92 protein-coding genes and 1 tRNA gene (1 of these 93 running past the window's edge) are annotated in these 115343 nt (G+C 40.3%); 59 read left to right on the plus strand and 34 right to left on the minus strand.

The genetic code is table 11. The features are described from left to right. Window positions 1–118: 118 nt before the first annotated feature. Complete coding sequence (gene rbsK, locus M3O96_RS04660) at window positions 119–1027, minus strand: ribokinase (protein WP_249719138.1); 909 nt, start codon at window positions 1025–1027, stop codon at window positions 119–121. A gap of 192 nt (window positions 1028–1219) precedes the next feature. Here rbsK and M3O96_RS04665 point away from each other — a divergent pair, with 192 nt between their 5' ends. The 4 genes from M3O96_RS04665 to M3O96_RS04680 all read left to right on the plus strand — a co-directional run bounded on the left by M3O96_RS04665 (window position 1220) and on the right by M3O96_RS04680 (window position 5353). After that, window positions 1220–2527 (plus strand): Gfo/Idh/MocA family protein, encoded by a 1308-nt coding sequence (locus M3O96_RS04665; RefSeq protein WP_249719139.1) that lies wholly within the window; start codon window positions 1220–1222, stop codon window positions 2525–2527. A gap of 12 nt (window positions 2528–2539) precedes the next feature. Beyond that, window positions 2540–3400 (plus strand): sugar phosphate isomerase/epimerase family protein, encoded by an 861-nt coding sequence (locus tag M3O96_RS04670; protein ID WP_249719140.1) that lies wholly within the window; start codon window positions 2540–2542, stop codon window positions 3398–3400. Window positions 3401–3471: 71 nt separating this feature from the next. Then, window positions 3472–4677, plus strand: a complete 1206-nt coding sequence (locus tag M3O96_RS04675; protein ID WP_249719141.1) for a redoxin domain-containing protein — start codon at window positions 3472–3474, stop codon at window positions 4675–4677. 256 nt (window positions 4678–4933) lie between these two features. Beyond that, the gene (locus M3O96_RS04680) at window positions 4934–5353 is read left to right on the plus strand and encodes an Ohr family peroxiredoxin (RefSeq protein ID WP_241124929.1); all 420 of its coding nucleotides are present in this window, start codon (window positions 4934–4936) and stop codon (window positions 5351–5353) included. A gap of 290 nt (window positions 5354–5643) precedes the next feature. On the opposite strand, the gene M3O96_RS04685 is transcribed toward M3O96_RS04680, so the two are convergent. From M3O96_RS04685 to M3O96_RS04720, 8 genes are all read right to left on the minus strand, one after another. Continuing rightward, window positions 5644–6108 (minus strand): nuclear transport factor 2 family protein, encoded by a 465-nt coding sequence (locus tag M3O96_RS04685; RefSeq protein ID WP_241124930.1) that lies wholly within the window; start codon window positions 6106–6108, stop codon window positions 5644–5646. 389 nt (window positions 6109–6497) lie between these two features. Then, complete coding sequence (locus M3O96_RS04690) at window positions 6498–7631, minus strand: metallophosphoesterase (protein WP_249719142.1); 1134 nt, start codon at window positions 7629–7631, stop codon at window positions 6498–6500. A 1371-nt stretch (window positions 7632–9002) separates the two neighbouring features. Continuing rightward, complete coding sequence (locus M3O96_RS04695; protein ID WP_249719143.1) at window positions 9003–9875, minus strand: HIT family protein; 873 nt, start codon at window positions 9873–9875, stop codon at window positions 9003–9005. Further along, window positions 9857–10975 (minus strand): DUF8808 domain-containing protein, encoded by a 1119-nt coding sequence (locus tag M3O96_RS04700; protein WP_249719144.1) that lies wholly within the window; start codon window positions 10973–10975, stop codon window positions 9857–9859. The genes M3O96_RS04695 and M3O96_RS04700 overlap by 19 nt, the downstream gene beginning before the upstream one ends. Window positions 10976–11029: 54 nt before the next feature. After that, the gene (gene drmB / locus M3O96_RS04705; protein ID WP_249719145.1) at window positions 11030–13024 is read right to left on the minus strand and encodes an MrfA Zn-binding domain-containing protein; all 1995 of its coding nucleotides are present in this window, start codon (window positions 13022–13024) and stop codon (window positions 11030–11032) included. Further along, on the minus strand, window positions 13024–16722 hold the full coding sequence (locus M3O96_RS04710; RefSeq protein ID WP_249719146.1) for a helicase-related protein: 3699 nt from the start codon (window positions 16720–16722) through the stop codon (window positions 13024–13026). The genes drmB and M3O96_RS04710 overlap by 1 nt, the downstream gene beginning before the upstream one ends. Continuing rightward, complete coding sequence (locus M3O96_RS04715) at window positions 16709–19087, minus strand: DISARM anti-phage system protein DrmE domain-containing protein (RefSeq protein ID WP_249719147.1); 2379 nt, start codon at window positions 19085–19087, stop codon at window positions 16709–16711. The genes M3O96_RS04710 and M3O96_RS04715 overlap by 14 nt, the downstream gene beginning before the upstream one ends. Window positions 19088–19325: 238 nt before the next feature. Continuing rightward, window positions 19326–20846, minus strand: coding sequence for a sulfatase family protein (locus M3O96_RS04720; RefSeq protein ID WP_249719148.1), 1521 nt, complete (start codon window positions 20844–20846; stop codon window positions 19326–19328). A 396-nt stretch (window positions 20847–21242) separates the two neighbouring features. Here M3O96_RS04720 and M3O96_RS04725 point away from each other — a divergent pair, with 396 nt between their 5' ends. Then, complete coding sequence (locus tag M3O96_RS04725; RefSeq protein WP_249719149.1) at window positions 21243–22247, plus strand: SMP-30/gluconolactonase/LRE family protein; 1005 nt, start codon at window positions 21243–21245, stop codon at window positions 22245–22247. A 1516-nt stretch (window positions 22248–23763) separates the two neighbouring features. Here M3O96_RS04725 and M3O96_RS04730 read toward each other — a convergent pair. The 3 genes from M3O96_RS04730 to mfd all read right to left on the minus strand — a co-directional run bounded on the left by M3O96_RS04730 (window position 23764) and on the right by mfd (window position 31150). Further along, the gene (locus tag M3O96_RS04730) at window positions 23764–26169 is read right to left on the minus strand and encodes an alpha/beta hydrolase family protein (protein ID WP_249719150.1); all 2406 of its coding nucleotides are present in this window, start codon (window positions 26167–26169) and stop codon (window positions 23764–23766) included. A 225-nt stretch (window positions 26170–26394) separates the two neighbouring features. After that, window positions 26395–27618, minus strand: coding sequence for a gliding motility lipoprotein GldJ (gene gldJ, locus M3O96_RS04735; RefSeq protein WP_249719151.1), 1224 nt, complete (start codon window positions 27616–27618; stop codon window positions 26395–26397). Between the two features lie 178 nt (window positions 27619–27796). Continuing rightward, window positions 27797–31150, minus strand: coding sequence for a transcription-repair coupling factor (gene mfd, locus M3O96_RS04740; RefSeq protein WP_249719152.1), 3354 nt, complete (start codon window positions 31148–31150; stop codon window positions 27797–27799). 140 nt (window positions 31151–31290) lie between these two features. Here mfd and M3O96_RS04745 point away from each other — a divergent pair, with 140 nt between their 5' ends. The 4 genes from M3O96_RS04745 (at window position 31291) to M3O96_RS04760 (ending at window position 34445) form a co-directional block, all read left to right on the plus strand. Further along, window positions 31291–31899, plus strand: a complete 609-nt coding sequence (locus tag M3O96_RS04745; protein ID WP_249719153.1) for a cytochrome c oxidase subunit 3 — start codon at window positions 31291–31293, stop codon at window positions 31897–31899. Window positions 31900–32036: 137 nt separating this feature from the next. Next, on the plus strand, window positions 32037–33014 hold the full coding sequence (gene hflK, locus M3O96_RS04750; RefSeq protein WP_249719154.1) for an FtsH protease activity modulator HflK: 978 nt from the start codon (window positions 32037–32039) through the stop codon (window positions 33012–33014). Continuing rightward, window positions 33011–33949: a protease modulator HflC gene (gene hflC / locus M3O96_RS04755; RefSeq protein WP_249719155.1), complete on the plus strand. Its 939-nt coding sequence runs from the start codon at window positions 33011–33013 to the stop codon at window positions 33947–33949. Before hflK ends, hflC begins: the two co-directional genes overlap by 4 nt. Window positions 33950–34001: 52 nt before the next feature. Continuing rightward, complete coding sequence (locus M3O96_RS04760; protein ID WP_249719156.1) at window positions 34002–34445, plus strand: SRPBCC family protein; 444 nt, start codon at window positions 34002–34004, stop codon at window positions 34443–34445. Here M3O96_RS04760 and M3O96_RS04765 read toward each other — a convergent pair. Next, window positions 34442–34912, minus strand: coding sequence for a Fur family transcriptional regulator (locus M3O96_RS04765; protein WP_249719157.1), 471 nt, complete (start codon window positions 34910–34912; stop codon window positions 34442–34444). The two genes, M3O96_RS04760 and M3O96_RS04765, sit on opposite strands and share 4 nt — an antisense overlap. A gap of 215 nt (window positions 34913–35127) precedes the next feature. Here M3O96_RS04765 and M3O96_RS04770 point away from each other — a divergent pair, with 215 nt between their 5' ends. From M3O96_RS04770 to M3O96_RS04790, 5 genes are all read left to right on the plus strand, one after another. Next, on the plus strand, window positions 35128–36378 hold the full coding sequence (locus M3O96_RS04770; RefSeq protein ID WP_249719158.1) for an aspartyl protease family protein: 1251 nt from the start codon (window positions 35128–35130) through the stop codon (window positions 36376–36378). Window positions 36379–36510: 132 nt separating this feature from the next. After that, window positions 36511–39810 carry a PAS domain-containing protein gene (locus M3O96_RS04775; RefSeq protein WP_249719159.1) on the plus strand — a complete coding sequence of 1100 codons (3300 nt, stop codon included), beginning with the start codon at window positions 36511–36513 and terminating at the stop codon, window positions 39808–39810. Window positions 39811–40038: 228 nt separating this feature from the next. After that, window positions 40039–40629 (plus strand): LemA family protein, encoded by a 591-nt coding sequence (locus M3O96_RS04780; protein WP_249719160.1) that lies wholly within the window; start codon window positions 40039–40041, stop codon window positions 40627–40629. Window positions 40630–40634: 5 nt separating this feature from the next. After that, window positions 40635–41069, plus strand: coding sequence for a TPM domain-containing protein (locus tag M3O96_RS04785; RefSeq protein ID WP_249719161.1), 435 nt, complete (start codon window positions 40635–40637; stop codon window positions 41067–41069). Beyond that, window positions 41050–41877: a TPM domain-containing protein gene (locus tag M3O96_RS04790; RefSeq protein WP_249719162.1), complete on the plus strand. Its 828-nt coding sequence runs from the start codon at window positions 41050–41052 to the stop codon at window positions 41875–41877. The genes M3O96_RS04785 and M3O96_RS04790 overlap by 20 nt, the downstream gene beginning before the upstream one ends. Here M3O96_RS04790 and M3O96_RS04795 read toward each other — a convergent pair whose 3' ends face one another. Beyond that, window positions 41878–43035 carry a glycoside hydrolase family 5 protein gene (locus M3O96_RS04795; RefSeq protein WP_249719163.1) on the minus strand — a complete coding sequence of 386 codons (1158 nt, stop codon included), beginning with the start codon at window positions 43033–43035 and terminating at the stop codon, window positions 41878–41880. It lies immediately after the preceding gene. 102 nt (window positions 43036–43137) lie between these two features. Next, window positions 43138–43842 (minus strand): ComF family protein, encoded by a 705-nt coding sequence (locus M3O96_RS04800; protein WP_249719164.1) that lies wholly within the window; start codon window positions 43840–43842, stop codon window positions 43138–43140. 71 nt (window positions 43843–43913) lie between these two features. On the opposite strand from M3O96_RS04800, the gene M3O96_RS04805 reads away from it, so the two are divergent. The 16 genes from M3O96_RS04805 to M3O96_RS04880 all read left to right on the plus strand — a co-directional run bounded on the left by M3O96_RS04805 (window position 43914) and on the right by M3O96_RS04880 (window position 61468). Next, window positions 43914–44270 (plus strand): carboxymuconolactone decarboxylase family protein, encoded by a 357-nt coding sequence (locus M3O96_RS04805; RefSeq protein WP_249719165.1) that lies wholly within the window; start codon window positions 43914–43916, stop codon window positions 44268–44270. Further along, complete coding sequence (locus M3O96_RS04810) at window positions 44263–44625, plus strand: hypothetical protein (protein WP_249719166.1); 363 nt, start codon at window positions 44263–44265, stop codon at window positions 44623–44625. The genes M3O96_RS04805 and M3O96_RS04810 overlap by 8 nt, the downstream gene beginning before the upstream one ends. 32 nt (window positions 44626–44657) lie before the next feature. Then, window positions 44658–45425, plus strand: coding sequence for an exodeoxyribonuclease III (locus M3O96_RS04815; RefSeq protein WP_249719167.1), 768 nt, complete (start codon window positions 44658–44660; stop codon window positions 45423–45425). A 28-nt stretch (window positions 45426–45453) separates the two neighbouring features. Then, window positions 45454–45852 carry an ATP-binding protein gene (locus tag M3O96_RS04820; protein WP_249719168.1) on the plus strand — a complete coding sequence of 133 codons (399 nt, stop codon included), beginning with the start codon at window positions 45454–45456 and terminating at the stop codon, window positions 45850–45852. Window position 45853: 1 nt separating this feature from the next. Further along, window positions 45854–46312 carry an rRNA maturation RNase YbeY gene (gene ybeY / locus M3O96_RS04825; protein ID WP_249719169.1) on the plus strand — a complete coding sequence of 153 codons (459 nt, stop codon included), beginning with the start codon at window positions 45854–45856 and terminating at the stop codon, window positions 46310–46312. 47 nt (window positions 46313–46359) lie between these two features. Next, on the plus strand, window positions 46360–48225 hold the full coding sequence (gene mnmG, locus M3O96_RS04830) for a tRNA uridine-5-carboxymethylaminomethyl(34) synthesis enzyme MnmG (protein WP_249719170.1): 1866 nt from the start codon (window positions 46360–46362) through the stop codon (window positions 48223–48225). Continuing rightward, on the plus strand, window positions 48225–49124 hold the full coding sequence (locus M3O96_RS04835; RefSeq protein ID WP_249719171.1) for a methyltransferase domain-containing protein: 900 nt from the start codon (window positions 48225–48227) through the stop codon (window positions 49122–49124). The genes mnmG and M3O96_RS04835 overlap by 1 nt, the downstream gene beginning before the upstream one ends. Beyond that, on the plus strand, window positions 49121–50797 hold the full coding sequence (locus M3O96_RS04840) for an Ig-like domain-containing protein (RefSeq protein WP_249719172.1): 1677 nt from the start codon (window positions 49121–49123) through the stop codon (window positions 50795–50797). Before M3O96_RS04835 ends, M3O96_RS04840 begins: the two co-directional genes overlap by 4 nt. A gap of 469 nt (window positions 50798–51266) precedes the next feature. Further along, window positions 51267–53024 carry an AMP-dependent synthetase/ligase gene (locus tag M3O96_RS04845; RefSeq protein WP_249719173.1) on the plus strand — a complete coding sequence of 586 codons (1758 nt, stop codon included), beginning with the start codon at window positions 51267–51269 and terminating at the stop codon, window positions 53022–53024. 211 nt (window positions 53025–53235) lie between these two features. Beyond that, window positions 53236–53712 carry a MarR family winged helix-turn-helix transcriptional regulator gene (locus tag M3O96_RS04850; RefSeq protein WP_249719174.1) on the plus strand — a complete coding sequence of 159 codons (477 nt, stop codon included), beginning with the start codon at window positions 53236–53238 and terminating at the stop codon, window positions 53710–53712. Between the two features lie 14 nt (window positions 53713–53726). Next, the gene (locus tag M3O96_RS04855; RefSeq protein ID WP_249719175.1) at window positions 53727–56132 is read left to right on the plus strand and encodes a 3-hydroxyacyl-CoA dehydrogenase/enoyl-CoA hydratase family protein; all 2406 of its coding nucleotides are present in this window, start codon (window positions 53727–53729) and stop codon (window positions 56130–56132) included. Window positions 56133–56264: 132 nt separating this feature from the next. Continuing rightward, a complete protein-coding gene (locus tag M3O96_RS04860; RefSeq protein WP_249719176.1) occupies window positions 56265–57440 on the plus strand; it encodes a thiolase family protein in 1176 nt (391 codons plus the stop codon). Between the two features lie 116 nt (window positions 57441–57556). Further along, window positions 57557–57910, plus strand: coding sequence for a four helix bundle protein (locus M3O96_RS04865; RefSeq protein ID WP_249719177.1), 354 nt, complete (start codon window positions 57557–57559; stop codon window positions 57908–57910). A 50-nt stretch (window positions 57911–57960) separates the two neighbouring features. Further along, window positions 57961–59760, plus strand: coding sequence for an acyl-CoA dehydrogenase FadE (locus M3O96_RS04870; RefSeq protein ID WP_249719178.1), 1800 nt, complete (start codon window positions 57961–57963; stop codon window positions 59758–59760). Window positions 59761–60053: 293 nt separating this feature from the next. After that, window positions 60054–60311, plus strand: coding sequence for a hypothetical protein (locus tag M3O96_RS04875; RefSeq protein ID WP_249719179.1), 258 nt, complete (start codon window positions 60054–60056; stop codon window positions 60309–60311). Between the two features lie 254 nt (window positions 60312–60565). Continuing rightward, window positions 60566–61468, plus strand: a complete 903-nt coding sequence (locus M3O96_RS04880) for an NAD-dependent epimerase/dehydratase family protein (RefSeq protein WP_249719180.1) — start codon at window positions 60566–60568, stop codon at window positions 61466–61468. Window positions 61469–61526: 58 nt separating this feature from the next. On the opposite strand, the gene M3O96_RS04885 is transcribed toward M3O96_RS04880, so the two are convergent. Continuing rightward, window positions 61527–62594, minus strand: coding sequence for a DUF748 domain-containing protein (locus tag M3O96_RS04885; protein ID WP_249719181.1), 1068 nt, complete (start codon window positions 62592–62594; stop codon window positions 61527–61529). 504 nt (window positions 62595–63098) lie between these two features. On the opposite strand from M3O96_RS04885, the gene M3O96_RS04890 reads away from it, so the two are divergent. Beyond that, complete coding sequence (locus tag M3O96_RS04890; RefSeq protein WP_249719182.1) at window positions 63099–63302, plus strand: hypothetical protein; 204 nt, start codon at window positions 63099–63101, stop codon at window positions 63300–63302. Here the strand turns inward: M3O96_RS04890 and M3O96_RS04895 are convergent, their stop codons facing one another. From M3O96_RS04895 to M3O96_RS04910, 4 genes are all read right to left on the minus strand, one after another. Continuing rightward, window positions 63303–64508: a family 1 glycosylhydrolase gene (locus M3O96_RS04895; RefSeq protein ID WP_249719183.1), complete on the minus strand. Its 1206-nt coding sequence runs from the start codon at window positions 64506–64508 to the stop codon at window positions 63303–63305. A gap of 16 nt (window positions 64509–64524) precedes the next feature. After that, complete coding sequence (locus M3O96_RS04900; protein ID WP_249719184.1) at window positions 64525–66663, minus strand: family 1 glycosylhydrolase; 2139 nt, start codon at window positions 66661–66663, stop codon at window positions 64525–64527. 84 nt (window positions 66664–66747) lie between these two features. Next, window positions 66748–67881 carry a UDP-galactopyranose mutase gene (gene glf, locus M3O96_RS04905; RefSeq protein WP_249719185.1) on the minus strand — a complete coding sequence of 378 codons (1134 nt, stop codon included), beginning with the start codon at window positions 67879–67881 and terminating at the stop codon, window positions 66748–66750. Continuing rightward, window positions 67805–69028 (minus strand): glycosyltransferase family 1 protein, encoded by a 1224-nt coding sequence (locus tag M3O96_RS04910; RefSeq protein WP_249719186.1) that lies wholly within the window; start codon window positions 69026–69028, stop codon window positions 67805–67807. Before M3O96_RS04910 ends, glf begins: the two co-directional genes overlap by 77 nt. A gap of 437 nt (window positions 69029–69465) precedes the next feature. Here M3O96_RS04910 and gloA2 point away from each other — a divergent pair, with 437 nt between their 5' ends. The 5 genes from gloA2 (at window position 69466) to M3O96_RS04935 (ending at window position 73324) form a co-directional block, all read left to right on the plus strand. Beyond that, the gene (gene gloA2, locus M3O96_RS04915) at window positions 69466–69858 is read left to right on the plus strand and encodes an SMU1112c/YaeR family gloxylase I-like metalloprotein (RefSeq protein ID WP_249719187.1); all 393 of its coding nucleotides are present in this window, start codon (window positions 69466–69468) and stop codon (window positions 69856–69858) included. 91 nt (window positions 69859–69949) lie between these two features. Beyond that, the gene (locus M3O96_RS04920; protein WP_249719188.1) at window positions 69950–70402 is read left to right on the plus strand and encodes a DUF8479 domain-containing protein; all 453 of its coding nucleotides are present in this window, start codon (window positions 69950–69952) and stop codon (window positions 70400–70402) included. Window positions 70403–70496: 94 nt separating this feature from the next. Beyond that, on the plus strand, window positions 70497–71324 hold the full coding sequence (locus M3O96_RS04925) for a DUF4349 domain-containing protein (protein ID WP_249719189.1): 828 nt from the start codon (window positions 70497–70499) through the stop codon (window positions 71322–71324). Beyond that, window positions 71321–72316 (plus strand): hypothetical protein, encoded by a 996-nt coding sequence (locus M3O96_RS04930; RefSeq protein ID WP_249719190.1) that lies wholly within the window; start codon window positions 71321–71323, stop codon window positions 72314–72316. Before M3O96_RS04925 ends, M3O96_RS04930 begins: the two co-directional genes overlap by 4 nt. Before the next feature lie 213 nt (window positions 72317–72529). Then, window positions 72530–73324 (plus strand): hypothetical protein, encoded by a 795-nt coding sequence (locus tag M3O96_RS04935; RefSeq protein ID WP_249719191.1) that lies wholly within the window; start codon window positions 72530–72532, stop codon window positions 73322–73324. Window positions 73325–73343: 19 nt separating this feature from the next. Here M3O96_RS04935 and alr read toward each other — a convergent pair whose 3' ends face one another. After that, a complete protein-coding gene (alr, locus tag M3O96_RS04940; RefSeq protein ID WP_249719192.1) occupies window positions 73344–74498 on the minus strand; it encodes an alanine racemase in 1155 nt (384 codons plus the stop codon). Between the two features lie 247 nt (window positions 74499–74745). Here alr and M3O96_RS04945 point away from each other — a divergent pair, with 247 nt between their 5' ends. Next, entirely contained in the window at window positions 74746–76797 is a 2052-nt protein-coding gene (locus tag M3O96_RS04945; RefSeq protein WP_249719297.1) for an alpha-L-fucosidase, read from the plus strand. Between the two features lie 395 nt (window positions 76798–77192). On the opposite strand, the gene tnpA is transcribed toward M3O96_RS04945, so the two are convergent. Next, a complete protein-coding gene (tnpA, locus tag M3O96_RS04950; protein ID WP_249719193.1) occupies window positions 77193–77627 on the minus strand; it encodes an IS200/IS605 family transposase in 435 nt (144 codons plus the stop codon). A 300-nt stretch (window positions 77628–77927) separates the two neighbouring features. Between tnpA and M3O96_RS04955 the strand changes: the two genes are divergently transcribed. Further along, window positions 77928–78503, plus strand: a complete 576-nt coding sequence (locus tag M3O96_RS04955) for a gluconate 2-dehydrogenase subunit 3 family protein (protein WP_249719194.1) — start codon at window positions 77928–77930, stop codon at window positions 78501–78503. Then, window positions 78496–80202, plus strand: coding sequence for a GMC oxidoreductase (locus M3O96_RS04960; RefSeq protein WP_249719195.1), 1707 nt, complete (start codon window positions 78496–78498; stop codon window positions 80200–80202). Before M3O96_RS04955 ends, M3O96_RS04960 begins: the two co-directional genes overlap by 8 nt. 90 nt (window positions 80203–80292) lie before the next feature. Here M3O96_RS04960 and M3O96_RS04965 read toward each other — a convergent pair whose 3' ends face one another. The 3 genes from M3O96_RS04965 to M3O96_RS04975 form a co-directional block, all read right to left on the minus strand. Next, the gene (locus M3O96_RS04965) at window positions 80293–81411 is read right to left on the minus strand and encodes a fatty acid desaturase family protein (protein WP_249719196.1); all 1119 of its coding nucleotides are present in this window, start codon (window positions 81409–81411) and stop codon (window positions 80293–80295) included. Between the two features lie 211 nt (window positions 81412–81622). Further along, window positions 81623–82087, minus strand: coding sequence for a pyrophosphohydrolase domain-containing protein (locus M3O96_RS04970; RefSeq protein WP_249719197.1), 465 nt, complete (start codon window positions 82085–82087; stop codon window positions 81623–81625). An 83-nt stretch (window positions 82088–82170) separates the two neighbouring features. Then, window positions 82171–82953, minus strand: coding sequence for a superoxide dismutase (locus M3O96_RS04975; RefSeq protein ID WP_249719198.1), 783 nt, complete (start codon window positions 82951–82953; stop codon window positions 82171–82173). 189 nt (window positions 82954–83142) lie between these two features. Between M3O96_RS04975 and dapF the strand changes: the two genes are divergently transcribed. From dapF to M3O96_RS05005, 6 genes are all read left to right on the plus strand, one after another. Next, the gene (dapF, locus tag M3O96_RS04980) at window positions 83143–83916 is read left to right on the plus strand and encodes a diaminopimelate epimerase (protein WP_249719199.1); all 774 of its coding nucleotides are present in this window, start codon (window positions 83143–83145) and stop codon (window positions 83914–83916) included. Window positions 83917–84061: 145 nt separating this feature from the next. Beyond that, a complete protein-coding gene (gene secA, locus M3O96_RS04985) occupies window positions 84062–87442 on the plus strand; it encodes a preprotein translocase subunit SecA (RefSeq protein ID WP_249719200.1) in 3381 nt (1126 codons plus the stop codon). A 10-nt stretch (window positions 87443–87452) separates the two neighbouring features. Then, complete coding sequence (locus tag M3O96_RS04990; protein WP_249719201.1) at window positions 87453–88001, plus strand: hypothetical protein; 549 nt, start codon at window positions 87453–87455, stop codon at window positions 87999–88001. Next, window positions 87982–89169, plus strand: coding sequence for a M20 metallopeptidase family protein (locus M3O96_RS04995; protein WP_249719202.1), 1188 nt, complete (start codon window positions 87982–87984; stop codon window positions 89167–89169). The genes M3O96_RS04990 and M3O96_RS04995 overlap by 20 nt, the downstream gene beginning before the upstream one ends. Window positions 89170–89349: 180 nt before the next feature. Continuing rightward, window positions 89350–90126 carry a S1/P1 nuclease gene (locus tag M3O96_RS05000; protein WP_249719203.1) on the plus strand — a complete coding sequence of 259 codons (777 nt, stop codon included), beginning with the start codon at window positions 89350–89352 and terminating at the stop codon, window positions 90124–90126. A 269-nt stretch (window positions 90127–90395) separates the two neighbouring features. After that, window positions 90396–90830, plus strand: coding sequence for a DUF4348 domain-containing protein (locus M3O96_RS05005; RefSeq protein WP_249719204.1), 435 nt, complete (start codon window positions 90396–90398; stop codon window positions 90828–90830). 53 nt (window positions 90831–90883) lie between these two features. Here the strand turns inward: M3O96_RS05005 and M3O96_RS05010 are convergent, their stop codons facing one another. Then, window positions 90884–92692, minus strand: coding sequence for a serine hydrolase (locus M3O96_RS05010; RefSeq protein WP_249719205.1), 1809 nt, complete (start codon window positions 92690–92692; stop codon window positions 90884–90886). Window positions 92693–92859: 167 nt separating this feature from the next. Between M3O96_RS05010 and recG the strand changes: the two genes are divergently transcribed. Then, window positions 92860–94953, plus strand: coding sequence for an ATP-dependent DNA helicase RecG (gene recG / locus M3O96_RS05015; RefSeq protein WP_249719206.1), 2094 nt, complete (start codon window positions 92860–92862; stop codon window positions 94951–94953). 94 nt (window positions 94954–95047) lie between these two features. Here recG and M3O96_RS05020 read toward each other — a convergent pair whose 3' ends face one another. Further along, window positions 95048–96151, minus strand: a complete 1104-nt coding sequence (locus M3O96_RS05020) for a Gfo/Idh/MocA family protein (RefSeq protein WP_249719207.1) — start codon at window positions 96149–96151, stop codon at window positions 95048–95050. A 131-nt stretch (window positions 96152–96282) separates the two neighbouring features. Between M3O96_RS05020 and M3O96_RS05025 the strand changes: the two genes are divergently transcribed. Next, window positions 96283–96738, plus strand: coding sequence for a GlcG/HbpS family heme-binding protein (locus M3O96_RS05025; RefSeq protein ID WP_249719208.1), 456 nt, complete (start codon window positions 96283–96285; stop codon window positions 96736–96738). A gap of 69 nt (window positions 96739–96807) precedes the next feature. Next, a complete protein-coding gene (locus M3O96_RS05030) occupies window positions 96808–97041 on the plus strand; it encodes a hypothetical protein (RefSeq protein WP_249719209.1) in 234 nt (77 codons plus the stop codon). Between the two features lie 51 nt (window positions 97042–97092). Here M3O96_RS05030 and M3O96_RS05035 read toward each other — a convergent pair whose 3' ends face one another. Beyond that, a complete protein-coding gene (locus M3O96_RS05035; protein WP_249719210.1) occupies window positions 97093–98727 on the minus strand; it encodes a carboxylesterase/lipase family protein in 1635 nt (544 codons plus the stop codon). A gap of 95 nt (window positions 98728–98822) precedes the next feature. Between M3O96_RS05035 and M3O96_RS05040 the strand changes: the two genes are divergently transcribed. The 6 genes from M3O96_RS05040 (at window position 98823) to M3O96_RS05065 (ending at window position 107700) form a co-directional block, all read left to right on the plus strand. After that, on the plus strand, window positions 98823–99527 hold the full coding sequence (locus M3O96_RS05040) for an NUDIX hydrolase (RefSeq protein WP_249719211.1): 705 nt from the start codon (window positions 98823–98825) through the stop codon (window positions 99525–99527). A gap of 207 nt (window positions 99528–99734) precedes the next feature. Then, on the plus strand, window positions 99735–102881 hold the full coding sequence (locus tag M3O96_RS05045) for a VPS10 domain-containing protein (protein ID WP_249719212.1): 3147 nt from the start codon (window positions 99735–99737) through the stop codon (window positions 102879–102881). Between the two features lie 114 nt (window positions 102882–102995). Then, complete coding sequence (locus tag M3O96_RS05050) at window positions 102996–103580, plus strand: YceI family protein (RefSeq protein ID WP_249719213.1); 585 nt, start codon at window positions 102996–102998, stop codon at window positions 103578–103580. 138 nt (window positions 103581–103718) lie between these two features. After that, a complete protein-coding gene (gene recJ / locus M3O96_RS05055; protein ID WP_249719214.1) occupies window positions 103719–105443 on the plus strand; it encodes a single-stranded-DNA-specific exonuclease RecJ in 1725 nt (574 codons plus the stop codon). A gap of 2 nt (window positions 105444–105445) precedes the next feature. Continuing rightward, complete coding sequence (lptB, locus tag M3O96_RS05060) at window positions 105446–106183, plus strand: LPS export ABC transporter ATP-binding protein (RefSeq protein ID WP_249719298.1); 738 nt, start codon at window positions 105446–105448, stop codon at window positions 106181–106183. Then, window positions 106183–107700 (plus strand): GH3 auxin-responsive promoter family protein, encoded by a 1518-nt coding sequence (locus M3O96_RS05065; RefSeq protein WP_249719215.1) that lies wholly within the window; start codon window positions 106183–106185, stop codon window positions 107698–107700. The genes lptB and M3O96_RS05065 overlap by 1 nt, the downstream gene beginning before the upstream one ends. Before the next feature lie 25 nt (window positions 107701–107725). Here M3O96_RS05065 and dinD read toward each other — a convergent pair whose 3' ends face one another. From dinD to M3O96_RS05085, 4 genes are all read right to left on the minus strand, one after another. Further along, window positions 107726–108565: a DNA damage-inducible protein D gene (dinD, locus tag M3O96_RS05070; protein ID WP_249719216.1), complete on the minus strand. Its 840-nt coding sequence runs from the start codon at window positions 108563–108565 to the stop codon at window positions 107726–107728. Between the two features lie 144 nt (window positions 108566–108709). Further along, window positions 108710–109405 carry a monofunctional biosynthetic peptidoglycan transglycosylase gene (gene mtgA, locus M3O96_RS05075; RefSeq protein WP_249719217.1) on the minus strand — a complete coding sequence of 232 codons (696 nt, stop codon included), beginning with the start codon at window positions 109403–109405 and terminating at the stop codon, window positions 108710–108712. Window positions 109406–109411: 6 nt separating this feature from the next. Further along, window positions 109412–110230, minus strand: coding sequence for a class I SAM-dependent methyltransferase (locus M3O96_RS05080; protein WP_249719218.1), 819 nt, complete (start codon window positions 110228–110230; stop codon window positions 109412–109414). Window positions 110231–110293: 63 nt separating this feature from the next. After that, window positions 110294–110461 carry a hypothetical protein gene (locus tag M3O96_RS05085; RefSeq protein WP_249719219.1) on the minus strand — a complete coding sequence of 56 codons (168 nt, stop codon included), beginning with the start codon at window positions 110459–110461 and terminating at the stop codon, window positions 110294–110296. 48 nt (window positions 110462–110509) lie between these two features. On the opposite strand from M3O96_RS05085, the gene M3O96_RS05090 reads away from it, so the two are divergent. Further along, entirely contained in the window at window positions 110510–110974 is a 465-nt protein-coding gene (locus M3O96_RS05090) for a MaoC family dehydratase (protein WP_249719220.1), read from the plus strand. 577 nt (window positions 110975–111551) lie between these two features. Here M3O96_RS05090 and M3O96_RS05095 read toward each other — a convergent pair. Further along, window positions 111552–111624: transfer RNA gene (locus tag M3O96_RS05095), tRNA-Met, on the minus strand. Between the two features lie 116 nt (window positions 111625–111740). On the opposite strand from M3O96_RS05095, the gene era reads away from it, so the two are divergent. From era to M3O96_RS05115, 4 genes are all read left to right on the plus strand, one after another. Then, window positions 111741–112631 carry a GTPase Era gene (gene era, locus M3O96_RS05100; protein WP_249719221.1) on the plus strand — a complete coding sequence of 297 codons (891 nt, stop codon included), beginning with the start codon at window positions 111741–111743 and terminating at the stop codon, window positions 112629–112631. Window positions 112632–112642: 11 nt separating this feature from the next. Further along, window positions 112643–113956 carry a ribosome biogenesis GTPase Der gene (gene der / locus M3O96_RS05105; protein ID WP_249719222.1) on the plus strand — a complete coding sequence of 438 codons (1314 nt, stop codon included), beginning with the start codon at window positions 112643–112645 and terminating at the stop codon, window positions 113954–113956. An 83-nt stretch (window positions 113957–114039) separates the two neighbouring features. Then, window positions 114040–114255 carry a hypothetical protein gene (locus M3O96_RS05110; RefSeq protein WP_249719223.1) on the plus strand — a complete coding sequence of 72 codons (216 nt, stop codon included), beginning with the start codon at window positions 114040–114042 and terminating at the stop codon, window positions 114253–114255. A 32-nt stretch (window positions 114256–114287) separates the two neighbouring features. Further along, the gene (locus tag M3O96_RS05115) at window positions 114288–114953 is read left to right on the plus strand and encodes a SprT-like domain-containing protein (protein WP_249719224.1); all 666 of its coding nucleotides are present in this window, start codon (window positions 114288–114290) and stop codon (window positions 114951–114953) included. Here the strand turns inward: M3O96_RS05115 and scpB are convergent. Continuing rightward, window positions 114950–115343, minus strand: the 3' portion of a protein-coding gene (gene scpB, locus M3O96_RS05120; RefSeq protein WP_249719225.1) for an SMC-Scp complex subunit ScpB. The gene runs 167 nt beyond the window's last position; only the last 394 of its 561 coding nucleotides appear in the window; the start codon falls outside the window, past its right edge — the gene reads right to left on this strand; the stop codon is at window positions 114950–114952. The two genes, M3O96_RS05115 and scpB, sit on opposite strands and share 4 nt — an antisense overlap.

Genomic DNA, 115343 nt, shown 5'->3' on the forward strand with positions numbered 1-115343 from the left:
ATCTGCTTCGCGTTGTCAGGATGGACAGTTATCAAGTTGGAGAGTCGCTTAGTGAATAAGATTAGCTTAAATTATAAATTAGTCCTGTTTTCTCGATTCTAGTCTCTCGCTTCTCGCCTCACATTTCCTCCAAATACGGTATCGACGTCTGTGCACCAAATCTCTGCACGGAGAGCGTAGCGGCTTTTAGGGCAAAGGCAACAGCCTCTTGGATATTTTTTCCATTACCCAAAGCCACTGCCAAAGCTCCACAAAAGGTATCCCCGGCAGCAGTTGTATCCTTTACCTCCACTTTGGTAGTGGGAATGATTCCCTGAAAGGTATCAGTAAATAGAAATGCACCGACAGCTCCCATAGTAATGATGACGCGTTGCATTCCTTTATTCCTCAATCTTGAAGCAGCTTGATAAGCCGAAGCTTCTCCTATCACTTTGATTCCGGTCAAATACTCGGCTTCGGTTTCATTAGGACAAATTAAGTAAAGAAGAGGAAATATACTGTCAGGCAAATCCGATGCGGGTGCAGGGTTGAGGATGATCCTTTTGCCCAAACCATAGGCTTTTTGGCAAGATTCCATCACCACAGCAATTGGCACCTCTAGTTGGACAAGCAAAATATCCGCTCGCTGAAATGGTTCTGAAGCTGCTGCTATATCTGCTACTGAAAGGCTGTGATTGGCACCGGGAGCGACGATAATGGTATTTTCACCTGACTTATCCACGGTGATCAAAGCTACACCGGAAGGTTGGTCAAGGTTCTGTTTTATAAAAGAGGTGTCTATTCCCTCCTTTTTATAATTCTCGAGGTTTTGATCTCCAAAAAGATCCTTTCCCAATTGGGTAATAAAGCAGACATCCCCTCCTAATCTGGCAGCAGCCACTGCTTGGTTGGCACCTTTTCCTCCCGGAATCAAAGAAAAATCTCCTCCAATGATCGTTTCACCGGGAACAGGAAAATGATCAGACCGGATTACCATGTCCATATTGGCGGATCCGATGACAAGTATATTGGGTTTATTTTTGTCCATCACCTTACAAATAAGAAATAGTGGGTTTCATCAAACTAACCTATTCCAAGACTGATTTTCGGTTGTCTAAACTTTTATGAAAGCCCGATTTAAAGTAATATTATGCTGTGCTAATCTAAAAATAGCAATTTACCCTGAGATAATCCAAATTTACCTTGAAGGGGTATTTATTAACAACAAACCCGAAAGACAATGAAAAAATACTTACCCCAAGTTTCCAGAAGGAAATTTTTAGGAACCTCTCTACTGAGTGCTGCAGGACTATCTTTTTTACCCGGAATTAGTTTTGCCTCCAACCAAATCCAACCCGGTGACGTCCATCAAATCAGGTTGGGATTCATTGGGGTGGGGCGTCAATCAATGGGGCTTCTCAATGGCATGATGCGAATTCCCGGTGTGGAAATAATGGCATGTGCAGATGTCTATGAAATCAAAAGGGAGAGGTTTAAGCTTAGAGTAAACAAAATCAGCGCTGAGTTGGGAAAACCCACTCCGACTATTGGTGCTTATAAAGATTACAAGGAACTTCTGGCAAGGCAAGACATCGATGCCGTTGTAATTGCCTCACCGGACCATTGGCATGCCCTCATGGCGATAGATGCCTGCAAAGCCGGAAAGGATATCTACCTCGAAAAACCGCTTACCCTGACCATCAAGGAAGGTCAAGAACTAGTCAAAGCTGTAAGGTCGCATGGCACGATTCTAGCCGTTGGCAGTCAGCAGCGCTCCGATGTCAACTTCCAACATGCTGCGCGCATGGTGTTGAAAGGGAGAATCGGAAAAGTAAAACAGGTGCTCGTGCATGTCGGTCAACCTGAACACCCGGTTCCCTATGACCTTGAAAAGCAGGAAATCCCTGAAGGCTTAGACTGGAAAACATGGCTCGGTCCTTTGCCGGAATTACACTTCAATGAAAAACTAAATCCATCCATTTCGCTCCAACCTGAACAAAATGAAAAACTTTGGGGCGCATGGCGATCCTATAAGGAAACAGGCGGTGGCTATATGACCGATTGGGGCGCACACATGTTTGACATCGCACAGTGGGGCTTGGGTATGGACAGAAGCGCTCCTGTCAAAGTCATTCCCGCCAAAGACGGAAAACCTTTGACCTACCTTTATGCCAATGGGGTAGAAATGATCGTCGGTCCTTTTGACGGGAACAGGCAAGGCGTTCAGTTTATTGGTGAGGATGGTTGGATCAAAGTATCGAGGGGCAATTTTGATTCCTCGGACAAAAGTCTCCAACCTGTTATGGAGTTGCCAAAATTACGTTATCCACAACATCATTGGGATTTTATAGATTCTGTCATCAAAAGGAAGGATCCTATCGTCCCTGTGGAAGTCGGCCACAGTACATGCGTAGTCTGCACAATTGGAAATATTGCCGCGGAATTGGGACGTCCATTGAATTGGGATCCCGTGGCCCAAAAATTCATCAAAGACAAAAAGGCAAACGCCAGATTGCATTACAATTACGAAAACGGATATAAGCTTTAAACCCATCATATTATGAATAAAAGAAGAGATTTCTTAAAAATATCTGGCGCATTGGCATTGGGAAGTATCCTTGCCCCCCCAGATTTATTTGCAGCACCATTTGCCAAAAAGCCAATAGGGTTACAGTTATATTCGGTCAGAAAAGACATGACGGATGATCCCCAAGGCACATTGCGGCTTGTTTCTTCTATCGGTTATAAACACCTTGAAAATGCAAATTATGAAGATGGCTTGGTATATGGTATGGAGCCAGTATTTTATCGAAAATACATAGAAGATTTGGGGCTGAAGTTGCAGAGTGCCCATGTCGGTGGGCCCCAATACGATCCTGCCAAAAAGCAAGAGGCATTGGAGTGGTGGAAAAAAGCTGCCGATGACCATAAAAGGATGGGCGCCAAATACCTGATCAAACCTTCTATGCCTATCCCAAAAACATTGGCAGAATTGGATGTATGGTGTGATTATTACAATTCGGTGGGAGAAGTGACCAAGAAATCAGGTTTGATGTTTGGATTTCATAACCATGCCAGGGAGTTTGAAAAAATCGAAGGAACTATCATGATGGACCATATGATCAAAAACACTGACCCGAAACTTGTCTGCTTCGAACTCGATGTGTATTGGTCTCAAAAAGGTGGATATCCTGCTGTGGATTACCTTAATAAATATGCGGGAAGGTTCCCTCTTCTCCATATCAAAGATGAAGAGGAAATCGGGGCAAGTGGTACCATGGACTTCAAACCGATCTTTGAGGCAGCCTATGCCCAAGGCATGAAGGATTTCTATGTAGAAGTAGAAAGGTATAATTTTGAACCTATCGAAAGTGTTCTAAAAAGTTTTGAATATTTGAATAAAGCTTCTTACGTAAAATAAGCTGAAACCAAGTAAGTAAGACAGGCTGTTAAATAATCATTTAATAGCCTGTCAAATAAACCCGGAAACTTATGAAAAAACAACACTTATCCACATTTCTGATTTTGCTCAGCACGGCTATTTTATGGTCATGTGGCAATCAAGGAACTTCCGAAAATAAGGAGACTTCACAGGATTTGACAGGGCTGTTTACTCCTAATCCGCAGGAAATGACAGAACAGCCTGTTGGCAAATTGGCCATTGGTGATCAGGCACCATTCTTTAACCTACCCGATGTGGAAGGTAAAATGGTCTCTATCGAAGATTTTAAAGATGCAGATGTATTGGTCATCAACTTCACCTGCAACCACTGCCCAACAGCCCAAGCTTATGAGGACAGGTTTATCACTTTGGTCGAGGAATACAAGGGCAAAAGCGTGGCTTTTTTAGCCATTTCACCAAACAGTCCAATAGGTATATTGCCAGAGGAATTGGGTTATACTGACCTCGGTGACGATTACAAAAGCATGCAGATCAGGTATGTGGATAAAAAATATAATTTCCCATATCTATATGATGGCGATACGCATGAATATTCATTGGCGTATGGCCCGACAGCTACACCTCAGGTATTTGTATTTGACAAAGACAGAAAACTGAGTTACTCAGGCAGAATAGATGCTTCCGAAAAACCAGGAACCGCCAATGCAGAAGACCTCCGGAACGCCATCGAAAAAACTTTGGCCGGAGAACCTTTGCCTGTGGATAAGTCTATCACGCCAGCCTTCGGTTGCTCGACAAAATGGGCTTGGAAAAATGAATATACCATCAAGACAAACGAGGAATGGAAGAAAAAACCGGTTGAAGTACAAAAGATATCCACAACCGGATTGGCTGATCTACTCAAGAATGATACTGATAAATTATTGCTGATCAACTTTTGGGCAACGTGGTGCGGTCCCTGTGTGATTGAGTATCCGGAGTTTATCGAAATCCAACGGATGTATATGGGTCGGGATTTTCAGTTTGTTTCTCTCAGCATGGATAATCCAAATCAGGAAGATAAGGTCTTGAAGTTTCTTCAAAGCAAATACTCGGCTGTACCAAATTACCTGATCGACACAGAAGACAAATACGCAGTGATCGATGTGGTTAAAAACGAATGGGACGGCAGTCTGCCAATCACACTTCTGATCGAACCGGGAGGAAAAATGGCTTATAAAAGATTGGGTGAAATCAATGCGATGGAGTTAAAAAGAGCTATTGTCGATCACCCGATGATTGGGAGGTATTATTAATTGAGTTAATTGGTTATTTGGTCCCGATAGCTATCGGGATGGTTAATGGTTAATTGATTGGCTAGGTTAAAGTAGAAAATTGTCTTTTCGATTTGGAAGGGCAATTATTTTGGAATGTGCCAAATCTTCACCCACTTAAGATAAAAGAAGCATTGTAGATAATTCGAAAATTCCTGCTTGATCTTAAACAGTTGGGATGAAAGAGAAGTTATCAACATTACCAATACTTTTCAAATACTTCAAATTAGTTAGACAAATGGAAAAAATTAACATTAGCTACACAGCTACCGCAATCAATACCGGCGGAAGAAGGGGACATGTGAGGACAGATGACGGCATGTTGGATTTTGATGTGGCGATGCCAAAGGAAATAGGCGGACCAGGAGGAAAAACCAACCCTGAACAGTTATTTGCCGCAGGCTATGCCACTTGCTTTGGAGGAACATTGGCTGCCATTGCCAAAGGAATTAGCTTAAGCGATTCAGAAATTACCGTTAAAGTTCACACAGGAGTTTCCGATAAGGGAGGTTATGCATTGGCTGTGGACATTGCAGTCAGCATCCCTAAAGCGTCATCTTTAGAAGAAGCCCAGGAATTGGCAGAAGCTGCCCATGCTGAATGCATCTATTCCAAAGCTGTGAAGGGTAATATTGAAGTGAATGTGAAGGCTGTATAAACTGGTTTTTAACTCAAAAAACTAAGGGTGAAAAATCCTAAAAAAATTCCCTTAAAAACATGTTTTTCAGTTTTTAATTGGTCTTTATGAGATTCTTCACCCGTATTGTTTTGTGGTCAGCAAGACGCGATAATTTAGAAAAATCTTTCGGAGTTTTCAATACTTACGAAAAATTATAAACCTTTTTAGGATAGATTAACCAGTAAAAAGTCATTTTGGACGGCCAAACCTCCCCTTCCAAGCAATTAATTATTTATTGCTCTAATGGATTTCTGAATAGAAGGAAAATTTTACTTTTCCATAAATTTTTTAAGCAAGTCTTTAGAATGGCTTTTTACTTTATTCTGAACCAATGGCGACCAACCCAACAACACCCCTTTGAAGCCCAATGCCATTCTTGACCATTTCCACAAATCAAACTTATCGGTGTGTTTGATGATTTTGCCATCCTTGAATTCAAACTCTGCTTTGATTTTGTTGTGCACGATTCTTTTTTCGGAACCGAAAGGGTAGATAGCTTCCCACTTAGCTTCCCCTGAATTGCGCACTACTTTGACATCTGAAAAGGTAACTTTGAGGTTTCCTTTACTCCGAGCGAGGAGCATCTTCCACATACTTTTGGCTTCTTCTCCTTTGAGTGCACCAAAAACAGGATCTTCAAAAATTATCTCCTTATGGTAACAAGAGAGCATTTCTTCCACTTTTCCTTTTGCGAAAGCGTTATAAAAATTGTGGATAACTTTGGAATTGTCCATGTTTTTCAGAGAGCTAGAGTTGTTTCAAAAGTTAACGAATAAAAAAATATTAACCGCAAAGGACGCTAAGGTTTCGCTATGGGGCGCAATTTGAAGTATAAGTTATTTTATTTTACCAAAGACACTGAGAACACAGAGTTTGCAGTCGAGTATGAAAAGTTTTTTTTACCGCAATTGACGCTAAGGTTTCGCTAAGGGGAGCAATATTTTGCGCCTTTGCAACTTTGCGGGACATTTTTCAGCAATATTTTACCGCGATGGGCGCAAGGGTTTCGCTAAGAGCGCAATGGGCTTTTATTTGCGACTTTGCGGGATACTTCATTTCTGGGCTTACGTGAATTCCCTTTCCTTAGTGTCTTTGTGGGATTATTAATCTCGAGCTTGCGAGCTTACCTATCCATGAACATATCCTTCAACTCATTCATCGGCAACTCCTCCAATACCTCCCTCTTAGACACCCCCTCTTCGTCTCCCCAACGGACAAGCCTTACAAATCCATCTGCAATCTCTATCCCCGAAATACTGTTGTCACTGTAGCAGCAGCAACCTGTATTGAAATACGTGGGCTTATACTTCGGCAGGTCAGCAACTCCCAAAGTACACTGACTAGGGTGGCGCTTGATCTTTTCTTCCAATTCGGCGACTTTATCCACATTCTCTGCTTTCTTCGCCTCTTCCAATTGTGCCCGAAGCTGTTGGATATGGCTATAGGAGTGAAAGATAGGTTGGTGGGTATGGCCGGTCACCAAGACTACATTTTCCTGCTGCTGACTCCATTCGTACATGAGTTTGTTGTGGAGGGTTTTCTCCTTTTGGCTGAGTGCGGGGGTGTTGATGTTGATATCCAAAAATGACTGCAAAGGCCCCCAAATGTAGGCGACAAACCAAATGGAAAACTTGTTCCCATCGCTCCTTTTGTCCCCCTGATGTCCGTGGGTACAAAAGACATCGATATGTCTCCCGTCTTGGTACTTTACCCGGACAACAATGCCTCCGTAAATATTGATGGCTTTGTCATAGATTTCCCGGAGGTACATATTCGCAAAAGGATCTATTTTCCAAAATAAGTCATGGTTGCCATAGATCTTGAAAAAAGCATTCCGCTTCACAAACTTCTTCTCCACCTCAAAGGTCTTTTTATTGTGCTGCATAATGGAGAAGATGTTGAACTTCCAAAACTCTTCGCTGTCGCCCAAATTGATGTAGAAAGAACCCTTTTCATTGTAGTGTTCCAATGCGCTGAGGTAATTGTTCTCAGCATGCCGAAACTCGTCCCTGCCTTTCCTGTTGCCCTTGTGCACATCGCTGAGGATGATAAAGCTGTTGCCACGCATGTCGAGGTTGTAAAGTGCGCCTTCTTCCGGTTTGGGGTTTTGGGTGATATCCTTATAGATTTCCGTCAACCGTTTGAATACATATTCCTTGTCGGGTGAGGAGGAAATCTTTTTGGAAAACCAAATGGTGGGCTTCCGCAACACAAAAACTATGGGTGATTTGAGGATTTGAAAGAATCGTTGGAACATGGATTAAAAATAGGAAAAAAATTGATTGGAGGGTTGGGATTGTTGTAGTGGTTGTAGTGGTTAAAATGGTTGTAATTGTTGAAGTGGTTGAAGTGGTTGTAGTGGTTGTAGTGGTTGTAGTGGTTGTAATTGTTGTCTGCTTCGCGTTGTCAGGTTGCCAAACGTCACCCTGAGGTACGAAGGGTCTCTTGGTACATGGTTGTCGGGTTTCTGCTTCGCGTTGTCGGGTTATCGGGTTGTAATTGTTGTAGTGGTTGTAGTGGTTGTAATTGTTGTAGTGGTTGTAATTGTTTTCGTTGTTGTCTGATTGTCTGCCGTGCGTTGTCAAGATGTCGAATATCAGCGACGTCATCCTGAGTACCCAACTTTTGTAAATGTTCAGAAAGAGGAATGACATGTTGGAATAAAGAGGTTCAATAGGAATGTGGCTTTAGCCCATTCAAAAATAAAAGCCAAGCAACAAATCGGCTTTAGCCAAAACATTGAGACAGAATTGAGATGTCCGGAGCTCTGATGATGTCATTGGTAACCTGAGGTACCAATGAAGGATCTCATATATTTTAGGAGAGACCCTTCGCAGCACTCAGGGTGACGACTCCGACTATTACAATATTGGTTTGTGTAAAACCCCGAATGGGTGACATGATTATAGAATAAAAAGAAAAATAAACCCTTTCCGGTTTTGGCAGATTGGATGCCCAATCATAAAGGTGGCTTTCCGCCAAAACAGGGAAGGGATTGAACGCCTGCAGGGGTAAAAAGATTAAGCTGATAGTCTTGGAAAAGTACAAAAATTGAAATTATCGGAATAATTATATGGTTTCTTAGAAATTGGTCAAAAGTTAACGAATGGTGGGGGAGGGTATAACGGAAGGTGGGGGGAAGGTGGGAGGAAGGTGGGGGGAAAGTGGGGGGAAATTCCTGTTTTTTAGAGATTTTATAGCATTATTTCTTATAGAATTGATTTATTTCAAGTTTAAAGAAATTGTTTTATTTCGGGAAATCGGTTGGAAATCTTGCTTGGCCTTCTTCCTATCCGATAGAAAAGTAAAAGACCAATTCGATTTTTAAGATCAAATTCCTAAAGAGCGGTTGTGAAAATAGCAACGTTGAAAAAATTATGAAATGAGTTTCATCACAAAAATACTTGGGACCATAATAACCTGTTGTCGGAAAAGGACTTATTGGATTCATCATGACTTGCTCTTGATTTACAAAATGTAAATTACAAAACGTAAATCGTGCATCATTTTTCTGTTGCCGAGGGGGTAAGCTCGCACTATCCCTTACTTTGGTACTACTTTGGTATTACTTTGCTACTACTCTGGTACGGCTTTGCAAGGGATTTGAGGGGGAGCTGGGAGAAGTCATTTATAGATATTTTTTCTTTTCTGGAATCACTCCACGGACACCACCTTCTGGGTTATCCACATCACCGGCGTACCTAGGAATAAGATGGATATGTACATGGTTGACTGTTTGGCCAGCAGATTCACCGATATTTATACCAACATTAAATCCATCTGGTCCATACTTTTTTTGGAGGATTTCTTTCACATAATTCAGCATAAAAGTACAGGCAGATTGTTCCCGAAAGCTCAAATCAAAATAGTTATCCACATGCCTTTTTGGAATGATCAAGGAATGCCCCTTTGAAACAGGAAATTTGTCCAACATAGAAAAAGCTGTGGCTGATTCGGCTAAAAGTGTACTATCTGAAGAAGGATTACAAAATGGGCAAAAATCTTCTAATAAATCCTTATTCTTTTGGTTGAATGGCCTATACTCATAAATTTCGCAGCTTTCGTTTTTGAAAATAGAAACAAAAGGAAGGATCACGTTGCATTGATAGGTTGGTTTTTGGTGGATTTTATGAGTTCTAAACCCCTCATAAGTAACATCTCTTCTAACAGCGAAATAGGCTTTTCCAGTTGGTTTTAATAGCTGTGAAATTTCCATCAGTACTCTCGTTTGTTCTTCCTGCATCAGGACATTGAGTACATAAAAACAGATAATGGTATCGAACTGCTTTTGTGGATAACTTGGAAAATAATGCCTATCATATCCGACAATATCAATCCCTTTCTGTTTCAAAACCTCCACATCCTTTCCAAAACCACATCCAAAGTCCAAGACCTCTCCCAATAATAATCCCTTGTTCAAAACATGCCTTGCAGGAAAAGAAATTGATTCCCTTTCTTTGGCGGTGAGGTGATTGTAGGAGTTTAATTTTTTGGATTCCATTCTTCAAAACCTCTTGTTGAAATTAAATATTGGCAAGTTTCCTTAAGTTTATCTATGGCCGGTTTCTGCCAATTTTCAAAAGTGGAGTTTCCCAAAAGAGTAATTCTCATTTCTTTTTCAAATCTCTCAGGAAAACTTTTTTGAATCAATTCCCAATAATGAAGAATTAAATCTCTCCTACCTTCAATCAATTGAGTTGAAGGAATCTTATCTCTTTTTAAATTATTAATTTTTTGACTTGAAGGGAGGAGATTCCATAAATCGTTGTTTTTCCATACTGAAAAGGGAATTAAATGGTCGATATCATATGAATCAATAGAATGGCCAGTCCAAACGCATTGTACTTTACCATCTTTATTCAATATGGATTGATATATTTTTTTTGATTCCTTGATATCTCTTTCTGTAATTGGGCTTATTAATACATCATGAAGAACCTTTTCAAAAGGTAAAATATTCTTGGAAGCATTAACTGAAAATTCTGCCCATTTAAACAGAATAGAATCTTGTCCACTTAGAAAGCTTCCTAAAATCTGAAATGCGCCATGATAATCAATAGGGATTGAAAATTCCCCAAAATTTGAAATCAAATAGGATAAATCGATTTTAATAGGATTTTGAATCCTTAAACCTGGATGATATTGGAAAATGGAGTAATAATCAGGGTTAATTGAACGACCAATATATTTCATCGGATTTGAGGTAATTGTATCCTTTAACTTCTTAAGAAGTTTTAAGAAATTCTCATGTTGATCCATAGGAATACCATTTTTCCTTAGGTCATTGTAAAATACCGAAAAACCTCCTTTGTCATTATAATCAGCAATAATCTCTTTAAAAAGGGTTTCAAAAGCTAGCTTTGTTTCCCCATGAATTTGGGGGATGAATGATTTGGAAGCCAAAATTGGATAATAAAAAAGAAGCCATTTTTCAATTAAAAGACCTAACGGAATATAAATCCTTGATTCTTTTTGAACGATAAATGGAGAGTTTTCAAGAATAACATCTATTGTACCCCTTAACAAGGCAAACTTATAGGTTGAAACTTTGCTATCCCTCTCGATTATTTTGCTAATGTTTGAAAAGATCTCATCTCTCATTTATAAAAATGGTTTTTAATTAAACTTAAAATAGATAGCAAGCATAAATTTTCTTTAATTGGAAATTCCTTTTTTAAAGAACCCATAATCTTTGTCAATTAGTAATGCTCGGTCAAGAAAAGAATTGAACTCCTCGCAGGCGTTTTCTGGAACCAAAGTACAAGAGTAGCAAGCGGCCATATTTAAACCACCGATTCCTTGTCCATCATCAGTATTATAGCAAATGGGGTCAGAAGCACAATCTGAGGCTCTGTTTAATGCCGATTTTAAGATTCGTGTTATTTGTTGTTCCGTTGCTTGGGAAACTAATCCTCCAAAACTGCCCTCCGCACCTGCCACGGTATAAATTAACAGACCTTGCATATTTTGCTCATCAATAAAAAGTCTTTCATTTAATGAGGTTGCAGGATAACCACATAAAAATTCCAATTCTTTAATTAGGATATGTGAAATCGTATGAATTAAAACAAACCTTGCTAAGTGTCTTTCTGAAAGAAATTTTTCTCGAACTCCTTTGTATTCGTGATTTATTGCATTTTGAAAAAGAGTATTTACCCTCATTAAAAAAGATTGACTTCCTAGTGAGTTATCAATCCACTTTTCAATTTGTTCATTTGAGAATGCAATAAAAATGCCTTCACCAAAGCTTTCTACTGCTGGCAAATATTTGGTGTCTAGCTTCCATTTAGAAGTAAATTTCCCTTCAATTGTTGTATAAGTTTCTCCTGTGTCTGACATAAAAACATCACTTGTCATTGGTTCCTGTCTAGTGAAACCTGTCTGAACAGATGTAATCTTTAGTTTTTTTATACCGATAAGCTGTTCAATACCAAGTTTTATTAGGTTAGAAATTTCAACTTTATTGAAAATCAAATTTCTCGAGGGGTCTTCATACTTTGAGCCAACAGATTTGGTTAAAAAATTATATTCAGTTAAGCGATATTCTAATTCAGGAGCGTACTGATTGACTTGCTTATTTTCAATGTATTTTTTTATAACCTCAATTGGGTATTTCTTTTTAAGTGCACGGAAAATAAAATCAGCATCTTCATTCTCATCAATCCATTCATCAATGCTTTCTTGGTCTTCAATTATTATTCCTTTGTCTGTTGGGAGGAAAATACTTGAAACCATTATAGGGTAATAAACGCTATTACTTGTTCTGATTACTGGTTTAAAAAACACTCTGACATCTTTACCCTCTTTTTGGATTTTGTTTCCTTCATCATCTTTCAGATATTTTTTAAATACTCTCAGACCAAACAAACCTGCTAAATTGATTTCACGTCCTTTTCTTTCGCAATCATCATTAACACATTTAATTCTAATACCTGCTAAGTCAGAGAACTTGTTTGATTTAAGATATCGTAAGTCTTGTTTATCGCAACATGGGTTTCCATAGTCAAGCAAAATAGAACCATTTTCCGAGTCTTCGTCTTTTACTACTTTTTGGGCTGTAGTCCATAACTCCCAAGGGATGTCTTTTATTTCACCATCAGGCGAAGTCATTATGAATCTTAATTGCTCTAATTCAGGAGCATATTTTTTCTCGCTTTTTTCATAACAAATCCCGCATTTTGGTGGTGCAAAGTCCTTTTTAGTAGCTGTTCTCCCTTTCACATTTTTCCATATGTCCCACCATTGGTTAATAGGCTTAAAACATTCACATTTATTACAATAAAACCATTTTGGAAAGAATATCGCACTAATTGTTTCATCTTCATTTTCTGGTATGTCTGCACGTTTACTTGATGAAACATTGTCTGGTACGTGTACAAAAGCTTCTAGCCTTGAAAATCCGCTTTTATGATTAAGTCTTTGTAGGAGTCTTTCATCATTAATGTGAAAGGCACTGGGGATATTAATAATCCATTGACCATCTTTATATTCGCCTTTAAAGAATGGCCATCTATCAAAATCCTCAATCATTAAAGCACCATATGGTGTTTCAATTAAAGAGCCTGAACCACCATAAGCACTAATCACCTTTCTAGTTTGAATTTTTACAAACTTTTTATCTGAACTTGTATTTCTATTTTGTAGTGCCATTAGTAAACTGATTTTATTTCTACAAAAGTATCTGTGTCTATTTCCCTCATAGATTGCATTGTTGCCCAATCCACACCATCGTCTTGTCGTTCGGTTGGTCGTTTTAGAAGTGACTTATATGTTAACTTACTTCCCAAACTTGCTCTATTTTGCCAATCTTCAATTAAATCGTTTATAGAACTAATAAAATATGAGGTTATATCAGGGTCATCGCCAAATCTATTATTTATGAAATTAATAAATTCATCTGCTTTTACTTTTTCAAAATATCTTGCAGAATCATCTTTAGCCATAGCAGGAATTTTATTTCTTATGTATGTTACAAAGGCTGTTGTAAGCATTTTATCAATTGTGTTTTCAGTGAATGGTGTAATACTTATAGGTTCAACACATTTGTAAAAAGCACTATGGAAATTTATGAAATGCTCGAAATATGATTTTTCTCGTGCCCTATTCGGGTCTAGAAGTGTTATAGCTAAACCCTTGGTTTTTCTACCAACACGACTCGATGCTTGTATGTATTCTGCAATGTTTTTAGGCATTCCATTTAATACCATAATATTTAGTCTGCTAATATCGATTCCCACGGAAATCATATTTGTTGCAAGAACAAAGTCAACAACATCAGTCAGGTATTTCAGTCCCTTTTCTCTTGTAACTAATTTACTTTCATCAAAAGGTTTCTCAATTTCCTTAAGCACTGATTTGATTTTCGCACTTTCAACGCGACTTGTCAATTCTTCTGTTCTGCTAGGAATACCATAAAAGTTAAATGAATACTCATCAAATGGCTGGAAGATTTGACTCAAACGATATTGCAAAGTAGATGTGAAATTTGAAACTTCATCGCCCACCTTGTTATATATCTTTCCTACGTCCTTTAGGCTGTTATAATAAGATACTATTGTCCAATAGTTGTCTGTGCTTGATTTAGTTTCTAAGTTTTTAAAGACCTCAAGTCGTGAAACCAATAAATGAGCAAGTAATTGTAATTGTGTGTCAATCGCTGTTTTGCCTGTTGGCATAAAACCGATATATCTTCTTTTACTTTCCTTACTTTCTTTTGCAAAGAAACTATCATCATAATTTATTCCCGATGGTGGAAACACATTGACTTTCCGATTACCATATAATCTTTTTATTTGTAAATCGGTATTTCGAGTTGTTGCAGTTGATGAAATGATTTTAGGGCCAATTCCATTTTTTGTGCATAATAATTCTATAGTACTTTCGAATAAAGCTGTTACTGAACCCAAAGGACCGTTTAAAAGGTGTAATTCATCTTGTATTATCAAATCTGGTGGAAGTCCTTCATCTGTATTTGCTTTAAAAAAATTGTGTGCATTCTCTTGCCAAGCCAACATTGCAAACTTATCAACTGTTCCGAATAATAGTGTAGGAGGGTTTTGATATAAAACTTCATCGACAACCTGTATTGGTAGGCGTTTATGGAAAGTGCACCTTTGATTCAAACAATGAATTATGAAATCACTTCTTTTTGATTTGAATCCATATTTCCAAACCTCCTTGCCATTATTGTTTTTAACTTTTGAAATTGACTTTGTGCCACACCAAGGGCAACTACTTATTTGAAACTCATTGTATTTATGAGGGTCTCCATTATTACCTTTTTGTGCTTCCGCCTCCATTCCATACTTTTCACCGTCAAGCAGTTTATTAGCTTCTTGAATTGTATTTGGCGTTGATGCTTGCCCTACCCAAAGTCCAATAGTAATTTCATTCCCTTCACCATCTTTCAGGTCGTTTTTAAACTCTTTCTGCTTTCGTAAAAATTCAAGTGAGGAAATTAATCTTGATGCTCTTTCAAATTGCTGTGCAGTTAATAGCCTGAGAGTATATCTCATTATTACAGAAGTACCTCCAAAATTTAATTCGTTATTTATTCTCCTGTAAGCAATTGTAAAGGCAGTAACTGCCAAATAAGCTTCGGTTTTACCACCACCTGTTGGAAACCAAATTAAGTCAACAGTATTCTTTTGTTGTCTTTTCTCAGGTTTGACCATTTCTTCAAGGCTCAATATGAAAAAAGCTAATTGAAATGGTCTGTATTTTGGAATAAATCCTAATTGTTTTTTTGAGTCATAGGTCTTAAAAAATTCAAGATTGTCAAAGTTTAATTCAATATCAAATTCGCTAATTTCCTTTTCAACTTTCCCCAATCTTTTGTCATTTGAAACAATCAATTGAATAAGCATTGCAGTATTCGCAATCTTAAAAGCCCTAAATACTTTATCATCATTTAATAAATCAACATTGAAATTTAATCTGTTGAAATTTTCCTTTTGCCTGTCTAGTAATCGATTAGCTATTTCTTTTTCTGCTCTGTTAAGTTTTTTAACCTCAGTTTCTTGTTTTTCAATCCACTCTTTGTAGCTTTTAACAAAGCGTTTTAAATTGGCTATGACAGTTTCCTTTGGTAAGCCCCAATTTGAAAGATTTCTTATATCAAGGCAATCGTCAAGACTATTATCATCAAATTCATTTATAACATCTTTTATGTTTTGTTCAGGCAAAAAAGTGGTTTCTGCTAACGTGTGATTTTCATTCCATTTCGCAGAACAGTTATGTCCAACGGCATAGCTATTTACATTTCTGTATATGAATTCAATTTCTTCTGCTTCTTTATCTTCGAGCTCTGCATCTGGGTAATATGTGGACAAAGTATGGTCTTTATATTCAGTGATTCCCTCTGATTTTATAGAAATTACTGTTTGAAATAGGCATTTTTTATTTAAGGGTTCTGATTTATTTGAAAATCTATTTGAGGGGTGTTTCTCAGTTAAGTTTACTATTTGAACTTTTATATAATTTGAATTTGAAGCAGGATAAACCTTTATGTTATAGCCAACTCTTGTGTCTTTGTATATTCCATCACCAAGATTTAGTAAAATGGGCTTGCTTGTGTTTTCAATTACTATCTTTTCGGTAATTTGAAAATCTTTCCGCTTCCAAACTCGACTCACTAGTTTCTCCAAATAGTTTATGTAATAGTATGCAGAGAAATATCCACCTTCTTCAGTTTGGCGTTTTAGATTACTGAAATGTTTGAATTTATCTAATTGACCATATTCTCCATTTTCCCTTTCAGGCTTTGATTGTTCTCCTTTTAAATCTCTTTCAAGAAACATAAAGCCTTCCTCATATTTCAATATGTCTCTCCAAGCCAATGGAATAGGAAAACCTTCTTCAAAAAATGAATCGTATCCCGCTTGATTTATTTTAATTTTAATCTCTGATTGCTTTGGTTGATAGTATTGTCCGAAAGAAAAGGTAACATCTATTGTCTTAATATCTTTTTGCAAAGCAACTGATAGGCCTAAGTTGGTTGGGAAGAAGTTGTTTTGGCTTATTTTAAGTTCATTATCGTTTGGGTTGGCTATGCCAGATAACTTTGTTTCAACTTCCTTTTGTTTTTCAAGGTCTTCTTCATTTGTTTCTTTTGACTCGATTGGGGCATCACTTTCTGCATCTGCATTTTCCTTTTCATCAATCGTCTTACAAATAGTTTTGTCAGGAAAAACAATGCCGCTAAAATACCTTTGTAATGGATAATCGGAAATAATTTCTTCGCTATCCCCAACTCCCCAAGTATCTGAACCTGGGCCAATCATTCCTTTCTGAATTCTGCTTTGTATTATGTCCCTAGCTTTTTCGTCTAGAATATCAAATTGACTCATCTTCTTCTGTAATTAAAATGTTTTTAATAGTTCTTTCTGGTGCTGCTTTTTGAATGAAAATTTTTATCTCATCTTCCTTAAAATTTGAAAGTACCTTACCTATATTTTTTCCATCGCTTACAATATATTCCATAACATCGTCACTCAAATCTCTGCCTAAAGAAATCATAATTCCTCTGTAGAATCTTTTGCTCTTTTTTATTGATTCAAAATTTTCATTGAGAACCTGGTCATTTAGTGTTGATTTAACTGCAATTAAATTTTTTGCTGAATTTGGAAATCGTTCTTTATCTTCTTTGGTCAACCATTTTTTTATGGTCAATGGATTGGAAATAGTTAATCCTGATTTTTTCAGTTCTTTCAACAAATCCGTTTCAGTGTAAAAAGTATTATAATGTGTTTTTGTACGGAAAAATCTTAAAAGAGCTTCTTTCCAAATTTTAGAATCGGAGTCCACTTTATTAAACCTACCTTTTGAATCTTGTTGGGCAGCTATTTCAAAAAGTTTTTCTTTGGAGAGATTATTATAAATCCTGACGCTATCTTTTTGAATTAAGTTTGACACTTTGCTTTTAGTCCAACCACCATTACTATAGAGTAGCACGTTTTTTGATCCATCTGAAATAATCTTTTCTTCTCTTTCCTCAAATTCAATTTCATAGTTGACAAGCTCGGTCTCTTCATAGTTATATTCCTTACTATCTTTTTGTGACTTGTCGTGCAGGTTTTCTATTAAGTCTGATACCTTAATTTCAATAGGTGCAATTTCATATTTCAAGCCTGTTATCTTTTCCCTATCGCTAGATGTATATTCTCTAATTATCTCATTGAAATAGCGGTTATTTAAGTTTTCCAAAATTTCCATTTCTTCTTGATAACACAAGATTTTATATTGATGCCTTGTATTTAAAATGTTTTTAACAACATCAAATGGCTGGCTCCCATTGCCGAATACGCTTAAAATGGCAACTTGCTTAACGGTTGTATAATTGTTGTGGATTTTCAGAAACTCCTTAAGGGAAAGTAACTTAGTTTTCGAATTGAATTCATTTTTCCAATTAGACAGTAATGGTTCCGGCACAATTATGATGTCATAATCAAAACTATTTAGCAATTTTAATTTATCGTTTTTGAATTGGTTGAAAATCTCGTTTATCAATTGTTCAACCTTAACTATTTCTTCACTCGAATCAATGTTTTGATTGTATAAATTCTCAATAATAACCTCATTACTAACCTTTAAAAGTAAATGCCTTACATACTCTAATTGATTAACATTCCTGCTATTTGATTCTTTTGATAACACTAACGGGTACAGGAACTTTCTTAAGGTTTTAGCATTATTTAGACTTATTGAAAATGTAGATTCTAATTCACTTAAAAATGATTGCAATGAGTTAATCGCATCCTCAAAAAGATTTGATGGCACAGAATATGGCTCAATTTTGCCTAGAAATAAATTTTCAAGTAAAGCATATTCTTCATAAGTCCAACGCCATTTAATAAATTGTCCATTATTGTCTTCAAAGCCCTCATTGCCAAGAATTACACAATTCGGAATTTCTCCTTCTCTTAAGTATCTCTTAATTTTTGTCAGGTCATTGTCCTTATATTTATTCTTACCAATGACAATTAAGCTTTCAATTTTAACTCCTTTTTCCAAAACATATTCTTCCAAAGTTTCAAAATCCGGAACACAAAGAATCATAGGTTCAATGGGAATATGATTCCAAGATTCAGTGCCATTTTTTGAAATCCATCTTATCGGAATTGCTTTTAATATATCAATTTCTGTGTATGTTTGATTTTTAATTTCGTCATCAAACTCTTTCTTTTCTAAAATGATCGCAGATTTGTAGTTAAATTTTGAGGGGACGTAATCTGTTCCAAAAACCAAATTGAAAAGTTTTTTATAATCATCGAATTTAGTTCGTACTTTCCTGCTCGAAATATCTGCGTTGGTAATTATATATTTTTTTAATGACTTATTCGAAACAGATGGCTTTTGACCATTGCTACTAATTAAAAAATGGGTTCCATCAGGGTTTTTTTTAACATATTTATATCTATATCCATCTAATTGGAGGATGTCACCTTCATTGTATTCGGTCTTATCATCACAATAATTTTTAAAAAACAGAGATATAGCAACAGCTAAAACAGTTGGAAATTGGGAAAGTAAGGGCAATTCTTTTTCAAAATACTCAATGAAAAGATTTCTATTTTTGTTAAGAGCTCTATCAATCAAATAAAAATTTATCGATTGAAAATCTGATAAATTGAAAGAATCAAGATTATACTCATTTCTTAAATTTTGGCGTGATCGATCAAGTAAACTTAAGGTATATTCTCTAATTTCATTCATAATAAATACTTTCTGAAAATCGTTCTTCATTGAAAAAAATCAAATTAGTTGTTTTTTTAACGGATTTGTGCATTTGGTGAAAAAAATTATCTATTAATTTTTTCTTTTACTACTTTCTAATGTTTTCATGTTCCTTTCCATCATCTCATTTTTCAAAAAACCTTTTACACTAAAAAAGCACTCATCAAATTTTCGGCTAATCAAACGACTAAGTCAAGCTTTGAAAAAATATCAAAATTTAATCCTCCAAACACCCAATCCCCTCCTTACTATCCTTTCCAAATGGAGGAAGGATGCGGTAGGTTTCGATACGTTGTTGGATGGGGGCATCTTCCATTTGGTAACTTGGGGTGTAGCGCACCTTATCCCAATAGGTAGATTTCGGAGAGGTGGCTCTCAGGTCTCCGGTTTCGGTCATCCAAGCCAATAGTTGGGTTTTCAGCTGTTCTTTGACTGCTTGAGATTCTGGTTCGGCAGCTAGGTTGTATAATTGATTGGGGTCCTTGACCACGTCATACAATTCCTCCTCGGGTCTGATGCCAAAGGAAAGGGCAAAAAAATCTGGTTTTCCGGGTTTGGATTTGCCTTCCGCGTTCATGATGAGAAACTTTGTGATGGAATGGTCTACATCTCCATATTGACCTACAGCTTGGTGGACTGTCGGGTCGCCGGCGGGATTGCGCTCGGGCATGGGGTTCCAAATATAGAGGTATTGGTGGTTTCTGATTCCCCGCATGGGGTAGCTGAGGTCGCCCTTGCGTACATTTGCATGCCGCTCACGCTCGAGGTATACCTGATCCCGGTTTTGTTTTTTGCCTTCCAATAGTGCCCAAAGGGATTGTCCACTCATGTCATTGACTTCCTGACCTGCCGCTTCGATAAAGCTCGGAGCAAAGTCCACAAAATTTACAAAATCGTCAATGACAGTTCCCGGTTTGGCTTTTGCAGGCCACCGAATCACCAAGGGCATCCGGGTGCCAAGGTCATAGAGGTTGGCTTTGGCACGGGGAAAAGGCATGCCGTTATCACTTGTCATCACGATGATGGTATTGTCGAGTTCACCGATCTCTTCGAGTTGGGAGATGAGTTGTCCACATTCCCTGTCAAAGCGCTCTATCTCAAAATAATAGTCCAGGATATCATTCCGCACACAGTCATTGTCAGGAAAAAATCCAGGGACAATGACATCAGACAACTTCATGCCGCTTTGGATTCCGGTGTTGGTTTCGTATTCGCGGTGCGGATCGCTGCTGCCAAACCAAAAGGTAAAAGGTTGGTCTTTGGGTCTTTGGTCCAAAAAGGTCTTGAAGTCTTCAAATTGCTTTCCGGCAGGATTGTGGGCGAGGCCGGAGACCAAAAATTCTCCCGGTCCCCAACCTTTGCGGGTGGAACCTGTGAAGTAACCGGCTTGCTCGAGGATGCTGACATAGGTGGGATATTGGGCGGGAAATTCTGACCAAAGATTTCCCCCGGATTCATTTTGGTGTGGATATCTTCCCAGCAAAATCGAGGCGCGGGAAGGTGAACAGGAAGGAGAAGCGGTATAGGCATTGGTAAACAAGGCGCCTTCTGTAGCAAGTCTGTCAAAAGTAGGTGTCCGAACCACAGGATCTCCATATACGCCGGCATGTGGATAAGACCAATCATCGGCAATCAGAAAAAGGATGTTTGGGGGCTTTGGAGATGCCTTTTCCATTTCTTTCTTTCCACATGAAAAAAGAAGTAGAAAGGAAAAAAAGAGGAGATGGGATGGTTTCATGTTTGGGTCTGGTTTTGGGTAGTCAGTAAAATGCCAAACCAAAATTTAATACTTATGTACTTCTTAAAAAAATTGAATCCGGTAAAACCGCTCTGAAGGGGCCGATTTTCGACTTGTATCAATGTTGCGATAATGTGTCTAGCTCAATTGTGAACGCAGTGCGTTCGCAATTGGAAAAGTGAGATAAAACTGTCGAAACCAATTTAATTGTCTGTAAGAAAACCCTGATCAGAATTGAGGTTCTAAGGTCTCCGCTAATGATTTGATGAGAAAATTCTCTCATTCCCGAAAACCATTTTTCTTATTCCTACAAATCAAAAATTAAGGCTTTGATAGTCCGATTCCAAGGGAAAAATCCGAAATTGATATTTGTATATGTATCTAACCCAAAAGACCATGAAGGATTCCATCGTATTTTCGTTATTTCTCCTGATAGCCATTTCCTGTACCCAATCCAAAAACACCATGAAAGCAAACAGTTCAATAGAAATCTTGGATGAAGCAGCGTTGAGTCTCATCAATCCGGATGCAAAAATTGAGGTAATTTCACAAGGATATGCATGGACAGAGGGACCGCTTTGGTTGGAGAAGGAACAGAAGCTATTATTTTCAGATATTCCAAACAACTCGATTTTTCAGATTGATGCTTCCGGAGAAACAAGCCTTTACCTCAATCCCTCAGGTTATACCGGTGAAACTGCCCGGGGAGGAGAGACTGGTTCCAATGCTTTGATTTTGGATCCACAGGGGAATCTCGTGCTTTGCCAGCATGGAGACCGTAGGATGGCTAAGATGAACGCGCCTTTGGATCAGCCCAAGGCAGATTTTGTAAGCATTGTGGATAACTATCAGGGCAAGCGGCTCAACAGCCCGAATGATGCAATCTATGACAAGGCGGGAAATTTATACTTCACTGACCCACCTTATGGCTTGGAATTTAATGTGGACGATCCGGCTAAGGAACTTGATTTTCAAGGAATTTTTTGCCTGAAGACAGATGGGGAACTCCTCCTTGTGGACACGCTTTCCCGACCCAATGGCATCACTTTTTCACCGGACCAATCAAAATTAATTGTGGCCAACTCAGATTCAAAACAAGCAGTTTGGTTTCAATATGACATTGTTTCTCCAGGAGTGGTGGAAAACAGAAAGTTGTTTTTTGATGCAACATCGTATGTAGGAAAGCCAGGATATAATGGTTCACCTGACGGTATGAAAATGCACAGTTCGGGCAATCTATTTGCAACTGGACCGGGAGGAGTTTGGCTTTTTGATGCTAATGGGAAAGCTTTGGCTAGGATAGTTACAGGAGAGGCAACTTCTAATTGTGCTTTTTCGGCTGATGAAAAGACGCTATATATCACTGCAGATAATTATGTGTTGAAGATGGGGTTGAAGTGATTCTTTTCCCACACTAAGGGAATTAATTTCACGCAGAGACGCAGGGCCGCAAAAAAATAAAAGATGTCCCGCAAAGATTCTAAGAGGCAAAGAAAAATTTTACCTCAGAGGGCACGTAGAAAATGATATTATATCACGCAAAGACGCAGGGACGCAAAAAAAAAGAGCACTAATTTTCTTGAAAAAGTGTCCCGCAAAGACGCAAAGAAAAACATCAATAAAATATGGGATTCTTCACCTCCGCAAGCTCCGGTTCAGAATGACGTTAATAGAAAAACATCTGTGAAAATCTGTGTGCATCAGTGGTAAATATTTTTTCCTGCAGATATCAGAAAAAAAAGAGAGTGTGTCTCACAAAGGCACAAAAACACAAAGAAAAAGTAACAGCCTGAAGAAAGGCACCTTGCGTTCTTGGCGAAACCATTGCGATCATTGCGGTAAAAATTGTCCCGCAAAGGCGCGAAGACACAAAGAAAAATGCCAATAAAATATGGGATTCTTCACCTCCGCAAGCTCCGGTTCAGAATGACGTTAATAGAAAACCATCTGTGAAAATCTGTGTGCATCAGTGGTAAATATTTTTTCCTGCAGATATCAGAAAAAAAAGAGAGTGTGTCCCACAAAGGCACAAAAACACAAAGAAAAAGTAACAGCCTGAAGAAAGGCACCTTGCGTTCTTGGCGTAACCATTGCGATCATTGCGGTATAAAATGTCCCGCGCAGGCGCGAAGACGCAAAGAAAATTTTTTACCTCAGGAGGACGCGGAGGGCACGTAGAAAATGATATTATATCACGCAAAGACGCAGGGAAGCAAAAAAAAGAGCACTAATTTTCTTGAAAAATTGTCCCGCGAAGGCGCGAAGACGCAAAGAAAAACATCAATAAAATATGGGATTCTTCACCTCCGCAAGCTCCGGTTCAGAATGACGTTAATAGAAAACCATCTGTGAAAATCTGTGTGCATCAGTGGTAAATATTTTTTCCTGCAGATATCAGAAAAAAAAGAGAGTGTGTCTCACAAAGGCACAAAAACACAAAGATAAAGTAACAGCCTGAAGAAAGGCACCTTGCGTTCTTGGCGAAACCATTGCGATCATTGCGGTAAAATTGTCCCGCGAAGGCGCGAAGACGCAAAGAAAATTTTTTACCTCAGAGGACGCGGAGAGCACCTAGAAAATGATATTATATCACGCAAAGACGCAGGGAAGAAAAAAAAAAGAGCACTAATTTTCTTGAAAAAGTGTCCCGCAAAGGCGCGAAGACGCAAAGAAAAACACCAATAAAATATGGGATTCTTCACCTCCGCAAGCTCCGGTTCAGAATGACGTTAATAGAAAACCATCTGTGAAAATCTGTGTGCATCAGTGGTAAATATTTTTTCCCGCAGTTTCACAGAGAAAACAAAAAAGCCCCCTTTCGGAGGCTGATTTTCGTTTCTTGCTTCTCGTTTCCCGCTTCTTGCCTCTTGCTTCTTTTTAGGAAGGAAACCTTCGAGGTCAAAAAAGACCTCAAAGGTTATTTGACATACTTTTCAAGCCAGGTATTCATTTCCCAAAGGGTATGCAAAACAGATTCTTTGCCTGCATAGCCATGGCTTTCATGTGGAAGTAGCACCAACCTTGTCGTAGCACCGTGACCTTTCAGTGCATTGTAATACCGCTCAGACTGGATTGGGAAAGTGCCCGAGTTGTTGTCCGCCTCACCATGGATCAAAAGGATTGGGGTTTTTACTTTATGTGCATTCATAAATGGCGACATCACATTGTACACATCGGGAGCTTCCCAATAGCTTCGTTGCTCGTATTGGAATCCAAAAGGAGTCAAAGTCCTGTTGTATGCTCCACTTCGGGCAATTCCTGCTGCAAATAAGTCAGAGTAAGAAAGCAAGTTGGCCGTCATAAAGGCTCCATAAGAATGTCCCCCCACAGCGATTTTTTTCCTGTCTCCGATTCCCTGATCCACGATGTAATCTATAGCTGCTTCTGCATTGGCCACAAGTTGCTCTACAAAAGTATCATTAGGTTCGTCGTCCCCTTCACCGACAATCGGCATTTCAGTTTGGTCCATGATTGCGTATCCCTGCGTCACCCAATAGATCGGTGATCCCCAATTTAATCTGGTAAACTGGTATTTGGAACCACGTACCTGTGCGGCGGTGGCTGCGGATTTGTATTCCCTTGGATAAGCCCACATCAATACCGGCAATCTGCCGTCTTTGGCAGGGTCATAGCCTTCAGGGGTATAGACCACGGCAGACAAACTGAGACCATCGTTTCTTTTGTAGGTGACGAGTTGCTTGTTTATACCCTTGATGGATTCGTAAGGATGGGCAAAATTGGTAATCTGCATCGGAGCGATGCGCTTCCTCGTATTGACCAACCAATAATTGGGTTGGATATCGGTGCTTTCCTTGATGGTGATAAATTCTGTGGCGTCAGCATTGAGGACCTTTGCTACCCTTTCGTAATAGGGAGCTTGGCTTCTCCAAATGATTTTTTCAGTTTTGGTTGTGACATTGAATGCCGACAGGTATGGCATGCTTCCTTCGGGACTTCCCCCTTCGGAGGTCATAAATACATCATCTCCTTTTCTCAAAATCACATTTCTGCCAAAAGCATTGGTGGTAAAAACAGGATTTCCCGGATCATTGTAGATATCATCCGAGTTGCGCTCGATGATGACAGCACCCTTTTCACCCGGTTTGGAAGGATTGATGACAGACACTCTTTCTTGTCTGGTGGCAAACCATCTTTCATTCAAAAGGGCAAAGTTGTCGTCTGACCATGAAATGCCTCCAAATCTATATCCAATACTAGCTAGCTTGGTTGGTGTGGCAGTAAATGGAGCTTCCAAAGTATAAATGATTTCCCTTTCGTCCGTCTTGACTTTTGGATCTCCGCCATCCTGTGCCTCGGTCCAATAGAGAGAAGCGCCTTTGTCTGCTCTCCAACTGATAGATCTAGGTCCTGTAACTGTGGCATCAAAGCCTGTTGGCCTGACTTCATCTAAAGGAATTTGGGCTAAGGTTTTGACTTTATTTCCTTTGCTGTCCCAAATCTCAACATCATATGGAAAACGGGAAGCAGGAACGAGGTATGAGAATGGTTTTTTGATTACCTCTGCCAATATAAAGTTACCGTCCGGAGAAAGGTCAACGGAAGAAATCAAGCCTGAGGCTCCTACTGCTTGCTTGCTGCCACTCAGGTCTACCAACATGAGTTGCGAATCCATAAAGTAGGCAAACAAAGCTTCGTCATGAGAATTGGTCAACAAATCCTGATAAGTTCGTGATGGTGCGGCATTGCCCGAAGTCTCCTGAACAATCGGGCCGGCAGGGGCAAGTGGTGCCTTGGGCATGGAACCACGGCTTGGGTTGACGGCTTTGAGGAGAATTTTGTTATCCGGTGTCCAGGTGATGGCACTTCCGTAGGCTGCATTGACGATGTCATCTGTGAGTTTCTTGGCCTCCAATGTAGTCAAATCAACTACCCAAAGGCTGATTCCTGTATTGGAAGTATGCGTCATGGCCACAAATTTCTCATCCTTGGAAAGTGAGAAATTTCCCAGTTTTGGATTGGCAGGAAGGCCTTTGATATCTTGTTCCTTTCCCGTTCGGGTATTTTTTAATTTTACATTTTCTACAGATCCTCCACGGCTTGGGCCATTGGTAGCAGGATTGATACGGATACCGGCGATCCTCAGCTCCGGCTGTGCAAGTTCTTCGATAGAAGGATTACCGGCCCGCTCGAGTAGCAGCATAATTTCTCCTGACCTGCTAAAACTTGTTTGAGGCGTAATCGGTGCATTGACCAAGTCCGCAATGGCTTTTGGAGGAGATTGATAGGTTTGAGCTTTGGAAGAAATGACTTCCCCAAAACCACAAAGTGTGAAAACCAGGATTAATCGGTATAATTTTTTCATAGCATGAAAGTAAATTTTGATTTGAAAATACTGCAAATTGATGTATAGAAAACAGCATTTGGGCTTATTGGTTTGAAATTGTGCTGAATGGGGAAATAAATTATGAATTCAGAATTAGGAATGAAGAATTGGGTGTACCCATTGAAAGTGATTTTTAAGAAAAGGACATAAAAAAAAGGTGTCTTTTTGGACACCTCTTTTGCTTTATGAAACACAAACAATAAATTATTTTCCATCTGCACCGATCGAAATCATGGCACATCTAAATCCAATATGGTTGGTAGCAGAGTCCTGATGGATAAATCTTCTTGTACCGGGAGCAAGCCAATAAGCCATGTCCCTCCAAGAACCTCCTTTATAAACTCTGTAATTATCATCGATCAATGTAGTACCGTACGTATCAGATTCGTCGAAGATACCGTCTTTTCTCAAAGGGTTAAGGTCATCAAAATCCTGATAAGAAAGCGGTCTGTAAACGTCCTGAACCCACTCGTTGACATTTCCTGCCATGTTGTACAATCCAAAATCATTTGGTGGAAAATCATACACGTTGGTTGGGATGATTTCTCCGTCATTGGTTCGGCTACCTGCAATACCTGCATAATCGCCTCTTCCACGCTTGAAGTTGGCTAGGAAGTCTCCTTGCTTGCCTTGTCTTTTTACATTGTATGGGTTTCTGACACCTCTGCCGTCCCAAGGATAGATTCTACCAAATTCCTGGTTTTCATCCATGTACTGAACACCGATCATTGCTTTGGCTGCATATTCCCACTCTGCCTCACTTGGCAAACGGTATTCTGCAAAAGCTACTCCTCTTTCGATCAGCTGATTTTTGGTAAGGGAACTGTCCAATTCATTTCTTTCTCTAACTAGGTTAGAAATAAATTCGGTTCTCCATTTGGCATAAGTAGTCGCCTGCACCCAAGATACCCCTGCTACAGGATAAAAGTTGAAGCCGGGGAACCTGAAATAATAGGTATCATAGACGTCATTGTATGATAATACACCTCCCCAAACACCTTCAGCCGGTTCCAATTTTTTGATGGAATCCGCAGAGACTTTCTTTTTCATATTAAAGAGGAATTCCCTGTAATCATTGTTGGAGATTTCTGTTTCATCCATAAAAAACGAAGCAATGGTCACTGTCCTTTCAGCATTATCTCTGAAAGCCATGACATCCTGTTCCTGTGAACCAAGAACTGCACGACCGCCTTGAATAAACTTCAAGTTTGGTCCGATTTCTTGTTTTGCAAGCCTCGTAACAACAAAGTTTGAACTGTCATTAGCATCAAAGCTATATTCCGCACCTGTTGTTGGGCTGGCTTTTCCCGGTTTGGCGGCTGTTCTTCTGCCGTATCCAGGAGTTTTGTTACAAGATGATAGCAGCGCTCCAGCTACAATCAATGCTGAAGCTAAAATTATACCTGCTTTGTTTTTCGCAAAAACCATATTTTTACTGTTTTTAATCCTCAAATAGAACGCTAATATATAATCAATAATATCTTTATCACAACAATTTTTTTCACAAGTCCTTATGCCTTAAATGGTTTTTATGCATGATTGTTGGAAATAATGCAAATTGTTTTTGAGGAAAAGCAAAAATGATCTTGTTAAAAATTTTGAAAATTTATGCATTTTTCATCTCTTCAAGCCATTTTTTTGCTTTATCAATGCTTTTTACCTCATTGATAATCAAGATCAAGCGGTTTTTTGCTTCTTTGATTTTAGAATACTTGCCATGTTTTTGGATGTAAGCAAGGATCTTACCAAATGTATCTGACTTGAAATACTTTTCCCTTTCGGAAGGAAGGAAGTAGCATTTCATAACGTCGCCTTTGAGCACAAGTTTTTCAAATCCCAATGTCTCAGCAATCCACCTCAAACGAACCGTTTCAAACAAGTCCTCCACAGTAGAAGGAATCGGCCCAAACCTGTCCCTGATGGATTGGATAAATACCTGAAGTTCATCTTCTTTTTTGATACTATCCAATTTGGAATAGAGACCAAGCCTTTCTGAAATGTTGCTCACGTAAGATTCAGGAATCAACAATTCCAAATCGGTTTCAATCACGCAATCCTGCACCAAGATTTCCACCTTTTCTTTCAGGTCGATTTCAAAGAGATAGGCAAATTCATTTTCCTTCAATTCCTGAACCGCCTCATCAAGGATCTTGTGATACATCTCAAACCCCAAATCGGTAATGAACCCACTTTGTTCGGCACCAAGTAAATTGCCTGCACCGCGGATATCTAAGTCGCGCATCGCCACTTTGAAGCCATCACCCAAATCTGAGAATTCTTCCAAGGTCTGCAATCTCTTCCGCGCCTCCGCTGTAAGTCCTGATGTTGGGGTAGTCAATAAATAACAGAACGCTTTTTTGTTGCTTCTTCCTACCCGGCCCCGCATCTGATGGAGGTCACTCAATCCAAACATGTGGGCACGGTTGATAATAATGGTGTTAGCATTGGGTATATCCAATCCGGATTCGATGATGTTGGTAGACACAAGCACATCATATTCTCCCTCGATAAATTTCACCATGATGTCTTCGAGCTTTTTGCCGTCCATCTGTCCGTGGGCAGCGGCTACCCTTGCATCAGGTACAAGCCTCAAGATTAGATTGGCGATAGATTCAATTTCGCCGACACGGTTGTGGACAAAGAAAACCTGCCCACCTCTTTTCAGTTCAAATGCGATGGCATCGCGGATAACTTCTTCTCTGAAAGTGTGGATCTCTGTTGTGACGGGCTGCCTGTTTGGCGGCGGAGTGGCTATGACCGACAAATCCCTAGCGCCCATCAGGGAAAAATGAAGCGTCCTCGGTATCGGGGTGGCTGTCAGTGTCAGCACATCCACGTTGACTTTCATTTCTTTGAGTTGGTCTTTGGTTTTGACGCCAAACTTCTGCTCTTCGTCAATGACCAACAGCCCGAGGTTTTTGAATTTGATGTCTTTGTTGACAATCCGGTGGGTGCCGATGAGAATGTCAATTTCTCCTGTAGCCACTTGGGCGATGATTTCTTTGATCTCTTTGGCCGATCTGAATCGGTTAATGTATTCCACTTTGACAGGAAAATTGGCAAGTCTTTCTGTGAAAGTATGAAAATGCTGCATCGCCAAAATGGTCGTAGGTACAAGAATGGCTACTTGCTTTCTGTCATTCAGTGCTTTGAAGGCTGCACGGATCGCCACTTCTGTTTTGCCAAAACCCACATCTCCACAGACCAACCTGTCCATTGGGTAGGGCTTTTCCATGTCGGATTTGACGTCGATGGTTGCCGATGCCTGGTCGCGAGTATCTTCAAAAACAAAGGAACTTTCCAGCTCGACCTGCATGACCGAATCGGGAGAAAACCTGAATCCATTTGCCCCTTTCCTTTTGGCATACAGCGCTATCAAATCTTTGGCAATGTCTTTTACCTTGCCTTTGACTTTTCTCTTTTTGTTTTCCCATTCCGGACTTCCGAGTTTGGACATGGCAGGCATCGTGCCTTCCTGTCCGGAATACTTGGAGATTTTGTGGATCGAATGGATGTTGACAAATAACAAGTCATCGTCTCTAAAAATCAATCGGACTGCTTCCTGTGATTTGCCATGGACATCCACTTTTTCCAAGCCTGCAAACCGCCCTACACCATAATCAATATGGACAATGAAATCTCCAGGATGCAACGTCTTTAATTCACGGAGAGTCAAAGCCTTGGATTTACTGGATTTGGATTTGGTCTTGTATCTATGGAATCGTTCAAAAATCTGATGGTCAGTGTAGCAGGCGATGGAAAGTGACCTGTCCACAAAGCCTTCCCGCAAACCGATTTTCAAATATTGTACTTTTAAGGTGGGGTCAAGCTCATGAAAAATATTCTCCAATCTCTGGATCTGCTTGTCACTTTCAGAACAGACGATGTTGAGCATTCCGGATTTTTCATTTTCAACAAAATTCTGTACCAATAGGTCAAAATTCTTATTGAAGGAAGGCTGTGGTTGAGAGTCGATTCTCGCAGTAGTGGTATCTTTCAAGTAGAATTTGTTTCCGAACTCTACTTTTCCAAACCTAGATACATTATTGATAAATGCATCCTCCCCATCAAACAAGTCCTCCGGTTTCAGCAACAGCTTTTGATTGGAAGTGCGGTTTACAATCTGGTCAAACTGGCTTTTGGCTTTATTGAAGTTTTCTTCGATGACATCAAGGGTAAACTGATAATCCTTGAACCAAAGCAATGTCCCAAGCGGTAAAAATTCCAAAAAAGACTGCCTCTGTTCATGAAGAAGTTTGGTCTGCACATTCGGAATCAGACTTATTTGCTCTATCGTATCAATGGAAAGCTGGGTTTCCGGATCAAAAGTCCTGATACTTTCTATTTCCTTGCCAAACAACTCAAGCCGATAAGGAAGGTCATGCGCATATGAAAACACATCCAAGATTCCGCCCCGAATGGCAAACTGCCCCGGCTCAAACACAAAATCTGTTTTCTCAAAATCATAGGTACTGAGCAATTCTGAAATGAAGGCCAAGTCTACTTTTTCGCCCACAGCGGCTTTGAAAGTATTTTCTGTAAGAGATCTTTTATTGATCACCTTCTCATACAATGCCTCGGCATAGGTAACAATGATGGGGTCTTTTTGCTCTTGGGTCAGGAGTTTGTTCAGAATTTCCGCCCTTTGCAGGACATTGGCATTTTCTACCTCATCAAACTGATAGGGTCTTTTATAACTTGATGGAAAAAAGAAAATGGCCTCCTCTCCCAAAAGCTCCTGCAGGTCATTATTGATATAGGCGGCTTCTTCCTTGTCGTGGGCAATAATCAGGTGACTGCCATTGAGGGATTTGAAAATAACTGAAAAAATCAGACTATCCAGACTTCCCGACAATCCTTTGATCTGATGGTTGCCTGATTTTCCTTTGAGAATGTTTTGGGTAATGGTCTGTACAAAAGGATCCTTTTCGTAAAGAGAAACAAACGCGCTTTTTTCCAATTGTGAAGTTTTGACTAATGAGGCACAAAGTTAGGAAATTGATTTATAATCGTATTCCTTCTTCGATTTATGAAATTGTATTCTTTTAGCTTGAACCTATGTCCCCCTATTATGTTTAACCTTATATCTATTAAATTGAAATGGAAAAAACCAAAGAAACCTGGTTTCAAAAAGTGGAAAAAATGCACCCTTACCAGACCCTGATGTATTTGGGTATGTTTGGCAGCGGGTTGATTTTCCTTTTTTTGACTGTGGCATTTTTGTCTTCAGGTACCGGGTATTTTGAACAATACGGTCATAAAATTCCCAAAGCTTTTATCGTAAGTACATTCGTAATCTTGTTTAGTGGATTTACTGTTTCCAAATTATTGATTTATTTCAATGAAGAAAACTTGGAAAAACTCAAGTCAAACCTCATCCTGACTGCAATTCTTGGTCTTGTATTTACAATTTTACAGTTTTTTGGATGGAGGGAATTGTCGATGATGGGGGTAGATTTCAGAGGTTTGCCTAGCGGAAGCTTTCTATACGTCCTGAGCGGAATCCATATTTTCCACCTTTTGGGGGTGATGATTTTTTCAGTGATCATGCTGGTCCAATACCACCAAAACGGAAAAAGTGAAATCCAACAAATCCTGATGCTGACTAACCCTTTTGAAAGGATGAGGATCAGACTTTTTACCACTTATTGGCATTTTATGGATTTGATCTGGCTGGTGCTCTTTTTGGTTTTTGTGCTCACTTTCTAAATTAATAGAGGTAATTTCGATCTAATAAAAAAATAGGCACCTTAAAAAGCCTATGATCGGAATCATTTCACAAAAAATTTAACTCAACTATAATGTGCTCTAAATGAGGGCCGACAATTCAAATTAACCATCTAGATATGAGAGAAAACAAATATGAAATCAACATTGATCCCGATTGGGTGAAGAAAAATGCCGTCAAAATTATTGGGGGACTTTTATTAGTCATTGCAGTTTTTACAAGTACCAAAACAGTGGGACCTGAAGAAGAAGGCGTCGTGGTGCAGCTAGGGCAATATAACCGCACGGTCCAACCTGGGCTGAGTTTTATACTTCCATTTGGGTTTGAAAGGATGTTTAAAATACCTGTACAGAGGCAGCTGAAGCAGGAATTTGGATTCAGGACGATCAATGCCGATCAAAGGTCTGAATATGCCAAAGGAAATTTTGGCGAAGAAAGCATGATGCTGACAGGAGACCTCAACCTGACAGATGTGGAATGGGTGGTCCAGTATAGGATTGTTGATTCTTACAATTACCTTTTCAGGGTAAGGAATGCAGAGAAAACACTCAGGGACATGTCAGAAGCTGCCATGAGAAAAATCGTTGGAGACCGGACAGTCAATGAAGTACTTACTGTTGGCAGACAGGAAGTAGCCACAAGCGTGGAAGTCCTGCTTCAACAGATGTGCGATGAATACCAGAACGGCATCCGGATAGATCAGGTGGTACTTCAGGATGTCAATCCTCCCGAAACGGTAAAGCCATCCTTCAACGCAGTCAATGAAGCCCAGCAGGAAAGAGAAACTTTGACCAATCAGGCAGAAGCGGAATACAACAGGGTGGTGCCACGAGCCAAAGGTGAGGCTGAACAGACAGTCCAACTTGCTGAAGCTTATGCATTGAACAGGGTCAATAGGGCTAAAGGTGAAGCAGACAGGTTCAATAGCCTTTTTGACGCTTATGTAAAATCCCCGGAAGTAACCAAACAAAGGATCTATCTCGAAACGATGGAAAAGGTATTGCCAACAATCGGTAATAAAATCATTGTCGATGAAAAAGGAAATAATATCCTTCCCTTACTAAATATTGATAAAGCCAAAAAAATCAACCCATGAGAAACAAACTTATACTCCGACTGATATTATTGGGCATTATCGTTTACACGGTTTTAAGCAGCATCTTTATTCTTGACGAAACCCAACAGGCCATAGTAACCCAATTTGGCAAGCCTGTCGGAGAACCAAGAACCGAAGCAGGATTAAACTTTAAGATTCCTTATTTTCACAAGATTCAATTTTTTGACAAGCGCTACCTGGAATGGGAAGGATCAAGAAATCAGGTTCCCACCAAGGACAAAAAATTCATATTTGTCGATACCTATGCGCGCTGGGAAATCACCAATCCGCTCCAGTTTTTTATACGGCTAAGGGATGAGCGTTCTGCCCAATCGAGGTTGGATGATATCTTAGATGGAGAGACCAGAAATGCCGTGGCTAGTCATGAATTGCTGGACTTGGTAAGGTCTACAAATCGGGACCCTGAGATCACCGAAGAATTTATGGAGCAGATAGAATACCTCGAAGACATCAGTGTCGGACGGGCAAACATTGAAAAAATCGTGCTGGAAAAAGCAAATGAAAGAACTTCCGATCTTGGTGTACGGATTTTGGATTTCCGCTTTAAGCGAATGAATTATGTAGATGAGGTCCGTGACAGGGTTTATGACCGGATGATTTCAGAGCGGAATAGGATAGCGGATCAATTCCGTTCGGAAGGTCAGGGCGAAGCCAGTAAAATTCAAGGCAACAAGGATAGAGACCTTGCATTGATCCAATCCGAAGCCTTCAAACTTGCTGAAGAAATCAAAGGCCGCGCAGATGCCGAGGCGACCAAAATCTATGCTTCCGCTTATAACAGGAGCAGACAATCGGTAGATTTTTACAAATTTATCCGGTCGATGGAAAGTTTCGAAAAAGCTCTGGATGAAAATACAACAATTATCCTTTCTTCAGATTCTGAGTTTTTCAGATACCTCAAGAAGGTAGATTAGTACTTATGGCGGAAATTGGAAACAATTCCGCCATATTTTTCTTAAAATATACATGAAGATCAATATAGAAACCTCTGTCGGACAGGATTATCTTTCAGTAAAGGAAGGGTTTAACCAAAACCTTTTTACCAAACTCAGCCCACCTTTCCCACCTGTCAAGCTCTTGCGGTTTGATGGATCAAAAAAGGGTGATACCGTGACTTTGGAATTGAATTTTATCTTTTTCAAACAAAAATGGACTAGTGTCATTACTGAGGACTTTACAGATTCCAATGAATTCTATTTTATCGATCAGGGCATAGAATTGCCATTTTTTCTAAAAGAATGGCGGCATAAACACAGGATAATTAAAAATGGAAGCGGTTCTGTCATCCGGGATGAAATCACTTTTAATGCAAACCCCGGCTTCATAGGAATATTTCTCTATCCTGCCATGTACCTGCAGTTTCTTTACAGGAATCCGATCTACAAAAAATACTTTAAGGCCAAAGTCTAAGCCAAGGAGAGGTTGTCACAGTTTTGGATCTGACAATCGCCATACAACACCAAAGAGTGGCTTGTGATGCCTGACTGAAATTCTTTTCCCATAGCTTGTTTGATGGAGTTGATTCTCTCGTCAGAAAATTCCCTGATTTTCCGGCATTGGTTGCAGACATGGTGATCGTGGTGCTTGTAGGTCAATGCTTGTTCGTAGAGTGCGACTTTGTCTTTGAACTGATGCTTTACTGCTAATCCACATTCCACCAAAAGATCCAAAGTATTGTAAATTGTGGCCCGGCTGATGGTATAGCCTTTATTTCTCATCAATAAGAATAGACCTTCGACATCTATATGTTCATCCTGGGGTAAGGCATAAAGCTCATCCAATACCGAATATCTTTCCGGGGTTTTTCTGCTTCCCTGTCTCAAAAGAAAGTTTTCGAAAATTTTTTTTGCTTTTTCTACAACTGATAATTCTGCCATAATGATAAGTACCAAAAAATAAAGATGCGGTATTTTTTAGATTTTATCAATAAACCAAACCCATCATTGGTTTCCTTACGTGTTATTTGGTATCATTCCTGATAAAAGGAAACTGATTGTAGGACCTTAAAAAATATAGAAATAAACAAAAGATGGTCCAAAAATATTTATGCTTATATTAATCAAACGATAGACCCAGATAAACCTAATAACCTGTGCGATCACTATTTCTCTTTTTGTTAATTCTCTCGGGCAGCATTTTAAATGCAAAAGCTCAGGTTCCCGGATTTTATATGAGAGAAGAGGAAAAAAAGATTGAACTGCCCATCATTGTATCCAACAACCTAGTCATCATACCCCTCTCGATCAACAATGGTCCTCCGGTTAATTTCCTGTTGGACACCGGGGTCAAAACCAATATTTTATTCAGCAAGACTTTTGGAGACTATATTGGCCTGACTTATACCAGAAAACTAGATCTCGTAGGTGCGGATGGACAAACCATCTTGACCGCTTCAGTTTCTCCAAACAACTATATTGATATGGGACCCCTAGAGGGGATTTTTCAAACAATCTTAGTATTGGATGAAGATTTTATGGAACTCGAGCAGGTAATCGGCATACCTGTATATGGCGTTATCGGGTATGAATTTTTCAAGTACAATCCGGTCAAAGTAGATTACGACAGACAGAAGATTACTTTTTATGCCAGTGACATGATGAAAAAAAAGCCGGTGGGATTCAAAAGAGTAAACATAAAGCTTGATAATAGCAAACCATACATTACCGGAAAAGTCAAGCAACTTCCCAATTTAGAATTGGAAGCCAAACTCTTGATCGATATCGGTGCCAATCACGGTCTGCTCTTGAATAGAGAAACATCAGATAAAATTATATTACCAAAAGACCATATAGAAAGTGATTTAGGACGGTCATTAGGAGGAGATTTATTCGGATTTGTGGGCCGTACTTTCCTTTTGGATGTCAATGGCATCAAATTCAAAGATTTGATTACTTCCTTTCCCGATGAGACAGAATTCAGCTATGTCATCCGAGAAAGCGGAAGGCAGGGAAGTATCGGTTCGGAAATTTTGGGAAGACTGACGATAATTCTGGATTATAACCGAGAGAAGATGTACATCAAAAGGGGGGAAACATTTTCTATCCCATTTGAATTTGATATGAGTGGAATCACCCCTCGTCTCCTGCCTGTGGATGAAAAAACAATCTATGTGTCACAGATCAGAGAAGGTTCTCCCGCCTATGAATCCGGAATCCGGGTTGAGGATGTCTTTTACGCCATCAATAATATTCCGATAGATTTTTGGGAACTTCCTGACCTTATCAAAATATTCCGATCTGAAGAGGGTAGGGAAATAAAGTTGACAATGAAAAGGTTTTTGGGCGAGGATCTGGAAAATTTTGAGTTAAAAGAGTTTAAATTTAGGCTCAAAAGGCAGATTTAACCCACCTGTTACAAATACTTCAAAAAACTCCTTTGTTGATGTTGTTATCCGAAGTATTGTATATTTGGATGAATATATTTTAGGTTGAGTCTATGGCTTATGAGACAGGCTCAACGAATTCTTTTATTGTTTATGTCTGAAGGCGCAAAAGTTTCTTTTCAAAATATTCTACTTACTGTAAAAAAGTATGAAGGTGGCAGATTTGAACTGCTTTACATTTCCTCTGAAATTAGAAATATCCTGACCGAAGGCGAAAAGTTTTATGAAGAGGCATTTTTTGAAAAATCCTTTCCAACTTTACCACGTCCATTTTTTGAATATTTATTTCAAATCCTAGGAAATGGGGATAAAACAATCTGCCCTCTCACCTGGAAGCAGAAGTATTTCAGATTTGTTCAGATAGAGGGCTACGTGATTTCCCAAGAGGACAATTCCTACCTTATCAATGTCCTGATTTCGCAGATACCCTTTGACAGCCATGTAAAGTTTTCGTGGATGTTAGACAAATCCGAGGGGAATGTTTTTACAGGAATTCATTCAGGAAAGGCCCTCACCTCTATTTCAGAATGGAAATCATATTTTTCTTCCAAGTTCAATTTTATTTCTGAAAAAAGTTTCAATGGTTTTCTGGAAAGTGATAACACATCTGTTCTGTCAATATTTCCAGGACATATTTATTTGTCTAAGAAAGTATTGAACAAGGATCACTATTTGTTCCAACTGGAATACGGATTGGTTCCTTCATACCCCATTTCAGAATCGGTACTGCAGGACAACCAAACGGTTACAAAACAAGCGCCGATTTATTATGAATATGACCTAAAGACCGATCAAATCCACTTTTCGGGAAATCTCGAAGGAATGTTGGGCCATGCTCAGGGATTTTTTGAAAATTTTTCTTCAAAAGACTGGGTCAATCTCGTCCATCCTTTGGACAGACATTACTTTAATATAGGCTTTGATCATGATTCGAAAATCATCTACAGAATCAATCATGCCGATGGAAGCTATGTCTATGTGCAGGATGAAGTCAACAAGCTTTTGGAGGACCCAAACAGCTCAGGGACATCATTGGGAATCATCACAGATATCACAGCTCTGAAAGAAATCGAGAAAGAGTTATTGGAACATAAGACTATCCTAGATCAACTCACCGGCGTAGTGCCCGGCATGGTGTATATGCTGAAGGCTTTTCCTGACGGCAGCAGAAGGTTTGTTTTTGTCAGCGAGGGAAGCAAAAACCTTTGGGAACTTGAGCCATTCACGATCATGGAAGGTGTTTCAAGTATCAGGGAATTGGTCCATCCGGAAGATTTAGAACAGGTTGAATTGGCCGATAAAATGGCATATCAAAAGAACCAGAAATTTGAAAGCACCTTTAGGATCATTACACCTTCAGGAAAGGAAAAATGGATTTATGGTGCTTCCAACAGGCTCAAGCAATTCCCCAAAGAATCTATTTGGGCAGGGTTTTTCATTGATATCACGTATACCAAGCAAAAAGAGACTGAATCCTATTTGCTGCTCAACAGGTACAAGGTCCTGTTTGATGAAAATCCACTTCCGATATTCCAATATGACAGTCAGGGGATTATTTTGGATGTGAATAAGCAGTTTATGAGTAAAGTGGATGTGAAAGATCCATCACAAATGATAGGCAAAAACATGTTTGACCTGATCAAGGGACATCCCATAAAAAAGGCCTATAAAGACAGCATTGAAAAAGGGAAGGGATTTTATGAGGGTCCTTACATCAGTCATTTCAACAAAAAACTTTATCATGTCCGCGTCAACGCCAAATCTGTTGAGGATGGAAAAGTATTTCAAGCAATTTTGGAGGATATCAGTGAGCAACAGTATGTTTCAAATATCCTGTCCGAATTGACCGAAAGGACCTCAATGTTTAGTGGACAGGAGTTTTTTGATGCCCTGACTTCATTTCTTTCCGAAAAGTTGAATATGTCCAATTGCTTTATTGCAGAAGTGGACGAAAAGACCCAAAAAGCCAACATACTCTCTTACTATAAAAACGGGGTTCGGGCAGAAAATTTCCAGTATTCATTGGTGGATGCACCTGGTTACGACTGTCTGATTTCCAAAGATCCATTTATAATCCAAAACGGTGCGGCAGCCAAATATCCCAACGATACGGCTTTAGCGGACATGGGCATCTCCACCTACATGGGAGTCCCCATCATTGATATTGACAAAAACCGGTTAGGAATCCTCGTATTGATGGACGATAAAGACCATCCATACAGTTTGGGGCTTTCGGGATTGTTGACTGTACTATCCGATAGGATTGGAGCGGAATTGAACAGACTCCACTTCGAAAAAAAGCTCATCTCATCAGAATTGCTTTTCAGGAGTATTGCGGAAAACTTTCCCAATGGTACAATCGAAATTTTGGACAAGGATTACAACTATGTATTCACTGATGGAAAAGGTTACCAATCCTTACAGATTGATCAAAAGAAATTGATAGGAACCCCGCACCTTTCCATATATGACAAATCTACATCTGATAATGTAAAAGATTTTTTGCAAAAGGTCCTTTTAGGAGAATCAGTGATCTTTGAAGTCATGGTAGACAACCAATATTACCTGAAAAACGGTGTCCCGCTGACCAACAGTTCCCATCAGATAGACAGGATTCTGCTTGTAACCCAAAACATTACAGAATCCAAGATTGCAGAATCCGAACGCGAAAGGCTTATCAAAGATCTTAAATCCCAAAATGAAGAGCTTCAGCGCTTCGCCTATATCATTTCTCATAATCTCCGGGCACCCATTGTCAATATCACCTCGCTTCTTGACTTATACAACTACAAAGATCCTGCTGATGAGGAGAATATAGAAATCATTGCAAACCTTAAAATTTCCACTCAAATACTGAATGCCACCCTAGAAGACCTAATCGAAGTAGTCTCAATTAAAAAGAATAAACTGCCGAAAATAGAAAGGGTCAGTTTTAGAAAACTGCTGAAAAATATTGAGAGAAGTTTGTCAAAACAATTCCATGAATCAGGAGCTGTGATAGTAAGTGATTATAGTTCAGCTCCTTATATCAATTACATCTATTCTCATTTGGAAAACTTCATCATCAACCTGACCACCAATTCCATAAAATACAAACATCCTGACCGAAACCCGGTCATCGAGATCAACTGTTATTTGGAGGAAGGATATACCGTAATTGAATTCACGGACAATGGTATTGGGTTAGATTTGGATAGATATAAGGACCGGTTATTTGGATTATACCAGAGATTTCATTCCCATGTTGATGGAAAGGGATTGGGTCTATACCTGATCCGAGAACAAATCAGGGCGCATGACGGCAACCTTCGGGTAGAAAGTACCGTGGGAGTAGGGACAACATTCTACATCCATCTCAAGAATATGAAAGCAAATTTCCCTGAAGAGAATTAACACAGTGGATATGCTAAATCATGCCCATAGATCTAGATCCTTTGATGTACGGGATGGAAGTAGGAAGACGGAAGTTGGAGTCCCTTTTACTCATTATAAAGGACTTAAAAAGATCAGCATTCATTTGGGGTGCATTCTCTACATTCTTGAAAAAATATCAGTAGACCAAATACAAAAGATATTGCCATCAAAGTCTTAATTTTGTGAATCTTTAAACAAATCCAGAAAATGAAAAAAGCACTCATTCCTATTTTGATCATCGCCGTCATTGGCATCTTTATGTACACCAAAGCGGTAGGGGTCTATAATATGTTTGTCCAAAATGAAGAAACCATCAATGGCCAATGGGCAGAAGTCGAAACCCAATACCAAAGAAGAGCGGACTTGATTCCGAATCTTGTGAATACAGTCAAGGGCTATGCAGATTTTGAACAAGAAACATTGACTGGTGTCATCGAAGCCCGTGCAAAAGCAACTTCGATTAATATCAATGCCAACGACCTGAGTCCTGACAAAATAGCTCAATTTCAGGAAGCCCAGGACCAACTTAGCGGTGCTTTGAGCAGATTATTGGTAACGGTAGAAAGATACCCTGACTTAAAAGCCAATCAAAATTTTCTTGAGCTCCAAGCTCAACTCGAAGGAACCGAGAACAGAATTGCTGTTGCGAGAAGAAATTTTAATCAATCTGTACAGGCTTATAATTCAGACCTGAGAAAATTCCCAAACAACCTATTCGCAGGTTGGTATGGATTTGAAACCAAAGGCTATTTTGAAGCTGCGGCCGGTTCTGAAAATGCCCCCACAGTACAATTCTAAGAAATATGGCAGAACATCTTTTTTCTCAAGAGGATAAAAACAGAATCGTGTCAGCCATTGCAGCTGCTGAAATGGCAACCTCTGGGGAAATTCAGGTTCATATCGAAAACCACTGCCGCCTTGACGTTTTGGACAGGGCTGCAGAGGTTTTTGAAACCCTCAAAATGCACAAAACCATAGAAAGGAATGCCGTTCTTTTTTATTTGGCTGTGGCGGACCACAAGTTTGCCATCCTAGGTGACTCCGGTATAAACAAAGTGGTTCCGAAAAATTTTTGGGAGAACATCAAAGAAGAAATGGGGAAGTCATTTAAGCAACATGCTTTTACCGAAGGCTTGGCAAATGCCATAGAAGCTTGTGGTCAGCAGTTGAAAACTCACTTTCCCTACGACAATAAAGGAGACATCAACGAATTACCGGATGAAATTTCCTTTGGATAACACCATCATGATCTATAGATATTCCCTTTCACTATTATTGTTATTATTCTTAACCGGAAATATGGCAGCACAGGGAGATTTTCCTGCGGTGCCTAATCCGCCAAGATTAGTCAATGATTTTACAAATACCCTTTCTTCCGGCGAGGTTGCTAGTTTGGAAAGTAAGCTTGTTGCATACAATGACAGCACTTCCACCCAAGTGACTATAGTGATGATCCGATCAATCGGACCATATGACATCAGCGATTACACATTTCAATTGGGTGAAAAGTGGGGCATCGGACAAGCAAAGCTGGACAATGGTGTTTTGATCTTAGCAGCAATGGATGACAGAAAAGTGTTCATTGCCACAGGATATGGAATGGAGGGTGTTTTGCCAGATATTTTGGCAAAAAGAATTGTCGATCAACTGATTGTGCCGAATTTCAAAATGGAGGCCTATTATGAAGGGTTAGACAAGGCAACAGACATGATTTTCAAACTGGCTTCAGGGGAATATGAAGCTGAAAAAATGACCTCAACGGGCGAACATGGAGGAGCGATTGTTTTCTTTTTGTTCTTCATTTTTATATTCGTCATTCTTCCTTTGATCAAAAATAGGAAAGACAATGACAACCACATGGGGGGCAAAGGTGGCGGAATCGATCTCTTTACCTCAATCATGCTGGCCAATATGCTCAAAGGTGGTGGTAAGGGTAAGTTCGGTGATTTTTCATCAGGACGTGGTGGATTTGGTGGTGGCGGAGGAGGTTTTGGTGGGTTCGGTGGTGGGTCCTTTGGAGGTGGAGGAGCTGGGGGAAGCTGGTAATCAGGCGTATTTCATCAATAGATTGAGGTATTTTCTATCAAGCTTTTGTCCCTGCCAATCTTCATAGGCCACATCCTGTCGCCCGGAATTCAGTATTCCAAAAGTTCCTGAAAACTCCCATATTCCAAATCCGATTCCCTTTTCGTGCAAAATATCCAAGACATCTTCAAACCAAGCCAAAAATACGGCATGTGGAGTTTTGTTATAAGCGCCACATTCACCACAATGCACACCGACACCCATTTCCATTAAGGCAAACCAAGGGGCATAATATCTTTCAAGCATTTCCTTATTATACATTTTACCGTTGTATTCTCCTGGCCAAACAGGTAGGGGAAGAATGTCAGTATCCTTATATACCCAGGGAGCTTGGTAATGAGAAACAATCATCGGATGGTAAGCGCGGCAACTTTGGGCAATGCCTAGGTCAGCCAATTCAGGTACCCCAATCCCGCCACCTCCATTTCCATCTGCTATCACCAAACGGGATGACTTTACATGCTTGATGGTTTGCACAGCTGCTTTCGCAACGCGATAATAATCTTCTACCGGAACTGGTCCTCCGGGAGAATGCTGGTCATTGACATCCTGACGCATAAATGGCTCGTTGACCAGGTCAAAGCTGAGCTTTTTAGAGCTTATGTGTTTATATCGTTTTGCCCACATTTCCCAATGTGCACAAAAAGCATCCAATGCTTCTTGGTCTTTCCATAGGTTGTAAGGCTCCACAAACCCTGCATTGATACAAAATCCCGGCGCCCGATGTAGATTCAGACTGACATGAAGACCTTGTTTGTGGGCTTGATAAATGAGATTGTCTATCTCTTCAAGTCGTCTTTCATCAAAATTCAAAACCTCTTCAGCCAAAATCGGCCTTGACCGGTCAAATTTGAGGTAAGCAGGATAAGAAATAGGTACACGGACAAAATCAAATCCCCAATCTGCCATCCATTTGAAGTGTTCGACAGGGTTTTTTCTTCCTTTATCAGCATCAGGATCAAAAAAATCCAATAGGTTGAAACCCCTCCATTTTGGAAGTTTATTTTTAGGTTTTGGTAATTCAGATGCAAACAAGGTATTTGCTCCAAAAGTAAAACCCGCAGCCATTAGACTTGACTTGACCAAAAAATCCCTGCGGCTGTTATTATTGTTTTGCATAGAAATGGTTAAATCATGAGTCAAAGTAAAACTTGATAATTGTGGATCAAATTTGATTTATGTAAAAGGTTAAGTCTTCAAAACATTTTTCTGCCAAAAAACCTATTGGTTCTTACCTGCCGCAATTACTGCCAAATCGACCACCTTACTTCCCTTCTCAAGCAAGACATTGGCACAGGTAATCAAAGTCGCCCCGGTAGTCATCACATCGTCTACAAGGAGCAACCTTTTTCCATGGACTTCATTTTGAGGATCAACATCAAATACTTCTGCTACGTTTTCAATCCGCTCTATCCTCGATTTTCTGGTCTGGGTCTCTGTAAACTGCACCCGAATAAGGGATAAAATGACAGGAACATCCAAAGCTTCTGATAAACCTTTTGCAAATTGTTCACTTTGGTTATATCCTCTTTTTCTTTGTTTCAGGGGATGAAGTGGAACAGGAATTATCTGATCCCAATTGCTACCAAAACCGTTTTCCCTGAGGACATTTCCGTACAATCTTCCCAATTCAACCCCAATTTCGGGCTTGTTTTTATATTTTAATTGGTGTAAGAGACTTTGACTGGCTCCTTTTTTTGAAAACCTTAAAAAAGACATGACCAAGTTGGGTTGGGTCAGACCCATGATCTTGGTAACCAATTCATTGTTTTGAGGTCTGAGATGGTAATTGGTTACCGGAAGGCTCGCAATGCATATTTTGCACAGCTGATCTTCAAAGTCAAACAGACTCCTTTTGCAAAGGCAGCAGGTTTTGGGAAAAACCAAAGCCAAAAAATCATCAAAAATCCTAATATACGTTTTCAAAATGGGCTGTTCGAACTGAATGACTGTAAATACCTGTTATATTTGCAATTGACTAAACACCTTAAAATTTAATGAATTTAATAGAAGAATTCAATGCCTATAGGAGCGAAATGAATGAAAAAATCATGGCTTCGGATAACAAGGTCATCAAGCGTTTTTTTAATCTTGACACCAATACCTATGCCGAAGGTGCATTGGATATCAAAACCAAAGAAATGATCGGTTTAGCATGTTCGATGGTATTAAGATGTGATGATTGTATTAAGTATCATTTGGGCAAAGCACATGAGGCAGGATTGAATAAAGAGCAGATTTTTGAGGTTTTTTCAATCGCTACCATCATTGGAGGTTCTATTGTTATTCCTCATTTGAGAAGGGCTGTGGAATATTGGGAATTATTGGAACAAGAAGGAAAAAGTGATGTTTAAAAAAGACCTTGACCTCGAAAAGCGATGGAGTAAACTTCTCAAAGGAATGGAGGAGTTGGTTGGAAAGAAACCTAATGACCTGAATGGCGTTTTGTTTTTGATCGGAGTGCAGGAATTGGGACAGGGAAATAGAAGTTTTTCCAAAGAACAAAAACAAGACTTGATCCATATAGGAATCTGCAGGGTATTAAGTCAAGCAGGGTTTTATGACTTAGACTACATTGACCAAGATGGATGGCCACACTGGAAGCTCGTAAACAAACTCCCACATTTCGACGTGTTAGAACAGGAGAAATTATTGAAAATACAGGTTCTGGAATATTTTGAAACTGAATTTCAAATAGAAATTAAATAGAAATAATCTATAATCAAGGTAATCTAAGTATCATGAAAATCGTATCCTATAACGTCAATGGAATCCGCGCTGCACTTACTAAGGGATTTGCAGAATGGTTAAAAGCCACAGATCCTGATATCATAGGATTACAGGAAATCAAAGCTGAGGAAAGCCAAATTGACAAAACCATATTTGAAGATATGGGATATCACATATATTGGTATCCTGCTGCAAAAAAAGGATATAGCGGAGTGGCCATTTTGACCAAGATAAAACCAAAGCATGTTGAGTATGGTGTTAAGCATCAGTTTTATGATGATGAGGGAAGAATTCTAAGAGCTGATTTTGATGGATTTTCTTTTATGTCCGCATATTTCCCCTCGGGTACCACGGGTGATATCCGACAGGTATTTAAGTATAAATTCTTAGATGATATATATGGCTATTCCCAAGATTTAATAAAAAAATTGCCTAATTTGATTTTAAGTGGAGACTATAACATCTGCCATAAACCAATTGACATCCATAATCCTGTATCGAATAAAAACTCCTCGGGCTTTCTTCCTGAAGAAAGGGCTTGGATGGATAAGTTTACAGGATCAGGATTTATAGATACCTTCAGGCTCTTCAATCCCAATCCTCATCATTACACATGGTGGAGCTATAGAGCAGGATCAAGGTCTAAAAATCTTGGTTGGCGGATTGATTACCATATGGCAACCGAGCCTTTGAAAGAAAAAATAAAGCGCTCGATCACACTACCAGATGCATTACATTCTGATCATTGTCCGATCATGATAGAAATAGATAAATATTAAATAAAACCTATATATCAATATATTTTCCATGAATTCCATTAAAATTTCAATTCCTTCCCTAATAGAGAATATAAAGATCATAGAAAGCTTTATAGATAATGCCCGGGAAAAGTACCCTATTAATGAGGACATCTATGGAAACATTATGATTTCTGTCACAGAGTGTGTCACTAATGCCATTGTGCATGGGAATAATTTGGATGTGAATAAAAAGGTTGACCTTGAACTGCACCTTGACGAAAACCAAGTTGAATTTGTCATAGTAGATGAAGGAAATGGTTTTGATTTTGATCACCTCATAGACCCAACAGCACCTGAAAACTTAGAAAAGGCAGGCGGCAGAGGAATATTCATCATGAAGCATCTTGCTGACGGAATCAAATTTGAAGAAAGTGGAAGAAAAACCACGTTAACTTTCTACATGTAAAATGGCAATTCTTTTTTTCGAAGAAGACATCAAATTTTCCATGCAGGAAAAAACCAAAACCAAAAAATGGTTAAAGGAAATTGCAAATCTTCAAGGTTTTAAAGTTAGCGAACTCAATTACATTTTTTGTTCAGACGAATACTTATATAATATTAATGTCGAATACCTTGATCACAAAACCTATACTGATATCATCACCTTTGACAATTCAGAAAAGGAAAAAGAAATTGAAGGTGATATATTCGTAAGTATTGACAGGGTCAAAGAAAATGCACTAAAAGAAAACGTCCCCTTTGAAAAAGAATTGTTACGTGTAATGAGTCATGGTTTGTTACACCTGATGGGCTATAAGGATAAAAGGGAAGAAGATATAAACACAATGAGAGAAATGGAAAACAAAGCCATCACTCTATATGAAAATCAAACTGTTTCACGTGAAACAATTAAACACAAATCTTAAGTCAGTTTTGAATTTGTTTCACGTGAAACATTAAATACAAAAAATATATGTTTCCAATATATGATGTAATCGTGGTAGGGGCTGGCCACGCAGGTTGTGAAGCTGCGCATGCCGCTGCGAAAATAGGTTCAAAAGTGCTTCTATGTACAATGAACATGAATACGATTGCACAAATGTCATGTAACCCCGCAATGGGCGGCGTAGCAAAGGGGCAAATAGTAAGGGAAATCGATGCCCTTGGAGGCATGTCAGGTATAATATCCGACAAATCCATGATCCAATTCAGAATGCTGAATAGGTCCAAAGGTCCTGCCATGTGGTCACCAAGATCGCAAAATGACAGGATGAAATTTGCTGAAGAATGGCGCCTGGCGCTTGAACAAACGCCTAATGTTGATTTTTGGCAGGAAATGATCAGTGGCTTACTAATTAAAGACAATAAAGTAGTAGGGGTAAGAACATCAATCGGAATTGAAATTCAATCGAAGTCTGTTGTACTAACCAATGGAACGTTCTTAAACGGAATCATCCATATTGGTGAAAAACAGTTTGGGGGAGGGAGAACAGGTGAATCAGCGGCCAAAGGAATCACAGAACAACTTGTTCAATTAGGTTTTGAAGCCGGACGGATGAAGACAGGTACACCTCCAAGAGTAGATGGTAGATCACTAGACTACTCCAAAATGGAAGTTCAATATGGCGATGAAAACCCTGAAAAATTCTCGTATTCTGATGAAACAAGCTCTCTCAAAGAACAAAGAACTTGTTGGATAACCTACACCAATAAAGAAGTCCACAAAACCTTGGAAACAGGGTTTGATAGGTCACCCATGTTTAATGGAAGAATTCAGGGATTAGGACCAAGATATTGTCCTTCCATTGAAGATAAAATCAACAGATTTGCTGAAAGAGACAGACATCAAATATTCGTAGAGCCTGAAGGTTGGAATACAGTAGAAATGTATATCAACGGCTTCTCAACATCCCTGCCTGAAGATGTTCAGTACGCTGCCATAACAAAAATTAAAGGTTTCGAGAATGCCAAAATGTTCAGACCGGGATATGCAATCGAATACGATTACTTTCCTCCCACACAGCTTAAATTAAGCTTAGAAACACACTTAATTGAAAATTTATTTTTTGCAGGACAAATAAACGGAACAACTGGATATGAAGAGGCTGCTTCCCAAGGCCTAATGGCAGGGATAAATGCTTCAAGGAAAGCCCAAGAAAAAGATCCATTTCTGCTTAAGAGATCAGATGCCTATATTGGTGTATTGATTGATGATTTGATCAATAAGGGGACTGAAGAACCCTACAGAATGTTTACATCAAGAGCGGAGTTCCGGCTACTGTTAAGACAAGACAATGCCGACCTACGGCTTACACAAATGGGGCATGAGATTGGGTTAGCCGATGATATAAGGCTAGAAAAAATGTTGGATAAGAAATCTGATACTGCAAAATTGATCAATGATCTAAAACAGAAAAAGCTGTCCCCAGATTTGGTAAATGAAGGTCTAGAAGGATTTGATACAGCAACAATCAAAGAAAAAATAACAGTAGAAAAACTTCTTAAAAGACCGCAATTAGGTTTGTCTGAAGTAATGAACCTTGACACTGATCTAAGACACTATCTTTCCAAATACAAAAAAGAAGTGCTAGAACAGGCAGAGATCCAAATCAAATATGACAGCTATATCGACAAAGAACAACAAATGGTGGAAAAATTGAATAACATGGAAAATTATAAAATCCCAATTCAATTTGACTATTTGGCTATAACAGCGCTTTCGGCAGAAGGGAAACAAAAATTAAACAAAATAAAACCCGAAACTTTGGGTCAAGCATCCCGAATCAGCGGAGTGACTCCAGCAGACTTATCCATTCTCACCGTTTATTTAGGAAGATAATGTCACAGGAAAGATTAACCAAATGCCCACTATGCAAAAGCGGGCTTTTCCTTAATCACGCAGAATTATGCGATTTCTCAATAAGCAAGGAAAATTTCATGCTCTGTAAATGCACTTCATGCAATTTGATCTTTACAAATCCACGACCTGATAAGATTAGTATAGGGAAATATTACGAATCTGAAGATTACATTTCGCACCATAACAAATCAACTAATATTGTCAACATAATTTACAAATGGGTAAGAAACATTACGCTAAAAAAGAAAGTATCCTGGTTAAATAATTACTCACACAAAAAGGGTTCTCTATTGGATATCGGATGCGGAACAGGCGAATTCTTATCGTTAGCAAAAAAAAACGGGTGGAAAATATCAGGAATAGAACCAAACAAAACAGCTCGGAAAATTGCTACCAAAAAGAAACTGTCAATTCAAAAAAATCTTGAGGACATCAAAAAAGACCAGAAATTTGATATCATAAGTTTATTTCATGTACTAGAGCACGTCCATGATTTGAGAAAAACAGGTAAAAAGATTATAAGTCATTTGAATGATAATGGAAGAGTATTCATTGCAGTCCCTAATATAAATTCATACGATGCTTCTTCTTATGGGTCATTTTGGGCAGCATGGGACGTACCAAGACACCTATATCATTTTAGCCAAGAAACAATCAACGCCTTTGCAAAAGAGGTAGGAATGGAAATAGTAGCTCAAGAACCAATGGTATTTGATAGTTATTATGTTTCTCTTTTATCCGAAAAATACCTAAAACCTGAAATAAATTTTCTGTCAAAACTGATAAATGCCTATATAAAAGGCTATAAATCAAATGCTTGGTCGAGGAAAAACAACAATGACTTCTCCAGCATATTGTATATTTTAAAGAAGAAATGAAGTTAATAGATCATATAATTGTAATAATAATAATTTTTGTCCTAGTTTCTTGTGCAAAACAGAGCACACCACTAGGAGGTCCAAAAGACGAAGAGGCACCAAAATTATTATCAATAACTCCACAAAATGAATCAACCAATGCAAAGCCAGATGTCATTGAACTGGAGTTTGATGAATACATTAAAACTGAAACACCAAACAAACAAATTATAATCACTCCAAGAATCAATAAAGATGAAATGGTAGTGACGACCAATAAAAATAGAGTAATAATAAAACTCAACCAAGAACTCGAGGACAGTACAACTTATGTTTTCAATTTTCAAAAATCCATCAAGGACATAACTGAAAATAATATACCAGAGAACCTCAAACTGGTTTTTTCTACCGGACCAACAATCGATAGCTTAACATTCTCAGGAAATGTTTCCTTCATTTTTCCACAACGAGATAAATTTCTGACGGATATCCTTGTCGGTTTGTATACGAAAGACGATACTACCAACGTACTCACAGCACCGCCGTATTATATTGGCCAAACAGACTCCACAGGAAATTTTACCCTCACAAACATTAAAGCCGGAGAATACAGAGCTTATGCATGGCATGATGACAACGGGTCATTAAAGGCTGAAGAAAAACAAGAAGCATACGGCTTTATCTCTGATACGCTTTCAATTCAAGACAACATCAGCGATGCAAAATTTTACTTATCCAAAGCTGATCTTTCGGGTTTCAAAGTTAACAGGGCGGCGGCATCAGGACAGAATTTTGATATTGTACTTAGTAAATTTCCTATCCATATAAAAGTTGAGCATGAAGAATTTAATTCAAGCTTATTTTACAGACAAAACGAAAAAAACTTAAGGCTATATCATACGACATTAAGAAATGACAGTATACCTGTTAGAATAGCTTTAACTGACTCTGTTGGATTCAAATTGGACACACTGATTTACACCAAATTCGAAAACAGCGAAAGGAAAAACGAAAAATTTGAAGGAACATTAACAGGGAAAAAGAACTTTCTTTCCAATATAGAAGCGGACATAAAATTCAATAAGCCTTTAAATGAAATTTCTTTTGATTCGTTGTATGTTAAATATGACTCAGCATCAATCATCCGAATTTCACAGCAACACGTATTTTTTAAAGACAGCGCGGATCGAACTTTACTTAGTATAAAAGTGAATATCCCTGATTCACTCAAAAAAGAAACATACAATTTTTACGCAATGGATTCTACATTTCGAGATATAGAAGGTGAATACTTCGCAACAAAAATAGAAACTAGCTTCAGAAAATTAAATAAAGAAACTCTTGCTGAAGAAATCAAAGTAAAAGTTAACACAGATTTTCTACCAATATTAGTGCAAATCCAGGACAAGAAAGAGGAAATAATCGCTGAACAATACCTAACAGAGACAAATACAACCACCTTCAGAAACTTGGAAGCAGGAACTTACTACATAAGGGCTATACTTGACATTAACAAAAACAGAAAATGGGACACCTCAAATATGGTATTAAACCGACAGGCTGAACCCATTTATTACCTGGAAAATATCGCAAACGAAGATCCGAGAGATACAATAATAAGAGGAGGTTGGTCCTTAGATGTAGTAATTGAGCCAAATAAACAACTCGGTATTCCAAAAAATGATCAAAATTAATGTAGATAACACCACTATTTAATGTTAATAAACCATTGCAACTTGAGTACAAACTCATACTTATCCATAGACATTCTACAAAACAACTGAAATCCAGGTTCGCAAGTTTACAACTTCTATATCATCAACAGTTGTACACATTTCAAACCACACCACACTAACGACAAGTAGCAATTTTACATTTCCCACACCATATTCAATTTTTTCAAAAACCCATTGAACCACAGCAGATTAATCATGCATTCAATGTGAATTACAAGTGGAAAACAAGATGATAACACCACCATAACATGTTGATTAAAAATTACAGAAATATTATCCACAAATCCACACCTTAATAACAATAATAGTTTTATTTAATTAAATAATATATTATATATATAAAGCTGTGGAAAATACGAAATACCCATTTTTTGGAATACTGAAAGGTTTTATCTAATTTCAACAACCTTCAAAACCCAATAAAACCATGCAAATCACCAGACTCTTTGATTTGATCAATTACCAAATCGCCACATACGACAAAGATGTTGCCCTTGCCCACAAATCAGGTAGCAATTGGAAAACATATTCAAGCAGAGATTTGAAAAAAATTGCTGATAACCTCAGCCTTGCATTTATAAAAACTGGGATTAAGAAAAATGATAAGGTAGCTATCATTTCGAACAACAGACCTGAATGGAATTTTATAGATCTGGCCTTACAGCAGATTGGTGCTATTTCTGTTCCGATGTATCCTACTATTTCAGCAGAAGATTACAATTACATTTTTCATCATGCCGAGGTTACAAAGATTTTTGTAGGTGATCAAGAAATATATCAAAAGGCAGTCGAAGGTTCGTCCGATATGGAAGCTCAGATAATTTCTTTTGATAAAATCAATGGATGTGATTATTGGGAAGATTTTATGGCTTTGGGTGAGTCAGGAAATCTTGCAGAATTGGAAGCCATTAAGGATACCATCAAATTTGAGGATCTTTTTACCATAATCTATACCTCAGGAACTACTGGAAGACCAAAGGGAGTCATGTTGACACATTCAAATATAATTTCAAACATCTATGCGATTGAAGATAGGATGATTGTAACCCGAGGAGAAGCAAAAGCATTGAGTTTTTTACCGCTTTGCCACATTTATGAAAGGACAGGTTCATTCTGCTTTATTTATATGGGAATCTCAATTTACTATGCCGAAAGCATGGAAACTATAGGGGAAAATCTTAAGGAAATTAAGCCTCATATATTCAACACAGTCCCAAGGTTATTGGAAAAGGTTTATGACAAAATAGTTTCTAAAGGATATGAATTGACAGGAGTAAAAAAATCGCTTTTTTTCTGGGCTCTGAATTTGGGATTGAAATATGAACCGAATAAAGATCAAGGTTCTTGGTATAATTTTCAGCTGAAGATGGCTAACAAAATTATCTTTAGCAAATGGAGAGAGGCTTTGGGAGGAAATGTCATGCAAATCAATTCTGGTGCCTCAGCTTTACAACCTAGACTGGCTAGGGTATTCTGGAGTGCAGGTATTCCTGTCAATGAAGGTTATGGGTTGACCGAAACTTCCCCTGTCGTATCTACTTCCATTTGCAACCATCAGGATATCCGGATTGGTATGGTGGGCAAAATAGTAAAAGATGTTTCTGTAAAAATTGCTGCCGATGGTGAGATCATGGTCAAAGGGCCCAATGTCATGCAAGGTTACTACAAGCAACCTGAACTGACAGCGGAAGTTCTAGAACCAGACGGTTGGTTTCATACAGGTGATATCGGTGAATTGCACGAGGGAAATTACCTTAAGATCACAGATCGAAAAAAGGAAATGTTCAAAACCTCAGGTGGCAAGTACATCGCTCCACAGCCAATGGAGAATAAATTTAAAGAATCTTCAATAATTGAGCAGGTTTTGGTAGTCGGCGAAAACAAAAACTATCCTGCAGCTCTGATAGTCCCCAGCATTACAGGCTTACAGGACTGGTGCAGGCATAAGGATATTCCGTACACTTCCGATGTAGAGATGCTTCAAAAGCCTGAAATACTTGATAAGTTTCAAAAAGAAATTGATAACCTCAACAAGTACTTTGGGAAGTGGGAACAGATCAAAAAATTCAAAGTATTGACCAAGCAATGGACTGTTGAATCAGGGGAATTAACCCCAACTATGAAATTGAAAAGGAAAGTTATCCATCAAAAATTCGCAAAAGAGATTGATTCATTATTTTCTTAACAATTAAATCAAATAAGAATCTTCTTTTGGAATAAACGCAATTTACCCGTCCAAACTTACATTTAAAACTATATTCTGTAAATATTCAGAATATAGTTTTTTTTATTTACCCAAACCCTAAACTTAATTTCTTATGCATGCATAACTTTTTTTCAATTTAGTATGCATGCATACAATATTTTTACTACATTGGTCGTACTAAAATACACCTATGAAGCGCGAAGAGACAGTTGACTATCATATCAAAAGTGCCTGGCATGCGATTTCCAGGATGTACAACCAAAAAGCAGCTCAGGAAGATTTCACGACCGCCATCGGTTTTGTCCTGATCAATATTCACTCCAAGGACGGTACTCCTGCCACCAAGATAGCTCCGTTGATGGGTCTGGAGGCAAGAAGCTTAACAAGGATGCTGAAAAGCATGGAAGAGAAAGAACTGATTTATAAAAAACCTGATCCCATTGACAAGAGGTCAGTGAGGATTTTTCTAACTCCGGAAGGGAAAAGAAAAAAGGAAATCTCTGTTCAAACGATCATGGAATTCAACGAGCAGGTAAGAGAAGTAGTGAGCAGCGAGGAATTGGATACATTTTTTACTGTGTTCCAAAAGATCAACCATGTCATAGATAATTTACAAACAGAAACTATAAACCCCAATGAGTACAACAGTCAGTTGTATGAAATTTAAAACCAACACATTTTATGAAAAGAACCATTAAAAAAGTAGCCATTTTAGGTTCGGGAGTGATGGGGTCAAGGATCGCCTGCCATTTTGCCAATATTGGTGTGCAGGTTTTATTACTTGATATTGTTCCCAATGAGCCCAATGAGGACGAAAAGAAAAAGGGTCTGACTGTCAATGACAAACCTGTCAGGAACCGGATTGTGAATACTGCGCTTGACAATACCATGAAAGCAAAGCCTGCATCTTTGTATGATGCTACCTCGATCGCGAGGATTACCACAGGAAATTTTGATGATGATTTGCCAAAAATCAAAGACTATGATTGGGTAATGGAAGTAGTCGTCGAAAGGTTGGACATCAAGCAATCACTTTTTGAGAAGGTAGAGAAATATAGGAAGCCTGGAACTTTGATCACTTCCAATACCTCAGGCATTCCGATGCACATGATGAGTGAAGGTAGGTCAGAAGATTTTCAAGCCAACTTTGCGGGAACCCACTTTTTTAATCCGCCAAGATACTTAAGGTTACTCGAAATTATTCCTGGCCCAAAGACAAATCCTGAAGTCATTGAATTTTTGATGGATTTTGGAGACAGGTTTTTAGGAAAAGAGACTGTTTTGTGTAAAGATACACCTGCCTTCATTGCCAATAGGATCGGTGTTTATGCGATCATATCAGGGATGCATGCCATTGAGAAAATGGGTTTGAGCGTATCTGAAGTAGACAAACTTACCGGACCGATTATCGGTCGGGCAAAGTCCGCTACTTTCAGGACCATGGATGTCGTTGGATTAGACACCACTGTCAACGTGTCCAATAACCTCTACAAAACATTGACCCACGATGAATCAAGAGACAAGTTTCTCCTTCCAAACATCGTCAAGGTACTTTATGACAACAAATGGCTGGGTGACAAAACTGGTCAAGGGTATTTCAAGATGATCCGTCATAAGGACGGGACCAAAGAACTGAAAGAACTCGACCTGAAGACTTTTGAATACAAAGACACAGAAAAACCAAAATTCAAGGCACTGGAGGCTTCCAAGGAAATCGATGACCTGAAGAAGAGAATCAAATTCTTGGTCAACTTCGACGACCGTGCAGGTGAATTTTACAGGGCATCTTTTTACGACCTCTTCAAATATTGTTCCCACCGGATCCCCGAAATCTCCGATGAATTATACAGAATTGACCAAGCTGTTTCTGCAGGTTTTGGTTGGGAATTGGGTCCTTTCGAAACATGGGATATCCTTGGTGTCAAAGATACAGTAGAGAAGATGGAATCTGCCAGTGAAAAAGCAGCCGCTTGGGTCCATGAAATGCTTGCTGCAGGACATACTTCATTCTATAAAGTTGAAGCGGGACAGCGTAAATACTACGACATTCCTTCTAAATCTTATCTACCAATTCCGGGAGTGGAAGATTTTATTATTCTAGATACCCTCAAAGCAGCCAACAAAAAACTTTGGGGCAATGCCGGAACTACCGTCTATGACTTGGGTGATGATGTCATCGGTTTGGAATTCCATACCAAGATGAACTCCATCGGTCAAGAAGTGATCGAGGGAATCAATACCGCGATCAACATGGCTGAAAAATCCTACAAAGGGCTTGTTATTGGTAATGAGGGAGGAAATTTCTCTGCCGGTGCCAATCTTGCCATGTTGTTCATGTTTGCCGGAGATCAGGAGTATGACGAAATCAACCTCATGATCGCCGGATTCCAAAACACCATGATGCGAGCGCGTTATTCTTCCGTTCCGGTAGTTGTAGCACCTCATAATATGGCTCTTGGAGGCGGTTGTGAACTTTCGCTTCATGCTGATGCGGTACAGGCACATGCAGAATTGTATATGGGTTTGGTAGAATTTGGTGTGGGATTGATTCCTGCCGGCGGCGGTACCAAAGAGATGACGTTGCGCTTTTCCAATGAATCCAAAGCCGGAGATGTGGAGCTCAACAGGCTACAGGAATATTTCATGAACATCGCTACTGCCAAAGTATCCACTTCGGCTGCTGAGGCAAAAGGATTGGGATACCTGCAAGTCAAAGATGCGATCACCATCAACCGCAAGCGTCAGCTCGCAGATGCCAAAGCCAAAGTTTTGGCGCTGTACGATGCCGGATACATCCAACCTGTGCAGCAGACTAACATCAAAGTTTTGGGAAAAACCTCTTTGGCGCTATTCGAAGCAGGCATCACAGGCATGGTCTATGGCGATTACATTTCCCAACACGATGCCAAAATCGCGAGGAAACTGGCTTGGGTGATGTCAGGAGGCGATCTGTCTTCGGCGACTGAAGTCAGCGAACAGTACTTACTCGATCTAGAGCGCGAAGCATTCTTGAGCTTGACAGGGGAGAAAAAAACCTTGGAAAGAATACATAGCATACTGTTTAAGGGGAAACCGCTGAGAAATTGAAAAATAGATGTGAGATATAAGACGTGAGATATGAGACTGTCTCACATCTCAATTCTCACATCCCAAATCTATAAATCCAAAAAGGAAAAAAAGTTTGGATTTCAACAAATAACCTAAAATTAAGAAGACAACATGGAAGCATATATAGTAAACGGATATAGATCGGCGGTAGGAAAAGCCAAAAAAGGTGGCTTCAGATTCTACCGACCGGATGACCTGGCAGCAGATGTCATCAAGCACCTGGTGGCCAATACACCAGGATTGGAAAATAAAATGGTCGATGACCTCATCGTAGGCAACGCCATCCCGGAAGCCGAGCAGGGCATGCAGATGGGAAGGATGATTTCCCTTTTGGCACTCGGAATCGACAACCCGGGCTTTATCATCAACAGATACTGCGGTTCGGGACTGGAAGCAATTGCGCTTGCAGTAGGCAAAATCAAAGCAGGAATGGCTGATTGCATCATTGCCGGAGGAACAGAGTCCATGTCCATGCTCCCGATGATGGGATACAAGACTGTCCTCAACTGGAAAATAGCCTCTCAAACTCCGGAATATTACCTCAGCATGGGTTTGACCGCAGAGGAACTGGCCAAGGACTATAATATCACCCGTGAGCAGGCTGATGAGTTTTCTGCAAATTCCCATACCAAAGCTTTGGCAGCAATTGCGGCCGGGAAGTTCAAAGAGCAGATCGTCCCGATAGAGGTAGAAGAAACGTATCTCGATGAAAAAGGGAAAAGGAAAACCAGAAAAACCATCGTCGATACAGATGAGGGACCAAGGGCTGGCACCACAGCAGAAGTCCTTGCGAACCTCAAGCCGGCCTTCAAAATGAATGGACAGGTTACAGCGGGGAATTCCTCCCAAACCTCTGACGGTGCCGCATTCGTTGTCGTCATGTCAGAGCGTATGGTTAAAGAACTCAACCTTGAGCCAATCGCAAGATTGATGTCTTATTCCGTTGCGGGAGTGGATCCTCGCATTATGGGCATCGGTCCAAAAGAAGCTGTGCCAAAAGCACTGAAGCAAGCTGGATTGTCTTTGGATAAAATTGACTTGATCGAATTGAATGAGGCCTTTGCTGCACAGGGTTTGGCAGTGATCAAATCACTAGACATGGATATGAGCAAAGTCAATGTCAATGGTGGTGCGGTCGCACTCGGCCACCCACTCGGTTGTACCGGAGCCAAACTTTCCATCCAACTCTTCCACGAACTCCGCAGACAAAACAAAAAGTATGGACTTGTCACTGCCTGCGTCGGCGGCGGTCAGGGTGTGGCGGGGGTTTTTGAACTTCTTAGGTAGACACAAGACGTGAGAAATGAGACGTGAGACTTTGAATACTTGTAAATATTGGATTCATTTTAAAAAGAGGAATCCAGGAATAGGAAATGGATAATAAAACCCTAAAAAACAACGATATGAATAATTACAAAGAATTGGCGATGTGGAAAAGGTCTATCAAATTGGCCACCTCGATTTATAAGTTAACAGGTTCTTTTCCGTCCGAGGAGAAATTTGGACTTGTTTCTCAAATGAGAAGATCTGCAGTTTCAATTCCTTCTAATATCGCTGAAGGAGCAGGAAGAAAATCCAACAAAGAATTCTCCCAATTTTTGAGCATTTCATATGGTTCATTATGTGAATTGGAAACCCAAGTAATCATTTCCAGTGAACTGGAATTTTTAATAAGCTCAGAAGTAGACCAAATTATCCTAGAAATCGACGAAATCCAAAAGATGACTTATGCTCTGATCAACAAATTCTCCTCTTAAAACTAATCTATCTCAAGTCTCATATCTCAAGTCTAAAATCTTATAAAACAATGGCTACAATAACAAAAACCTCAATCAACGGCGGCGAATTCCTTGTCAAGGAAACCGAAGCACAGGACATCTTCATCTTTGAAGAATTTACTGAAGAACAAAAAATGATGGCGCAGGCCTGTCAGGATTTTATCGATACCGAAATCCATCCACGGAGCGAAGAAATCGACAGCATGAAGCACCCGGAACTTGTTCCGTCCATTTTCAAGAAGGCCGGAGACCTCGGTCTCTTAGGAATCGCTGTCCCCGAGGAATTCGGTGGTATGGGAATGAGCTTCAACTCTTCCATGCTCATCGCTGACATCATCGGTGGAGCAGGATCTTTTTCTACTACTTATGGCGCACATACAGGTATAGGCACACTTCCGATTCTGTATTACGGCGACGAGAACCAAAAATCCAAATACCTTCCCAAGTTGGCTACCGGCGAATGGGCTGCTTGCTATTGTCTCACTGAGCCGGATGCAGGTTCAGATGCCAACAGTGGCAAGACCAAAGCCACTTTGACAGAAGATGGTAAACACTACCTCCTAACCGGACAAAAAATGTGGATCTCCAATGCTGGATTTGCTGACCTATTCATTGTATTTGCCAAAATCGAAAACGATAAAAACCTTACCGCATTTATTGTGGAAAAAGGATTTGGCGGCATTACCATGAATGAGGAAGAGAAAAAAATGGGTATCAAAGGTTCTTCCACCCGTCAGGTATTCTTCAATGACTGTAAAGTCCCTGTGGAAAACATGCTTTCCGAAAGACAAAACGGTTTCAAAATCGCGGTGAATATCCTCAATATCGGCAGGATCAAACTCGGCGCTGGCGTTTTGGGTGGCTGTAGATCGGTGGCTTCGATGTCGGTGAAATATGCCGGAGAGCGGAAGCAGTTCGGCGTAGCGATCAATACCTTTGGGGCAATAAAGCAAAAATTGGCAGAAATGGCCGTCAGGACTTATGCCTGCGAATCACTTTGCTATCGTGCCGGACAGGACATTGAAGACAGGATGGATTCACTCGCTGCCGAAGGCATGCCGGATGCCCAAGCCAAATTGAAAGCTTTGGAAGAATTTGCCATTGAAGCGGCAATCGCCAAAGTTCACGGTTCGGAAGTCCTCGACTATGTCGTCGATCAGGGCGTGCAGGTATATGGTGGCATGGGTTATTCTGCAGATGCACCAATGGAGCGTGCTTATAGGGATGCCCGTATTTCCAGAATTTATGAAGGCACCAACGAAATCAACCGCATGCTGATGGTGGGCATGTTGCTCAAAAGGGCGATGAAAGGAGAAATTAACTTGTTCGAACCTGCTATGGCTGTTTCGGCGGAATTGATTTCTGTGCCGAGCTTCGAGACACTGGATACTTCTGAGTTATTTGCCGCGGAAAAAGAAACCATCAAGAAACTGAAAAAAGTATTCCTCATGGTGGGCGGAAAAGCAGCGATGGCTTTGGCTGACAAGATTGAATCCGAGCAGGAAGTGATGATGAACCTTGCTGACTTGATGATTGAAATCTATGCAGCTGAGTCGGTCATCCTGAGAACAGAAAAACTCGTGAGCTTGAGAGGTGAAGAAGCATGTCAACCGCAGATTGCGATGGCGCAGGTGTATCTTTTTGAGGCTGTTGAAAAAATCCAAACAGCAGCCAAAGAAGCCATTGCGGCATTTACCAAAGGAGACGAGCAGAAAGTGATGTTGATGGGATTGAAGAGATACACCAAAGCCGACCTTGTCAATACCAAGGAGCTGAGAAGGCAGGTGGCGGATTATATGATTGAGAAAGGGAAGTATCCTTTTTCTTAAGAATTTTGAGGCCCACAAAAGGCACTAAGACACGGAGATAACATCTCACGCAAAGACGCAATGACGCAAAGAAAGCCTCCAGTAATGGGGGCTTTTTAGTTGTTTTTCTGCTTCTCTAGAACTAAGAGAACTATTTTTTATCACACGCTAAGCCTCTAAGACGCAAAAGAAAGGAAACCTACCAAAAAGGGTGCTTTTTTGCTATTTTTTAGGTTGGCTTCTTTCCCACCAACTTTTGACTTCCGGCTTCAAACTTCCCCACTTCTGACCCTTCACCTCTCAACTACCTGCCGATGGCCAAGATCGCCGAAAACATCAAAGGCTATGTGAGTGAGATTTTGAGAGGAAATCTTGAAAAATTAGAACAATTCGGTGCTAGTTATGTGAAATTAAAGGAAATACCTGAAAGCATTAGAAATATAAAAAACATTAAGGTGTTGATATTTGCAGCAAATGAAATTTCGAAGATTCCTGTTAGCATTGGAAACTTATCTAAAATTTCTATACTAAGTGTCAGTAGAAAAAAGATAAAAACTTATCAATTACATTAAAGCAATTGTTTATTAATGGAAATGATTATTCAGAGAATGAATTAAATTTTTTGATACAGAATTTGCCCAACATTGCAATCACAACCTAATCGCAAGGTGATGATTAAATTCTGAAATTCCCTTTGGAAGACTTGGGTGTTGGAAAATTAGTTTTTTGTATGGTAGGGTAAGTAAATATTTTTATATCAGCTACTCTTGCTGCAGCGAGATGCTTATCTTGTCAGAAATAAAATCACCATCAAACCTAAAACACCATGACCAAAAAACGAATATTTTTTACCGGAGGATCAGGAAAGGCAGGAAAACATGTGATCCCGTACTTACTCGATCAAGGACATCGGGTGATGAATGTGGACCTGACGCCTTTGAAATATCCAGGGGTGGATAACCTAACGGCTGATATCACTGACTCTGGACAGATATTTAATGCCATGAGTTCCTATGCTGCATTGGATGAGTTGGAACCGGGAAATGGCATCCCAAAGTTTGATGCCGTCGTACATTTTGCCGCCGTGCCTAGGATTTTGATCAAGCCTGATAATGAAACTTTCCGGGTCAATACCATCGGGACTTATAATGTCATCGAAGCAGCTGTCAAGCTTGGCATCAAGAAGGTCATCATAGCCTCGTCGGAGACAACATATGGGATTTGTTTTTCGGATGGCCCGACCGATCCCAAATCACTACCCTTAGAGGAAGACTACGACGTCGATCCGATGGACAGCTATGGCTTATCTAAGGTGGTTAATGAACATACGGCCCGCAGTTTTCAGCGCAGGTCGGGGTTTGACATTTATGCACTTCGCATCGGAAATGTGATCGAGCCCCAAGAGTACGCAGAACTGTTTCCTCACTATTTCAAAAACCCCGAAGTCCGACGAAGGAATGCCTTTTGCTACATTGATGCGCGCGACTTGGGACAGATTGTAGACCTGTGTCTGCAAAAAGATGATTTGGGTTTTCAGATTTTCAATGCTGGCAATGACCACAACGGCGCGATTATCCCAAGCAAGGAGTTGGCTGAAAAATTCTACCCCGGAGTTCCGATTACCCGTGAACTGGATGAACATGAAGCTTTGTTTTCAAACCGCAAAATTCGCGAAGTGCTCGGATTCAAGGAACAGCATAATTGGAGGAAATATGTGAAAGGGGAATAACCTAGGATAAAAAATTCCAGTTTATTCTATAGTTTTTATTTGCAATAGGCATCTCAACTCATTTCCCTTTACCCCCACTTCCTGAACTACCGAAATTGATTGAATTTTCGATTTCTTTGGAATAGGCTTCAATAAATGCATTTCTCAACAAACCAAAAACTGCCTGCCAAGGATCGTTTTCGATATTTTCCACATGACCTGAAAGTTCCACTCTGGAGGCTATTTGTTCTTCTTTTGGATTTTCTAACACTTTTCCAACTAAATTAACCACAGCATCATATACCTTTTCGGGGAGGTTTCTGTCCTCAGCTTCTTGATTAACTTCAAAATTTTCGATAACTGGCTTTAGGTAGCCATTGATCTCTCCATTGTTAACAATCAATTCGGTAAAGACACTGAGTATCCCACTTTTCAATTCAAGGTTTGCATAGGCTTCCATGAAACTGTTGAACTTCACCAGATCAATTTCCTCAAAGGCGAGGTTAAGGTCAAAATCCGGTATTTCCTTTAAAATGTTTACATGCATTTCCATGACCATGCTGCCTTCACCCATAGCTTTCGAATCAATTTTGATGTAACCTGGAAGGACTTTTTCTTCATCTTCCACATTACTTAAGTTCTCACCAATGAGGTTAAATCCATCAAAATACACATCAACCTTAGGATCAACCGTAGGATCGAGGTAAGAAATCTTGGCGTTGGTGATTTTCAGATTGTTGATTTGAACAGGATTGAATTCCTGCAATTGTTCGGCGAAACGTATCCTTGGTTCGTTTTTTTTCTCTTCTTCCTTTAACACGGTGAGATTTACTTCCAATGAATCCATCTCAATTTCCGCAACAAATCTACCCTTTAACAGAGCCCGCCAATCGATACTGAAATCCAAAATCGGCAGGATGATAAAGGGTGTTTCAGGATCTTCTGACGCTTCCTCATATATTACTAAATCCCCAATATTGAATGCTCCTTTGTAAAGGCTCATGGACAGGTCATTGATAGATCCATGATATCCTTCAATGTTGGCCAATGCCTTATTGATCTGCTGCTTTGCGATGTAGGGTAGCATTAGTCGAATGATAACCAACAACCCAAGTATCGTAATCAAAACGATATATCTTTTTTTCATTTTTATTTAAATTACTAAACTATAAAATTCAACAACTATGCCACTTGAACAGGATCGGTCTAATCTATTTCCTTGTCGGCAAGTAACATTTGTATCTTTATCTGCCTGATTGTCGGTTGTAACTATATTGTGCCGAAGTGTTGTAAAATTCTCCCACTGCTTATTTGGTGTGGTATTAAGTACTTCGAATTGGTTTTTTTATGAATATTTCTTGTGCAAACGAGAAAAAAAATAAAGAGAAATTGGATTAATTACTCTTGGGAAACCTGCTAAATGTTAGTTTTCATTTTTCCAATATTTGCTCATTTCGCTTTTATCTTCCTAAAATCATGAATCAATATTTACTTTATAAAATGTTAAGCTTGTCTATATTGTATTCTTTTTTTGCAAAAAATTATGGAAATTGTATAACAATTTTTGAAGGCAAATAAATCATTTTTGTATAAATGAAAAGTTACTTAAGTGAGTTAGTAACCGTTTCATCTACATCTAAATCGCAAGGACATGGAGAATTTTAAAATCAGAATGAAAAGAAAGGCCTTCAAAAACAAAGTGTTGAATAAAGATGCCGATTCATTTATTCAGCCATATAAAGAATTGCCTTCAGATAGCAAAACTGGTCACGGTTCCGACAGAATCAACGCTCACGATTTATTTTCACACTATACAGCTGACATCATTAAAGAGAATGTCATGTTCACCAAATAATCAATGGTGAAAGAGAAGCCCATAGCTTTCCTCTAAAAGAATATCCTTCCACTCTTTAATAAGATGCTTGTAGGCTTCTCCTACAGGCATTATTTTTCTGTCTAAGTCATAGAGACCCAGTTCATTGATGTTTCCGGCATCACTTCTCAGTGCAGAATCCCAATCAACTTGGTGCAATAGACTGTACCAGGTAAAACCGATTATAGGCACTCCATCTTGCTTGAGTCGGTGGAGGTTGGCCCATTGTTTTAGCAGCCACTCTTTACAAGCCGGCATTCTGATATTCGTCTCAGTATGCATGATGGGCAATTTGTACCTTTGGTAATACTGATTGGTCAAAACGTAGTATCCAAAGATCTCTCCGGAAGCTTGTGTAGACCCATCGGGATGTACAAGGTGTTCGTTGGTCACATAATAATCGTTGCCCATGACACACTTGGCTTTTACCTGATTTTGTGCAAACCAATGATACTCGCTTTTGGTCATCCCATTCTCCAGCAGGTATTCATACATGGTCACATTGATAGGATAACCATAAGTCAGGTCAAGTGAGAGGAATCTTTTTTGATTCAGAAAACGGGCAAGCGGTAAAGCCTTTGGTTCGATCGCATGAAAATATTCTGTGGATTCACTTTGGATAAAAGTCGCGTCAGGCTGTACTTTCAAAATGGCATGCATGGCCATCACATTAGCTTTTGATAGGTTTTTTAATGCAGTTACAAAAGCCCAGTCGGAACTCAGCCTTTCATTCCACCAACCATATTGTGCAGAAAACATGGCAGTGATAAATATTTCATTGACAGGGGTATAAAATTGCAGGTCAGGAAACCTAGTGGCAAAAGCACTTGCATACTCTGCAAAATATTCCGGGAATTCAGGATTTTGAAAATCTCCCAACCAATCCGGGAGACCAAAATGACAAAGGTCCACCAATGGTGTTATGCCCATTTCTTTGAGCCGGTTGAAGGTGACATCCGTAAACCCCCAATCATATTTTCCTGGTGCCAGATGTGTTTTATAGTAAGGAGGCCCGTAGCGTAAAAACTCTATCCCCATTTCCTTGACCAATTCAAAATCTTTTTCCCAGTGGGTGTAATGGCCTGTTTTTTCCATTTCATCCACGCGCTTAATGGTGCCATCCGGCAACATAATATTGGGATAACTATTCTCAATTCCTGTGGCAAACATGAATTTACTTCCAAGCATATTTTATAAAATTTTTTTAATAAATCTTTTCTTCAAAATATCGATGTAGGGCATTTTCTATAGTTGGTAGCAGAATGCCCCTTTCACTATGCAATACACTGTAGAGGGGTCGTTTTGCTTTCCATTTCATTTGTATTAATTTTTTTGTATTAAAACTTGGACGGGCCATTCCCCCTCGTGAGGCAATTTCAGAAGCAAAATCAGCCCAGGTCAGACTTCCTTGATTGCTCAGATGCCAAATACCTTTTTCTTCATCAATCAATAAATTTAGTGCAGTGTTTACCAAGTCAGGTACATATGTTGGCGAAACAACTACATCACTCAAAACAGAAATTGGGGTTTGGCGTTGCTGTGCCTGCAAAATATCATAAGCAAAATTACTCTTGTCCCAAGGACCAAAAAATGCACTTGTCCTGATAATCAAGGCATCAGGATTATTTGTAATTACCAATTTCTCTCCTGAAACTTTGCTTTCCCCGTACACATTTAAGGGACTTACAATGTCTGTTTCGGTGTAAGGATTATTTTTGGAACCACTAAAAACCAGGTCAGAAGAAAATGTCAAAAACTGTATTTTAAACATTTTGGAAACTTGAGACAGCAATGCAGGAGCTGTAGAATTTACAGCAAAGCATTCTTGAGCGTCAGATTCAGCATCATCTACCCTTACATATCCGGTCGCATTGACCACCGCCCATGGCTTATATTTTTTGAAAGCATTTATTATACTATCCAAATCAAAAATGTCAAAATCAGCTCTTGAGATTGCTACAAAAGGAATTTTTCTGGCTTTGCAGATATTAACAAAAGCAGAGCCCAAGGTACCGGTTTCCCCGATAATTAAAATTGGTGCTTGGTTGGTTGGAACTTTAAGATGTTCCGAATTATGCCACCAGCCTTTTTGGTCCAAAAGAGGATGTTGGTAATCATTATTTTCACTTAATGATTTGATCAGTTTTACAGCAGCTGTTGGACGTAATTTATTGTTTCGAATATCAAACACGCCTGTCTCGTAATGAAAATTGCTTTCAGTCAATAAACTATTCCAATCATAAGCGCCCAAAAGTGACCATGCTGTCACGGCTTTGAGGTTAATTCCTTCTTGGGATAATTGGTTAGCTTCGTCCCAAATTTCCTTAAACCACCTCATTTGTTCTTCACGGGTGCAATTAAGATGTACTTCAGTAATCGCTATAGGCAACTTGTAGCGCTTCCAGGTTTCCTTTACCAATGCCTTGAATCCATCAATTTTCTTGTCTGTAACCCTCACCATTTCTGTATCTGCATACCGGTGTTGACCATTCGCACCGTGTGTATAACTCGGATAATTGTCAAGATTTTCATCCAGATATCTTTCGGAGGTTACATAATAATTCAATCCGATAATGTCAGGAACACAGGTGTTTTCCTGCAAAAAATCAAGCTCATTTTCCTTAATCCCTACATACAAAAAATACTGCCAAAGCGGGTGTTGGTTATTTACCTTTCCGCAAAGTAAGTCATATGTAAGCCAGCGCCTGTTGTTTTCAAAATCTGCCTGGTATTTTAATAAAGGCGTGCTATGAGTTTTGGCTAAATCTTCTGTTTGAACAAGTTTTGCCGCCGGATTAATTTTTCTTATTGCCTTCATGGCAAGTACCACGCCTTTGACTTGGTTAATGAGCATGGTTGCAAAACTTAAATCGTCTGCAGCATGGGGATACCAAAAACCATAAAGTCCGCTAAATCGGGCAGTAGTGAGTGGTTCATTCACCGGCGTATAATATTCCAACTTTGGAAATTTTGCAGCTACCTGACTGGCATAATCTGCAAGGTGATAAGGGAACCTATCGTCCAGAAGATTGGTATTAGAAGGTCCGCTTCCATGATGAACCAAACCCGCTATGGGAACTATGTTGAGTGCATTCAATAAATTCAATTGGTTTTCTATCCAATCCCAATTCATTGCTTGCTTTGGTGTTTGTTGATGATGTTCCCATAAAACTGGATATCGCAGGGCTTTGATGCCTAACTGGGCAATATGATTGAGATCGTCAGCTCTTTCATAATGACCTAATAGATCCAATTGGTCACGGTAGTTATTTTGAATACGATTAATAGTACACTCTATACCACCCCAAATTTCAGGTTTCTGAAAAGGGAATTGATTTTTCATTGAAAATTTATTTCGTTAACTGTATTACTTACATAATGTAAATTCATATTAAAGTGTAAGTTTGAAAATTCACTTCGATTAACCCTATATAGCTGCTGATACTAACCCATTGCCATTGATAGCCACCACTTCTTTATTTATTTTTTTGAACAAAGCCAATGATTGCGCGACTACCTGATCCATATTGTAATATTTATATGTGCCTAACCTTCCTGTGAAATAGGTATTGGGTTCTGATGCAGCCAATGTTTTATATTGGTTGTAGATCTCTGTATTTTCTTTTCTTGGAATGGGGTAGTACGGATCGCCTTCTGCAGTAGGATATTCATATACTATGGAAGTTTTCTCATGCCTCTGTCCGGTCAGGTGCTTGAATTCTGTGATCCTGGTATATCCCTGACTCATTGGATAATTTACGGTACCGGTTGCCTGATAATTTTCCGTGTCTATGGTTTGGCTTTTGAAATTGATGGAACGGTAAGGGAGTTTTCCAAAACAATAATCGAAATAACCATCAATCGGACCTGTATAAATTAAAGTCTTGTAATTGATTTCATCCAACACGTCTTTATAATCGGTGTTGAGCATGATATTGATATTGGGATGATCCAATAAGCGATGAAACATATTGGTATAACCTTCCAAAGGCATTGCCTGAAACACATCTGTAAAATACCTATTGTCTTTGTTGGTTCGAGTTGGTACTCTTGCAGTGACAGAAGCGTCAAGTTCTGATGGATCCAATGCCCATTGCTTGATAGTATAATGCTTAAAAAATTTTTCGTACAATTCTCTGCCTACTACACTGACCACTACATCCTCAGAAGTAAGTATCTGGTCTTTTTTTTCAGCTTTTGAATTGAAAAAATCCTGAACCTGCTCGCCTGAGAGATTCAAACCATATAAGGCATTGACGGTATTTTGATTGATGGGAATAGGCACAAGCTGTCCATCCACACTTGCCAATACGTGGTGTTCGTAGGGACGCCATTCAGTGAAGTATCCGAGATAATCGAATACTTCTTTGCTGTTGGTATGGAAAATATGAGGACCATATTTATGTACTAAAATCCCATCGCTGTTATAATAGTCATAGGTGTTGCCACCGATGTGGTTTCTCTTATCTATCAATAAAACTTTTTTATTGGCGATTGATGCCAACCTTTCTGCCAGTACCGACCCTGCCAGTCCTGCCCCCACTATTAAGTAATCGTACATGTTTATTGATTTTTTCGGTAAGTAAATTTTGATTCTTATTAATTTCAATCTGCATCAATTCATCCATCCTTCCCCAGGTGGCGTCCCATGAGATGGCACTGAGATATTCGTCCACTTGTGTCAGCCACTCACTGGTATCGACCAGGCCTAATTCTAATGAAGCTTTTTGGACCAGCTCTTCTGCGGTTTCTATGACATGCACCAAACCCAAATCATGGTAAGGATGGATCACGTCAGTAATGGCCGAGGAGATAACCGGCTTGCCTGCGGCAAGGTATTCCGGTGTTTTGGTGGGGCTGATGAATTTTGTCGATTCATTGATTGCAAAAGGAATCAACGCAATGTCCCATCCGCTGAGGTAAAGAGGCAACTGCTCATATGTTTTGGAACCCAGATAATGAATATTATTATTTTGCGGCAGTGTGGCAGGATCAATCTTTACCACCGGACCTACCAATACAAAATGCCAGTCAGGTTGGGCATCTGCAGCTTGCCTGATTAATTCTATATCAAAGCGTTCATCTATCACGCCATAAAAACCTAATCTTGGATGTGGAATGTTTGACTGATCAGCTACATCCTCATTGATGCTTCTAGCTGCTCTAAAATGAGCTTTGTCAATACTGCTTGGAAAAGAAAAAATATTATGATGTTGCGACTTCTTTGCCTTGTAAAGACTATTGCCACCGGTAAATACGACATCAGCCTTTTTGAATAATTCCTGTTCAAATACTTTTAATGCAGGAGGAGCAAATTTGAATGCACTGAGTTCATCCATGCAGTCATAAACGACCGCTTTAGGATTAAAATCCTCAGTATAGGCCAATGCCATTGGCGTATAATACCAGAATAAATAATTTGAGATGGAATGCTCTTTGAAAAGTTTTTTTACAATAAACTCTACTCTTTTTGTTTCATTCAATCCATGGTAGCTGTTGGACAAGTGAGGCACAATGACATTTACATGCTCATCGGTGACAGTGATGGAATACCCATCTTCTTCGGCACTGTATATAAACTCTTCTATATAATAGACAGCATATTTTTTTGTAAAGCGGCTTAGCAGATGCTGTGGACGCTGGTATACAAATTTCCAGGACAAATGGGAAAAGCAGACTAGCTGCATGGTGATGTTTTTTTCGATCATCTTTTTTATTATTAAGCGATTATTAATCATAGTCCATCTAAGAAAAGAACTAATATTGCTATGACATATTTTAGAGGTACACAGCTATCTATCAATTTCTTACCCAATTAGGAGGACTCCAACCTTGATTTATTTGGGGTTTTGTAAGCTTTCAGGATTACAAATTTCATCACTCCTGAAAGAATTAGTGTTATACAAAATTCAGAAAGAGTTATACCATTCTTCCATTTGTGTTACACATTCGATGCGAAAACGATAGCATCGTTCCCTAAGATATGACCTGAAAAAGCGCCAAATCCTATTTGAGCGTACCTAGGAGGATATAAGTTGGTAGATTATTACCTTACGGGAAGCTCAGTTTTGAATAAAATGAAACAGTATTTTGCAATTAAAATACCCCAAAAGCCTCCATTATTTATTGAATGACAACCTGAACCATGAAAAAACTGCTCAGCCACATCCACCACATTGCCATCATCTGCTCCGATTACCAAAAGTCTAAACAGTTTTATACAGAGGTGTTGGGAATGGATATTATCAGAGAAGTATATCGCGAAGAAAGAGATTCCTACAAGTTGGACCTTAGCTTAAATGGTGAATATGTCATCGAATTATTTTCATTTACCGACCCTCCCAATAGACTTTCGAGACCTGAGGCCACTGGTTTGAGACATTTGGCATTTGAGGTGGAGGATTTGGAAGAGGTTTTGGAAGAAATGGGAAAAAATAAGGTGGATTTTGAACCTACTAGGATCGATGAGTTTACCGGCAAGAGGTTTACCTTTATCTCTGATCCTGATGGATTACCGATCGAGTTTTATGAGAAGTAGTAATGGTTGGATAGGAAAAGCTCACTGATTCCGTCATTGTGTTATTCCAAAAAATAATAAGTAATTTTCACAAGTTTTAATCCACCCAAGCATGGAACCAGTGAATCCAAAAGCAAAAGAACTAGCCTCCAAAAGAAAAAAGGTCATTTTGTTTTTAAGTCTGATCATTGTCTTGACTTCGGCCTTTGCCGTCAAGAAGTTATTTTTTACCGATTCGGCTTTTGACAAACAATTGAAGATGCTTTCTGTCGAAATCAATAAATCTACCCCTCTATTAGTAGATGAGAATACCCGCCTTGACAGAACTGAAACAAAGAGGGGAGAAATTTTCCTTTACCACTATACCTTGGTAAATATGGAAAAAGGGAAGTTTGAGGAGGAAGAACTTAGGGAATTTCTATGGACACAGATTTTGGACAATATCAAAAACAATCCAGACCTTCAATATTTCAGGGAATATGGGACTGCCATGACCTACACCTACCAAGACAAAAACAACAAGCACCTTTTTGATTTGAGCTTTACTTCCAAAGATTACCGCTGAATTGTAAGATTCATTGGACAAAAAACATATCCTTTAAACAAGGTTTTGTTAGCTGCTTTTTCCTTAAATTTTGGTTGAAATTAACCCGAATTCTATGAAGCTATTTTTCACCATGGCATTTATCATTGCCGCCTGTTCCAATAATCCCTCTGAAAGTGTTGACAGTTTCGGAGGAGAGTATAATGAGGTCCTTGAGATTCCCGCAACCAGACAAGAAGCTCCACCTTCAGAGAAGATGCTTCTATCGCAGGATATTAGTCAAAAACTCGTACGGTCCGGAGGCATCAATTTCCAATCAGAGGATTTGGAAAATGATTATCAGCAGATTAAAAATATGCTTGGAGGATTCAATGCCTATTTGGAAAATGAAAACCAATTCAATGACAATTACAGAAAAAGCTATACCCTCAGTATCCGGGTTCCATCAGATAATTTTGATAGCTTATTAAATACTATTTCCGCTATTGCCTATCGGGTCGAAAGCAAAAATTCCAATGTGGATGATGTGACCGAAAGGTACTACGACCTCCAAAGCCGGATCCAAAACAAAAAGGAACTTGAAATCAGATACCGGGAAATATTATCCAAAGCCAATCAGGTCAAGGATATCCTCGAAATCGAACGCAATCTCACCGAGGTCAGGACTGATGTCGAAATGATGGAGGGACAATTCAATTACCTCAGCAAGCAGATCAAATTCAGTTCCCTTCAGGTGCAATTTTATGAAGAGTTGCCATATGAATTGAATTCACCCAAAAAGAAAGGATTCTGGGTGAGGATATTCAATGCTTTGGATAATGGTTGGCAGATATTTATTTCTGTAGTGGTTGGATTGGTGACACTTTGGCCTTTCTTTTTTGCGGGAGCTATAATTTTTATTTTGGTGATTTATTTGAAAAGGAAAAACAAGAACCATCCATGAGCCTGAGCAGAACTGGTGTATTTCTAATTTTTGTGCTATTGTTTTTTTCCTGTGCGAGCATTCAGGATTCAAACATCAACCTACGGTTAGACAAGAGCAATTGCTTTCAGGAATATTTTTATGAATATGCAGAGGATCAGATTCCTGCTCCCCTGCATACCCTTACCATTCCTGAAAGCCTCCAAAACAACTTTTCCAAATCTAGCATTAACATCGCCAATGCCATGGGGATTTTGGATTTGCTTGAAAGATACCTAGTGGGTCTCGAGGATTTCTATGCGGATCCAAGTTTTGAAAAACGGCTCAGCCACCTGGAACTTTACCAGAAACTTTCGCATCGCATAGGTTTTGCAGAATTAGAGATTTCTTCTGAATCTGCCGAATTGGGTTGTGAGGAGGAGCGTATCGAACAGATTGCAAACTACCTCAAAGCAAAAGAAGATGATATAGATACCAAGTTGACGGTTGCGTCTATCGTGGTCGGGGCAGTTGGGGCCATTTTGACCACTGCATATTTTGACCAAGGCAAGACAGGTGAATACATTGCATTGGGTACGGGGATTTTGGGGGCAACATTGGGTGTGATGATTTTGGTCAACAAAAAGAAAGTGACTTTTCAACACCCTAGAAATCATTTGCAAGAGATATGGGAAGGTCCCCAGACTGCGAGTTATTTCCCTGCTTCAGTTTGGTATTATCTCAATTATGTCTATCCTGAAGAGGAAAAGCAGCTTTCCATAAGGGAAGAAATCATTGAAAAATGGATAGGATTGGGATTATTTGACAATGTCAAGCCAAAAGACAAAGAGGCTTTGATTGAGAAGTTTTTTGGAGGTGGAGGTGTATATCTGAGCGATGAACTTGCGGAAAGAGCAAGTATGTACGATCAGCTTGGATCGCAGATCAACCTCATGATGCAGGATTTGAAAAGTCTTACCCGTGAACTGGAAGTGTTGCAGGTAAAGAAGTTTTCGGAGCTCAGGAAAAAGTGAGAGTTGGGAGACGATCAAAGGCAAATAAATCGTTTGTAACAAGCTGATATTTCAAAAATTAATCTTTGCTCTTTTAAGTGCTGTCTTTGATATAGGTTTAAAAAAAAGTTGGTGCTATGATTTTCTTTTCAAACCATTGATTATCAATTAATTTGGATTTTCATTAAATTCGATAACTGCGTATGAATCTGACAAGCCCAAGCTATCGAAACCATGAAAAGAATCCATCTCTTTGAATTTGAGGACATGCCATGGTTTCCGGATTGGATCAGGGTTTTGATGACAAGGTACATCATGACATTCCACAGGGTTCTTGACACGCCAGGTATTTTAGAGGAACTAGTCGAAAAAGGCCTTCAAAGATCAGAGGCTACTAGGATTATCGATCTATGTTCAGGTAGTGGAGGCCCTATGCTTGAGGTGGCAGAAAAGCTAAAAACCTCAGGAAAATTTCCGGACTTAAAGCTCATGTTGAGCGATCTGTATCCCGACCAAGAAGCTGCCAGGTCCCTCAATCAAAAAGGCGATGAATCGGTCACTTACCTGATAGATTCTTTGGATGCTACGCAAGTCCGCAAAGGTCTTGTTGGACTTCGTACAATGGTCAGCAGCATGCACCACATGAAGCCGGAAGTCGCAAAAAAAATATTAAATAATGCCAAAGTGGCACATCAGCCAATTCTGATTTTTGAAATCTCTGACAATACCCCACCTATTTTTCTTTGGTGGCTCGCAATACCTTTTGCGTTTATTATGACATTTTTCGTAACCCCAATCGTACGTCCCATCTCTTGGCAGCAATTGGTTTTTACTTATCTTATTCCAATTTTACCTTTTTTCATCGCTTGGGATGGTGCTGTATCCAATGCCCGAACCTATACTTTGGACGACATGGAGGAACTGATCCGGGGATTGTCGGATGGGGATTATGGCTGGGAAATGGGTAAAGTAAAAGGAAAGGGAGGAAAAAAACTTTATTTATTGGGAAGTCCCAAGCATTTCCTATAATCACTGAATAAAACCATGATTATTCCACCATTCTTCTTGGTATGTCCAAAGGCAATCTCGTAAGCAATTCATAATTTACCTGTTGGCTGGATTCTCCAAAGGAGGCGACGGTGATTTCAAGTTCGCCTTGAACACCAATGATAACAACCTCATCTCCCTTCTTTACTTTTTCCAAATCAGTAACATCCACAGCTATGCTGTTCATCGTGACTGTTCCTGTGACGAAAACGATCTTTCCGGAAATGAGGACTTTACCCTGGTTGCTGAGTAAACGGCTGTATCCATGCCCATAGCCGATCGGCACCAAAGCGATCTTCATGTCTTTTGGCGCCATGTAGCTCGAGCCATATCCGATAAATTCACCCATTTTGACTGATTTGATATTCATCACGCTACTTTTCCAGCTGATAAGTCTTTTGAGAGGATTTTTATTGTTTGCTGGCAAAGATTGGTACCGGTACATATAGGTTTCCTGTGTCGGCCAAAATCCATAGGAAGTTATTCCAAGTCTGACTAGATCCATTTTTGTTTCAGGATAAAGAAGTGTTGCGGCCGAGCAGGCAGTATGGTGCTTATCAAATTTTAGACCTTGTGATTCAAACCAGGTTTTGAATTTCTTATATAGCTTGATCTGCTTGCGGACACGTACATAGTTGCTGATGCTTTCTGCTCCTGCATAGTGGGTGCATAGACCTTTGAGTGAAAGTTGTTCGGCATTTTCTTTCAGAATCTCCAACAAGGCTTCTTTTTCTTCCCCTTCAAATCCTGTTCTGTGAAATCCTGTTTCCACTTCGATATGGATTTTGGCCTTGACATTTAGCTTTTTCGACATCTTGATTGCTGCATCCAATCGTTCAAATTCAAAAACGTAAAAGCTGATTCCTTTTAGAATAATTTCCTCCAAATCTTCATTTTCCAGCATGCCCATAATCATGATTTCACTGTCCGATTTACTTGCCTCATGTACCCGCAAAGCCTCATCTGCGCTGAAGGTACTGAAGTGTCGGATGCCGTTTTCTTCAGCCAAATGAACAATATTTTCAATGCCATGTCCATAAGCATTGCCCTTGACGACCACAGATATCTCGGTTTTGGGACCGATATCAGATTTCAAAAAATCCATATTTTGCCTGTAGGCTTGTCGACTGATCTCTATGTAGGAAGTATGACGCATCCTGCAAATTATACAATTTGGAAGCATTGGAACCTATCATTTCCTGATTGGTTCTCTCTTTGCGTCAGAAATTTTTGCTTAAAAATATTCAAGAACCTCATGATTTAGACCATTGTCCATTGTTTTAACCCTTTTGAGCGTACCATTAATCTTGTCATATTGTTTATTAAGACCTCATCGTGTCAATCAAAAAATGTCATCAACCTTTTGAAGATTTTTTATTAATATTCCTTTTCAATTGAATATGATGAAAAAATACCTCCTCCCACTTTTGATTCTTTTGGCCTGTGAAAGTAAAGAAGTAAGTCCTCCGGCTCTGGTTGAACCCATTCCTTCACCGAGACAACTCGCCTGGCATGAGTTGGAATACTATGGCTTTGTGCATTTTAACATGAACACTTTTTCGGATATGGAATGGGGAATGGGGAACGAACATCCTTCAGAATTTAACCCGACTGCATTGGATACAAGGCAGTGGGCAAAGGTCGCCAAAGATGCCGGAATGAAAGGGATCATCATTACCGCCAAGCACCATGATGGATTTTGCCTTTGGCCTTCAGCTTACACAGAGCATTCGGTCAAAAATTCACCTTGGAAGGATGGAAATGGTGATTTGATCCGTGAACTGTCGGATGCCTGTAAGGAGTACGGGCTGAAATTCGGGATTTATTATTCTCCTTGGGACCGCAATCATGCCGACTATGGCAAACCTGAATACATCACTTATATGCGTAATCAACTTACTGAGTTGTTGACCAATTATGGTGATATTTTTGAAGTTTGGTTTGACGGGGCCAATGGGGGAGATGGGTACTATGGTGGTGCCAATGAAGTCCGGACGGTGGATAAGCTGACTTATTATGATTGGGAAAATACCTATAACCTTGTCCGCGAATTACAGCCCGGAGCGGTGATGTTCAGCGATGGTGGACCCGACGTGCGTTGGGTAGGAAATGAACACGGATTTGCCTACGAGACGACTTGGGGCAATCTGATGCGGGATTCGGTCTATGCAGGGATGCCCGACTATCCAGAGAGATATGCTTCGGGTCAAGAAAATGGGACACATTGGGTTCCGGCAGAGTCGGATGTCTCGATCAGACCGGGATGGTATTACCATGAATATGAAGACCACAAAGTACGGACCTTGCCACAGTTGTTGGAGATTTATTACAAAAGCATCGGCCAAAACAGTTCTTTGCTCATCAACTTTCCTGTCGATAGACGGGGTTTGATTCATGAAAAAGATGTGGAGCAGATCATGAAATTGTCAGATAAAATCAAAGAGGATTTTGCTGTCGATCTGGCCAAAACTGCAAAAGTATCAGCTAGCAATGAAAGGGGAAAAGGATATGAAGCAGTGAATGTGACCGATGACAACAAGGAAAGCTATTGGGCTTCGGAAGATGGCGTGATTCAAAGCAGTATTGTTTTGACTTTGGCAGAACCGACCATTGTCAATAGGTTTGTGGCACAGGAATATATCCCACTCGGGCAAAGGATCAAGTCGTTTACTTTGGAAGTAGAGACTGAAACCGGTTGGGAGGAAATCTATCAAGGAACAACCGTGGGAATAAAAAGGATTTTGAGGTTTGATGATGTGTTGGCAAAACAGGTCCGCTTCACCATTATCGATGCAAAATCCAGTCCTACGATATCCAATATCGGTATATTCTATGCGCCAAAGCTCGTCACTGAACCTGAGTTGATCAGATCAAAATCAGGAGAAGTGACGCTCCAGGTTCCCGAAAAAGGAGTGGAAATTTTCTACACCTTAGACGGTTCAGAACCCAATGAGAACAGTACCAAATATGAAAATCCGATAAGCATTTCCGAGCCAACCACCATTAAGGCAATGGCTTTTGATAGTCAAAGTGGGAAAAAAAGTGAAGTTTTGGTTCATAACCTGGATATACCCAAAGCCAAATGGAAAGTGGTGAATCAAGACGAAAATGCTACAAAAGTGATTGACGAAGATTCACAGACCTTTTGGAAAAGTGGGCAAAATGAGGTGGTCATAGATTTGGGTGAATCCGTCGTCATTAGTGGTTTTACTTATTGGCCACCACAAAACAGGTTTATGATTGGGGTCATTTCGAAATATGTTTTTGAAGGAAGTAGGGATGGGAAATCCTGGAAGGCTTTGGCCACAGGGGAGTTTTCAAATATCAAAAATAATCCGATCGAGCAAGTGGTCAACTTTGCTCCTTCCCAAGTCCATTTTATTAAACTCAAATCCATTTTCACAACAGATAACCAGCCTGCTTCTTTTGCGGAGGTCGGTGTGCTGACGAAGTGAGGGATCTCTTGTGTTATTGTGATTTCCACCTGCTTTACCTGGTGGAAAATTTTAATTCAATATTGAAAAAAGGCTTTAGCCATGGTAATTATATTTAATGGAGGATAGAGCTAGTTGGTTGGTTTAGCGAAAACTATAGAAGCAATATTCTATTTGGAATTTTTTGCCTTTAACCTCAAATCAACTTCCTTCAGGTTACTGATTTCCACCTGCTTTAGCTGGTGGTTTAATTGAATTTATTACCTACAAACTAGGCTTTAGCCACAGTCTTATATTGATCCTTTTTATTCAGAAACCCTCAATAACTTTCATTGTGATGGTTAAATTTCCAACTGCTTTAGCTTTAGGTAAACTCCAATCCATTTCTCATTCTAGGCTATTGCCATAGAATCCAACTACCCCATTTTGGTGAAGCCACATTTCAAAATGAAATTTTCATATTCCTCCATAAAAGTTTCCTTACCATGATGTTCATCTTGATTTTGAATGTAGGATTGCACGATTGGAAGGAGGCTTTCAGATACTGAAATCCCAAAATATTCATCCTGCCAATCAAAACGAGAAGGGATAAGGTTTTCCTTATTAATCCAAAAAGCAGATTCACCTTTGATCAACTGCATTATTTTACTAACTGTTTGTTCTTTTCCCAAAGAGATCAAGCAACGACAGTGCTCCTTTTGAACTGCGAGCTGATCTATGTAAATGCCTTTGTTTTTGCAATTCTCCAAAATATGGGATTTAACATTTTCTCGTAAGGTTTTTCCATTCAAAAGAGGAACAAATTTTTTGGTTGTCCAGACAAAATGGATATGAATCTTTATAAATGGCATAGGTAAATGATTTAGGTTTACCTGAAATTAACCATATAGCGATCAAAAGAAGTGGTTATTCGGTTAAATATTCGACTATTTTAAACCCCATTTGACTAAAGTCAAAAAACGTCTTGGTAAGATATACTTAACCACTATCTGAAGATAGTGGAAATGGTTAGGTCCCAGTCAAAAAATATAATTGACATAATATAAATAGAGGTGGAAAGAGTATTCCCCTTTGCATATAAGGGTTATGAAATTTCCCTAAATCGTTTTACCTTATTCCCCGATTCATTTTACAACCCTGATGACCTTATTATGAAAAGAAGAGACGCCCTCCGGAGCCTTGCCTTGATTACAGGCGGCTTGGTGTTGGTTCCGTCCTGTGATTTCTCCAAGGAAGATATCCTCGCCGCCTACCAAAATCTCCAAATCACCCCTTCCCTCCAACAATTACTGAAAGATATAGCGGGGACCATCATACCTGCCGGAAATATCAAAAGTGCTGCCGACATAGAATCGCAGGACTTTATCCTGGTCATGGTCAATGATTGCATTGATACAGAAGGTCAAAAATCCTTCATGCAGGGACTGCAGGGATTTGATGATTTCAGCAAAAAAACCGGAGGAAGCGCTTTTTTAAAATTGGATCCTGCTGGCCGTGAAGCAGTGGTAAAAGCTGCTTTGGCAATAGAATTACCTGAAGATATCAAACCTGAAGATTCTCAGAAAGCTACCAAGGAATTTATCGGTATGGCCAAACGCTTTACCATACAGGGATTTATGATGTCGGAATACATCCAAACTGAAGTAAAACCCTATTCCCTGATTCCAGGGGAATACAAAGGTGCAGTATTAATCTCAGACCTCAAACCCGAAAGAATCAATGGCTAATCTCAACATAGACGCAGTAAAAGAAAGGACTTTTCAGGCCATAGTCATAGGTTCTGGCATATCAGGAAGTTGGGCTGCAAAAGAACTTACCGAACACGGGGTCAAAACACTGGTAATCGAAAGAGGTCGCGACGTCAAGCACATTAAAGATTATCCCACTACAAGCATGCTTCCTTACGAGTTTGAACACCGGGGACAACTTACGCAAGAAATCCAAAAAGAAAGCCCGATCGTAAGCCGCTGTTATGCATTCAGAGAAGATGCGGCCCACTTTTTTGTCAAAGACAACGAACATCCTTATGTTCAGGAAAAGCCATTTGACTGGATCCGTGGCTATCAGGTGGGAGGCAAGTCCTTACTTTGGGCAAGACACGTCCAAAGGTGGTCGGACTTTGATTTCGAAGGTCCGGCAAGGGACGGTTTTGCGGTAGATTGGCCGATCAGATACAAAGACATCGCACCTTGGTATAGCCATGTGGAGAAGTTTGCGGGTGTTTCGGGCAACAAAGATGGGTTGGCTTCTTTACCGGATGGGGAATTTTTGCCAGGTTTTCCTTTGAACGTGGTAGAAGAATATTTTCAAGGAAAACTCAAGGAGCATTATGGTGATGACCGCCATATGATTTTGGCACGCTGTGCCCACATCACCGGTAATTTTGACTACTACGCGCAGCAAGGAAGGGCAAAATGCCAAAGCAGAAATCTCTGTCAGAGGGGCTGTCCTTTTGGTGGGTATTTCTCCGCAAATTCCTCTACCATTCCTTGGGCCGTAAAGACTGGAAACATGACCATGCGAACCGATGCGGTTGTCCATTCCATCATTTATGATGAAGAAAAAGGCAAAGCAACCGGTGTCAGGGTCATCGATGCCAATACCAAAGAAATGGAAGAATATTTAGCAGATGTCATTTTTGTCAATGCTGCAGCATTGAATACCAATCTGATTCTGCTGAATTCAACTTCTAACCGTTTTCCAAACGGGCTTGGTAACGACAGCGGCCTGTTGGGCAAATATGTCGCTTTCCATAATTACCGGGCAGGCATCAATGCCGATTATGAAGGTCATCAAGAATATACCACCCAGGGTGGCAGACCTACTTCAGGTTATTTTCCAAGATTCAGAAATCTCAAAACACAGGAAACAGATTTCTTGCGTGGTTATGCTGCAGGATTCGGCGCTAACAGAGAATCCTATGCAGATCAAAGTGGCATCGGCATGGAATTGAAAGAGAACTTACTCAATCCGGATAAATATGGTCCTTGGAAGGTAAATTCCCACATGATGGGAGAAACCATTCCGAAGGAGAGCAACTATGTGGCTTTGGATCAAAATTCAAAAGACCCTTTTGGTATACCTCAATTAAAAATCAATGTCGATTATGATGACAACGATGAAAAAATGATCAAGGATTACCTCGAGCAGATGACAGAAATGTTTGAAAAAGCCGGCTTCACCAATATCAAAACCCGTGACGACAAGCGTGCGCCGGGATTGGATATCCACGAAATGGGCGGTGTGAGAATGGGAAAAGATCCAAAGACTTCTTTGCTTAATGGCAACCATCAACTCCACTCAGTTCCCAATGTCTATGTAACCGACGGCGCTTCGATGACCTCCACCGCTACGCAAAACCCATCCTTGACTTATATGGCATTTGCGGCTCGGGCAGCACATCATGCGATGAAGAACTTTGGTTGATCAAACATTCATCAGTAAAACAAAAATTCCGGTCAGAAATACCTGACCGGGATTTTTTATGAAACCAAATTAAAATCTCAAGTTTTCATTTTAAGCCATTACCTCTATTTCTTCCGATACGACTTCTTTTTCCGAAGGCCTTCCAGCGGCTTTTAGGAAATCATAGTGAGACTTCAATGCGGAACCAAAGGTGGCATTTTCATTATAAGGCAAATCAAATTCTTCAGCAGTTTGCTTCACGATTTCCGAAATCTCGACATAATGGATATGGCAGATATTTGGGAAAAGATGGTGTTCTACCTGTAAGTTCAATCCACCGCAAAAGAAGTTTACCACAGGATTATTCCTTGCAAAATTAGCCGTAGTCCTCATTTGGTGGGCTGCCCAAGTTTCTTCAATGTTTTCAGCACCTTGGGGATTTGGCATTTCGGTATCCTCTACCAAGTGGGCCAGTTGGAATACCAAAGCCAATACAAGACCTTCCGCAAAGTTCATGACCAAAAAACCGATCATAAACTGCCACCAAGTAATATCCATTACTACCAAAGGAATAATGATGAACAAAGAGTAGTAAACTAATTTGTAAAAGAACAGATTGAAGTATTCAATTTTAGGATGTTTGTTGACGTGTGCTCCTATTTTTTTCTGGAAAAACTTCACATAATCTTTTCTGAAAAACCAGGACAATGAAGCGAGCGAGTACAACGCAAAAGCATAAATATGTTGGTATTTGTGGATGGCTTTGAGCGGCTCTTCAGGAGAAACCCTAACTAATCCCGGAGCCACATCTAGATCCCCATCATGGCCAATAATATTGGTATAAGTATGATGAACTTTGTTATGTGTAATTTTCCAGACATACACATTGGCGCCGATAATATTAAAAAGGAACCCAAGGGATTTGTTGACTAAAGGATTTTTGGAATACGAGCCATGGAGTGCATCGTGACAGACATTAAATCCAATAAAAGCCATGTTCATTCCCAAAGCTATCGCTAAAAACAGCGATACGATCGTCGGGAATACTTCGAACAAGATCAAAAAATAAAGACCTACAAATGAGGTAAGATAAAATATGGTTTTTAATACCATCGCCGTATTGGCGTGCTTTGTAATATTGTTTTCCTTGAAATAATCATCTACTCTTTTTTTGACTGTAACAAAGTACTGTGAGTTTCCTGAATCAAGAAACTTAAGGGAAGTATTCATAATTTAATTAATTTTCTGTTTGGTTAAGTGTTTATATTAACTATCAGAGCTGGGATGGGTGACGAAAACTTATTTCAACAGCAGCGCGCAGGAAAAAGAAATTTTAATCTGTGACAAGAACGCTAAAACTGAACGAATTTCCGAATTTTTAAACATATCGATTAATAATTTTAATTATATTATCATTTAATCTTTAATTATGACCAAAAACCTAGCCAATAATTCCTTTTAAGTCAGCAGGAGAATAATTAATGGATTTCAGGGTTTTTCGGTCTTCTTTCCTGTAGACAAGATACAATTCACCTTGCTTTTCGTAATGGCAATCGACACCTTGATTTTGGTAGTGATTTATAGTCTGTTCTGCCTCTGTGATTGTTTTACAGGCCTTACTCATATTAGAACGCTGAACTTCTTCGAATAGTGCCTTGAATTTGTCGGCCAATCCAAATTCCAAAATCGCTCCCGAGAGTACATATTGGATGTCACAAAGGGCATCCGCAACTTCTACAATATCATTGTTTTTGATACCTTCTTCCAATTCTTTTAATTCCTCTGCAATAAGTGAAACCCGGAGCTGACACCGTTTTGGATCTGGTATCTGTGGCTCAGGCAGGATTGGATGTTTGAATGTCTGATGGAAAGCCGCAACTGAAGTAAGGCTTGTGGGATCTTGCATTGTGGGTATTTTTTACTGTGGGTGCAAAATAAAAAAACGGAGTAGTAATAACCCCGTTTTTTTGAAAATTTTTGATGAAAATCTTATGCTTTTTTGACAATCGTATTATACCTTTCTCCAACCATTTTCCAGTCGATGACATTCCAAAATGCCGTCAGATATTCAGGTCTTCTATTTTGGTAGTGCAAATAGTAGGCATGTTCCCAGACATCTACCCCGATCAAAGGAATTCCCTGAAAATCGGAAATATCCATCAGTGGGTTGTCTTGGTTTGGTGTGCTTCCTATTTGAAGTAGGTTGTTTTTGTCTAAGACAAGCCAAGCCCAACCTGAACCAAACCGGCTTTTCCCAGCATCTTCGAATTTGGTTTTGAAATCCGCAAAACTCCCAAAAGCACCGTTAATTGCTTCGGACAAATCACCTCCTGGCTCCCCGCCACCTGTTGGAGACATGAGTTTCCAATAAAGTTCGTGGTTATAATGTCCTCCTCCATTGTTTCTCATTTTGGTGGAATATTTTGAAATATTCATCATCACCTCTTCAAGCGGCTTGCTGACATCCACACTTTCCTCGGAGGCGGCTTCGCCAAGATTTTTGGCATAAGCAGCAGCATGCTTGGTGTGGTGGATTTCCATGGTCATGGCATCAATATGTGGCTCAAGCGCAGCATACTCGTACCCGAGAGCCGTTTGCTCAAAACCTGTGCTTAATAGGATTTTGGATTCTTCACTTTCTTCGCCTTCCCCACCGCAAGCGGTCAAAAAAGCTGAACCGATCATCGTACTTCCTATTCCAAGTGCAATGGTGGCTTTGGAACTATGGCTTATAAATGTTCTTCTTGAAACATTGTAAGTCGTCTTTTTCATAGATAATTTTTTCCTTTAGTGGATTTTCAAATCAAATCAATCAACAAGTTAACCAATTCAACATGATTATGAAACCTAAATGCAGACAATAAGTCTGATTTTGTGACAAGTTGGTTATGTTTGTAGAACCAAAATATCTTGGTTTGGTTTTTGAAAACAACCAATTCCTTTCATCCAAGGGCAATTGCTATGGAAATTTCTTTCTATAAATATCAAGGGACAGGCAACGATTTTATAATGATCGATGATAGGGCCGACGTATTCCCTGATCATGACCTTTCTCTGGTCCAAAAGCTCTGCGACCGGAAATTTGGAATTGGTGCTGATGGTTTAATCTTAATCAGGGAAGTGGACAACCATGATTTTGAAATGGTTTATTTTAATGCAGACGGCTCTCAAAGTATGTGTGGAAACGGTGCTAGGTGTGCAGTGGCGTTTGCAAAGTTCTTGGAAATCATTGACCAAAAAACCAATTTTCTAGCCATCGACGGTGTACATCAGGCTTTAGTCGCTGGAGAATGGATCGAATTGGAAATGAGTCCCGTCCTTAGCCTTGCCAATGCCGGAAATGATTATTTTGTCAATACAGGCTCTCCCCACCATGTGAAATTTGTAGAAAATGTTTCTGATTACCCTGTTTTCGAAGAGGGAAAAAAAATCCGATACAGCACTGCCTACGAACCGAATGGTACCAATGTCAATTTTGTAACTCCTCTAGAAAAAGATGAAATCCATGTACGGACTTATGAAAGAGGTGTAGAAAATGAGACACTTTCTTGCGGTACTGGTGTTACAGCATGTGCTTTGGTATATGGCAATCAGAAGCAATTGAAGGAAGTAAATATCAAAACACCTGGAGGAAAGCTCAAGGTCAAATTTTCTCAAAGTGCAGACGGAAGCTTTACCGATATATGGCTTATTGCGCCTGCAGTTCGGGTGTTTGAAGGAATAATTGAGATTTAATAGAAAGATGACTGTAGGATCTGGGAAAAATTATTGAAGAATACCAAGGTATATATCACCCAAACCCCGTCTCATATCTTCCTGTTGATTACTATAATTAAGAAAATCGAAGTAATTTTACCCCCTATTACATACAAAATACAATATGTTAGATTTTATAGCCAAAGGACTGGCAAAAGTTTTCGGGACGAAGTCAGATAGAGATGTAAAGGAATTGAGTCCTAAAGTTCCCCTTATCAATGAGGCTTTTAAGAAATTGCAAAGTCTCAGCGATGAAGGCTTAAGGGCAAAAACCACAGAAATCAAAGCCATCATCAATGCTGATTTAAAGCCTTATGATGATAAAATAGCTGCATTTAGAGAGCAGATCAATGGTTTGGCATCAGATAAGGTCCATGAAAAAGATGCTCTTTTTACTGAAATAGAAAAAACGGAAAAATCCAGAGATGAAGCTTTGGAAGTTGTTTTGGAAAAAGTTTTGGTAGATGCTTTTGCGGTAGTGAAAGAGACAGCAAGGAGATTTAAGGAAAACGGAAAGCTTGTAGTGAAAGCAACTCTGAAAGACCAGGAACTTGCAGCCAAAAAAGCCAACATCGAAATTCAGGGAGAAGATGCCATCTGGCACAATAAGTGGATCGCTGCAGGAACGGAAGTCATTTGGGACATGGTTCATTATGATGTTCAGTTGATCGGTGGAATGGTGCTGCACAAAGGAAAAATCGCTGAAATGGCTACAGGGGAAGGAAAAACTTTGGTGTCGACACTTCCTGCTTACCTCAATGCACTTTCCGGCAGGGGCGTTCACATTGTTACTGTCAATGATTACCTAGCCAAAAGGGATTCCGAATGGAATGCTCCGCTTTTTGAATTTCACGGCCTTACTGTGGATTGTATAGATAAATACCAGCCCAATTCTGAAGCAAGAAAAAAAGCTTATGCCTCAGACATCGTTTACGGGACCAACAACGAATTCGGGTTTGATTACCTGAGAGATAACATGGCAAGGGAAGCAGGGGATCTTGTCCAGGGCAAGCACCATTATGCGATGATTGATGAAGTGGATTCAGTTCTGATCGATGATGCGAGGACTCCTTTGATCATTTCAGGGCCTGTTCCCCGTGGTGACGAGCATGAATTTATGGAAATGAAGCCGAGGGTTTCCACTTTGGTGGATGAACAGCGAAAGCTTGTACAAGGCTTCCTCAACCAAGCAAAAAAATTCATCCATGATGGAAATGAAAAAGAGGCGGGATTGCCACTTTTTAGGGCATATAGAGGTATGCCAAAGTACAAGCCTTTGATCAAATTCTTGTCTGAGCCTGGCATCAGGGTAATCCTTCAAAAAACCGAAAATCATTATCTTCAGGATAACAAAAGGATGATGCCTGAGGCAGATCAGCCGCTATTGTTTACCATCGAAGAAAAGACCAATGGCATAGAGCTTACAGACAACGGCATCGAGGTCATCACCCAAAAGAATGAAAACCCTACCTTCTTTATCCTGCCGGATATCGGTATGGAAATCGCCGAAATGGAAAAAAATCCAGACATCGACGACAAAGAAAAACTTATCAGGAAGGAAGAGCTGATCAAAGATTATGGCGTGAAAGCGCAGAGAATCCATACTGTCAACCAATTGCTCAAGGCATATTGTATGTTTGAGAAAGACACAGAATATATCTTGGTGGATGGCAAGGTGAAGATCGTCGATGAGCAGACGGGACGTGTGATGGAAGGAAGGAGATACTCTGACGGACTCCATCAGGCTATCGAAGCCAAAGAGAATGTGAAAGTGGAAGACGCTACACAGACTTATGCGACGATCACGCTTCAAAACTACTTCAGGATGTACCACAAGCTTGCGGGCATGACCGGTACTGCCGAAACTGAGGCAGGGGAATTCTGGACCATCTACAAATTGGATGTGGTGGTGATTCCTACCAATAGAAATATCATCAGAGAAGACAGAGAAGATAAAGTTTACAAAACTGTCAGGGAGAAATTCAATGCTGTGGCGGATGAAATTGTGGAACTGACCACAGCTGGAAGACCGGTTTTGGTGGGTACGACGTCAGTAGAGATTTCAGAAGTATTGAGTAGAATGCTTACCATTCGAAAAATCCAACATCAGGTTCTGAACGCTAAGCAACACGCAAGGGAAGCAGACATCGTCGCAGAAGCGGGTAAGCCGGGAACCGTGACCATCGCTACCAACATGGCTGGACGTGGAACAGATATTAAATTGACTCCAGAATCAAGGAAAGCCGGTGGACTTGCTATCGTCGGTACAGAAAGGCATGAATCAAGACGAGTTGACCGTCAGCTTCGAGGACGTTCAGGACGGCAGGGAGACGTTGGTTCTTCTCAGTTCTTTGTCTCTTTGGAAGATAACCTGATGCGAATGTTTGGCTCCGACCGGATCGCAAAACTCATGGACCGCATGGGCTTGGAAGAAGGAGAAGTTATCCAACATTCTATGATTACCAAGTCTATTGAAAGGGCCCAAAGGAAAGTAGAAGAAAATAACTTTGGCGTTAGAAAAAGACTTTTGGAATATGACGATGTCATGAATTCCCAAAGGGAAGTGGTCTACAAAAGGAGAAGAAATGCACTCAAGGGTGAGCGATTAGAATTGGATATTCTCAATGTCATGTATGATGTATGTTTTGACATCATTCAGATGGGTAAGTCCACGGAAGATGCGGACAACCTGAGGATGAACATCTTCAGTTCTTTGGGAATAGACCATCCATTCAGTGTGGATGACCTGAAATCCAAAGAAACAGGAGCCCTTACCCAACAGCTTTTTGATGCCGCCTACCAGCATTATGTGGGCAAAAATGAAAGCATTACCAACAAAGCCCTACCGGTTTTGAGAGATGTGTACACAAACAGAGGAGCCACAGTCAAAGAAATCATGGTACCGATTTCAGACGGCTTCAAGCAAATAGGCGTTGTTGTCAACTTGGAATCCGTGGTTAAAAACGAAGGAAGGGATCTGATCAGAAACATAGAGAAAAATGTTACTTTGGCCATTATTGACCAAAACTGGAAAGAGCACCTTCGTGACATGGATGACTTGAAGCAGTCTGTACAAAATGCCGTTTATGAACAAAAAGACCCCTTGTTGATTTACAAGTTTGAGGCTTTTGAAATGTTCAAGCGATTTGTCGGCAAACTCAATGAAGACACCATTTCATTCATTGCAAAAGCTGACCTTCCTGCCCAAGATCCTAGTCAGGTCAGGGCGGCACAGGCACCAAGAAGAGAAGAACACCAAGTGAAAGCCTCCAAAGAGGAAGTTGGGAGCAGTCTGAATCCAGGAGGAGGAAGACAATCATCTGCCGCAGTTGCCAATAGAACTGCATCTCCACAAATCGTGGCTCCAAGAAAATCCGATAAGGTCTATGGTAGAAATGACAAAGTCTCCGTACAATATCCTGACGGCAAAGTAATGAAAGACGTGAAGTTCAAAAGTGTTGAGCAGGACGTTCATTCAGGAAAGTGTGTGGTAATAGAACATTAACAAAGGCATCATGAAAAAGTCACTCTTGGTTTTGATATTTCCGGTAATTTTGATGAGTTCTTGTGCATTGATTAAGAAATCACCCGCTCCCTCAAATGAATATGAAAATTATCAGGAAGATTTGACCAGTTCTAGAATCACTTTTCCGGATTTGGAGGAGCAGGTTGAAAAATCAGAAACAGGGCCTAAGAATACTGAAGAAGTTTTGCCAGCTGATGAAGATCTTGAGATAGCGCTAAATAATCTGAAAGAGTCTAACAAAGCAGAAATGTATTGGAGCGGATATACGGTTTTGGTTTATAGTGGTGTTGACAGAGATCTTGCTTTCAAAACAAGGAATGACCTTTTCAGCTATTTTCCTGATTTCAAAACTGACATCCAATACCAACAACCAAGATATTTAGTCAAAGTTGGGAAGTTTGTCAACAGAATAGAAGCCCTCACTTATTATCATCAATTGAAAGAAAGTTATCCTTCTTCTAGAATCATTCAAGACAGATTTTTGAGAGATGGATATGTCATTCCTGAACCGGTTACGGATGGTCAAAAACAGAATTAAGGAGTTAGCCGCTGCGTATAAATCAGAGTTTATAGCCAATCGAAGGCATTTGCATGCCAATCCTGAGCTTTCTTTTCAGGAATACAAGACAGCCGCTTTTGTAGAAAAGCAGCTGAATAATCTCGGAATAAGCCAGATTGAACACAAAGCCAAAACAGGTCTCCTTGCTGTCATTGAAGGAAAAAACCCATCCAAAAAAGTAATTGCCCTTCGTGGGGATATGGATGCACTTCCAATTTTCGAGCAAAACGAAGTTCCATATAAATCTATCAATCCTGGCGTGATGCATGCCTGTGGACACGACGTCCATACAGCGTCCCTTTTGGGCGCAGCCAAAATCTTGAATGAAATCAAAGGCCAATTTGAGGGAACCATCAAACTTATTTTTCAGCCTGGGGAAGAACTCCTTCCTGGTGGCGCATCCCTGATGATCAAAGATAAAGTTCTCGAAAATCCAAGGCCTTCGGGAATCATTGGACAGCATGTGATGCCACTGATTCCGGTGGGAAAAGTCGGTTTTAGAAAAGGAATGTACATGGCAAGTGCTGATGAACTATACATCACTGTCAAAGGAAAAGGCGGACATGGTGCCATGCCTGAATCCTTGGTCGATCCTGTATTGATTGCTTCACACATGATTGTGGCTTTACAGCAAGTGGTCAGCAGAAATGCTTCCCCTAAGATTCCTTCCGTGCTTTCTTTTGGAAGAGTGGAGGCTTTGGGTGCTACCAATATTATTCCCAATGAGGTGAAAATTCAAGGAACATTCCGAACACTTAATGAAGAATGGCGATACAAAGCCCATCAGCATATGGTCAACATTGCCAAAGGAATAGTTGAAGGAATGGGAGGAGAACTGGATTTTGATATTAGGATAGGATATCCTTTTCTAAAAAATGCGGAAGCGCTGACAAGTAGAGCGCAGGAAGCGGCGGTCCAATATCTCGGAAGTGAAAATGTGGTAGACCTGGATGTATGGATGGCTTCGGAAGATTTCTCTTATTATACCCAAGAGATTGACGGTTGTTTTTACAGATTGGGAACCAGAAACGAAGTCAAAGGATTTGTTTCCGGTGTGCATACCCCCACTTTTGACATTGACGAAGATGCATTGGAAATCGGAGCTGGTCTGATGGCCTGGATTGCTGTTAATGAGTTGGGATCTTAATTATTACTATAGAAATACAGTAAAAATACGCTTCGCAAAATAATTAGAAATAATATATCCACTAAGATTTTAATTAAATAAACCGAAATATTTCAACCTTATATCTATTGTATTTCAACTTTATATCTACAGTATTTCAACCTTATTTCCCTATTATTTCCACCTTATTTCAGAATAAAAATGAAAAGTACCAGATCAATAATCCTGACTTTGCTGATTAGCTTAACCTTAACTACCCAATCATTTGCTTGGGGGCCAATAGGGCATTATGTAATCGGAAAACTTGCAGAATGGCAGATGAAGCCAAAGACCGTCAAAAAAGTAGAGGCTATTCTTCAACAGCAATCCATCTCTGGAGTCGGAGTATGGATGGACAATATCCGTTCGGACAAAAAATATGATTACACCAACACCTGGCACTGGGTGACCACTGTCGATGGGGAATACGATCCTGCAATCCAAGAGAAAAGCGGGGATGCCTACGAGGCCTTTTTGAAAATCAAAGAAAACCTCAAAAAAGGCGGACTAACTCCCGAAGAAGAAAGAGATCAATTGCGGTTGCTCATTCATATTGTAGGTGATTTGCATCAGCCCTTCCATGTAGGTAAGCCCGGTGACCGGGGAGGAAATGATGTCAAGGTTAGTTTTTTCAACAAAGAGACTAACATCCATGCGATCTGGGATTCTGACCTGATTGAAGGAAAGAAGATGAGTTATACCGAAATTGCTACTGAATTGCAGTTAAGAGTCAATCCGGTTTTGATCCAAAAATATAATTCCGCAACACCTGCTGATTGGTTAAGGGAAGCAGCAGCGATGAGACCTGATATGTATGACATCCCCGAAAACGGAAGGATCGGGTATGAATATATCTATAAGCATTACCACCATGTGGAGGAAAGACTGACCGCTGCGGGTATCAGGTTGGGTAAAGTTTTGGAAGAGATATATGGGTAAAAATCATCTCAAATAACACTCCTAAAACCGGCTTTGAAAATTGCCGGTTTTTTTTTGGCAATTCTTTGGGAAGACTCCAATTTGGAAGCAATATGGTTGGAGAAGAGAAGATTTTAGTAATTTCGAACTATGCAAAAGGATATATGGTTGGGCCTCTTGACAATCTCAGTTTTGTTATAGAATTTGCATTTATTATTAAATAAATTTTCTGTTTACATAAGATTTAGGCCACATAAATGTCACCCAGGCTAAGTATATTGTTATTTCGAATGAAATTCCATTCCGTGCAAAGCTTGGCCTTTATTGCAATTTTTTTTGCAATTCTTTCGATATCTGATGCTTTTGCCCAAGGCAAACTTAAAACCATGGTCAAAATCCAAGGAACTCCCCCTGAAGAATTCCCCATTTTTTACGAACGCTTTCACTCAGACTCGGCTTTCCAAATGTCACGAATCATGTTTCCCCTTGAGGGATTGAGGCAATACGGGATGGAGGAAATCCCGTGGACTGCCGACAATTGGGAATTGATGCGAACAAGGATTTATCAGGTGGATACCCTGCAGTTTAAGACCAAAGTAAAACATAAGAAAAAATACTTTGAACAGACCCTGTGGATTGAAGGCACCAATTTTTCATCCATGCGCAGGTTTGAACTCCTCGGCAACAGGTGGTTTTTGGTCTATGCGTATGAGGGGAGTCTTTAGATATGAATAAATCAATGGTGGAATAAATTACCCCACCATAGATCATTTTTGCATCACTTTCTCTTTGCCTTAAATGTCCCGTTGGGTTGGACAAACAATACCTCGGCAATATTACCTGACTCTCCTTCTACAAATTCCAATTTGAAACCATCCAGGATTTTTAAAGCAAACTTGTGTTTTTCCAGTGGCAGCAGCTCGTATTCAGGTTGGCCAGGCACAAGCAGGTACAGGGTGTTCTCGCCTTTGATGTAGGTTTTGGCAACAATTCCCGGCAGTTCATAATCACCCACATATTTTTCCAATTCAGCTTTGTCCATGATGACCCCTTTTGGAGTCCTCTTGAACTCGAGGTGGTCTACGGCAGGTTCTAGTTTGGACACGAAAGAAGAAATATCTCCGCTATCGTTTGTCCTGAAATTGAACTGAATTCCTATTCCTGCCAACGTATCGACTTTACCTTCCACGATCCGGTAAGGAGAAAATACATCATAGTGGAAATGCTTCAGCCACATGTTATTCTTTCCTGCTTTGACAAAAAGAGAATCGTTTTTATAAATAATTTCTAACGAACCATACCCCGGATTGGTGTAATCTCCGGTATATTCCACCAAAAGATGAGAAGGTTTTGTTCCGGTTTTTTGGGAAGATATTTTTGTGGCCAATGCTTCTTTTTCAGCTGCTTTGGCTTTGTCAGCACGTTCTTTGAATGTTTTGTTCCAATCTGTCTTTGTTACTTTCAATAACCTGTCGCTGATAATATTTCGCACCATTCCTGGAATTACAGAACCGTTTTGGTTGGCAAGTACTACGATCCCAATGCTATCTGTGGGGAAAAAACTGACATTGGCTGAGAAACCATCAATGTTGCCTCCATGCTCGACTCGATAATGCCCCTTATATGAAGATGTCATCCAACCGAATCCATAAGCGCTCATATGTAAATCCGGGAATTCCTTGTCTGGTACTCCCCCACCTATGACCATTTGTGTACTCATGGCCTCTTTTACATAAGATTCAGGCAGGATTTGCTTTCCTTCGAATTTGCCGCCATTGATCCAAGTCATCACCCAATTTGACATTTCGGTAACGTTGCTGTTGATGCTGCCTGCCGGACCCATGGCTGCAATGTCATAATAATCCATTTTTTTGATGACAGAATCATTTTTGACTTCATAGCCAAAAGAGGCATCTTTTCCATTTTTGAGGCCATCGATTATGGTGCTCGAGGTGGACATTTCAAGTGGGACAAAAAAATGGGTGGCAATGTTTTCATCCCAGGTTTTGCCCGTGATTCGCTCGGCGATTACGCCTTGGGTAAGAAACATAAAGTTATTGTAATACCATCTTTCTCTCACCTTGGCAAAAGGTTCCTGAAAGGCAATCCGCTGCATGAGGCTGTCTCTTGAATTGCTTGAAAAGAGGTACCAACTGATGTCATGTCTCGGAAGACCTGTTCGGTGGGTCATGATGTCCCGGATGGTGATGAGTTCGTTCATTTCAGCGTTTTTGAACCGTAACTCAGGGATGTGTTTGATGGGGCTGTCTTCAAAAGTAAGTTTGCCATCTTCCTTCAAAATCCCAAGAAGACCGGATGTAAAAGCCTTGCTGCTTGACCCAATGGCAAAATTAGTGTTGGGAGTGACGGGGGTTTTGTTTTCATAATCCCGGTAGCCAAAGCCTTTGGAATAGACGATTTTATCTTTTTCGACTACCGCTACTGCAAAACCCGCAGCATGCCAGGTTTTCAGCAATTTATCGAGTTCGGCATCCAAGCCGGCGAATCTGTCTGCGGAGGATTTTTTTTGGCCGAAGGCGGTGGAAATCGAAAAAGTCAAGAAGAGAAAAAGGAAGATATGTTTCATAGAGGGCTGTGGTTTAACGGGATTAATTTAGGGAATTTGTGTGAGAAAAAAATGAATCAACTCTTCAAGGTCCTCAATTTTGATTTTGAATTTTTTGGATAAAAATAAAATTTATAGCAAATCCCCTCCTTCCTCTTTAATTTGGGCACATATCAATTAACAAGCCTTTGTCCTCTTTTTTTGATACCAAGATAGATTACCTCCGTGGAGTGGGTCCCCAAAAAGCAGTCCTTTTCAATAAGGAACTGTCCATATTCACTTATGGGGAACTGATCCAACATTATCCTTTTCGCTATGAGGACAGGACGCAGTTTTTCAAAATCAAGGACATCAATGAGGACTTGGAGCATGTACAGGTAGTAGCTAAAATCCGATCAATTGAGACGATAGGAGAAGGAAACAGAAAAAGACTTGTTGCCCATATCTTTGACGAAACTGGGGAAATGGAACTCACTTGGTTCAAAGGAATCCAATGGGTCATCAAAAAACTTATCATTGGTGTTCCTTTTGTCTTCTTTGGCAAACCCAATAAGTACGGAAGGAAATACAGCATCGCCCATCCCGAAATGGAACCGGTAACAGCCGTGCAGGAAGAAAAGAGTTTTTTCCAGCCGGTCTATCCGACTACTGAAAAACTCAGGGCAAAATTCCTTGACTCCAAAGGGATTTCCAAAATCATGGAGGGGTTGGTTCAGGTGGCTTATCCCCAGATCCAGGAAACCATGCCCGAGGATATCCTGCAGCGATTCAACCTCATTTCAAAAAAAGAAGCAGTCAAACAAATCCACTTTCCTGACAATCCTGAAATCCTCAAAAAGGCAAGGTTCAGGCTGAAGTTTGAGGAATTTTTCTTTGTGCAGCTTCGACTGCTGAAGTTGAAACTTACCAGAACCGAAAAGTCAAAGGGTCAGATTTTGAACCAGACTGAGCTTTTGACCAAATTCTACAAGGAGCACTTGCCTTTCCAACTGACCGAAGCACAAAAGCGTGTCGTCAGGGAAGCATTTGCCGATATGAAATCTGGGAAGCAGATGAACCGCTTGATCCAAGGTGATGTAGGCAGTGGCAAAACCATGGTGGCGTTTATTTGTATTCTCATTGCGATCAGCTCCGGTGCACAGGCTTGCCTGATGGCGCCGACCGAGATATTGGCCAACCAACACCATGAAGGCTTGAAAGAATATGCAGGCCTGATGGGTTTGAAAATCGCTTTGCTCACCGGGTCCACCAAAAAATCTGCCCGTAAAGTCATTCATGAAACGTTACTCTCTGGCGAATTGCACATCATCATCGGTACGCATGCGTTATTGGAGGATGTGGTACAGTTTAGAAATCTTGGCTTGGCGATTGTCGATGAGCAGCACCGGTTTGGAGTGGCGCAGCGGGCAAAGCTTTGGGCCAAAAATGAGCAGTTTATCCCCCATGTATTGGTGATGACAGCCACGCCGATACCTAGGACCTTGGCCATGACACTGTATGGTGATCTGGATATTTCCGTGATTGACGAAATGCCTGCCGGTAGAAAGCCTATCCAAACTGTCCATCGCTATGACAAAGACAGGTTGAAGGTTTTTGGCTTTATGCGGAAGCAGATTCAATTGGGAAGGCAGATTTATGTGGTGTATCCCTTGATTGAAGAATCGGCAACATTGGATCTCAAAAACCTGATGGACGGATTTGAAAGCATCAGCAGGGCATTTCCCGAATATCCTGTCAGCATCGTGAACGGTAACATGAAGCCTGCTGACAAAGACTTCGAAATGCAGCGATTTGTAAAGGGAGAAACAAAAATCATGGTAGCTACCACAGTCATCGAGGTGGGAGTCAATGTACCCAATGCGTCAGTGATGGTGGTGGAGAATGCGGAGCGCTTTGGCTTGTCACAGTTGCATCAGTTAAGAGGTCGCGTAGGCCGGGGCGCTGATCAGTCCTATTGCATTTTGATGACCAAATATGAATTGTCAAAAGACAGCCGTGTCCGGTTGGAGACGATGGTCAGAACCAACAATGGTTTTGAAATTGCAGATGTGGATTTGAAGCTCCGTGGACCGGGAGACCTGATGGGAACACAGCAAAGCGGCTTGGCGGATTTGTTGATCGCCGACCTGAGTAAAGATGCTCCTATTTTGACCATGGCAAGGGATGCCGCACAATTACTGTTGCAGGATGATCCCGACCTGAGCTTTCCCAATCACACCATGGTCCTCCGTCAAATCAAAAACCAAAAGAAACACGCTATTAATTGGAGTAGGATATCCTAAAAATTTACAAATACAGCTAAAGTCAAAAAAAATGTTTCCCGCAGATGACGCAGATTTTCGCAGATTGGTTCTTCGGCATCCGCGGGAAAATAAATCAAATCATTACCTTTTTCACAGTTTTGGCGGATTCTAGGATGGCATTGACGATGCGAATATCTCTCAATCCTTCTTCGCCCGGAACAGGCATTGGCTTGCCTCCCATGATGGCCAAGGAATCCATGTCCATTTGGTTGGCTTGTTGCCACGGAACATCATAAGGGAAGTTGATTGCTCCCAATGGACTTTTCCCTTTATTTCCTGAATAGGCAGAAAACGGTGCCATTTCGATCAAACCTTTTTCGCATTTGATGTTGAGGAAGTTTGTATTTTCAGCAAAGGAAGTCTTGATATTGCCGATTACACCACCTGGAAATTCCAGTTGGGCCTCCACGATTTCCCCCAAACCATCCTTGTAAATTTCAGGCCTTTCGGTCCATACTTTCGCGGTGTTGACAGCGATAGGTTCCATCCCGCTGCCCAATCTTGCTCCCTGAATGGCGTACACGCCCATGTCAAAAATCACTCCTCCACCCATTTCCTTTTTTTGTTTCCAATGGTCTGTCCGTCCTTCTCTATAACCTGCTGCACAGTCCACTTGGAGAACTTTTCCGAGCTGACCTTCCTTGACTATTTTTTGGTAAGCGAGGGTATTTGGTTCGTGTTGACAGCGGTAACCTATCGAAAGACTCACCTTATTTTTCTTGCAGGCATCGATCATGGTTTGACATTCCTGTACGGTCATGGCCATGGGTTTTTCGCACCAAACGTGCTTGCCGGTGGCGGCAGCTTTGACCACATATTCCATGTGCATCGAAGGTGGAAGGACAATATAGATCACATCGATGTCAGGATTATTGGCAATGCCCGACATGTTTTCATAGGTGTAAATGTTCTTGTCCGGGATGTTGTATTTGGCTTTCCAGGTTTCTGCTTTGGCGGGAGTTCCTGTGACGATTCCTGCGAGTTGGCAGTGCTTGGTAATCTGAAGTCCGGGCGCAAGTAAGTCCGTGCTGTAATATCCCAATCCAACCAATGCAACTCCAAGTTTGTCTTTTCTCAATGGATTGCATGACGCTATCAGATTCAGTGGAGATAGTAGACTGGCACCTGTGACAAGCGATAGCGTTTTGAGGGTATCCCTCCTGTTGAAATTTTTCATATTTAATAGGTTTATGGTTAATCTGTGATGTATAAGATCTTAACATCTTCAATTTAGCCATTTTTGGAATATCGTTCAAAAAAATCCTTAAATTAGAAGGGAATCCAATTTTTCACCAAATCCAAAATACTATGAAAATGATCATATTAACCGTTTTCTTCCTCCTTCCGATATTCGCTTTTGCCCAAGGCACACATAAACCAGTACTAACTTTAGAGGACGCAATGCGGATGGCTGACGCAGCGGAAGCCAAAGCCAAACAGGAAAACTGGAACGTGGTGATTGCAATTTTGGATGATGGCGGACATCTGATTACGCTCAGAAGAATGGACGGGGTACAGTTGGGGAGCATTGACCTGGCACAGACCAAAGCCAAAACCGCTGTTTTTTACAAAAGAGCATCCAAGGTTTTTGAAGATCAGGTCACACAGGGAAATATCCGCCCTTTATCCATGCCGAATGTTTTTGCTTCGGAAGGAGGAGTTCCCATCATAAAAGATGGTGTAGTAATCGGGGCAATCGGTGTCTCCGGAGTGACGTCGGTACAGGATGGTATTGTGGCGGCTGCGGGGTTGGCGGTATTGTAAATAGAATAAATCAAATGCTTTCAAGTATTTTCAATTAAAAATGCTTCAATTAATAATCCGTCTTAAGATATGAACACTTCAGAACTTAAATCAAATCTTCACAAAATCATTGATACCATTGAAAGTGAACAATTGCTTCAGTCTTTATTTGATTTGCTGAAGGAAAAGAAAACCCCAAATTCTAACAAAGCATTGGATCTTCTCACTGAGGAACAAAAAGCAGAATTGTTTCTCTCCTTTGAAGAATCTGAAATAGAAGAAAATCTAATTAATAAGGAGAAATTTCAAAATATTGATGAGTAAAAATCCCCTCCTGAAAGCATCAGAAGGGGTTATGGTTTAATAGGGAGCTGATTATTTATTGTTTTTGAAGAACCTATCGTGTAACCGATACCGCGCATCATTGGTGGCTTTGACGGTTTTGGATTCGGTGTTGATTACCATCACGGGGGGATTGTCATCCTTTGGCAATGCCTTGGGCCATTCGGGAAGGCCTTCTCCATTTGGATTTCCTGTTTTCACAAAATTTGTGAAGAATTCCAACATGGTTTCAGAGGTTTTGTAATCATCTTCTGTCCAGGCAAATTCTTTGATGCGGTCAAGATTTCCCATGGCATATTCGATTTCGGCGGCATGTGGAGCGCCGAGGTCTTTTGGTCTTGGAGGCGCATTGTTCGCTCTTTTGGAAGTTCCCCCGGCTAGCCCTGTTTCCAAAGTTTGATCCACCAAAGGCGGTCTCAACTTGGCATACAAATATCTATAAATAGGTTGATCGGAGTTGCTGCGGTGAAGGTCGAACCACTTCCAAGTATTGTAAGAAATAAACCTGTCACCAGCCAAATCCATAGCAGAGTATGCCACCTGTTCTTCTGTCTCATGCGGATACAGGTTCAATACTTCCTCAAAATCATTGGGATAAGCCTGCTTTACCTTCGTGATGAAATTCTCTTTGGTATATGGCAATCCCTGCATGAAAGCCGCGGCAGGATTTTCCTGTGTATTCCAACCCAAAAGCAAAGGGACTTGTGCCTGCTCACGTGCATTGAAGATTTCTACCAAACTTTTTGGAAGCACATGGTCATCGAGGACAACCGGGAATTTAAGTCCTGGTGAATCATTATACATCTCATAGATGTCTCGGGCAGGGAGTTTTCTCATTTCGGCAATGCTTTTGACGCCGAATTTCTGTAGAAATTCCACTCCTATTTTTTCAGCTTCTGCCAAAGTGGTCGGGGCCAAAGCCGAAACGCCTGATCCACTTTCTCCGATTGCTCCGGCTATCAGGTTTCTAGACAATGGGGAAGCCATTTGGTAACTGACGGCAATCGAACCTGCTGATTCGCCGGCAATAGTAACTTTCTTAGGATCACCTCCAAAAGCAGCAATGTTTTCATTGACCCATTTCAGGGCCATTGCCTGATCCATCAAAGCATAATTTCCAGATGCCTTGTAAGGTGCCTCAGCACTGAGTTCAGGATGTGCCAAGAAGCCAAAGATGTTGAGTCTATAATTGACAGTCACGACGACGACCCCTTTTTTGGCCATGCTTTCTCCGTCATACCGCGGTTCGGCACCGTCGCCTGCCACAAATCCACCTCCGAAGAAATAAACCAAAACAGGTAAATCCTTGCTTGATCTTGTTGTGGGAGTCCACACATTCAGGTAGAGACAATCTTCACTGACTCCGTTGGACCTAGAATTCATGTCTCCCCAAACCAACTTTTGCATGGGTCGTGGACCGAATTCTTTTGTCACTTTTACACCAGACCAATTGTCCATTGGTTGTGGTGCTTTCCATCTCAAATCTCCTACCGGTGGTTTTGCAAAGGGAACTCCGAAGTAGGTTTGTATTCCGGTTTTGGTATTGTAATCCCCTTCAATGGTGCCGTTTTTGATGGCAGTCTGTACAGGAAATGCGTCTTTTCCTTGGGCCAACAATGCATATGAACCCATAAGGAAGAAAACAAGAGTGAGTAAGCTATTTTTCATATCGATTTAAACCTATTGTCTCATAATGAGACAATAATAATTGTTTGTTAACATTTTTCCTATTTACTTGAAGGATTATTCATCAGCCCCCAAGTATGACGGTTCTCGAAACGCAGGGTTTTTTACCCCATATCGCATTTGATTCGGTTGTTTTTGGTTTTTCAAAAGGAAAGCTAAAAATCCTGCTGATGGAATACCATGATACAGGTTGGCTTGCTTTACCGGGAGGTTTTGTCGGGAAGAATGAAGACCTCGATGAAGCGGCCAAACGTGGACTGAAAGAAAGGACAGGTTTGGACAATATCTACTTGGAGCAGTTTTACACTTTTGGAAATATGGCAAGGTTCCGGCCTGAGGTGATGCAGACTATTTTGGCAGCCAATGGTTTTCATTTGGATTCGGACCATTGGATGTTGGACAGGTTTATTTCGGTCTCCTATTTTGCCTTGATTGACTTCGAAAAAGTAATCCTGACTCCAGATGAATTGTCGGATTCTATAGCATGGTACGAAATCGAAAACCTGCCAAACCTGATTTTGGACCACAATGCGATCGTCAGGAAAGCCCTGCAAACTTTAAAGGAAAATCTGGAACGGAAACTTATCGGTGGAAATCTGCTTCCGGAGAGATTTACGATGAATGAGCTGCAGCAAGTTTATGAAGCTATTTTTGGCCAAAAACTCCGAAGAACCACCTTTCAGAGAAAAATGCTCGGGCTAGAGATCCTTGAAAGACATGAAAAATTATACACCGGCAAAAGCCACAAAGCACCGTATCTTTATAGTTTTAGGAAGGTCTAGGATCGGGTTATCCAAACAGATCAGTTTGTAATTTCTCCTCTTCAGGCAGCGAGACTTATTTCCACATACTCGTTTTTTTAAAATTTCCCTTGATTTCATTTTAAAAAAGGTATACCTGCAATAAATATTCTTGGATTCGATATCCCCCATTATATTTTCTAAATTTTTTTCACCAAATTCAAAAACACCAATCAACCATACGATAGAATGAAAAAACTAATATTATTTGGCATGATGCTGCTCATGTCTTTTCCTTCTTTTTCCCAAAGAGGAAAATCCACTCCTCCGCCTGCCCCGGCATTTGATGCGGAAATGTATCAAGGACTCAAATGGAGGAACATTGGGCCTTTTAGAGGAGGCCGGTCTAATGCCGTTTCAGGAGTGCCCAACAATGATCAGGTATTTTTTGTAGGCTACACAGGTGGCGGCCTTTGGAAAACCGATAATGCAGGAATTTCCTGGCACAACATTTCAGATGGTTTTTTCAAGACCGGTACTGTGGGAGATATCGCTGTCAGTGAATCCGATCCAAATGTGATCTACGTTGGCATGGGCGAGCATGCGATCCGTGGAGTGATGACCTCTTTTGGAGATGGCATATACAAGTCTACAGATGGCGGTAAAACCTGGAAAAACATGGGTTTGGAAAAGACCCGGCATATTTCAGATGTCATCATCCATCCCAATAATCCTGATATTGTTTTTGTGGCTTCTCAGGGTGCGGCACATGGACCGAGTGAGGAAAGGGGGATCTATAAAAGTACTGATGGGGGCAATACCTGGACCAAGGTATTGTATGTGGATCAAAATACGGGAGCTTCATCCTTGAGTATGGATTTCAACAATCCGAGGATTTTATACGCCGCTACATGGGAATACCGCAGATTGCCTTGGCAGGTACAAAGTGGCGGTGCAGGATGTAGCATCTGGAAATCTGTAGATGGTGGAGATACTTGGGCAAAAATCAATACTGGCCTTCCGACGGAAATGGGGAAAATCGGTGTCAGTGTCTCAAGGGCCAATTCAGATAGGGTTTTTGCCATTGTGGAAGCAGAGAAATCGGTAGCCGGAGTCTATCGCTCGGATAATGGAGGCGAGACTTGGACACATATGACCAACAACCAATTGTTGACTTCAAGGTCTTGGTATTATATGGAAGTGGCGGCTGACCCAGTAAATGCCGATGTGGTCTATGTCCTCAATTCACCCTTGACCAAATCCATAGATGGAGGAAAAAATTTCACGGTAGTACCTGTCAGACATATCGATACGCATGACCTTTGGATCAATCCCAAAAATCCAGCGAACATGATTTTGGGAGATGATGGTGGTGCTGAGATTACTTATGATGGTGCCAAAAGTTGGTCCACTCAGGACAATCAGCCTTCTGCCCAATTTTACAGGGTGAATGTGGATGCAGGTTTTCCTTATAAGGTTTATGCCGGACAACAGGACAATACTTCCCTGGTCATCGCCAGTAGGAACAATTACATCGGATTGACAGATAAGGATTGGTTTATCGGTCCGGGTTGCGAATCGGCTTTTATTGCTTTTGACCCCAAAAATCCTGTCATGCTTTATGGGGGATGTTATCAGGGTTTGATTGATGTTTTGGATACCCAAAACGGCCACAGCAAAGATATCCGTCAATATCCCGCCAATATTTTGGCCTATGATGCCAAGGATATGAGGTATCGTTTCAATTGGAATGCGCCTGTAATAGCTTCTCCGCATGATTACAACACCATCTATCATGGTGGAAATATTCTTTTCAAAACTACTGACGGAGGCCTATCATGGGAAGAAATCAGCCCTGACCTCACGCGAAATGAGGAATCAAAACAAGGACCGGGTGGCGCACCGATCACCAATGAAGGCGCAGGCGGAGAAAACTACAATACCTTAAGCTATGTCATAGAATCTATCCATGAAAAAGGAGTGATCTATACCGGGAGTGATTGTGGTCTGGTCCATATCACCAAGGACGGTGGAAAAACCTGGGAAAACATTACCCCTGCGGGGTTACCCGAAAGCCTTATCCAATCTATAGAAGTTTCTCCTCATGAAAAAGGAACGGCATTTGTGGCCGCCACGCGCTACAAGTTCAACGATTTTTCCAATATGTCTTTCAAAACTACTGACTATGGAAAAACCTGGTCCAAAATAGATGCAGGAGTTGACAAAGATGATTTTATCAAGGTGATAAGAGAGGACCGAAAAGTGAAAGACCTTTTATATGGAGGAGCAGAGAGGGGTTTTTATGTTTCCTTCAATGGCGGGTCAAATTGGCAAAAACTTCAATTGAATCTTCCTGTAGTTCCGGTTACAGACATCGCTTTTGCTGAGAATGACATGGTTGTTTCTACTGGAGGAAGGGCATTTTGGATTTTGGATGACTTGAGTGCCCTGCAGCAGTCCAAAGGTAATTTCTTAAGCTTGAAAATTTATACCCCAAAGCCAACCTACAAATATGAAGGATACATTCCTTCTTGGATGGATCTTCCTCCCGGAATCGGTGAAAATCCTGTTTCGGGCGTGATCTTGGATTACTATTTGCCCGAAAAAGCGGATTCAATGGAAGTGACACTTGAAATCATGGACGGGTCAGGCAAGGTCATCCGGTCTTATTCTTCGATAAAGGATGAGAGTTTCAAGCCTTTCTCCGGCGGGCCTTCACCCGAACAGGTGATTCCTTCCAAAAAAGGATTGAACAGGTTTGCATGGAATTTTAGAGGTGAAACTTTATTGGACATACCCAATGCCTTTGTCTATGGTGATTATAGCGGCCACCGCGTAGCTCCGGGAAAATACAAAGCAAAGCTAAGTTATAATGGGGCCATATCCGAAACCGAAATAGAGGTGGTACAGGATCCAAATCTCAAAAACATCAGCTCCCAACATTGGAAGGATCAACAGGAGTTGCTTGAAAAAGCAGCTTTATCCATAACCGATATCCACCAATCCGTGAATGACATGAGGAAAGTCAAAAGTCAGCTAGAACATCATAATTCTTTGTTGAAAGAAAAAGAAGATGCCAAAGAACTCTATCAGGCGGGAGAGGATTTGATCCAAAAATTGGTTGATTGGGAAGCAAAACTCGTAGAAACCCGTCAGGGAAATTTCCAGGATGTCATCAATTTCCCAAGTCAATTAAATGCCCAATACTTTGACTTAAGGAGTACCGTCGATGTGCATGACCCAAGATTGACGGCCGGTTCCAAGCAGCGCTTGGTTGATTTGGACGAAGAGTGGGCGGGATATAAATCGGATTTGAAACTCCTAATTAAAAATGATATTTGGCAATACAATGAAAAATTTAAGGCGCAGAATCTTCCCGCTGTGATTATCGAATGACCTTAGCAATAAAAAAATAAATCGCAATTAAACTTTTTGCTTTCAAAGTCGTCTAAAAGAGGGGTTTTAAAACCTCTCTTTTACATTTTCTCCAAACCAAAACAATTACACATTATGAAAATCATTGCCTCTTTAATTATTCTGTTGACTTCAGTAGTCGCTTTTGTGGATAGCCCTGTCCCGGCTACAGTTAACATTTCTGAAAGTACCCTTACTTGGAAAGCGAAGAAAGTAACCGGAGAGCATTATGGCAAAGTGCCATTTTCTGATGCCAAACTTGATTATGCCAATGGAAAAATCACCGGCGGTTCCTTCGAAATGAACATGACTGCACTGACTGTTGAAGACATCACCGATGCAGGTTCCAACAAAAAGTTAACTGACCATTTGAAGTCTGATGACTTTTTCTCAGTGGAGAAATTCAATAAATCAAAATTTGTTGTCAAGCAGGCTAAATCCTCCAACGGCAAAGATTACGAAATCACGGGAGACCTGACTATCAAAGGCATCACCGCTCCTGTCACTTTTCCCGCTAAAGTAGAGGTCGCAGGCAATAAAATCACTGCAACAGGCACCATCACTTTTGACAGAACCAAATATGATATCAAATACCGCTCAGGTAGTTATTTTGAAGACTTGGCTGACAAGCTGATTTATGACGATGTCACTTTGGATGTCAAATTGGTAGCAATGAATTAATATCAAACCCTATGCAATAGACCCAATACCTTGACAGGTATTGGGTTTTTTCTTTTTTACCTGCATGGGTTGTTAATTTTCCTAAATATTTGGTGATGGCTTCGATATTAAAGGCAAACACTTTAGTAATTTAGCCAAATGGAGTATAAATGGATAATCAGAGAAAAAGCAGATCCAAAGGCCGTTGAAACTCTGGGGAAAGAAATCAACCTCAACCAGACCTTAGCCAATATGCTAGTCAATAGAGGGGTAGATACTTTTCAGAAGGCCAAAGATTTTTTTAGACCAGACCCCGATAAGTTGCACGATCCTTATTTGATGAAGGACATGGACAAGGCAGTGGAAAGATTGGCCTTAGCCATCCAAAGAGAAGAAAAAATCTTGGTGTATGGAGATTATGATGTGGATGGGACTACCTCTGTGGCTATGTTTTATGGATTTCTGAAGCATTTTTACCCTCATGTCAGCTTTTACATTCCGGACAGATACAAAGAAGGATATGGGATTTCTGACAAAGGGGTTCGGTTTGCTGCCGAGAATAATTTTAGTTTGGTAGTTTCTTTGGATTGTGGGATCAAAGCAATCGAAAAAGTGGCTTTGGCCAGAGAACTTGGAGTTGATTTTATCATTTGTGACCACCACACACCTGGAGATATTTTACCTCCGGCTGTGGCGATTTTGGATCCAAAGAGACTTGATTGCAATTATCCTTACAAGGAATTAAGCGGTTGTGGTGTGGGATTTAAATTGGTTCAGGCATTTTCTGCTTACCGAAAAGACGACCCCGCCAAAGTAATGGCCTATCTTGACCTTCTAGCCGTCAGCATTGCTGCTGATATTGTGCCGATTACAGGGGAGAACCGGATTTTGACTTTTTACGGTATAGAAAGGATCAATAACAATCCAAGACCTGGATTAAAAGCTTTGATCTTAAGGAGTAAAATTGATAAGGATATTGAGATTTCAGATATTGTCTTCAAAATCGGTCCGAGGATCAATGCCTCAGGGAGATTGGAACATGCCAAAGCATCGGTCGAATTACTGATTTCAGATGACCTCGAAGATGCACTTGCAAGGGCAGAGATCGTGGACACGGTAAATGCAGCCCGCAAAAACTTTGATGAAAACATCACCAAAGAAGCACTAAGCATGATTCAGGGGATGGAAATAATCAGCCATAAGAAGACCACTGTTTTGTTCAAGGAAGATTGGCACAAAGGTGTCATTGGCATTGTGGCTTCCCGCTGCATTGAGAAATATTACAGGCCTACCATCATTCTTACAGAGTCAAATGGCAAAGCCACAGGCAGCGCAAGGTCTGTGTTTGATTTTGATATCTATGAAGCCATCAGCGAATGCAGCGACTTACTTGAACAATTTGGCGGGCATAAATATGCGGCTGGATTGACGCTTTCTGTAGCCAATGTTCCTTCATTTCAGGAAAGATTTGAGGAAGTAGTCAGTGCAAGGATAGACGAAATCCACATGAAACCTGTCCTTGAGGTCGATGACGAGATATTATTGGATCAGATCAATTATCGGTTTTTCAATATACTTAAACAGATGGCGCCTTTTGGTCCGGGTAATCCAGAACCAATATTTTGTGTCAGCCAGGTATACGCTGAAGATGTAAGGGTATTAAAGGACAAGCATCTTAGATTCAATTTGGTGCAGGACGGTCAGGAAACCAAACCAGTTTGTATAGCTTTTGGAATGGCTGATAAGAACATTTATCCTGATGAGATCATTTACAAGATGCTCAACCGAAAAATGCGCTTTGATCTGGCTTTTGAGATCCGGGAAAATACCTTTAGGAATACCAGTAGTTTACAACTGTACGTGAAAGATATTAAATTTGATTGATGATGAAGCTTAGGGCAGAAAATCTGGTAAAAATATACAAAGGCCGAAGGGTGGTCGATAACATTTCTGTGGAGGTGCAACAGGGGGAAATAGTGGGATTATTGGGGCCAAACGGTGCGGGCAAGACAACTTCTTTCTATATGATCGTTGGCCTCATCCAACCCTATGAGGGAGAGATATTTTTGGAGAATAAGAACATCACCAAACTCCCCATGTACAAAAGGGCCAAATTGGGAATCGGCTACCTGGCACAAGAGGCTTCTGTTTTTAGAAAACTGTCTGTGGAAGAAAATATCATGGCAGTACTGGAGATGACCAACAAAAGCAAGGCTGAAAGAAAAGAGAAAACAGAAACTCTGCTCGAGGAATTCAGCCTGACCCATGTAAGAAAGAATCTAGGCATGGTGCTTTCAGGCGGTGAAAGACGGAGAACAGAGATCGCTCGCGCCCTTGCGGTGGATCCAAAATTTGTATTGTTGGATGAGCCTTTTGCAGGTGTGGACCCAATAGCCGTAGAGGAAATCCAAGGGATTGTAGCCAAGCTGAAGACAAAAAATATCGGGATTTTGATCACGGACCACAATGTCAATGAGACGCTTTCGATCACGGATCGTGCTTATTTGATGTTTGAGGGAAAACTGCTCAAAGCAGGTACAGCCGAGGAACTTGCAGAAGATGAGCAGGTGAGGAGAGTTTATTTAGGACAGCAATTTGTACTCAAACGTAAAATTTTTCACTGATGGAAGTAGTCAATACTTTTATGACCTGGATTTTTAAGAACAGGATAGGTCAGATCGAAAACTTCAAAACCAACCCAATCGAAGTTCAGGAAAATCTTCTGAAAGAACTTATTGAAAAAGCAGAGGACACCGAATTTGGGAAAAAGTATAAATTTTCAAAAATCAATTCCTACAGGGATTTTGCAAAACAAGTTCCGATCCATAGCTACGAACAGATAACTCCCTATATCGAGAAGACAATGAAAGGAACACAAAACGTCCTTTGGCCTTCAGAGATCATTTGGTTTTCAAAATCTTCAGGCACTACCTCGAGCAGGAGCAAATACATTCCTGTTTCGGAAGAATCATTGGAAGACTGTCATTTCAAGGGAGGAAAAGACATGCTCTCACTCTACGTGAGCAATTACCCCGACAGCAAGCTATTCACAGGCAAAAGCCTGAGTATCGGAGGAAGCCTTTCCAAAAATCCATTCAATGGCGAAAGTGAAAGCCAGGTTGGGGACATTTCTGCTGTCATCATGCATAATCTTCCCCTTTGGGTTCAGTTTGCAAGAACACCGAGTCTGGATGTGGCGCTTATGGGTGAATGGGAATCCAAAATCGAGCGAATGGCAAATGAGGTGATGGATGAAAACGTAGTCAGCATCGCCGGGGTACCGACTTGGACCATTGTCCTGATTCAGAAAATTCTGGAACTCAAAAACGCCAAAAACATCCTTGAAGTCTGGCCAAATTTGGAAGTTTTTTTTCACGGTGCTGTCGCATTTGGACCCTATCGCAAACTATTCCGGGAGCTGATTCCATCTTCTAAAATGCGGTATTTGGAAATTTACAATGCCTCAGAAGGTTTTTTTGGAATTCAGGACCAAAAGGAATCTGAAGAACTTTTGCTCATGTTGGATTATGGGATTTTTTACGAGTTTGTTCCTATGGAAGAAATCCTTAAAGAATCGCCAAAGGCATTGCCACTTTCAGCGGTGGAGGTGGGAAAGAATTATGCGATGCTGATCACTACCAATGGAGGTCTGTGGAGGTATGCTATCGGGGATACAGTCAAGTTTACCAATACTTCTCCTTATCGGATCAAAATCTCAGGAAGGACCAAGCATTTTATCAATGCATTTGGAGAAGAAGTGATCGTCGAAAATGCCGATAAAGCTATCCAGGCGGCTGAGGAAGCGACCAATGCCACAATCACCAATTACACGGCTGCACCTATTTATTTCGGAGATTCCGGAAGCAAAGGTGCCCATGAGTGGATCATCGAGTTCAGGTCTATGCCGAGCAATCAGGATAAGTTTACCGAGATTTTGGATACTACTTTGAGGGAAGTCAATTCGGATTACGATGCCAAGAGATACAAAGACCTCGCATTGACAGCCCCAAAAATCCATTTTGTGAAGGAGGGAGTTTTTGAAAAATGGTTGAAAGCAAAAGGCAAATTGGGCGGCCAAAACAAAGTCCCAAGGCTTTCCAACAGCAGGGAATATATCGAAGAGGTGTTGAAGTTGTTTTGAAATCCGGACAATCTCAAACAATAATTCACTTCTTCTTTTGATTTGATTTCTTTAGAATTTTCTTTTCATCCCCTTCTAACTTCCTTTGCAGTATTTTTACATCTTCTGCTTTTGGTAGGTTTTCCGGAATGATCCCTCTTTTAGTCAGCATGTCTCGTACTGCCGAATTGTTATCAATATGTTCTTTTTCTATTTTGTTTTGTCCCATTAAATCCTTGCTTTGGACATTCAACCCATTCATTTCCGCAGCTAAATCTTTGGCTTTGATACTTATTGTTGGTAAAAAATCTGCCACAGGTCTGGAGTCAGGGATACCCATTTTCTTTTTGAGCATCTGAGTGTTCAACCTAAATAATGCCTGATCACCTTTCGATCTGATTATAGCAAACCCTTGACTGTCCACACCTCTTTCATACAATATACCCGAAAGTTGTTTTTCAGTTTGACTGAGTTTTTCCCGGGCAATTAACCGCTCATTTGCCAAAAGTCTTTCCTCTACCAATTCTGCTCTTCGGGTTTGAACGGCAAAATAATTCTGAGCAAAAGAAATTTCTTCTTTTCGGCTATCGCCATTTTGGGCAATCAGATAGCACGCATATCGGGTAAGTAAAATATCATCAATTTCTTTTTCTGCTCCAGAACCTATTGACACCATCTTCCTGACGTCAGGAAAATGGTTGGAAATTAATTCACCCGCAATTTCACATGCACTTTTAGCTTTTTGGATTACTTTTTCAAAATTTTCCCATTTGTTATAACCCAGAAGTTTTTGAAGTTCTCTGGCACGCCAGCATTCAACTCCCTCTATTTCGGATGATGCCGATTCAAATTGCGTGAAAAGATTTTTGATTTCTTGGAATTTCATGGGGGCGTCATTTTATTCTTTTTGATTTTTTGAGGCTTTTCGCTTTGAACTCAAGCTCCTTTAAGCAAAATAAAAACAACAACTTAGTCCTGTAATTCCAAGGGGAACTCAGTTTTCAAAAATTGAACACCAAAATCGATTTTTTTAACTCCCAAACCCTATCGGCGCAAGGTTATTCATCTGCCTCAAAATCCAGGATTGTCTCCCACGGATATAACCTGTAGGTTTGACAGGTGACCATCGAATGGGATTGGGCAAAACAGCCGCAATCATAGCTGATTGCTGACGGGTGAGTTTGGATGCCGGCCTGTTATAAAAAGTCTGTGACGCTGCTTCGATGCCATAAATCCCCGGACCCATTTCGATCACATTCAGGTAAACTTCCATGATCCGTTCTTTATTCCAGATGATTTCTATCAAAAAAGTAAAATAGGCCTCCAATCCTTTTCTGATCAGGTTTCTTGAAGGCCAAAGAAAAACGTTTTTGGCAGTTTGCTGACTGATGGTACTGGCACCTTTGATGCGCTTACCTTTTTTGTTTTTCTCCCAAGCCTCTTCCATCGCCTTCCAGTCGAAGCCATTGTGTTCCAAGAATTTTTGGTCTTCGGCAGCATACACTGCTTGGGGCATGTGTTTGGAAATATTGGCTATAGAAACCCAATCTTTGTATAACCGGACTTCTTTCTTTTCGTCCCAAGCCTGTTCCCAAAGTCTGATTACCATCAAGGGTGTTATGGGGACCGGGATAAATCTATAAATAATCGTTAAGCCTATGGATAGGATGAAAAACCAAAGGGCAAGTTTAAAAATGAACCGGAAGATTTTCTTGATGAATTTCATAGTGGGCTATACGAATGCTGTGGCTTGGATAAATCTATAATAAAAAACTGAATTCGGCATATTCTGAAGTTCTTCCATTGCTGAAAGCATCTCCTCTATTTGCGTTTCATTGATCAATCCCTCTGATAACAGCGCAGGTGCGCCACTGTTCATCAGGTTTTTCCAATAGTTAAAAACTGTACTTTTTTCTTCAGGATAGCGGCTGTCAAGATGAAAACCGCCACTTCTAAGGCTGATATCTCGGTATCCTGATTCGGACAATAAACCCCCAAGTTTCGCCCCCACCTGCGGATCGCCACCGATCAGGACTTGGTACTCATTGTATATTTTCCAATAATCCATGATGGCTGGTATAATCGGATAAGTGTAAAAAGTGGCGTTGAAAACCTCCGTGATAGAAACCATTGCTCCGGGCTTCAAAAACGGTTTCATGCTGATAAGTACTTCGATAGGATTGGGAATATGCTCCAAAACCCAACAGATAAAAGCGCCATCGTATTGCCTATCTAGCTTCAGATTTTTGGCATCCTGATGGACGAATCTCACCTGATATTTCCCAAAACCTGTTTTGGCTATGTTCTCATTGGCTTTGGCAATCTGACGGGATTCATATTCCACTCCGGTGATAGAAAGATGGGGAAATCTCCTCAGGAGAATTTCAGTCTGTGCCCCCACGCCGCTGCCGATTTCGAGTAGTTCCTTTACCTCAGAAAAATCAATATAATCATAAATGGGTCTCTCAATTACCAAAGCCTGTTCCCTAAGTCTTTCCTGTTCTGTTTCCTGATAGCCGTGGATATATTTGGGACTGGTAGCGCCGCTCATTTTTTGTGGTTTGTTTCGCAAAGAAAGAAGAATTATTGCGCATTTTAAAACACCCATGAGGACTTAAGGATTCGCCATTTTTTTGAGTACCACAGGTTTTTTCAGTTTGGTGGTCAGGATCTCCATATAGTACTTGAGGTCAGGATAAATGGTAGAGGAGAAGAGATAAAATTTTAGACTCATGGAAGGCATCTCTAACTTCCTTTTCTCTTTTCTGTAATCTGTTTCCATCACCTGATAAATTTTTTTACCTTTAAATTTTACAAAACATCATCATACATGGGCAAAATTACGATTGGGAGCTTTGAGGATTTCGAAAAACATATTGGTGAAGACCTTGGAGTCTCTGACTATCATCAAATTACCCAAGAACAGATCAATCAGTTTGCAGTCGCTACCATTGACCATCAGTGGATCCATACCGATCCAGAACGTGCAAAAAAAGAAGGTGCTTTTGGGGATACCATTGCCCACGGCTACCTGACACTTTCCTTGGTGCCTTACCTTTGGGATCAGGTGATCCAAGTAAACAACCTCAAGATGATGGTCAATTATGGAATTGAAAGCTTGAGGTTTGCCCAGGCCGTCTTGGTCAACAATGAAGTCAGACTCAATGCCAATCTAAAAAATGTTGTCAACCTCCGAGGAACCATAAAAGCTGAAGTCAATGTGAAGTTGGAGATCAAAGACCAAAAGAAACCCGCATTCACAGGCGTATTGGTGTTTTTATATCATTTTGAGTAGTCCTCATCAGATTTAAAGGACCAGAGAAGGATTGGTGGTCAGCCTTCTATTCTCCTGAATCCGAATATCAAATAAGGAATAAAGGATACTATTTATAGAATTCTTAGAGCATAAAAAATGGATACCATTTGGTATCCTTCAGAGTAGCGGGAACAGCCCCGATAGCCATCGCGGGTCAAATCAGTGACCTTTCAACCCCATCTAAAATCTTAACCAAAAGGCAAAAAAAGATACTATTTTTAGATAGTTATCCATAAAAAAACCAAGTATTTCTGCTTGGTTCCGAGTAGCGGGAACAGCCCCGATAGCCATCGCGGGTCAAATCTGTGACCTTTCAGCCCCATCTAAAATCTTAATCAAAAGGCAAAAAAAAGGATACTATTTCTAGATAGTTATCCATAAAAAAACCAAGCATTTCTGCTTGGTTCCGAGTAGCGGGAACAGCCCCGATAGCCATCTCGGGTCAAATCTGTGACCTTTCAGCCCCATCTAAAATCTTAACCAAAAGGCAAAAAAAAGGATACTATTTCTAGATAGTTATCCATAAAAAAACCAAGCATTTCTGCTTGGTTCCGAGTAGCGGGAACAGGACTCGAACCTGTGACCTTTGGGTTATGAGCCCAACGAGCTACCAACTGCTCCATCCCGCGATATATGTTTTTCTTAGAGAAATCTATGTGAAAACAGCCTTTCGCCGTAATTGTGGTACAAAGGTAAGGACATATTCTACAAAATCAAGTACCTTTGCAGAAAAAAAATTATTGTCATGACCGAAAACACACACAAAGCTGGCTTTGTAAACATCATTGGGAAGCCCAATGTCGGCAAATCCACGCTTATGAATGTGCTAATCGGTGAGCGACTTTCGATCATCTCTTCCAAGGCACAGACCACCCGTCACCGGATTATGGGACTTATCAATGACGAAAACTATCAGATTGTATTCTCTGATACTCCCGGCATGCTGAAGCCCAAATACGAGCTTCACAAAAGCATGATGAGTTTTGTCCACATGTCATTGGAAGACGCAGATGTGATTCTTTTCGTAACCGATCTATATGAATCCGACGAGGAAATAGAAGACGTAATTGAAAAGATCAACCATTCCGGAGTTCCCATACTGCTTGTCATCAATAAGATTGACCTTTCCAAAGAAGGGCAACTTGAAGCGGTGACAGCCTATTGGACCCAAAGAATCAAAGCAGAAGCGGTTATTCCGATTTCTGCCACCGAAAGTTTTAACACCGAGCGCATTCTTCAGGAAATCCTCGACAGGCTTCCCTTTCACGAAGCCTTTTATGATAAGGATGAACTTACCGATAAGCCCGAGCGTTTCTTCGCTTCTGAAATCATCCGTGAGAAAATCTTTATCAACTACAAAAAGGAAATCCCATATAGCACTGAAGTCTCTATCGAAGACTTTTTCGAAGAAGAAAATATCATCCGCATCCGGGCAGTCATCTATGTGGAGCGAGACAGCCAAAAAGGCATCATCATCGGTGAAGGAGGCAAAGCGCTAAAAAGAGTCGGAACCCAGGCGAGACACGAAATGGAAAAATTCTTTGACAAGAAAATCTTCCTCGAAACATTCGTGAAAGTGGAAGATGACTGGAGAAAGGATAAAAATAAATTGAGAAAATTTGGTTACGACCAATAGAAAATATAAAAATGGCAAATATAGTAGCAATAGTTGGGCGGCCGAATGTAGGCAAATCTACCTTTTTCAATAGGTTGGTAGAGGAGAGAAAGGCCATTGAGGACAATGTCAGTGGGGTGACCCGTGACAGGCATTATGGCCATGCACAGTGGGGAGGCAAATTCTTTTCAGTCATTGATACCGGCGGATACGTGATCGGATCTGATGATGTTTTTGAAGCAGAAATCAGAAAACAGGTCAAGTTAGCCATCGAAGAAGCAAACGTGATTCTTTTTGTGGTAGACTGCTTGGATGGATTGACAGACTTGGACAAGGATTTTGCAGCGGAACTCCGGTCTTCCAAAAAGCCGATATACATCGTAGCCAACAAAGCTGACAGTCCGGAGAAATCCATGTTGGCGGCAGAGTTCTATGGATTGGGATTGGGGGACAATGATGTCTTCCCGATTGCTGCGGTAAGTGGTAGCGGCACAGGGGACCTTTTGGATGAGGTAATCAAGCATTTCCCTGATGAAGGCGAAGAAGATCCAGATGCCGGCATACCCAAGATCGCCATTTTGGGAAGACCAAATGTGGGTAAATCTTCTTTTCTGAATGCCCTTTTGGGACAGGAAAGATCCATCGTGACGGATGAAGCAGGAACCACAAGGGATGCCATCCACACGAGATACAAACTCTTTGGTCAGGATTTTATCATCACCGATACAGCAGGAATCCGCAAAAAAGCGAAGGTAAAGGAAGACATCGAGTTCTATTCTGTGATGAGATCTTTGAGGACTTTGGAAGAATCCGATGTGCTGATCATCATCATTGATGCCACAAGAGGTTTGGAAGCACAGGATGTTAACTTGATATCTTTGGGTATCAAAAACAACAAGGGCATTGTCATCATGGTCAATAAGTGGGATCTGATAGAAAAGGATCATAAAACCATGGACAAAATCAAGAAGGAAATGATAGAAAAGTTGGGTGAAAACAAGTGGATCCCGATCATTTTCACTTCTGTGGAGGAAAAGCAAAGGATCATGCAGGCCATTGAATTGGCGGTCAAAGTCTATGAAAACAAGACCAAAAAGGTGCCTACTTCCAAATTGAATGACATCATGCTTCCGGAGATTGAAAAATACCCGCCTCCGGCCTGGAAAGGGAAATATATCAAAATCAAATACATCACCCAACTTCCCACCAAAAATCCAGTTTTTGCATTTTTCTGTAATCTTCCTCAATACATAAAGGATCCATATAACAGGTATCTGGAAAACAGAATCCGTGAGAATTTTGACTTTGAAGGTGTGCCGATCAAAATAACTTACAAAAAGAAATAAAAATAAAATTTGATGAATCTTCTTGATAATATGATGAATGGTATTACCTTTGCATGCTGATTCAAAAAACCAGACAAAAAATTATGAAAAAGGTATTTGCAATGTTCGCTGTAGCAGGTTTATTATTCACTGCTTCTTGCGGAAACAAAGAAGTTACAGATGAAACTACTGAAGAAGTAGAAGTTGTCATCGAAGAGACTGAAGAAGCTGTTGAAGAGACAGTTGAAGAAGCTACTGAAGAAGTAGAAGGTGCAGTTGAAGGTGCTACTGAAGAAGTTAAAGAAGTTGTTGAAGGTTAATTTCTTCCAACTCTTAAGAAAGTCCTGCAGAAATGTGGGACTTTTTTTTTGCTTTGTTTTATATTCATGGCATGGATAAAGATCAGGCGTTTTTAAAAGCATTTCAAAAACACGTGCCCCTTCCCGCCGCTGAGTATTGCTGGAATTTATGGAAAGAACTGCCTTTTAATTTTTACATCACCAAAACACGTCAGACCAAACTTGGGGATTTCAGGTATCGGAGAGATCAGAAAATCCAAACCATTACCATCAACCACGACCTGAATCCATTCCAATTTTTGATCACCTATGTACATGAAGTAGCGCATTTTCGGGCTTTTGAAAAATTCGGTTTGAATATCAAACCTCATGGACCTGAATGGAAAATTGCATTTAGAAACCTGATGACCCCACTGCTTACCGATCAGGTTTTCCCCAAAGATATCTTGATTCCACTCAAGAGGCATTTTATCAATCCCAAGGCAAGTTCAGGAGCTGACCTTTTTTTGAGTAAGGCTGTAAAAAAGTATGATGGCCAAAAAACTGATGGCGTTTCATTATTGGTGGATTTGGTACCCGGTGAAGTATTTGAATTGAAGGGAAGAGCATTCAAAAAAGAAGCAACAAGGAGGACACGGGTTCTTTGTCAAGAGGTCGATACAGGTAGGAAATACCTGATCTCTGCACATGCGGAGGTGAAGAAAATCGAAAAGAATTAAGCTTTTTCTTCTCCGATCTGATTTTCTTCCTGCGAGAAGTCCTTTGGTTGGGGCAAATCAACCAATGAATTGATCCCAAAATATTCCATAAACTTTTCACTTGTTCCATATAACAATGGCCTTCCGACGCTGTCTGATTTGCCTTTGATGGTGACAAGTTCTTTTTCCAAAAGCTTTTGAATTGAATAATCACAATTTACCCCACGGATATGCTCGATTTCAGTTTTTGTCACCGGCTGTTTATAGGCAATGATTGACAGCGTTTCTAATTGCGCTATGGATAGGCGTTTGTGAGATTGCTGCCTAAGGAGAATGGAAATACTTGCTTGGTAGGCAGGTTTTGTTAAAAATTGATAGCCTTCTGCGATATTTTCCAATGCGAATGAAAAA

It is taken from the genome of Aquiflexum sp. TKW24L (assembly GCF_023502205.1).
Taxonomy (GTDB): domain Bacteria; phylum Bacteroidota; class Bacteroidia; order Cytophagales; family Cyclobacteriaceae; genus Cognataquiflexum.

What these genes read in the sequence shown, in the direction of transcription:
- M3O96_RS04695 (WP_249719143.1), bottom strand. Translation starts at nt 9,875, where the DNA reads ATGGAATCCAAAAAATTAAACTCCTACAATCACCTCACCGCCAAAGAA.
- M3O96_RS04680 (WP_241124929.1), top strand. Translation starts at nt 4,934, where the DNA reads ATGGAAAAAATTAACATTAGCTACACAGCTACCGCAATCAATACCGGC.
- dinD (WP_249719216.1), bottom strand. Translation starts at nt 108,565, where the DNA reads ATGAAATTCCAAGAAATCAAAAATCTTTTCACGCAATTTGAATCGGCA.
- M3O96_RS04935 (WP_249719191.1), top strand. Translation starts at nt 72,530, where the DNA reads ATGAAAAGAATCCATCTCTTTGAATTTGAGGACATGCCATGGTTTCCG.
- M3O96_RS04895 (WP_249719183.1), bottom strand. Translation starts at nt 64,508, where the DNA reads ATGCTTGGAAGTAAATTCATGTTTGCCACAGGAATTGAGAATAGTTAT.
- M3O96_RS04970 (WP_249719197.1), bottom strand. Translation starts at nt 82,087, where the DNA reads ATGCAAGATCCCACAAGCCTTACTTCAGTTGCGGCTTTCCATCAGACA.
- M3O96_RS05020 (WP_249719207.1), bottom strand. Translation starts at nt 96,151, where the DNA reads ATGAAAAATTTCAACAGGAGGGATACCCTCAAAACGCTATCGCTTGTC.
- dapF (WP_249719199.1), top strand. Translation starts at nt 83,143, where the DNA reads ATGGAAATTTCTTTCTATAAATATCAAGGGACAGGCAACGATTTTATA.
- hflC (WP_249719155.1), top strand. Translation starts at nt 33,011, where the DNA reads ATGAGAAACAAACTTATACTCCGACTGATATTATTGGGCATTATCGTT.
- M3O96_RS04850 (WP_249719174.1), top strand. Translation starts at nt 53,236, where the DNA reads ATGAAGCGCGAAGAGACAGTTGACTATCATATCAAAAGTGCCTGGCAT.
- M3O96_RS05085 (WP_249719219.1), bottom strand. Translation starts at nt 110,461, where the DNA reads ATGGAAACAGATTACAGAAAAGAGAAAAGGAAGTTAGAGATGCCTTCC.
- lptB (WP_249719298.1), top strand. Translation starts at nt 105,446, where the DNA reads ATGAAGCTTAGGGCAGAAAATCTGGTAAAAATATACAAAGGCCGAAGG.
- recJ (WP_249719214.1), top strand. Translation starts at nt 103,719, where the DNA reads ATGGAGTATAAATGGATAATCAGAGAAAAAGCAGATCCAAAGGCCGTT.
- M3O96_RS04685 (WP_241124930.1), bottom strand. Translation starts at nt 6,108, where the DNA reads ATGGACAATTCCAAAGTTATCCACAATTTTTATAACGCTTTCGCAAAA.
- M3O96_RS04845 (WP_249719173.1), top strand. Translation starts at nt 51,267, where the DNA reads ATGCAAATCACCAGACTCTTTGATTTGATCAATTACCAAATCGCCACA.
- glf (WP_249719185.1), bottom strand. Translation starts at nt 67,881, where the DNA reads ATGTACGATTACTTAATAGTGGGGGCAGGACTGGCAGGGTCGGTACTG.
- M3O96_RS04875 (WP_249719179.1), top strand. Translation starts at nt 60,054, where the DNA reads ATGGCCAAGATCGCCGAAAACATCAAAGGCTATGTGAGTGAGATTTTG.
- M3O96_RS04855 (WP_249719175.1), top strand. Translation starts at nt 53,727, where the DNA reads ATGAAAAGAACCATTAAAAAAGTAGCCATTTTAGGTTCGGGAGTGATG.
- drmB (WP_249719145.1), bottom strand. Translation starts at nt 13,024, where the DNA reads ATGGCACTACAAAATAGAAATACAAGTTCAGATAAAAAGTTTGTAAAA.
- M3O96_RS05005 (WP_249719204.1), top strand. Translation starts at nt 90,396, where the DNA reads ATGAAATTCCATTCCGTGCAAAGCTTGGCCTTTATTGCAATTTTTTTT.
- M3O96_RS04665 (WP_249719139.1), top strand. Translation starts at nt 1,220, where the DNA reads ATGAAAAAATACTTACCCCAAGTTTCCAGAAGGAAATTTTTAGGAACC.
- M3O96_RS04870 (WP_249719178.1), top strand. Translation starts at nt 57,961, where the DNA reads ATGGCTACAATAACAAAAACCTCAATCAACGGCGGCGAATTCCTTGTC.
- M3O96_RS04745 (WP_249719153.1), top strand. Translation starts at nt 31,291, where the DNA reads ATGGAAAAAACCAAAGAAACCTGGTTTCAAAAAGTGGAAAAAATGCAC.
- der (WP_249719222.1), top strand. Translation starts at nt 112,643, where the DNA reads ATGGCAAATATAGTAGCAATAGTTGGGCGGCCGAATGTAGGCAAATCT.
- M3O96_RS05040 (WP_249719211.1), top strand. Translation starts at nt 98,823, where the DNA reads ATGACGGTTCTCGAAACGCAGGGTTTTTTACCCCATATCGCATTTGAT.
- M3O96_RS05035 (WP_249719210.1), bottom strand. Translation starts at nt 98,727, where the DNA reads ATGAAAAATAGCTTACTCACTCTTGTTTTCTTCCTTATGGGTTCATAT.
- M3O96_RS04835 (WP_249719171.1), top strand. Translation starts at nt 48,225, where the DNA reads ATGTCACAGGAAAGATTAACCAAATGCCCACTATGCAAAAGCGGGCTT.
- M3O96_RS04780 (WP_249719160.1), top strand. Translation starts at nt 40,039, where the DNA reads ATGAAAAAAGCACTCATTCCTATTTTGATCATCGCCGTCATTGGCATC.
- gloA2 (WP_249719187.1), top strand. Translation starts at nt 69,466, where the DNA reads ATGAAAAAACTGCTCAGCCACATCCACCACATTGCCATCATCTGCTCC.
- gldJ (WP_249719151.1), bottom strand. Translation starts at nt 27,618, where the DNA reads ATGGTTTTTGCGAAAAACAAAGCAGGTATAATTTTAGCTTCAGCATTG.
- M3O96_RS04965 (WP_249719196.1), bottom strand. Translation starts at nt 81,411, where the DNA reads ATGAATACTTCCCTTAAGTTTCTTGATTCAGGAAACTCACAGTACTTT.
- M3O96_RS04720 (WP_249719148.1), bottom strand. Translation starts at nt 20,846, where the DNA reads ATGAAACCATCCCATCTCCTCTTTTTTTCCTTTCTACTTCTTTTTTCA.
- M3O96_RS04815 (WP_249719167.1), top strand. Translation starts at nt 44,658, where the DNA reads ATGAAAATCGTATCCTATAACGTCAATGGAATCCGCGCTGCACTTACT.
- M3O96_RS05025 (WP_249719208.1), top strand. Translation starts at nt 96,283, where the DNA reads ATGAAAATGATCATATTAACCGTTTTCTTCCTCCTTCCGATATTCGCT.
- M3O96_RS04910 (WP_249719186.1), bottom strand. Translation starts at nt 69,028, where the DNA reads ATGATCGAAAAAAACATCACCATGCAGCTAGTCTGCTTTTCCCATTTG.
- M3O96_RS05050 (WP_249719213.1), top strand. Translation starts at nt 102,996, where the DNA reads ATGAAAATCATTGCCTCTTTAATTATTCTGTTGACTTCAGTAGTCGCT.
- mnmG (WP_249719170.1), top strand. Translation starts at nt 46,360, where the DNA reads ATGTTTCCAATATATGATGTAATCGTGGTAGGGGCTGGCCACGCAGGT.
- M3O96_RS04900 (WP_249719184.1), bottom strand. Translation starts at nt 66,663, where the DNA reads ATGAAAAATCAATTCCCTTTTCAGAAACCTGAAATTTGGGGTGGTATA.
- M3O96_RS04675 (WP_249719141.1), top strand. Translation starts at nt 3,472, where the DNA reads ATGAAAAAACAACACTTATCCACATTTCTGATTTTGCTCAGCACGGCT.
- rbsK (WP_249719138.1), bottom strand. Translation starts at nt 1,027, where the DNA reads ATGGACAAAAATAAACCCAATATACTTGTCATCGGATCCGCCAATATG.
- M3O96_RS04715 (WP_249719147.1), bottom strand. Translation starts at nt 19,087, where the DNA reads ATGAATGAAATTAGAGAATATACCTTAAGTTTACTTGATCGATCACGC.
- M3O96_RS04760 (WP_249719156.1), top strand. Translation starts at nt 34,002, where the DNA reads ATGAAGATCAATATAGAAACCTCTGTCGGACAGGATTATCTTTCAGTA.
- M3O96_RS04790 (WP_249719162.1), top strand. Translation starts at nt 41,050, where the DNA reads ATGAAATTTCCTTTGGATAACACCATCATGATCTATAGATATTCCCTT.
- ybeY (WP_249719169.1), top strand. Translation starts at nt 45,854, where the DNA reads ATGGCAATTCTTTTTTTCGAAGAAGACATCAAATTTTCCATGCAGGAA.
- M3O96_RS05030 (WP_249719209.1), top strand. Translation starts at nt 96,808, where the DNA reads ATGAACACTTCAGAACTTAAATCAAATCTTCACAAAATCATTGATACC.
- M3O96_RS04805 (WP_249719165.1), top strand. Translation starts at nt 43,914, where the DNA reads ATGAATTTAATAGAAGAATTCAATGCCTATAGGAGCGAAATGAATGAA.
- M3O96_RS04975 (WP_249719198.1), bottom strand. Translation starts at nt 82,953, where the DNA reads ATGAAAAAGACGACTTACAATGTTTCAAGAAGAACATTTATAAGCCAT.
- M3O96_RS05080 (WP_249719218.1), bottom strand. Translation starts at nt 110,230, where the DNA reads ATGAGCGGCGCTACCAGTCCCAAATATATCCACGGCTATCAGGAAACA.
- M3O96_RS05090 (WP_249719220.1), top strand. Translation starts at nt 110,510, where the DNA reads ATGGGCAAAATTACGATTGGGAGCTTTGAGGATTTCGAAAAACATATT.
- M3O96_RS04995 (WP_249719202.1), top strand. Translation starts at nt 87,982, where the DNA reads ATGGTCAAAAACAGAATTAAGGAGTTAGCCGCTGCGTATAAATCAGAG.
- M3O96_RS04725 (WP_249719149.1), top strand. Translation starts at nt 21,243, where the DNA reads ATGAAGGATTCCATCGTATTTTCGTTATTTCTCCTGATAGCCATTTCC.
- M3O96_RS04880 (WP_249719180.1), top strand. Translation starts at nt 60,566, where the DNA reads ATGACCAAAAAACGAATATTTTTTACCGGAGGATCAGGAAAGGCAGGA.
- M3O96_RS04775 (WP_249719159.1), top strand. Translation starts at nt 36,511, where the DNA reads ATGTCTGAAGGCGCAAAAGTTTCTTTTCAAAATATTCTACTTACTGTA.
- M3O96_RS04920 (WP_249719188.1), top strand. Translation starts at nt 69,950, where the DNA reads ATGGAACCAGTGAATCCAAAAGCAAAAGAACTAGCCTCCAAAAGAAAA.
- M3O96_RS05110 (WP_249719223.1), top strand. Translation starts at nt 114,040, where the DNA reads ATGAAAAAGGTATTTGCAATGTTCGCTGTAGCAGGTTTATTATTCACT.
- M3O96_RS05065 (WP_249719215.1), top strand. Translation starts at nt 106,183, where the DNA reads ATGGAAGTAGTCAATACTTTTATGACCTGGATTTTTAAGAACAGGATA.
- M3O96_RS04925 (WP_249719189.1), top strand. Translation starts at nt 70,497, where the DNA reads ATGAAGCTATTTTTCACCATGGCATTTATCATTGCCGCCTGTTCCAAT.
- tnpA (WP_249719193.1), bottom strand. Translation starts at nt 77,627, where the DNA reads ATGCCATTTATAAAGATTCATATCCATTTTGTCTGGACAACCAAAAAA.
- M3O96_RS04765 (WP_249719157.1), bottom strand. Translation starts at nt 34,912, where the DNA reads ATGGCAGAATTATCAGTTGTAGAAAAAGCAAAAAAAATTTTCGAAAAC.
- M3O96_RS04990 (WP_249719201.1), top strand. Translation starts at nt 87,453, where the DNA reads ATGAAAAAGTCACTCTTGGTTTTGATATTTCCGGTAATTTTGATGAGT.
- M3O96_RS04795 (WP_249719163.1), bottom strand. Translation starts at nt 43,035, where the DNA reads ATGCAAAACAATAATAACAGCCGCAGGGATTTTTTGGTCAAGTCAAGT.
- mtgA (WP_249719217.1), bottom strand. Translation starts at nt 109,405, where the DNA reads ATGAAATTCATCAAGAAAATCTTCCGGTTCATTTTTAAACTTGCCCTT.
- M3O96_RS04890 (WP_249719182.1), top strand. Translation starts at nt 63,099, where the DNA reads ATGGAGAATTTTAAAATCAGAATGAAAAGAAAGGCCTTCAAAAACAAA.
- M3O96_RS04930 (WP_249719190.1), top strand. Translation starts at nt 71,321, where the DNA reads ATGAGCCTGAGCAGAACTGGTGTATTTCTAATTTTTGTGCTATTGTTT.
- hflK (WP_249719154.1), top strand. Translation starts at nt 32,037, where the DNA reads ATGAGAGAAAACAAATATGAAATCAACATTGATCCCGATTGGGTGAAG.
- M3O96_RS04860 (WP_249719176.1), top strand. Translation starts at nt 56,265, where the DNA reads ATGGAAGCATATATAGTAAACGGATATAGATCGGCGGTAGGAAAAGCC.
- M3O96_RS04885 (WP_249719181.1), bottom strand. Translation starts at nt 62,594, where the DNA reads ATGAAAAAAAGATATATCGTTTTGATTACGATACTTGGGTTGTTGGTT.
- M3O96_RS05045 (WP_249719212.1), top strand. Translation starts at nt 99,735, where the DNA reads ATGAAAAAACTAATATTATTTGGCATGATGCTGCTCATGTCTTTTCCT.
- alr (WP_249719192.1), bottom strand. Translation starts at nt 74,498, where the DNA reads ATGCGTCATACTTCCTACATAGAGATCAGTCGACAAGCCTACAGGCAA.
- era (WP_249719221.1), top strand. Translation starts at nt 111,741, where the DNA reads ATGACCGAAAACACACACAAAGCTGGCTTTGTAAACATCATTGGGAAG.
- M3O96_RS04785 (WP_249719161.1), top strand. Translation starts at nt 40,635, where the DNA reads ATGGCAGAACATCTTTTTTCTCAAGAGGATAAAAACAGAATCGTGTCA.
- M3O96_RS04840 (WP_249719172.1), top strand. Translation starts at nt 49,121, where the DNA reads ATGAAGTTAATAGATCATATAATTGTAATAATAATAATTTTTGTCCTA.
- M3O96_RS04960 (WP_249719195.1), top strand. Translation starts at nt 78,496, where the DNA reads ATGGCTAATCTCAACATAGACGCAGTAAAAGAAAGGACTTTTCAGGCC.
- M3O96_RS05000 (WP_249719203.1), top strand. Translation starts at nt 89,350, where the DNA reads ATGAAAAGTACCAGATCAATAATCCTGACTTTGCTGATTAGCTTAACC.
- M3O96_RS04710 (WP_249719146.1), bottom strand. Translation starts at nt 16,722, where the DNA reads ATGAGTCAATTTGATATTCTAGACGAAAAAGCTAGGGACATAATACAA.
- M3O96_RS04810 (WP_249719166.1), top strand. Translation starts at nt 44,263, where the DNA reads ATGTTTAAAAAAGACCTTGACCTCGAAAAGCGATGGAGTAAACTTCTC.
- M3O96_RS04730 (WP_249719150.1), bottom strand. Translation starts at nt 26,169, where the DNA reads ATGAAAAAATTATACCGATTAATCCTGGTTTTCACACTTTGTGGTTTT.
- M3O96_RS04670 (WP_249719140.1), top strand. Translation starts at nt 2,540, where the DNA reads ATGAATAAAAGAAGAGATTTCTTAAAAATATCTGGCGCATTGGCATTG.
- M3O96_RS04865 (WP_249719177.1), top strand. Translation starts at nt 57,557, where the DNA reads ATGAATAATTACAAAGAATTGGCGATGTGGAAAAGGTCTATCAAATTG.
- M3O96_RS04700 (WP_249719144.1), bottom strand. Translation starts at nt 10,975, where the DNA reads ATGAGAGATGAGATCTTTTCAAACATTAGCAAAATAATCGAGAGGGAT.
- M3O96_RS05010 (WP_249719205.1), bottom strand. Translation starts at nt 92,692, where the DNA reads ATGAAACATATCTTCCTTTTTCTCTTCTTGACTTTTTCGATTTCCACC.
- secA (WP_249719200.1), top strand. Translation starts at nt 84,062, where the DNA reads ATGTTAGATTTTATAGCCAAAGGACTGGCAAAAGTTTTCGGGACGAAG.
- M3O96_RS05115 (WP_249719224.1), top strand. Translation starts at nt 114,288, where the DNA reads ATGTGGGACTTTTTTTTTGCTTTGTTTTATATTCATGGCATGGATAAA.
- M3O96_RS04820 (WP_249719168.1), top strand. Translation starts at nt 45,454, where the DNA reads ATGAATTCCATTAAAATTTCAATTCCTTCCCTAATAGAGAATATAAAG.
- M3O96_RS04945 (WP_249719297.1), top strand. Translation starts at nt 74,746, where the DNA reads ATGAAAAAATACCTCCTCCCACTTTTGATTCTTTTGGCCTGTGAAAGT.
- M3O96_RS04955 (WP_249719194.1), top strand. Translation starts at nt 77,928, where the DNA reads ATGAAAAGAAGAGACGCCCTCCGGAGCCTTGCCTTGATTACAGGCGGC.
- M3O96_RS04690 (WP_249719142.1), bottom strand. Translation starts at nt 7,631, where the DNA reads ATGTTCCAACGATTCTTTCAAATCCTCAAATCACCCATAGTTTTTGTG.